We start from the raw sequence: 115,343 nt of genomic DNA on the forward strand, positions 1-115,343 counted from the left end.
TGAATGAGATGGAAGGAGAAAGAATGGGCACGATAGCAGTAATATTCGAATATCACTACACTAGTGTCCTGAAAGATCTTGCAGATATTCAGCATGATTTCCGAGAACAGATAACTGCAGTTATGTGCACAGACATAGGTGAGAAGTACTGCCAGGAAATTATAGTGGTAAATGAATGTTAAACACATCCGCGACCTCACAGAAAAAATAAAAAGACTCAAAGGTGTAGAGCACGTCAAACTCACCAGCACAGTCAGTAAGGCAAACCCTCAATAAAAGCAGAACATAGGTCTGGGTGCATATAAACTATATTTTTCTTCCTTTCTTTTTTGGTGTAATATTTTTTTTATTTTTTTGTTCGAATTTGTTTGATCAAAAAAATTAGTTAATCATTTTGTACATTATTCTTTGATTCAAATCATCACATACTCTCTTTGTTCTGTTCCTGGTGAAATGAATATTAATTTATTCAATTTAATAATTAATTATTAATTATTACGATTTCCTTGACTTTAGCTTTAAAATAATAACATAAAATATATATGTAGTATTACTATAAGGGTTCTTGATTATCTTAAAAACATAAAAGGAGGTGAAAAAGTATGAGAAGACAAGTGACAAAACATATGATTCTACTAACAACATGCCTTGTTTTCGCATTAGTGCTATCAGGAACGGTAGCAGCAGAAGATTCACAGGGAGGTGGGCTGGACGATAGTACAACTCTTCAAAGTACTTCTGAACAATCAAATAACAACAATTCAGGTTCTTGTGAGGTTGATCCCCGGATTTATGGTGTGATTAAGGAAAATACCACACTGGCTAATGGGGCTACCATAACCATCAAGAACCCAACCACCAACGCAATAATTGCCTCTGGAACCACCAATTCCACAGGTGAATATGATATCAGTTTCATATCCAACCTCACAGAGTTCAAGGTGGAAATCGCCTACTTAACGTATAAGAATTTCACAACCACAGTGACACCAACTGGACTGCCAATACCAACTGCAAATTTGAACCATACCTTCATGCCATCCCAAATGCTAAAAACAGCTAAAATGGTTGTTGTTATTGGGGGTTATGGATTTAGTCCTCTGCAAAAAATATTGGATGCGTATAAAGAACTAAATCTGGAAGGATATTACTTTGATCTGAAAGTTTTTTATCAAGCAGATTTAGCATTTGATCCAGCTGCAAGGGAAAGATTTGCCAATGAACTAAAAACAGCCAATATATTCTTTATGACTTCCGGATTTTCTTCAACCCAACCACAATCATTTACAGAAATTACACAATTAATAGATAGTTCTCTACCCAACGATGCTACAATAGTTCAGACTGGCGCCTACTATCTTGGTTCAAGGAATAAAACAACCTATTCCTATGGATTTGGAGGTAGTTACAGTAAAACAACCATTAAAAAAGTCTTTTTGCATATTCTAAAACTCGGTGGAACAATAAGCAATTCAACAAACACCACATTTACTCCTGAAGCGGGTGAAGACCTAATGTACCATCCAGATGCCAGTACGACATTCAAAAATCTCACTGAATATATGCAATGGTACACCGCAGCAGGCAAACTAAAACCAAATGGAATATGGATTGGATTTGCATTTGATTATGTAAACATTCTGACTGGGGATCTAAAAGTTATGGATGCTATTATCCGTGACTTAGAATCAAAAGGAATTAATGTAATTCCTTTAGGCCAATGCACACCATTAAGCCACACAGGACAAGAACAGTTTGACATATACCGTGATGCTTTCTACATGAATGGCACACCCCTAATAAGTGCTCTGATTGTTCAAAGCCATTCAAGTGGAATTCCCAGAAGCATTAACATGTACAAAGAGATGAACATTCCAATTATTGGAGCAATGATGATCGGTCAGACCACCCTCGCAGATTACCTTAAAAACAGTACAGGAATAACCGGCGGATATGAACTGAACTTATGGACTATCGGCCCAGAACTCGCTGGACGTGTGGGTAATGTACTGGTCGGTGGACTGGAAGTACTTGGAGTAGACGAGATGACCGGTATGGAGATAAAACTATTTACCCCCTATCAACCCGGTGTAACTCAACTGTGTAATATGGCGATTGCCTGGGGCAATCTGAAAAAAGAAGTTAATTCTTTGAAGAAACTGGCTTTGGTCTACATTGACAACACTCACGATGAAACAATGCCCGTGGCTGCCGGTTTGAATCTTCCAGAAAGTCTCAGTAACATAATAGCAGCTCTCACAGCCAGCGGATATAACTTGGGTTCCTACGGAAACATAAATGCTACTGAACTACTGGCTCTCATTAATGATCATGGACGAAACCCACTCAATTACACTCAGAACGACTTATTAAACCTGATTCAAAAAGGAGCAATAACCATTACTAAGGAAGAGTATCTACAATGGTATTCGCAACTTCCCAGCTCCCTAAGGACACAGGTTGAAGCTGTATGGGGTCCTGCTCCTGGAAACATGATGGTTTATCAGGATAAGATTGTCATTCCAGGTATGATTCTGGGCAATGTATTCCTTGGACCGCAACCAATCTGGAAGTGGAATGGAACAATATCCAGTCTTTATGACAGTGAAAACTTACCGCCAACTCATCAGTACATAGCATTCTACCTTTGGATGCAGAATAAGTTCCAGGCCGATGCATATGTACAGGTCGGTGACCATGGTACTCTTGAGCTTCTACCTGGACACAGTCTTGGGATGACAGCTGATGACTGGCCTAACACTCTCATCGGGTACATGCCACACATCTACATCCGAAACATGGCTGGAGAAGATGCAACAGCATCCAAAAGAAGAGCATACGCATTAATAATCACTCACCTAACGCCTGCTGTGGCAAACACACAGTTATACGGCAGCCTGGGAGAAATGCACGATCTTTTAACTTCATATCAGGATGCTTATGATCGCAATGACACTGATCGGATGGCCGCATTAAAACCTCAGATACTAAACAAAGTCAACAGTGAACCCGGATTAAGTGAAAGGCTGGGAATAACTTCAACCACCAGTTTTGGGCTGGTATTTAACAAGGTGCATGACTATCTCCACACTATAATGAGTGAGGTCACAACTTATGGTTTACACACCTTTGGTGAGTTACCTGACAATGAAACACTGGAGAAATTCATTGATGCTATAATTGCCTTTGATCCTGTAAACAGAACCAGTAGAAGGGATGAAATACATAACTTACTCGTACAAAGTGCTTCTAATGAAATGAATTCATTTTTAAGTGCTTTAAGTGGGGGGTACATTGTTCCTGGAACTGCTGGAGACCCAGTACGTTCATTGGATTCATTACCTGCAGGACGAAATAAGTACACTTTCGACCCTAGAAAGGTTCCAGATGCTGCAGCTATGACAATTGGGGGTAGCACCACTGAAACCATGCTTCAGCGTTACAAGGAAACACACGGTAATAACACCTACCCTGAAACAGTGGCTGTTCCCGTTAGTGGGGGAGAGGTAATGCTCACTTATGGTCAGAGCATAGCCAGTATATTCTATTTATTAGGTGTAAAACCAGTATACAGCAGCGGCATGGTTGTAGGTGTGGACGTAATCCCATTAAGTACTCTGGGAAGACCTAGAATAGACATATTAATCCAGGCTTCATCTAGTCTACGGGATGCATGTCCAGATGTCGTTCGTTTAATTGATGAGGCCTTAGAAAAAGTAGCACTTTTAAATGAATCTACAGAATTGAATTACGTCAGAAAACACTACCTAGAAGCAATGCCTGCACTGGAAGCAGAGCTCAAGGCAGATGGGAAAAGTGATGCCGATGCTAAGGTTATGGCTGAGAGATTAGCAAGAGCAAGGATATTTGGCCTGCCACCAGGTGCTGATCCACACGGGGTGGGAGTCGCAAGACTAATGAACTCCGATTCATGGACAGAAGAGGAATTAGCAGAAACATATCTGGAATATAACTCCTATGTCTATGGGAATAACTTGGATGGAATATCAGGCACCTATGGTCGAATTATCATGGAAAAACTGCTGAAAACTGTGGACACAACGATGGTTGTAAGTCCCAGTGGTATTTCAGGGCAACACGCTTACTTTGGTTCAGCAACCATAAGTAGTGTGGTAAAATACTTAACCAACAGGGATATAGACAGCTTTATAATCGTACCTCAAGGTTCCAAGGTTTTAACCTTAAAGGAATCTATGTATGACGACTTGACCTTAACTCTGTTCAACCCCTCTTGGAGAGATGCACTCTTAAGAGAAGGTCCTTCTGGCGGTGCAACTATTGCTCTTAGGATTAGGGGTCTTTTCCGTACAGATGCTCTGAAAGATATTGTTAGCACTGCATCCTGGCAGAGAATTGCTAATGACTACTTGTTTAACAGCAACATCTTCAGTCAGTTCAGCTCTGATCAGCAGAAAATGATTGCAAATGCAATTTACCAGGCTAATCAGCGTGGTATGATGCAACTTTCATCAAGTCAGGCTGATCAGTTGTCGCAGATGTTGGGTGTGCCTGTTAATGGTATGACTACCACTACCACATCTACATCTACATCTACTGGTGGGCAATCATCGTCTGCAAGTCCTGGTTCTGTTGGCCAATCTTCTGCTGGTGTGAGTTATCAGGCCAGTTCCGCTGGTGCGAGTTCTGAGGTCTCTGCTGATACATCTGAAGCTGGTGATCAATCTGGAGGTGAAACTGGGAAATCATATGAGGTTTCCAAAGCCACTCCTCAGGGAGCGGAGGATACTCCTTGGGGTATGTATGCCATTGTTGGAATCGTTTCTGTACTAGCTCTAGCTGGTGTTGGATTCTTCTTCAAGGGCAATAAGTTTGGTCAATAAAGAGTAAAATCTTTTTCCCCTTTCTTTTTTTGGGGTAATACTATTTTTTTTTGTTCATTTTTTGTTTGTGTTTGCTGATCAGAATAATAGCTAATCATTCGGTATATCATTATTTTGATTCATATCATCACATACGGGCTTTCTTCTGTTCCTGGTGAAATGAATTTAATTCATTCAATTTAATAGTTCATGTTTAAGTATTATGATTTCAATCATTTTGGGAAGTAAGTAATAACATAAAACTTATATGTAGTATTACTACAAAGTTCTGTTGAACATATTAATAAACAAAAAGGAGGTGAAAAAGATGAGAAAACAAGTGATTTTACTAGTGACATGCTTTGTTTTCACATTAGCATTATCTGGTGCAGTAGCAGCAGAAGATTCACAGGGAGGTGGGTTGAACGATAGTACAACTCTTCAAAGTGAACAATCGAATGGTAACAGTAACGGAAGTTCTGTTGGTGATGATCCCAGGATTTATGGTGTAATCATGAATGATACCACACCAGCAAGTGGGGCTAATATAACCATCAGAAATCCTACTACTGGAGATGTTGTTGCTTTTGGAACCACCAATTCCACTGGTGAGTATGATATCAGTTTCATATCTAATCTCACCGAGTTCAATGTGAAAATATCCTACTTAACCTATCTGTATACAACCACGGTAACACCTACCGGCACACCAGTACTCACTGCAAACCTCAACTATACTTTTGTACCATCCAAAATGCTTAAGGATGTGAAGATGGTTATTTTTGTTGCAGGCAGTAGGGTGGGAGTGGTTGATAGGGTGATGAATGATGTTTACTTAAGTAGTCTGCTCCCAGAAGGATATTATTTTGATTTGAAAATATTCTCTGAGGATACATTATCCACTGATGATACGGTATTACAGAGATTTGCAGAGGAATTAAAAACATCGAACATTTTACTACTGGTCAATATAGGTACCAATACCTTCACAGCCCATTTAGCACCCTATGCCCTTCAAATGCCCGCGGGTTCCAAAGTTTACCAGATAGGTGGATCTACCGGTGTTCTCCAGGGTGTAAATGTGACATCATTGTCATATTCATCCGCGATCAATGCTAATTTAAGTCCTGAAAACATCAAAAGATCTATGCTTGCAGTGTTAAAACAGTACAATGCCGTTAGCAGCACGATTAATACCACCATAATCACATTGCCCACAGAATTTGTATATCACCCTGATACGTCAGATATATTCACTACGAGGGAAGATTATGTCAATTGGTACATCTCCGCAGGAAAATACAAAGCAGATGGGCCATGGGTAGCACTGTTATTCCATACTTGGTATTATGGTGCCAATGATCTGGCAGCTTACAATGCTTTGATTTATGCACTGGAAGAAAGAGGATGCAATGTTATAGTGCCAATTTTTTCCAACTTCATAACCACAGCCAACACATTCTTTTTGGTAAATGGAACACCAGCTATTGATGTCCTCATTACTCATTTACACAGTGGTTTAAACGACAATGCCAGTATGGCAATGTTTGAAACACTAAATGTACCTGTTTTAAGTCCAGTGCATGTGTTCCTTCAAGATACTCTTGATGGGTATTTAGAATGTAGTAATGGGCTTACTGGTAACGAGTTAACAACCTGGATAATCACTCCAGAAATAGGTGGCCGTATTGAGCCAATATTAATTGGAGGATCAAAAAGCGTGGGAGTTGACCCGGTAACTGGTGCAGATATAAAAATGTTCTATCCATATCAACCGGGCATAGACCAGCTGGCTGACCGTGCCTATGCATGGGGAAGTTTAAAAAATAAATTGAACAGTGAGAAAAAACTAGCGCTGATCTACTTCGACAACACTCATGATGAAGGTATGCCTACGGGTGGCAGTCTGAATATTGAGGCCAGTTTAACTAATATAGTTAAGACCCTGGCATCAGAAGGATACAACCTGGGATCTCTTAATGTTAACAATTTAACTCCTGAAATCTTACTGGAACTTATCAAAGATCATGGCAGCAATCTCGTAAACTACACACAACAAGATCTGGCAGATCTTATCCAGAAAGGCGCACCAACCATGACTGTGGAAAGATACCTTCAGTTATATAATGCTTTACCCGCAAAACTACGTCAGGAAGTTGAGGCAGTTTGGGGTCCAGCACCTGGAACTTTGATGATCTACAATGGTCTGATAGTGTTCCCAGGTATCATGGTGGGCAACATCTTCATGGGCCCACAGCCAATATGGAAATGGAATGGAAGTTCATCCAGCCTGGACAATGACACTCTACCTCCAACTCACCAGTACATTGCCTTTTACCTGTGGCTGCAGGATGATTTTGATGCAGATGCAGTGGTTCACACGGGTGAACACGGTACATTAGAGTTACTCCCGGGACATACTAGTGGTATGACTGCTGATGACTGGTCAAATACTCTAATTGGAGAAATGCCAAATATCTACATTTACTCTGGTGCCAATGACAACGCTAAAAGACGTGCATATGCGGTGATTATCTCTCACTTAACTCCACCTGTTGTTGAATCAACATTGTATGGTAATCTTCTGGAGATGCATGACCTCATAAATTCATATATAGAAGCCTACGATACTAACGACACACAAAGAATGAGCCTTATAAAAACTCAGATCTTGACTAAAATCAACAACGAGAATGGATTAAGTGAAAGACTTGGCATAAATTCCACAACCAACTTTGGAATAGTTATTAACCGGCTGCATGACTATCTGCATGAACTACAAGCATTACTAACTCCATACGGTCTGCATACCTTTGGAGAACTACCCGACAATGAAACACTAGAAAAGTTCATCAGTGCCATCATAGCTTTCGATCCAACCAATAGGACTGGGCAACATGATTATATCCTCAATCTGTTGAATCAGAGTGTGATTAATGAGATGACTTCCTTACTGGATGCTTTAAATGGGGGTTATATCACGCCGGGTGTTGCTGGAGATCCAGTCCGTGATCTGACATCGTTACCCACCGGAAAAAATGCCTATTCATTCGATCCAAGAAAGGTACCTGATGCATCCGCCACTGCAATAGGTAATGCAGCTATAGAATCAGTGATACAGCAATATCTAGCAGATAACAATGGAAATTTCCCAGAAACTGTTGGAACATCCATACGTGGAGGGGAAGTAATAAGCACTAATGGTGAAAGCATTGCCACAATCTTTTATTTATTGGGTGTAAAACCCGTCTATCTTAGTGGGACTGTGGTGGGAACCGAAGTTATTCCATTGGAGAATTTAACCATAACCATTAATGGTGTAACTTTCCAGAGACCAAGAATTGATGTAATGGTCAGTGCTTCAGTGAGCTTCATAAACGTATGTCCTAATATAATAGAGCTGATTGACAACGCTATCAAGCAAGTAGCTCTGTTAAACGAGTCTACTGAAATGAATTACGTGCGAAAACATTATTTGGCAATGATGGATCAATTGGAAACAGAACTATTATCACAGGGAGTAAGTCAGGCTGAGGCAGAAACTCAGGCCGAACGTCTGGCCCGAGCGAGAATATTCGGTTTACCTCCTGGTGCTGATCCTCATGCAATGGGAACTGCCCGAATTTTACGTTCTTCTGACACGTGGACTGATGATGAACTAGCAGAAGCTTACCTGGAATATGAATCATATCTCTATGGTGTGGGATTAAGCGGTATTAATGGACGTTCAGTGATGGAAAAACTGCTCATGACTGTGCAGACCACAATGGTAATAAATCCTCGTGAGACCAACGCCGCAACTGGACCAACCTACCGTGGCATAACCATGATGGAATTCATGGTCAAACGCATAACCGGTAACACCATAACCAGTTACGTTGTTAACACTGCTAATGCCAGAATTGATGGGAATACAGTAACTGGTGTAAATGTGAAAACTTTGAATGAAGCCTTGTATGACAGCATTACCCTGACTCTGTTTAATCCAGTGTGGAGAGAGGGTATGTTGAAGGAAGGTTCTGCTGGTCAACGACGTATGGCTCTAACCATCCGTACCATGTACACCTTAAACCTCAACGGTGCCATTAATTCTGCTACTTGGCAACAGATAGCAGATATGTATTTGTTTGGTCAAAATGCGCTCACTGATCCTATGGCAAGGGCAATGATTGCAGATGTACTTTACCAGGTAAATAATCGTGGTATGACTCAGCTATCATCCAGTCAGGCTGATCAGTTATCGCAGATGTTAGGAGTGCCTGTCAAGGGGCAGACCACAACTACTCCAACCTCTACTACAAGTGGACAATCAACATCCAGTCCCGGTGTTGCTGGTATCTCATCGGCAGGTGTGACTTCTCAGTCCAGTTCTGCTGGTGTGAGTTCTGAGGTCTCTGCTGATACATCTGAAGCTGGTGATCAATCTGAAGGTGAAACTGGGAAAGCATATGAGGTTTCCAAAGCCACTCCTCAGGGAGCGGAGGATACTCCTTGGGTTATGTATGCCCTTGTAGGAATCGTTTCTGTACTAGCTCTAGCTGGTGTTGGATTCTTCTTCAAGGGCAATAAGTTTGGTTAATTAAGAGTAAAAAACAATTTCTCCCCCTTTCCTTTTTTGGGGTAATTACATATTTATTTTTTATTTTTTCACCAGATTCATTTTTCATGATTTGTTTATTGTAATAACTAATTGTTTCACTACATAATTTTTCATTGTTATATTTATTAAAAATAAATTTTTTTGAGTATATGCTCTTTTTTTTAAATCTAAAAGACTTCAGAGCCTTTTCTTTTAATATGTTGATATCGTTTGAGTAATAAAAAAAGCAGTTTTAATCAAATTTTGTATGATTATACGTGTTTTTATTACGATTACTTAAAGGGTTTGGCATTTAGTAATAACATAAATCTTATATATCGTATTACGGCAATATAAGGTCGTGATGAATATATATTCGATTGAATATGTGTTCAAAAGACAAAATCAAAAACGAAAAAGGAGGTGAAAAGATGAGAAAACAAGGAGTAATACTAGTAATAGCGACTTTGATGGCACTAATTCTTTGTGGAGCAGTTTCTGCTACGGATTCATCTACTAGTGGAGGTGAAGGTAATCTTTCTGATGTAAATACTTCTGAAGTTGTTGACCCCATTCTTTGGGTGAATGTAAGTTATGAGTATGCAGATGATAAGATTAACCCTGAAATTGAAGTAACAGATTCCAATAATGACAGTGTAGCTTTTGACAAGACAAAGTATTCCGATACGCTCTACAAGTTGAACTTCACTTATGAGGGTGTTGTTAATGGAACTCTTTTCAACGTGAAAATAAGCGCTCCAGGTTACATTAACCAGACTCAAAAAATGGCAGTTAATCAGGCAGGCACAGATCCAGAGTTCGTTGGAATTGCAACCTTCAACCTGCAAGCCACCGAGAACTACAAACTGGGTCGAGAAGTCACTGCGGCTGCAGACAAGTTACTAGACTTTGCAAGTGCAGATGACGTCCTATGCATAACCACTGCTGGTTTGGCTTACCGAAATGGCACCACCACTGAAGACTGTTTGGAAGGTGTTTTAAATGGTTCACACGGTGAGATTAGTTATGGTCAGGGCAACCTCTTGACATTCCAATCAATCCGAACCGATCCTGTTGATTTCTGTTTCATTGTAAGGAATGGAAGTGAGTTAACTGCAGCGTTCTTCAAAAACGGCACATTAACCCCAGCTTATCTGGGAACTTTCTCTGCCATTGACCAGACATTATGGGAAAATACATTAGTCCCAGTCTTAGGTGACAACGCCTTTGGTTACGTTAGTATTGCCAACGCATGGAAAAAAGGACTCTCTACTGATATACTGAGGCAGGCTGCCTACCACGGTCATGTCTGTTTAGGTACCATCGGTGGACAGGCCATGGTAAGTCTTCTTCTCAAATATTTCCCACCCGGAATATATGGGGATGATGGGGAATTAGAAGCAACCAGTTACAGGGCTATAGGTGTCCCCGGTAATTCAGATGATGATGCATTTGGCTATTCTCTGGATTTAACAACAGGAAAACGTTCATACGTTGGATACTTTACTGCTGAAGACAGTGTGGTCGGATTCATCCGATGGTGTGCATCGACCAATCTGGGAACCCTCATAATAATGAAATTCAATGAAGACACTGTTACTCAGTTGTTCAAACAAGAAACAGGTATAACTGCGTATTCTGGAATAGCTGCAGAGTTATTGTTTAATTCATGGTTAATAGACAAATTAGAAAACGACCCAGACTCCCTGGCGGAGATAATATTAGTTTTCGAAAATATAACCCCTGCAATTCACAACAACCTGACTGGAGGGGTGGACTCTAAGAATGTGGTCACAGATGCCCTTGGATTAGACATGGACTACATACTGGGTCTGGGCCTAACTAACGTCGCAGAACAAAGAGTTGCCACCAACTACACCACTGGAAACTTAACTCAGGAGCAGATCAAACAGATCGGAATAGACGCTGCTAATATGGCAATTGCACTATTTGCCGCAGATGGGATCACTTTAGAGATAGATAATTCTAAACTCACTGTCTTCACTTCTGCCGGTTACGTTCGTGTCAATGGACAGGTGGTGGACATGACCATGGATGGTCTTTACCAGATCCTTGGATCCCGCCTCAGCCGAGCAACCCTACTTCCAGTACACACCGCTAGATACAATCAGTTGTACTTCCAGTTCAGTTTCGAAAATGCCAACAGAACTGTGACCACTAAAACCATTTACTACGATCCAGAATCAGGAAATCTCACTGCGAAAAACGAATCAGCATGCAACATAGAACAGGTAATCCTCTACGATCCACCCTACGATGCATTAATGGCCTGGTTATGGCACAACCATGTCTGTGGTGGTAGCGCTCCAGGATACTATATCACCAACTACATCTACGACAACTTCCCTATTGGAGAAAACGAAAGCTACTCTTATATAGGCACTTCTATCAGCTGTAGAGATGATATATATTCTTACCTCTTAGGAATTTCTCCAGGAGAAGGATCATACCTAAGTCAGAGAATGACCACTGATTCAAATGGTAAAACTATTGGAATTCTCTCAATCTATGACAGCGAAACCGACACAACCCGAATAATCGTTTTAGAATACAACGGTCCAATATTCAAAGAGGGTTCCAACATCTATGAAGAATGGATACGGATTTACAAAGGAGATTATTCGTCACCAAACTTGCTTTCTGGGCCATCGGTGGTAATAACGAAAGACACATACACAAATGGTCGCGGAGCCTGGAATAACCTGGGTTCTGGGGGTGATGGTGATGTTATAGGTGCTGCTATGTCCTTAGCTAACCTTAGCAGGGCGGATGTTATCCGTATGCGTGGTGGTTCACAGACTGGTGGATCAACTTCGGGAACTGGATTAATCAGTTCATCCAATGGAAGTGGAACTGGTTTAAGTGGATTATCTAACGGGTCTAATGCTTCCGGCGTTAATGTCAGTGCAGCCACTGTAACTAACTCAACCACTAGTTCTGTTGGAACTCAACCTGGTGAAGCAAAAGCCTACGAAGTTACTCAAGCCAGTGCAGAAGGTTCAGAAGGAACTCCATGGGGGCTTTATGCCATTGTTGGAGTGATAGCTGTTCTAGTGTTAGGTGGAGTTGGATTTTTCTTCAAAGGCAATCTGTTTGGTAGATAAAAAACCTTTTCCCATTTTTTTCTTTTTTTTACAATTAATGAATTAATTCCCAAAGAAATAAGAAAAAATAATAATTATTTAGAAAATAAATATTTCTCCTGATGGTGATTTAACTATTTTTAAGGATTTTTAGGACTATACTAAAATTAAAAGATATTAAGGCAGTTTTTTATTGATTAGTTCATTTAACTCACATAATAACTAATTTCATTCACTAGTATGTGGTGAATAAGTGGGTAGTTAGGGTTATTGTCAGGTTCATCTGGGGAGCTGGTTTATTTCTGAGAAAAACTTCCAAGGTAAATCTAATTCCCATTCTTTTTTATTTTTTTTATCTACTTTTCGTTAATTTATTTAATACTAATTATACTTGCTTTAAATTGATTAACAAACCATTTTTGCCCATAACACCCCTTAGGGGAAGAACTAAGGAATTTAAATATCTCCATGGAAACATTTATATACAATAAATAAGTTAGGTATACCTAACAAAGTTAGGTTATCCTAAAAAATTAGGGGTTACCTTTGTAATTTTCAAACCATTAGGAGAGTAACATAAAATGATTAAATCGTTAAATAATCTTAAACAAGGCGAGACTGGGGTAATAACAGCCTTTAAAGGTAAAGGTAAAATTAGAAAACATTTAATGGAAATGGGTCTTGTTAGAGGGTCTGATATTAAAGTGGAAAGAGTAGCACCCCTGGGAGATCCAATTGAAGTTAAAATCAAAGGGTATTCTCTTTCACTGAGAAAAGAAGATGCAAAACAAATCGAGATTGAGATACCATGATGAGCTTAGCAATGGCCGGAGAAAACGAAAATCTGAAAATCGTCCAGGTATGGCACGGGGGTAAATTCAAAAAGAAACTCTCGGAGATGGGGTTATACAAGGATTCTCAGATCAAGGTCATAAAAAATGATATTCCCGGACCATTAATTGTGGATGTCAAAGGTTCACGACTCATCATTGGACGAGGACAGGCACAGAAGATTATGGTCGAAGGTAGTTAATGAATTGTCAAGGTTTTTAAAATGGATAAAATAAGAATTGCCCTGGCAGGGAACCCCAATGTTGGAAAAAGTACTCTTTTCAACCGTTGGACTGGCATGAGGCAACATGTTGGCAACTGGCCGGGTAAAACTGTTGAAAAAAAGGAAGGAACATTCCAGTACAACCATCAGGAAATAGAAGTGGTTGATCTTCCCGGAAACTACAGTCTGACTGCCTACTCTGCTGAGGAAGTGGTTTCCAGGGATTACATTGTGGATGAAAAGCCAGATGTTATTGTTAATGTTATTGATGCGGCCAATATAGAAAGAAATCTTTATTTAACTGTTCAAATGATGGAATTAGGGGCGAATCTGGTTCTGGCACTTAACATGAATAAATTTGCCCGGGAAAAAGGACTGAAAATTAATAAAAAACAGCTTTCAGAACTTTTAGGAGTACCAGTAATTGAAATTGAAGCAGTTGATGACACTGGAAGTGATGAGCTACTGGAAAACATAGCGAAGGTTTCCAAATCACCCAACATTGTTCTGGACCGCTTGGAGTATGGTAATGAAGTATCTGAACATATCCAGCAAATTGAAGAAATCATTAACCAGGACATCTCAGGAGACCGGGATATACCCATGTTTGATGCACCTACTAGCTGGATTGCCCTTAAATTGCTGGAAGATGATCCAGAAATCATAAAAAAAATTGAAGAATCAGGGAAAGGACAGAGAGTACTGGGGAATGTTAAAAAGATCCAGAAACATTTCAACGATGTTTTTGGTGATGATGCCGATGCTGCTATAACTGATGCCAGATACGGTTTCATAGCAGGACTGGTCTCAGAATCAGTTAAAAAACCTAAAATTGATAAAATCACCAGATCTGATTTAATAGACCGGATTGTGACCCACAAATATCTGGGAATACCCATATTCCTCCTTATAATGTGGCTCACATTCCAGATAACATTCACCCTTGGTGACCCATTGGGGGGTTACATTGAACAGGGATTTGCATGGCTGGGGGAAACAATAGCCGCCAGCATGGGTGAAGGGTTCTTGACCTCCTTCATTGTAGATGGAATAATTGGTGGTGTGGGCGGGGTGCTGGTATTCGTACCCATAATCTTCATACTATTCCTGGTACTCAGTGTTTTAGAAGACAGTGGATACCTGGCCAGAGCAGCATTTGTAATGGACCGGTTCATGCACAAACTGGTGGGTTTACACGGAAAATCATTCATACCCATGATACTCGGTTTTGGATGTGCCGTGCCTGGAATAATGGCCACCAGAACACTTGAAAATGAGAGGGATAGATTCCTAACCATGTTAATAGTTCCTTTCATGTCCTGCAGTGCAAGACTGCCTGTTTATGCTCTTTTAGCAGCAGCATTCTTCTCAGCATACCAGGGATGGGTCATATTCTCACTTTACATCGTGGGAATAGTGGTGGCAATCATAATGGCCGCAATATTCAAGAAAACCATATTTAAGGGAATGTCAGCGCCCTTTGTCATGGAACTCCCTCCCTACCGAATACCAACTGCTAAAGGTGCCATCATCCACATGTGGGAAAGAGGAGTACTCTTCCTGAAAAAGGCAGGTACCCTAATTTTAGCATTATCTGTGGTGATTTGGGCCCTTAGTAGCCTACCAGTGGGAGTGGAGTACGCATCTCAGGAAAGTATCACCGGACAGATAGGAACCACATTAGCTCCGGTATTTGCACCCCTTGGGTTTGGCCAGTGGCAGGCCACTGTAGCCATAATATACGGATTCCTGGCCAAGGAGGTGGTGGTAAGTACATTTGGTATCCTCTACGGTGTGGGAGATGAAGGATCTGGTGGAACTACAACTGAAGAATCAGTAAATCCAGAATTTACTGGTGAACCCGCTTCATCTGAACAGGCATCTGCTGAAGCTTCTGCTGGATCTGCATCCGGTGAAGAAAAAGCTGCTGAAGAAGAAAAAGCGCCTGAAGAAGACCCTGGCTTTATCTCAGCAATACAGGAATTGTTTACACCACTATCTGCGTATGCCTACATGGTATTCATCCTGTTGTACATACCATGTCTGGCTACACTGGCCACCATAAGAAGGGAAACCAATTCCTGGAAATGGCCTGCATTTGCAGCAGGATACACCTTTGTGGTGGCATATGTAGTTTCACTGGTTGTGTATCAGGGAGGATTACTCCTGGGATTCTAAAGATACGGTGAATAAGAATCATGAATAAATAGTAAGGAGGTGATTTAATGAGTTGTAGATGTGGAATTCGTGGTAAGAGTTGTAAAGAAGATAAGAATATCGAATCTTCCAACGAAGATTCAAATCGGGAAAAAGACAAATAAACCCCTTTTCCCATTTAAAGTTCAGTTAATTATCAATTAGGGGCGTCTATAATAGTCTATAATAACATCATCCTCCTCGCATGTAAAAAACCTCTTAGTTGCCCCTATTGTTTACCTTTTTTTAATTCAAGCTAATTTCTTTTTATAAATTTTAACTAAATTTTCAAATCCCTCCTAAAAAATTGGAGATTCTATTAACTATTAGGAGATTATATAATGAAATGTAAAATTTGTGGTTATGTCTTTGATGAAAATAAAAAAACAATCACATGCCAGGGATGCCCCACCCATAATTGTAAGATGGTGAGATGTCCTAACTGTGGATTTGAACACTTACCCAAGAGAAAAACTGAGTCAAAATTATTTAAACTTTTTAAAATGGTTTTTAGTCTGGGGAAAAATTAATATTAATGTTTATTGAGCTTATCTTCACTTGTATTCATTTGTTCAACTACCAGTTTACCAAATAAATAAGGTAATGGGATATAATGGGTCTAACATAAATTAGGTATAATCCAATTGATGAGTACATACCCCCGCAGCTTTCTTTAACCGGTGAATTCATGAGCTTCATTGTCAGTTTCCTGCAATTTTTTTATCAGATACTCCTTGAAAATTCATTTTTTATTTTGTTAGGTTTCTTGCTGGCGGGGTTCATTCACATCCTTTTTCCCTCCCATTTACTGGAACGGCTTGTTGGAACTTCAACTGTGGGTGGAATATTGAAGGGGATACTCATTGGTTTACCTCTCCCTATATGTGCCTGTGGTATTGTACCGGCAGCCATAGCCTTAAAAGATAAGGGAATCCGGGATTCAGTTGCAGCATCATTTTTGGTTTCAACATCCGGGTTCAGTGTAAGTTCCATTGTACCCTCCTATTCCTTTTTGGGCCTACCTTTAACACTCATGCGACCCATGGTAGCCGCAATTTCAGGTGTAACTGCAGGGGTTCTGGTACACTTATTTGGAGGTGATGATCAAACGAATCAAACAAATAATGTGGTTCAAACAGATCTTAATCCTCAAACAGATTCTAGTGGCTTTAACAATTCTAATAATTCACATTGCCCCATTGCCAGTCTGGATGGTGGGTACTGTGGTGGTTGTAACCAGGAGCTTCTTGATTTTGAGGGCACGGTTGCAGATAATCCTACTGGTTTGAAAAAAGAACCTTCCGAGTCCATTGATCGTACAGATGAAATATATGATAAACTTAAAGAAGCTCTTAGATATTCTTTTAAAGACACATTCCCTGAAATTTCAACCTCACTTTTAATCGGACTTCTTTTAGCTGCGTTGATGGGCGCTTTGATGAATATGGGGATGCCCTGGGACTTTTTAAGGACCTTCGCATCCGATCCAGTTTTATCTCTCTTTATATTGTTGCTAGTGGCAATCCCCATTTACGTCTGCCCAACAGCTTCCATTCCCCTTGCACTGGCATTTGTTTTTATGGGATTCACACCCGGAAGCATACTGGTCTTTATCTATGTTGGTCCTGCCACTAACATGGCTGCAATGTCAATGATACTAAGTAAATTCAAAAAAAGATTCTTCACCATCTACTTGTCATCCATTGTGGTGGTGTCTCTTATTGTGGGTTACATAATCAATTTATTCAGTAATTTTTTCCTGCAGGCAATTACCAGCACTGATCTGAACCTGTACACGGGATTCATTCCATTTTCAGCCAAATTTTTATCTGCAGCTCTACTGGTAGTACTGATGGTTTATGGGATTTATCGGACCAAAGTTTCCAAGAGAATCAGTGTAAAAAAGCAAGAAACCCAGTTGATAAAAAAATGAGGGATTAGTTAGGGATAGGCTTTTTGTTAGGGAATAGACTTTTTGTTATTTAATTAATTATTTTTTCTAAAATTATAAAAAAGAATCCCTCTGTTTTTTTGTATTATAAAATTAGATTCAAGGGACCTATCTGGTTTTAGGTCCCTCAATTTTTGGCACCTTTAGGAAAACTAAGGAGGTTTACTGGACCCTATTGGTGTCATTTTTGTAGGTGTATGGATTGTCAACCATTACCTTGGACCTCCTATTATATAAACTTTACTTGATCTTTTTTCAATTATTATGGAAAAATATATATTAAAGAATACTTTATTAATTTTCAAGCATTATTGAATTTATCAATTTTGCTTATAAAAAACAAAAAGGAGGTGAAATATTGAGAAAACAAACAATTTTACTAGTAACGACAATTGTTTTCGCATTGCTTTTGTGTGGAGCGGTATCAGCAGAAGATTCACAGGGAGGTGAAATTACAGTTCAAAATACAGGTTCTGGTAATAATTCCAGTGACTTACCAAACATTGCCATTGTAAGCAGTTACCCCAATAATGTGATTACAGTAAACAACGTATCCACAGATCCAGAGATTTCTAGCAAAGTTAACGTAACAGCCTACTCTGGCCGTACAGTTGATAATTTGACATCTAACAGTTATAACTTGAGTAATTATAATGTAATTGTTTTAGAAAATCTCATAGCATCAGTTATGGATGCTATAACGCCCACAGTTCTGGAAGCCAGAAGTAAAGGGGCTTATGTCATTGCAATTGGAGACTCAACAATGGCCTACAACCTACACAACGTGAACCTTCAAGACACCCAGTATTCAGACCTATCTAAATATTTCCAGTATCCATCAGCAACAAACTTCAAACAGATGCTCCTGTTTTTGGGAGTTAAATTCTGCAACGTTACAGCAACAGTACAAGCCCCAGTAACCAGGCCCGTGGAAGGAATATACCATCCAGACGCACCGGAAATTTACAGTAATCTAACGGATTATCTTGCGTGGTATACTTCAACTTCAACAGGTCACTACACTTACAATTCTTCCAATCCAACTGTGGGAATTATAACATCCAAATACACTGACATGGACCGGGATTCTCCATTAATAAATGCACTGGTGCGATCATTTGAATCAAACAACGTGAATGTCATTGTGGGAACCTATGTATCTGCCAATCGAAATTCCATCAACTACTTTATAAAAGACGGAGTCTCCTTTGTCGATGCCCTGATTGTAATATCCATGGGAGCAACCTTGAACTCTCAAAATCAATCTCTGGGTATAGAGGACCTGAAGAAACTCAATGTAACGGTGATTAATGGGATCAGATTGTTCAATTCCAATGTTTCAGCATGGGAAGAAAGTTCCATTGGAGTTCCTACATCAGAACTTTACCAGATAGCCTATGCAGAATCAGATGGTATTATCGAACCCATTGTTATCAGTGCCAAGGAAACAAACCCTGAAACAGGTAAACAATACAACCAACCCATAGATTATCAGATAGCATGGTTAACTCAGCGAACCATTTCCTGGATGCAACTACGTCGTACAGATAACTGGCAGAAGAAAATTGTTATCACCTACTACAGTGAAGGAGGAGGAAAGGCCAATGTCGGTGCAGATATCGATTACTACCTGGACACACCAGCCAGTCTGGCCAAACTCCTGGTAGCACTCAAGGAAAGAGGGTACAATGTTGGAGATAGTCCATTACCCACTGCCACTGAACTTGCAACATTAATGGCACAGGTAGGTAGTAACGTTGGAACCTGGGCTCCCGGTGAACTAGAAAAAAGGGTGCAAAACGGTAGTGTGATACTCATACCAGGAAGTCTCTACATGCAATGGTTCAGTGAACTTTCTGCAGATAAACAGGCGGAAATGATAGAACAATGGGGACTGGCACCAGGTAAAATAATGGTTTATGAGAATGCAACTGGAAAGTACATTGTCATCCCTAAAATTCAGTACGGTAACATTATACTGGTACCTGAACCGGTCTGGGGATGGTTGCAGGATAACTCTACCTTGTACAACACTGGAACTCTGCCACCAACCCATGACTGCCTTGCATTTTACTTCTGGATGAACAAAGTCTACCATGCAGATGCCATATTCTCCATTTTCAGTATAGTAGAACTGATGCCTGGTAAACAGGTTGGACTATCTGCACATGATTGGGGAGCAATCCTCTTACAGGACATGCCCATAATCCACGTATTACCAATGGATGCTGAAGGGATCTTTGACAGACGACGGGCCAACATGCTCATTGTTGACTTCATGACCCCCATACTCATTCCATCGGGATTATACGGAGATTTAGCAGATTTAGACCAGGACATAAATCTTTACAACTCAGTAGATGAAACCCTGAAAAGAGGATATAAAGAGGACATTATCAACAAAACCAAAAGTTTAGGCATAGATCAGGCTTTAGGTGTAAATCTTGATAATGTATCCAGTGACACTTCTCTGTTTGAAGCATTTTTAGGGTCACTGAAAACCTATCTACAGGACTTGAAAACTACCTACATGCCCTATGGTTCTCACATACTCGGTGAAACACCAAACGGTACCGATCCTTTAAATGGAACGGCTCTGGTGGCCATGGTGGAGGCAATGTTGGGAGATGAGTATAAAGATGAAGTTGCAGCGGTAAATCCAGCAGAAGGTCTTACAACCGCATTGCTCAGCGAAGTTTTAATTAACAATCTGACTCCAGAAGCTGCACAGAATAAGGTTCTGGGAACAGTATTGGATGAGGTTACCAAATATCTGAACTTAGCCTTAAATTATGCCAGTAGGATAGCAGACTGTAACTATGAAATAACCAGAATCCTGGATGCACTGGAAGGTAAATACATTCTACCTGGTAAAAATGGTGATCCTGTACGAAACCCAGATGCTTTACCAACTGGAAGAAATCTCTATACCTTTGATTCACGTATCGTGCCAACTGAAAATGCCTGGGATGCAGGTATTGAACTGGCCAATCAACTGGTAAATGAGCAACTCCAGAAGACTGGAAGTTACCCTCAGAAGGTGGCATTTGTACTCTGGTCTGTGGAAACATCCCGACATCAGGGTATAATGGAATCTGAAATATTCTACCTATTAGGAGTAAAACTGGTAAGGGATTCAAAAGGTCGTGTGAAGGATGTTGAACTCATTGACTCTACAACACTGGGACGGCCCAGAATCGATGTGGTAATTACAATATCTGGACTGTATCGTGACATGTATTCCGACCTCGTAAAATTACTGGATAAAGCAGTACGATTAGCTGCACAGGCAAATGATACAACAACTTATTCCAACTACGTTAAAGAACACTCCGAAGCAATCTACCAGTCACTTCTCAGTGAAGGTTACAGTGAAGCTGAAGCTCGAAGTCTTTCCATGTCTCGAGTATTTTCTGAACCATCTGGTGCTTACACCCCGGGAATTCAGGAGGTGATACCGGCCAGTGAAACCTGGAACAGTACCGATGAAGTGGCAGACTTCTACTTAGATCGTATGAGCTATGTATATGGAAACGATGGATGGGGTCAAAAGTCAAGCAGTTTATTCCAGAAAGTCCTTAACGGCGTGGAAATATGCCAGTTCAGCAGATCTTCCAATGTTTACGGTGTACTGGATCATCCTATGGTTGCAGCCTACCTGGGCGGATTGGGGATGGCAATTGCCAGAGTTTCCGGGAAATATCCTGAGTTGTACATAAACAACTTAAGAGAATCCGGAGATTACAAAATCGAAACATTAAGCCAGTTCTTCAACCGTGACCTTCTAACCAGATACCTGAATCCTACTTGGATCAGTGGTATGCAGGGACACGGGCAGGATGGAACACGCTACATGGATACCTTCATTGAAGACTTATGGATGTGGCAGGTAACAACACCCGGTCTCGTGACTGAAGATACATGGAACATGGTTTACGAGACCTATATCCTGGATAAGAACAATCTCGGTTTAAAAGAGTACTTCAATACCAACAATCCTTACGCCAAACAATCCATGCTGGCAAGGATGGTGGAAACAATAAGAAAAGGCTACTGGAATCCATCAGCAGAAGTCAAAACTGCTCTCATCAATGAATTCATTCAGAGTGTGAATACATATGGTGTAACTTGCTGCCACCACACCTGTGGAAATCTGGTGTTAAACCAGATGATGGTTACTGGCTCATCCCTGAGCATGGAACAGCTTCAACAGTATGCTGCAGCTTTTGCAAGTACCACTGGTCAGAGTTTGAATCTGGGAACACCGGGATCCACACCACAATCAGCCAGTGCACAGTCAACCAGTGGGGCATCCTCTTCAGTTGGTGATTCATCTGGCAGTGAAGCTGCTACTAAGAGTGGGTCACAGAGTTCATCCACATCCCAATCAGCATCGGAAACTGCCGGCACTGATGGTACTTCCAAGTCCTATGAAGTATCAGAGAATAGTTCTGCCTCACCTCAATCCAGCATGCCAATAGTTGCAATTGTGGGCGTTTTAATATTGGTAGGTCTGGTAGGATTTGGTTACTTCAGGGGAACGATATTTAAAAAATAAAAGATTTTTACCCCTTTTTCTTCTTTTTTTTGGGTGTAAATTAACATGATTTCGGAACATGATTTGGGTGTAAGAATAATTATTACTAATTAAACCATGGCAAGTATTACAATAACTTCAAAAACCATACTGAAAGTATTAAATTAATTTAAAGTATTACGATACAACTTGATTTGACCTGTAAAGTAATAATACTTAATAGATCGAAAATATTATAAGTAATTTAATTAAATTCTTAGTATGGTTAAGATGACGGAGCGGTGATTAAAATGATGGAATTACTATGGAAACTGGGGATACTCTCGGTAGTAATGGTTTTCGGAATAAAAATTGGTCTGGCCATGGGATTTGCCGGTCTTTCCAGGAAGGTAACAGCGGCTATAATCTTGGGCTACGGAGGCGGTATACTCTTACTCACTTTTATTGCTGGCGGTTTCATTGAACAGATACAGGGATTTGTTTATGCCTACAGTTCTGTTCTGGGTATTGCAATGGCTGCAGTCATCCTTTATGCGGGTTTCCACACACTCAAGGAATGGAAAATACACAATAAAGACAGTGTTACCGCAACCTGCATGGCCATGATTGCTCCCTGCCCATGTTGTTTTGGAGCAGCGGTGGCAGCAATAATCATTGCCGCACCTATGATTGGTGCTTCTGCATTTGCTGTGGGGGAATACGCTGCACTGTTTTTAATGATAACCATGGCTGTATGTTACCTTGTTTCAGGGTTAATAGGGCGCAAATTAAACAAACCTTACCCTGTTTTACTGGGTAATTTCATGTTGTTTGCTGGGTTTTACTTTTTAACTTCTGCCATAGTCATTCCCAATATCAGCACAGTTTTAAGTCAACAGATGAGTCCTGTAGATATTCCTGATATCTGGACCTTTGTTTATGCATTGATAACAATTGTTGTACTCACTGTGGCTGGTTATTATATAGCCCGCAATCGTAGTCCTTTTCTAGATAAAGCTTCAGAAACCAATCAAAAATAGTAAAAATAGCAACTAAAACGCAAAAACCAATAAAATTAATCAAAATACCAATCAAAACGCAAAAACCAATTAAAACTAATCAAAATAGCAATGGATAATTAAATATTAGGTGATTTATATGGTAGCGATTCCAGGCAGTGAAATGTTAAGTTCAATTTTGCATGTCATATCCCAGAGCCTTCTCATACCGGTTATTGTCGGGCTTTTGGCTTTCATGCTTTATGCCATAATAAGCTTCGGAGGTCTTATATCTGAGTATACTGGTAGAATAAGAGTTAGTACGGAGGAAATAGAGAAAATTATAAGTGATTTTGCCAATACAGGTACATCTGAAGGAATTAAGGAAGTAATGGATAAAAGTGATATTCCTGCCGGTTACAAGAATATCATCATCAAAATTGCATCTCACCCTGAACTGGGCAGTAAATCCAGGGAAGCCCTGGCCCGAAAACTCATTGAAAAAGAAGAGGCCATGGCAGCCAAGAGTCTGGAGAAAACAGATATTGTAACCCGTTTAGGACCTACACTGGGTTTGATGGGAACACTGATCCCCATGGGTCCTGGTCTGGCAGCACTGGGTTCAGGAGATATTAACACTCTGGCCAATGCAATTATCATAGCATTTGACACTACGGTTGTTGGATTAGCAGCAGGAGCTATAGCTTACGTCATATCCAAGGTCAGAAGAAGATGGTACGAAGAATACCTGTCTAATCTGGATGCTCTGTGTGAAGCTGCACTTGAGGTGATGGATCATGGTAAGGCGCAAACGCCGTATGCTGGATGATAATCAGGGAGAAGACCCATCAGCAGGATCCGCAAACCTTGTGGATGCCATGCTGGTACTGGCAGTTGGATTTTTGATATTTCTGGTAATGTCCTGGAACATGCAAAACGTGGTTTTTGCCAACATGACCCAGGAAGAACGTCAAGAGACCATGGAGGCCATGAAGCAGGTGGCTGAAATTAATCAGGGTAGTGAACTCAATGACACACCCCAATCAGAGTCAGGTTCAGGACAGGGATATGCTAAAAAGGGAACTGTTTATCAGGATCCCACTACTGGAAAGTTGATTATGGTGGAGGGTTGACTTATCTGGCGGTATTTGCACCGCCAAATAGGACTTTCCACCTTTAGTTTTTTCATTTCATTTTATTCTACCTAGTCATCAAAACTATTTATCTTAGGTAACATCAATAAGATTACATCAGATCTTAATTATTTCATATTGGGTATATTTACTGGTTTAGAATGTGCGAGTGGTAACTTGGAGTCATGCTTTGCACATACAAAATTATAAAAATATAAAAATAATTAATAGCCTTAATTTGTGGGTGATTAATTGATAATACCAGTTTTGGATATAAAAGAAGGAACGGCTGTTTCGGGAAAATCTGGAAACAGAAAGTCATATAAACCGCTTCAAACAGTTTTCTATCCTTCTTCCGATCCTCTGGAAATTGCCCGTGCTCTTTTTGATGCAGGGGCAAAGCAATTGTACATTGCTGATCTGGATGCCATTGAGGGAAGGAATTCTAATCGGGATCTGGTAGGGGAGATCAACCAGATTATCCCTGTGATGCTGGATTGCGGTGCCAGTGATCTGGATTCAGTAAGAGAAGCCCTTCAAGTTGCAGATATGGTGATAGTGGCCACAGAGACTCTGAAAAAACTGGAGGATCTTCATGAAATATTTTGCAGGGTTAACAGGAAACAGATCGTTGTAAGCATTGATATCATCCAGAATAAAGTCCTAAGCAAACATATGGTGCTTGATTTCAATATATTACGGGAAAATTTAGAAAAATTACAACCATCCCAGATAATTCTTCTGGATATCTCCAGGGTAGGAACTGAAAGAGGGATTAACTGGAAGTTAATGGATGAGTTTGCAGGACTTGAAAGTTCGATTATTTTAGGAGGGGGCATTACTGTGGAAGATATCTCCCAGCTGGATAAAAGAGGTGTGGATAAAGTTTTAGTAGGTACTACACTCCACCAGGGTCAAATGAAACTTTTTTAAGGTGTATAATTCATCAGATACTCATTTTATGAATTTACTTTTATTGAATAATCCCATTTACAATTATCCATATCAATTTTTTTTAATAAATCACCAATCAAATCCTTAAGCTTATTAATTCATCTGTCCAAGATATTTTTATGGCTAAATTTTTGATTATCGGTCCTGTAACCCGTGACACTATTTTAAAAAGTGGTTCAAAATGTAAAGGTATTGGGGGGCCAGTTTATTATCAGGCCGGAGTTTTATCAGCCCTTAAATCGGATGTCACCGCCCTGGTGACTGTGGGAAAGGATGATACTAGTCTGCTCGATAATTTTCCTCAGGATATAAAGCTAAAACCTGTATGGGGTAACAAAACCACGCAATTTGAGAATTTTTATCCTGATGAGAATCCTAATCACCGGTTGCAGAGAGCCTGCATACCTTCTAATCCCATTGAAATCTCTCACCTGTCTCCCATTGATTGGGATACATTTGATGCGGTACTGGTTTCACCCCTTTCACCACACGACGTACCTTTTGAAACCCTTAAATACATCTTTGAGCAGGAAATACCAGTATATTTGGGAGTTCAGGGGTATCTACGTCATTTAAAAGGTCAAAAAGTAGTTTTAAAGCCACTGAAACATTATAAAAAGTTTTTAACATGTGCGGATTTCTTGTTCCTGGATGAGGTTGAAGCAGGGGTGATAATTGATGATTCATCCCTTTCTTTGCATGAAATTTCCAGGAATCTTTCTCTTATTGGTCCCGGGGAAGTGATTATCACCAGAGGAGATAGAGGATCTATTGTTTATTCCAGGCACCATGATGTTACCCATCAGATCCCTGCCTTTCCCTCAAAGGAAAGGGTGGATCCAACTGGCCTAGGTGATAGTTACCTGGCGGCCTATGCATTCAGAAGGCAGGAGGTATCGGATCCCCATGAGTGTGGAATTTTTGCTTCACTGGTATCCTCACTAAAATTAGAAAATAAAGGAGCATTTCAGGGTAATAGAAAATTAATCGAGGATAAACGTTCTGAGTTCATATCATTAATTCAATAATAAATGGATTAATTAAACCAGAAAATGAATAATTAAACAGAAAACTTCAATAGTTAAAATATTTAAAGAAAAAATAGAATTTGAAAATGAAATTAAATGGGCACATGAATCTATTTAAACGTTCATGTACCTAAAATCACTGGCAATATCAAAAAGGGCAGTAGACCCGCTGCAAAGAAGAGTACAACTCCTGCAATGGCATAATTCCTTTTTCCATCCATGATTCCACTGCAAAGCAGTATCACACCTATAAATGCCAGTATAGGTGGGATTATGTGAGAGTAAAGTAGTGATCCAAATATAACTGTATCTGCCATATCTATCAAATCTCCATCTGGATTCTTAAATAAATTTAATTTAAATTTTCATATCTATAAATTTTTTATCTTTCTTATTCTATTAACCTTTAATGAAGTTCTTCATTGGTTTTAGAATTAATGGGGATAACCCCTAAATTAATTTATATAATAAATTCTTTCAGGGCCAATGCTGTATAAACCATCACTGTAAGGGTAAAATGTGTTCAAAATGGTGTTTATATTGTAATAAACCTGAAATGCGCTCTTCTTTTTAGCAGCATATGTGTTGACATTTACATCAGTGTAATTGTTGGTCAGGGCAGTGGTAGCTGCTCTGGTAGCATGATAATAGTAAATAGGAAACTGCCTGTATTTCAGGTTGGGATATTTCTCTTTCATCTTGGCCATTCCCTGCTGACAGGCCAGATGATCCCCATTTCCATCTCCAGTTGTGGTGTAGAAGACAGTGTAACCTTCCTTAAGATACAGATTTTCCATGGTAGTAAATACAATCTCTGAGTTCAAGGCACCATCATCAAAGCTCTGTATATTGTAATGAGTACCAAAAATAGCCATAACCCGTTTAAATGAATCTTCCCGGATTAATTTCTTCCGATAGTCTGCAGTGGAATTTGAAGGAATTTCTATGTTGTAATAATTCTTTACCGTGAGTAACTGGGATGTTACAGCATCACCCGATGTCATAAGCTCAAAGTGAACTGTAGAACCGTTTTCCATGATTCTTTGAATTGTCCCACCAACACCAATGGTCTCATCATCTGGATGAGGTATTATAAACGCCACTTTATCTGGTGAAGTATTGGTAGTTATGTTTCCGGTTGCAGGTGATTCACTGGTATTATTATTAGAATTATTACCCGAAGACGAATTCTGATTGTCTACGGAAAATATGGGAAATAATGCGATAAATAAAATCAATGGTATTGCCAGGAGTAAAATGATGAATGTTTTTTTCATTTTCATAACCCTTAAATCTATTTCTATCCAAATCTATAATCTATCTAGAGCTAATTAAATATAAATAGGTTATTATATACATTTTATCAAATTTATATTGTTCTGATATTCATGCTTACCTTTATACGAGATATTATTTCCTGAAAATAAAAAAAAAGGAAAAATAGTTTTTTCAAGATATTAAGTTGGCTCTTAATTGAGTGGATCCACAGAGCTTAACTGACAGTGAGTATACCTTTCAGCAGCGGTAAATCCTTCAGGCCAACAAGTACCCAGGACCAGTTCTTTAATTCCAGCCGGGAATGTGATTACATTGGTGGTGTAATCGTATCTTATATCATTATTGGAAACTACTTTGTAAGTGTATTTTTTCTGGGTCAGATAGTCATTAATAATGACAGTATCTCCGATTTGAAGTTTATCTATATTGTCAAATGGGGCGGAATACCGAGTATGGTGTCCTAGTAATCCCATAGATCCTTTTTCACCAGGGTAAAAGCTTTTTGGTAAAGTACTGTCTGGTGAAGAATAATGATAAACAGCTCCCATTGCGTTTAAAGTATCGGAGCGTATATTCCAGGTCACTCCCAGTCTGGGTATGGATACCGTTCCAAAGGTAGGCATATCAGCCAGTTTAGTGGAGTTGATCTTCAAACTATTTTTAACAGCATCAAAAGCAGCACTATTTTCTGATCCTTTAAGTCCTTTCAGTAGGGATTCTACTTTAAATCCTTCCTGAGGATAACTATATATGACACTGTAAAGTGCTCCGTTGGCATTTACCCATAGCTCTCTTTGATCTATAGTGGAACCATTTTTCTGGATCTGGTAGGTGTTATCGTAACCCACCTTCCCGTTCACATCAATTTTCTTGCTGGATGTAAGTTTGAGGTTACTCTCTGATTCTTTAATAACTTCTGGAACAAAATCCTGCGTGGTATTGTATCCTGAGGGCATTACTTGGCGGTTGACAGTAACATTCATACCAGTTTCAGGGTCTTTAAATGCAACTACTTGAGACCCTTGCCCTGAAACCTGCTGCCAACTAGCAGGATAATCAAAAGAAATTTCACCATTCTGATAATGTTTAGTTTCGATGTTGGCACTGCCAAATGGCACGGTAATGATGAGTGCAACTATAGCCAGAATAGCAATCCCTATAATAATGTACTTCTTCAAATGAAATTCTCCCCTAAAATTTTTCTTAAAATCCTAAACTTTCTTAAAATCACATACTTTCTAAAAAATTCATGTTAATATAATTGAAATTATCCGGTAAAGAAATATGTCCGGTAAATGGAAATTTCTTTAATAATACTCCCATTCTATAAATGTTTATTTTGTGTAGGTACTCCACGTTTAAATAAGTTGTGGTTACTAATCATCACCAGTTTAACAGTGTCCTTCTCAATTCTTTCTCTGACTCTGCTATTAAATCAATACTTTCGACTTTGATGTCTTTACCGTGCAAATAATTTGCTAATTCCACCGGACTGGTGCTTTCATCCACATCGGTGATTATTGAGTTATTTTCATAGCATATGAGACTGGCACCGTAGTGAGATAATTCCTGGTAAGTTCTTTCCAGATCATCGGTCTTCAATCTGAATGAACGAGTTTTATGGGAAATCTGAGCTATATCAATGTTCATCCGCTGCAGCACCACCAGAACATGCTTATCCAGAGCTGCTTCCAGGACTTCGGTATCTATGATGTCTTTGCCCATGTTAATGCGCACTGATTGACAGATCTGGGCAACATCACGAGCATGGGCGAAGCTGGGTTGCAGGCCTTCCCCCCCTTCTTTTTTGGACTGGTAAACCTTCATGAATCGGGCCAGGACTTCCGGCTGGAAACCCTCATTGAGATCCTCCAGGTTCCTGCGGAAAACTTCAGTAACCTCTTCAATTTCCGGATTTTGAAGGAAAATATGCAGAGGAGCACGGCGAAGGTGTGCTTCATCCATGATGCTTATGTCCAGGTTAGTGGAAAATGCGGGAATGAAGTGGGTGTGCAGGATAACTGGAATACCACGCACGTAAACCACATCCTTCTTGTTTTCCATGGGCACAATCAGCCGGTTGAGGATGAGTTCATGGTCATCACGCTGTCTTCCCAGATCATCAATTAACAGGATACCTCCATTGGCTTTAATCAGTGGAGAGGTTTCATAAACACCCTTGTTAGGATCATAATTGGTTTCCAGCTTGTTTAAATTAAGTTCAGCACCTGTTAGAACAAATGGGGCGTAAATCTTAACCCAGCGGGGATCATTGGGTTGTTCTTCACACATCTTATGAAAATCAGGATCGTAAAGTTGTATAATTTTCCCACCAAACTCTATGTACTTGGGAATCACCAGTGGTGGTAAAAGGTCAGGCATGGTGCTGATAATAAAGGTTTTACCAGTTCCAGGGGGGCCGTAGACGAAAATTCCCTTACCAATTATACATGATTCAATAAGGGCTTCTTTAGCATAATCCACCCCCACCACTTGGTGGAAAGTTTCCTGCACTACTTCTGGAGGGATTTCAAGGGGATAACGGTGGTGTATCTGGATCTTCATGATCTGAAAGTACTCTTCGTAGGGGACCGGGGCAATACCAATATAGGGATTTTCTTCGGCAATTCCCCGAACTTTTTCACGTCCTTTCTTGGTTATGGTGTATTCAACACTGGAAAAGAGGAACCCTCCACTTACAGGGGCGCAAAAACCACTTTTTTCCATCTTACTTAAACTTTCCTCCAGGATGTCCCAGTGAATACCCGTTAATTCATTGATGGTACTGGTTTTCACGGTACCGTAACTACTGATGATTTTAAGTATTAATCCCTTGACGAAACTGTCTGAAAGCTGCAGATCATCCAAGTTTTTGGGTTGTTTCAGGGCTTTGAAAATTTTTTGCATCTTTTCATCGTGATAGTAATTCATTGTAAACCACCGAAAACTTTTATTCGGGTTTTTTATATTATTATTATATATCCAGTTTTTTGGATTATTATTAGTCATATTTATTTATTTTTTCAGGTCTATCATTAGTATAATAAATTAATCCCACTCTAACTATAATTCCCACTCTAGAGTATAGTTTTCACATGGTTAATGTCTGAAACCACGTTAACCTTTAAACCTTCTGTTTTAATAAGTTCTTTCTCAGCTTCAGTTAGTTGGGAATTGACCAGTATTGCAGACATACCTGCTTTGGTTGCTCCCAATATATCTTCACTGAACTTATTTCCCACCATAACTGATTCTTCCGCCTGGCATCCCATACGTTCCAGGGCAAGTTGGAATATTTTACGGTCTGGTTTTTCAGATCCGGCTTCCTGGGATGTTACCACATCCTCGAAGAAATGATATAAACCCAGTCGGATGAGTTTTTCCCACTGTTTAATGGTTAAACCATTGGAGATAACTCCCATCTGATAATTACTTTTCTTTAGATATATGAGAGTGGACATGGTGTCTGGGAAAAGTCTTAAAAGAGCAAATTTAACGTTATGATAAGTTATCATACCCAGAGCAATGAGAAGTGGTTTTTCCTCCCCCATAACTCTTTTGGTTAAAATATTGAAGTGTTTATCGTAGTTGGATCCCTTCTCTTTGATGATCTCCCTTAAAAGAAGGTAGGCCTCCTGTTGTGATAGGGGTAAACCCGCATCTATCATAGCTTGCAAGGCAGCCTTACGGGCCAATTTAGCAAAACCAGACGTATCATATAGTGTATCATCTATATCAAAAAAAACAGCCTTGATCATTTACCCACCCTACCTTTTCTTATTTTTATATTCTTATTTTAAAATTCAATTAATTTATTTTAAATTTAATTAATTCATGATAGTCTATGACGACATATAATAATGATCCATGATCTTATAGATGCCCGTTTAAAAAATAATAAATTTTCAATTAAAAAAATGCATCTAAACTACTCTGTTTTTCCTGGTGAACAATCTCATCCTGGGAATAACCCAATGAATCAATTATCCTGGAAACTGCCGGCAGGACCTGATTGTCAATGTAATAGTTGGGATCGTAGTTGGCCACATCAGCATCTTCAAGGGGTTCTGCTCGTTGGCTTATGGGACCCCTTCCTTTAATCACTATGTATCTTATTATGGAGCCACGTCCCACTTTCCGCCCTCTTGCAATGGCCTTTTTAGCAGCGAGAACGTGCGGTGCTCTTTGCTGATATTTATCAGGATTTTTGGTAAGCTGAGTGTGGATCACCAGATCTTTAAGAGGAGTTTCACCCTTTTTAATCTGGTCAATTACTTCTTTAATAATTTTAGCAGCTTTATCAGGAGATCCATCCCTTAAAATAGCCATCATTACTTTTTCCTGGGTTTTTTTAGCAACTGGAGCCCAATCTCTCCGAACTAACTCCAAACCCTTAACCACAATTTTATCATCCTGTATAAGGGCATACCTTTTTTTGGTGACAAAGAAACCCCTTTCATAGAATCCTTCAAATTCAAGTTCCATTCCCTGGGGTAATTCCTGGTTAACCGAAACCAAGAACTTGTCCACACTTTCTTTAATCGATTTGTCCAATGTTAACACCCATTATTAGAATTCAAGTTCCTTACTGATTGTTATAGTGTAAATATTATAATGATTGAGTGTTATAATGGCAGTTCAGAGATATTTGAGAGGGTAATTAAAAAAAAGGTATTAAAATAGGATTAAACCTATTCTTCCATGAGGATTCCGTTGATAATACCATCTTGACCAGGTCGGGAGGTCACTTTAACCTTACCTGCACTGGTTTCAACAACAGCACCCTTGGTGATGATATTTCTCCTTACGAAGTGAGTGTTAGCATGGTTTTCCACCACACTGGTGATCTCGGCTAACTGCACCTTCTTGGTTTTAGGATCAACCACGTTGATTTTCTCCGCATTGGTGAGACGTATCTTCTCGTTACCACCTTTGGTTCTTATGGTTTTGATCTTCCTGTCTCCAATTTTGGTTTCTGCAGGTTCCCTACCGAATTCCATTTTTCTTTTGTTACGATTAGTCTTAGCCCGCGCACCAGTAGCTTTTCTCACGGATGTTCCTTGCCAAATTGCCATTTAAATTCACCTCTATTAGCTTAATTTCTATTTATTTTACAAATAAGTTACGGAAATATCATATTCAAATATATTCCTATTGGAGTGTAAAAAAGTCTTCACTAAATCTTCATCTCCAGATATATGATTTTACTAAAGTATGATATATTAACCTTTCCCTTATATTACTTCCAGGATTTTCTACTGTTAACAATTTATCCCATTAACTACGATATTAAAAATTCATTAAAAAATAATTTCACTAACCACTAATCAATTTAAAGAATTATTGGATGGAATAATATAATTAGTGTGGAATCTATAAAAATATTATTTAATCTTATATAGTTTCAAACTATTTAAGTTCAAGGTTTATTCAAAGATTAGGATTATTTGGAGATTTTAAGACCTATTTGAAGGATAATCCGTGAATGCGAATAATTGAAGTGGATGTTTAATTTTTTGTGGGGATACCATGGAAAGTGTATTGGAATTAAGAAAATTCGTGGCTCCAGAATTTATCTTTGGTTCAGGGGCACGATTACTGGTAGGGAGATATGCTAAAAATTTTGGGGCCCGAAAAGTGTTAATTGTCACAGACCCTGATATCAGAGGTTCAGGACTGGTTAACCCTGTTTTTGATGCTTTAAAAGATGAAAAAATTGATTATGAGATATATTCAGATATTAAATCAAACCCCACTGCACTTCAGGTTATGGAAGGAGCCAAAGTTTACTTAAATGAAAATTGCAACTTCATTGTGGCAGTGGGTGGCGGGAGTGCCATGGACTGTGCCAAGGCCATAGGGATTGTCAGCTCCAACAAAAAAGAGGTAAATGAATTTGAAGGTGTGGACAAAGTTCAAATCCCATCTCCACCCCTTATATGCATCCCCACAACTGCAGGAAGTGCAGCAGATGTCTCCCAATTTGCAATTATAACTGATTCCCGAAGAAAATTAAAAATGGCCATAGTTAGTAAAACTGTGGTACCGGATGTGGCCCTGATTGATCCGGAAACAACACTTACCATGGACCGATCTTTAACAATCAACACCGGTTTTGATGTTTTAAGCCATGCAGTAGAGGCATTTGTATCCAATGCCAGTTCCCCTATCACTGATCTGCATGCACTGGAAGCCATCAAGCTGGTCGCATCTAACCTTATTCCAGTCAGCAATGATCTGGGTAATATTGATCTGAGGGCTAAAATGATGTTGAGCTCTTTAAATGCAGGATTAGCATTTTCCAATGCAAGCCTTGGATTGGTGCATGCAATGGCACATAGTCTGGGTGGTTTCCTGGATCTGCCCCATGGAGAATGCAATGCACTACTTCTGGATCATGTGGTGGGATTTAACTTTGATGAAGAGAGCAGAAAATACAAGGAAATTGCCAGAGCTTTGGGCCTGGAAATTGATGGAATGAATGATGAAGAAATTAAAATAACTCTAATAAATGGAATAAGGGATTTGAAAGCTGAAGCTGATGTAAATTACTCCCTTAAGGATGTTGGAGTCACTGCCAGTGATATTCCTGAACTTGCGGGTAAAGCCATGAATGACGCCTGCATCATAACCAATCCCCGGAGACCAACCCAGAAGGATGTAGAGGAGATATTTAAAAATGCGCTCTGATCTAGAGGATAATTGGGATTCCATTCGTGAGAAAATAATAGGATTAGGCGAACAATCCATAAGAAAAAGTTACTATCCAGAACTGCAGCAGAGACTCTCTGAACTGGAAAGATTCAGGGCACTGTTGGATGAAACCAATGAAGCAATTTTTCTTTCAGAAGTTCCATCTGGCCATTTTGCAGATGTGAATAATTCCGCCTGCCAACAGCTGGGATATCATGCTGGAAAAATGCTGGAAATGAAAGTGGAGGATATAATTGCTCCCGATAAACTGGATGAAATGAGAACAATTATTTTCAGTTTATTTGATGGGAAACACCTCCAAAACCGCAAAACCATTGAAACAGTCTTACAACGTAGTGACAACTCCCAGATCAATGTGGAAATGAGCATAAGTCTGGTAAAGTTCGGTGATATATTCTACACAGTAATGGTGGCCAGGGACATTACCGAGCGAAAAGAGTTTGAAAATGCTCTCAAATCTTCACTTAAAGAAAAAGAAGTCCTAATAAGGGAAATCCATCACAGAGTTAAAAATAACATGCAGATTATTTCCAGTTTACTCAACCTCCAGAAACAGTACGTTAACGATGAAGAGGCTGTTAACGTTCTTAAAGAAAGCCAGAACAGGGTTAAATCCATGGCAATGATCCATGAAAAACTCTATAAATCACGCAATTTCTCGGAAATTAACTTCGCAGACTACATCCGGAGTCTGGTTTCTGATCTATTCTATTCCTATGGTGTGGATTCAAACCGGGTTAAAACCATCATTGTGCTGGAAGAAGTGATGATGGGGCTGGAAACAGCCATTCCCTGTGGTCTTATCGTAAGTGAACTGGTAACTAACACCCTGAAATATGCGTTTCCCCCTCAGGAGAAGGGTGAGTTCAGAATTGAACTCCATTCATATAAGGATGGTCTTTACGACCTGATCATCAGTGATAATGGTGTGGGGATACCGGAAAACATAGACTTTGACGAGACTGACACACTGGGATTACAACTGGTAAACAGCCTGGTGAATCAACTGGAAGGTACCGTTGAATTAACCAGACATAATGGGACTGAGTTCAAGATCAAGTTTAAAGAGCTGGAGTATAAAGAACGGATGTAAAAGCAGTGAATTAAATATACCCTTCTGAAATCCTTTTATAATCAATTAATCTTTTTAAATCAATCTAATCCTTTGGGGCATGTTAATCCTCTTTTTTTCATTAGTCCCTTATTATTAATCTAAAATATCCCAATCATTGGTTTCTATTTTTAAATCCTTAAGCTGATCTTCAACAGATTCTTCAGCGCTGTAGGGCAATATATGTCCAGTTAAATATGGCTTTGTCCGGTTTAAAGACTTTAAGTTTTTCTGGGAAACTTCCTGCCAAGTTTTTAGCCAACCTTCTTTTGGTTTTTTAATGGGATAACTCCCTTCAATTCCCAAATGCTCCATCCACAGGGAATTTCGTAGTTTCCCAATATATTTACTTGAATCTTTATCCAATCCAGGTAGGATGACGTTCATTTCCATATTTCTATGGAATTCTGTGTCAAAAAATCCTTCAAGTTCATTCACATAGGTGAGGGATGAACCATCCAGGTTGGCGGTGCCCACAGTGGCCCATAAATCATCCACAACACCCACCTTGGCGTGTACATAAACGGGTTGTATTTGGAACCTTTGTTTTTCCCATCCTGTAGACCATAAAGTAAAAAAACCTATCTGAGGATTTTCCAAAATATCTTCATATGTTTTTATTCCCATTTTTTCAATGCACTGGTTCTGCCATTTTTTGTATCTGGGGTTATCCGGATTTTCATTCATCACCACTATAACCTGCAGATCATCATCAGAATCCATCACATTTTTCAAAGCTTTAGCAATGGTTTTATTGGTGAAAAACTGGTTTTCAAGATATATAAAATCCTTAGCATTGGCCAGGGCCTTCCGATAACCTTCAAATATTCCTAGTTCCCCTTTTTTAGTGAATGTTTCTGGAGTTACTGATCTTGCCATTTGAACCGGTGTCTTCCTCGAACCGGGACTCGCAGGATGGGGATCTATTATTCCCTCTCCCTGATACTCTTCCATGGAAATGTAATTCCACATCTGGGTGAAGAATTCTTCCACATGGTAAACTGCTCCTCCCTTCAATTTAACAGAAACATCATGAACCGGTCTCACACCAGGAGGATGGCGTCGGGGGTCGTTTATTATATGCTGTGATGAGTCCCAGTAATCCTTATTAAATGGAGATCCAATAACATAGGCTTCTTTTCCATCGGCAATCAGGGTTTTGGCATGCATCACATGGAGGCCATGTGATTTGAACTGGCGGATTTCAACAGAACTATCTTTGAAAAACTCTTCCATCTCTTTGTAGCTATCCGGCACTGCCAGATTTTCATTTAAGATTATTTTTACCTTGACTCCCCTTGAACTGGCATTTAGAATGATGCGGGTTAAAATATCCATGGGACGAAGGTTACCATTAGTTTCATGGGTAAAGGTGGCTGTGAAATCTGACTCAAATTCAAACTGAGTAATGTAAACATATGAATTTGCATTGTTAATAGACTGGACCACACTTTCAAGCTCTGTCTGATTATCAACCAGGACTTCTACCTCATTATCCTCTGTAAATCTTGACTTCTGGGAATTTCCAAGGGTAACGTACCATCCCCCTGCCCAATTTCTGGGAATGATTATGTCTTCAATACTCTTCATGGTTTCGGATACAGCGATATATTTGACTGTTCTGGAAAGTTCAGACACTCCCAAGACATCTTTAATAACCACTTGGATAGTGGGTTTATCATCTAAAATATTCTGATAACTGCTGGGAGGGTACAAAACCTCATAAAAACCATCTGCATCGGTTTTAGACTCATTTAACACATGATAATTTTTAATTGCAACTGGAGAAATTTTATCTAGCATTTCCAGAGCACGACTATCTTTTAAGGAGGACTCGATCTTCCCAGCACCTTCCACTGAAACCACCAAACCCCCCAGAGGATCACCTTTCTCATCTAAAACCTTTCCCCTAACTCCTCTGTTGGGGCCTTTAACCTCCATAACTCCCAGATCTATTGTTTGGCTTTTTAAATCCACGGTTAAAATAGTTTCATACAGCTTTTCACCTTTAAATCCAACTTCCAACTTTATTTTAGTGGATTTCTCCGGATTTTTGCCGTATTCTGATAATTCCAGTGATGAAACATGGAAGTTACCCTCAGAACTGGTCATGGTTTCTGCAATCTCCTGATTCATCACAAGAGGACTGGAATCAATCCTCTGTATAACCAGGTTATGATGTGCCAGTGGTTTCCCATCAACCCCTACTAAACGCCCTTTAAACAGGTTACCTTCCATTTAGACCACTTTCATAGTTCAGATTATCTTTAAAAGCCAAAATTGTTCTTATTTTCCCCGATTTTATTTCGTTTACCTGTTTCTAGTAATTTAACAAGAACGTAACTTAAATTTAAATTCTAAACTAAAGTATACTTTATTTATGCAGTCAGTATCCTTTTCATGCAGTTTTATGAAAACTAAGTAAACTGCTTTTTATTATTATGTTTATCCAGGTTATTAAATGATTAATATACTTAAACTCTTAATATCCTCCTATTTTAGTCTTTTTTCCATTTTCAGCCTATTAGGGGATTCTATTCAAAATTTTAGATATAAGGAATATTTAAATAGACTAACATCCCAACTAATCATCAAGAATTAACTCAAATTCTATTCTCATTAAAATGATGAAATGGTGTAAAATTCAAAAAAGGGCTTTAAAATATTAAATATTTAGTTCAAACCAAGTAAACTGGTGAATCAATGAAAATCGGAATGTCACATGGGGCTGGCGGAGAGATAATGCAGGGTCTCATCTCAGATATAATACTGGGTAATATAAAAAACAAAACAGTTAATGGTGGGGTGGGACTGGCAGAACTGGATGATGGAGCCACCATCCCCCTGGGTGAAAATGAAATCGTAATCAGCACAGACAGCCATACCATTGACCCATTATTCTTCCCAGGAGGAGATATTGGTAGAATCTCAATGGCAGGCACTGTCAATGATGTATCGGTAATGGGTGCCCGTCCCCTGGCCATAGCCAATGCCATGGTAATCAGCGAAGGATTTAACGTGGATGAACTGGAACGTATAATTAAATCTATGGACGAGGTATGCCAGGAAACAGGTGTGGCCATTGTAACTGGGGATACCAAGGTAATGGAGAATGATAAATTAGATAAGATGATTATCTGCACCACAGGGATTGGTATTGCCCCTAAAGGTGCTATCACCCCGGATTCAGGACTCGAAGTGGGAGATAAAATCATCCTCACCGGAAGCGTGGGAGACCATGGAATATCATTAATGAGTTACCGTGAAGGTTTTGGCTTTGAAACAGACTTAAAATCCGATGTGGCTCCAGTGTGGGGTATGGTAGAGGCAGCACTAGCCATTGGTGGAGTGCATGCCATGAAAGACCCAACCCGTGGTGGAATAGCCAACGCCCTCAATGAACTGGCCTCAAAGTCAGGTGTGGGAATGTTCCTGGATGATGAGAAGATACCAGTTAAAAGGGAAGTTCACGCTGCATCAGAGATGCTGGGAATAGATCCTTACGAAGTGGCCAATGAAGGAAAGGTCATCATGGGAGTGGCCCCTGAAAAGGCTGATGAAATTTTGGAAGCCATTCGCAAAACCAAGTATGGTGGGGAGGCCCAGATAATTGGTGAGGTAACCACTGATAAACACGTGATCCTGGAAACAGAACTGGGTGGTAAGAGAATACTGGAGGCACCCATAGCAGATCCAGTTCCCAGGGTATGTTAACAATTATAAACTAAAAATGAGTGTTTTTAGCAGAACAATGTCAAAATTTATGAAGAACACAACAGGTGATTATGATGCAGGAATTTTGGGGTAGAAGACTGGCTGCTTTAATAATTGATGCAATTTTCATCACTCTACTTATGTGGGTCTTAACTGCCATAATTTACCCAGTACTAGCATGGACTAATCTATATTCAGTTTTGAACTACTGGCTTGTATTGTTGGGTGTGCTGATAATTTTATACTTTACCTTAATGGAAGGAAAATGGTTCACCACACTGGGCAAAGGCTTAATGAAGCTTAAAGTGCAGGCTGCTGATGGAGATATGAACTATAAAATGGCATTCCTACGAAACATCTCTAAATTCCTCTGGATCCCACTGGTGCTTGACATAATAATAGGGTTTGCCAGAAGTAAAGAAGGAACACGGCAAAGATATCTGGACCAAGTTGCCAGGACCACTGTAATTAAAGTGGAATAATTAAAAAGGACTATACTTATTTAAATTCTATTTTTTTTGGAAATTCGTCGAATCTAGAAAATAAAAAGAAAAAAATTTGGAAAAGAGGATCTAATGGTAGGTTCTCCAGTTTTCCATTGTTTTTTATCTGGAGTTTTATATTGTTTTTAATGTTATTCATCCACGATCTTAACCAGTTGAACCTCTTCTGGTTGAGATATGGCCCTGGCGATTAGTATGGTCGCCACCACAGCTATAATGGTGATGACCACTGCATATATTAATAAACCCCATAAATCACTTCCTTTTGGAAGAAACTGCAATATAATTGCTTTTATTGCTTCATTCCATGCTAGTGCTGCGATTAATCCAAATGCGGTGGTGATTAATGTTGCAATGGTTTGAAGTACCTGTCCTTTAACTTCGTTGGCCTTTTTTTTCATATGTTCCCCTCCTTACAAGAAATACTTACATATTATTTTTGTATGAGAATTTATATAAATTTTAAATCTGGAGGACGATTTAGGGATATTATATGGGGAATTTTCTCTAGAAAAGGTTTTATACAAATCGATGGCTTAAATTTACTGTAAATAACAATAATTCAAGCCAAAATCTATTATTTTCAATAAATATTATTAAAAGTTGAAATAGATTATAACACATTAATGGTAGTAAAGATAGTCTAAAGAAGCGAAAATTCACTTAGTATGCTGGAAATAACACACAGAATAAAAATAATTGGATTTGAAAAGTGAAGGAGAATCTATCAATCGCCAAACGTAGATATATTAAAATAATAGAATCAAAAACATATGTTAAGGATTAATAGGATCTTTTCGGTTTACCCTTTTGTATCAATTAAACTGGAAAAAATAAGGAATAAGAAGTACGGAAAGATAATATGAAACCAATGTTCATGGGTGCATCTACAAAACAGGGCTATGAAATTGCTGCTAAAAGTAGAGAGATTGTAAGGTCCCTCATTGATGAAAAAACCCGGGATCTGACACCGGAGGAGAGATCCATAGTGGAACGGATAGTGCACTCCACTGCGGATCCCGAGTATGCGGATATAACTCGGATGAGTAGAAATTTTGTTGAAAAAGGTCTTGAGGCAATTTCTGAGGAAAAGGACATCCTGACTGACATCAGCATGGTAAAGGCAGGTATAAATAAGTATTCTGGGAGCGTTAAATGTTTTATCAATGATGAAAGGGCTATCAAACTTGCAAAGCAACAGGAGATCACCCGTGCAGCCGCCGCCATGGAAGTGGCGGCTAGTGATGATTTTGACGGGGTGGTGGTAATTGGAAACGCCCCCACTGCACTGTGGAAAGTAATAGAACTGGTGGAAGCTGGATCAATGGATGTCAAAGCAGTAGTTGGTGTACCGGTTGGATTTGTGGGCGCAGCAGAGTCTAAAAAAGCACTTCAGGAAACTTCAATTCCTAATCTGGTTACAGAAGGTCCTAAAGGTGGGACTCCAGTTGCTGTGGCTGCGGTGAATTCCTTAATCAATATTACGAGATAATCTGTGGTAAACAAACATTTAGAACATTTAGGAGAAGATGACATGAAATCTGAAGACCTATTCAAAGATGCTAAAAACTATCTTCCAGGAGGAGTTGACTCCCCAGTAAGGGCCATTAAACCATACCCCTTCTTTGCTCTTAAAGGAGAAGGATCTAACCTGTTCGATGTGGATGGAAACAGCTACCTGGATTATTGCCTAGCCTACGGGCCACTGGTTCTGGGTCATGCCTACCCTCCAGTGATGGAAGCAGTTTCAAAGCAACTATTAAAGGGCTCGGCCTATGGTGTTCCCATTGAGAAAGAGATTAAACTGGCCAAGGAAGTTGTAAAAAGGGTGCCCTGTGCAGAGATGGTTCGTTTTGTTAACTCAGGTACCGAAGCCACTATGAGTGCCATCCGCCTGGCCAGGGCAGTCACCGGTAAAAATAAGATAGTGAAATTTGAAGGAGCATACCACGGTGCCCATGACTACGTCCTGGTAAAATCAGGATCCGGTGCCGTAGGATTACCAGATTCCCCAGGAGTCCCAGAAGAGACAACCAAAAACACCTTACTGGTCCCCTTTAATGATGCAGGAGCTATCAGCCATCTGGTGAAGAAGGAGAAGGATGATCTGGCTGCCATTATTTTGGAACCAGTTATGGGTAACGTGGGTTGTATACCTCCTAAAAGAGAGTTCCTAGAATTTTTACGGGAAATAACTACTGAAAATGGCATAATACTCATATTTGACGAAGTAATCACCGGTTTTAGGATAGCTGCTGGTGGCGCCCAAGAATATTTCGGTGTAACACCGGACCTGGTGACCATGGGAAAAATATTAGGGGGAGGATTCCCCATGGGTGCATTTGCAGGTAAAAGGGAATTCATGGAACGCATAGCTCCTCAGGGGGATGTTTACCAGGCAGGAACCTTTAATGGAAACCCCATATCAATCACTGCCGGCCTTGAAACCATGAAACATCTGGATGAAAAATTTTATAAGGAATCAGAAGTTAAGGGACTGAAGATGCGCCGAGGACTGGAAAACATCCTGGAAGATGCATCCTTAGATTATCAGGTGGCAGGTATCTCATCAATGTTCCAGATATACTTCACCCCTAGTGAGGTATGGGACTATACCCAGGCTAAAACTGCTGACACCGAGAAATTCAACACCTACTTCCAAACTCTGCTAACCAACGGAGTTTTCATTCCCCCATCCCAGTTTGAGTGCTGTTTCATATCCCAGGCCCATTCATCCGAGGACATCCAGATAACCCTGGAAGGAATGGAAAAAGGAATTAAAGCTGCTGAAAAAAAGTGAAAAAATGGAAAAACCAGGGGGAAACTTTAATGATTCAATGCCAATGAAATCTATTTTGGTTTTGTATTCATATCATCATCATAATACCGAAAAAATAGCGAATGTCTTCGTTAAAGTTCTTGATGCTGAAATAAAAACACCACAACAGATTAAACCCGAAAAACTTCAAGAATATGATTTGGTAGGTTTTGGTTCCGGGATTTATAGTGCAAAACACCATGAATCTCTACTTGAACTTGCTGATAAGTTACCTCAAGTGAACAATAAGAAAGCATTCCTTTTCTCAACCAGTGGCATAACTGGAAAATCCAAATCAGCCAAAGATCATTCAATGCTTAGGGAAAAACTGCTTTCTAAAGGTTACACGATTGTTGATGAATTTCAATGTAAAGGATTTAACACCAATAGTTTTCTTAAACTATTTGGAGGGATGAATAAGGGCAGACCTAATGTAAAAGACCTTAAAAATGCGGAAGAGTTTGTTAATAAGCTGAAAAGAACAAAGGTATATTAAAAGAACACTAAAATTGGAATTTAATCATTTGTATAAATCATTTTGTAAAATTACAATCTAATATGGGGGATAAGATTAATATTTTAAAATTTATGAGATAACCTCATTTTCAATAAAACAAAAATAACTCTTTAAACTATTTCTTTTTTAATCTGAATTTTAAATATTTCCTGTTTAATCAAAACATTTAGTTAAACTATTTCACCGGCCAGTGTTAAGACCAGAACTGTTATCAATAACACTATGGCTGCACCTAAAAAGCCAATGGGACCCATTCTCCTGGAAGCTGATTTTAATTTTGATGGGCCGTTATTTTCTTCAAGGGCTCTTTTCTCATCAACCAGCATCATTAAACGATTCACCTCAATAACATCATCCGTGGCAATTTTCTGATGATCATGGCCTTTTTTAGAACTAAGTTCATCTAAATTATCCCATAAATCCCCTTTATCCTGTCTGAGGGTGGTTAAAACTTCATCAGAGACTGGGTCATGTTTTTCAAAACGATTCATTATGAATTCGCTTCCTGATTCCTTAGAATTGTTAGGGGTGGTGGAATGGATAGTTACTGGTTTTTTAAGATGATCCAAATCTTTAACTTCTTCAGGTTTAATTAAATCAGAACCGGGATGGGTGGAACTGAATTTTAAAGTGCCTTCTGAGAGTGCCATTGATTCATAATAGGTAAGGGAACTTCCACATTCACACTTTTCAAAGTCATCTGGAGATTCGTTTCCCTGTAACTTGTAATAACCATTACATTCAGAGCAAACTAGATATCCTGTTGAATTATCCGAAAATTTTCGGGAATTATGGGGGGTTTTTCCTTCAAAAACCATTAAAACACCTTCATTTTTTTTTGCCGGGTTAAATACATTGTAACTCTCATTGAAAATATATTTAACTTATTTATCATTGAGTTTTTGATCCAATTGAAACTCCTAAACGTTCAATTTTAGTATGATAAAATCAGTTCTAACTTTTTATGGTGGTCAGTTATGATTTACGAACAATTTTTACCAGTTATAGCTATATTCTTATCATTTATATTATTTTGGTAAAATATTTGCATAACACAATTAACTGAAATCAAATTATGAAAATGAATCTAGTTATCAGTATTTACATTATAAATAGGTTTAAAGGAAAGAATATTAACTAATGAAAATCGCAGCAGGTGTGGGTGAGAATCAGGCCATAGTTCAGGCGGCTCGTAGGGTTGATTTTAAGGTTGTTTTGACGAAGTCAGAAAATGAACTATTAGACCTTTTATTAACCGGGAAGGTCAATGCTGCAGTGAGAGGATCACTCAGTGCCTCCCATCTAATGGCAAGTCTTCGGGGGAAGTATCCTGAAGTTTACCGAGCATCACTCCTGGAGTTTAAAGGACACCAGTTTCTCCTAGCTCCAGTAGGGATTGATGAAGGAGATAACCTGGAACAAAAAAAGAAAATCATTGATTACGGGGCCAAATTCCTGGAAAAGATGGGCTTAAATCCTAAAATAGCAATTCTCTCTGGGGGAAGGCCACAGGATGTGGGAAGGAGCCCTAAAATTGATGATTCCATCCGGGAAGCTGAAGAGTTAACCCGGATCACAAGGGATAAATATACGGTTAAACATTACTTTATATTAATAGAAGATGCCGTTGCTGATGGAGCTAATCTAATACTGGCACCAGACGGTATCAGCGGAAACCTGATTTTCCGCAGTCTTGTTTTCCTGGGTTCGCTTAAAAGCCATGGGGCAGTGACCCTGGGTATTAAAGAAATATTCATTGACACTTCCCGATCCCAGAGTGAAGATGGCTACTTGCGAGCTCTTAAACTGGCAGAAAAACTGGCCAGAACCAAATAATACATAAAATCTATAATTCTAAATCACAATATAAAATTACTAATTAAGTTTAAAAAATCCACTTATTAATATAATAAAGAATTCCTAATAACTAATAAAGAACTCCTAATAACTAATAAAGAAGTCCTAATAACTAATAAAGAAGTCCTAATAGGAATAAAGAACTCCTAATAGGAATAAAGAACTCCTAATAGGAATAAAGAACTCCTAATAGTGATTCTATTTGAATCAAAATATACTATTTGATAGATTATAACAAAATCCAAATTAATCAAAATAATCAAAGGAATATAAAATGTCAGCATTAACACCACTTTACAGGCTGTATGAATGGTATATCTCCAGGAACCTCCGACCGGAGCTCATGCCCAAACACGTGGCTATTATTATGGATGGAAACCGTCGTTTTTCCAAGATCCAAGGAAATCTTGATGCTATTGAAGGCCACAAGAAAGGACTTAGCACTTTAGAACGAGTTCTGGACTGGTGTGTTGATCTTGGTATTGAAATCGTTACTGCCTATGCATTCTCCACTGAAAACTTCAAAAGACCACCCAACGAAGTTGAGGGTTTGATGCAACTTTTCAAGGAAAACTTTGAGGGAATAGCCAGTAACAAAAAGATACACAACAACCAGGTCAGGGTAAAGGCAGTAGGTAAATTAGAACTCCTGCCTGAGGATGTCAGGGAAGCCATCCACATAGCCGAGGAATCAACTGCTAAATATAACCAAAGATTGGTAAACATTGCCATTGGATATGATGGGCGTATGGAGATCATTGATGCTATAAAAAAGATAGCTAACGAAGTTCAAGAAGGAAAAATAACTCCGGATGATATTAACGAGGAACTGGTAAATGAAAACCTTTACACTGCCGGTCTGGAGGATCCTAACCTGATTATCAGAACCAGCGGTGAAGAAAGACTCAGCGGATTCCTATTATGGCAATCATCCTACTCTGAACTCTACTTCTGCGATAGTTTATGGCCACAACTCAGGAAAGTCGACTTTTTAAGAGCATTACGTTCTTATCAGCAGAGAGAAAGGCGATACGGAGTTTAAGTGGAGAGCCCCTAGGATCAATATCCCATAATCGATATATTCTGAAATAGGGATGGACATCTACATTTTAAAGTATAGGTGGTTAAATGATCGACAGCCACTGTCATGTTGATTTTAAAGTCTACAATAAAAACCGACAGGAAGTTATCAGCCATGCACAGGAGAAACTCACAGCCATTGTGAATTCTGGAGCCACACTGGGAGGCAACAGACGCACCCTGAAACTGGCAGAGGAATATGAAAATTTTGTATACCCTACCCTGGGATTCCATCCTTCAAACGCATCTAAGTCTGATGCTAATATTATAAAACAGGCTTTAGCAGAAATTGATGCTAATATTGATAATGCAGTTGCTCTTGGTGAGACTGGCCTTGATTTTAATGGTTTAGACAGTGAAGAGGATAAAAACAAACAGATAAAACTCTTTGAAACATTCCTTGAAATGGCAGCAGAGTACCAGATGCCACTGGTGATACATGCCCGAGATGCCGAGGAAAAAGCCCTGGAAATGGTTAAAAAACACCATTCTATTCCCCAAGTAATATTTCACTGTTATGGTGGAGATCTCCAAACTGCCTGGAAGATAATTGGGGAGGGATACTTCATCTCCCTTTCCACTATTGTCTGTTTTTCAGAGCATCATCAACAACTGGCTGCTGAACTACCCCTATCCCAGCTCCTCACAGAAACTGACAGCCCCTATCTTTCACCATTTAAAGGACAGAGAAATGAACCGGCTTTTGTTGAGGAAACTGTTAAAACCATTGCAAAAGTCAAATCAATCTCAGCAGAAGAAGTAGCTAATGTAACTGATACCAGTGCCCGGGAAATATTCGGGTTTTAATGGTAGAAACGATTTTGAGTTAGAACGATTTTGATAGTAGAATAATTGATTAAATAGCAGATGCACATTCAAAAAAGTAAAATATGAATGGGGTTAATGGAAATTATTTAGTTATTTTTCAAAATCTTCATTCCTTTCCTGGAAAACTTCTTTAGCTGATATTAAGCCATTAATTGCGGCTGGAAAACCAGCATAAACAGCCATCTGGATTATGACTTCGATTATCTCACGGGGAGTGCAGCCTACGTTTAAAGCACCGTGGACGTGACTTTTAAGCTCTGTCTGAGCGCTTCCCAGGGTGGTGATGGAGGCAATGGTAACCAGTTCCCGGGTTTTAAGATCCAGACCTGGCCTGGAATAGATATCCCCATAGGGGAATTCAGCAATGTAACGAGCCATATCAGGGGCTACATCATCTAAGAGTTTTTCCAGGTTTCTGTAAGAATCAGGATTCATTTTTTTCAAATTTTCCATGCCTTTCTGGTATCTATCTTCACTCATGATCACACTTACCTAATATTAGTTTTTCTGTGGTTTTGGGTCTATTTGTATTTTAAAGTATAAATTTGAGATAACTTCTTTACAAGTATACATCGGGGTATACATTTAATATCTACGCTTCCCTAATAATTTAGTTATAGTGTACTCATTTAGTTATAATGTACCTAAAAAAGGACATTATAGACAAACATTAAATTAAGAGGGTGATTAATGTGAAGAAGTTACTCACGAGTTTTTTAGTATTATTGGCAGTGTTTTTATTGTTCCAACCCGTTATAGCTGCAGAAGAATCCAGTTTGAGTGATGTAAAAAACAATGCAGATCAGGCACTCCAGAATGCAAGTAAGGCAACCAATGACACAGCACAGGAAGTTCAAAAAACCCTGGATCCAATTCAGGACATTCTCAACACAATCAGCTCAATTATACAGCAAATACAGCAGATTTTCCAGGACATATCCTACATAATAGGCGGAGGCAACCAGTAAGGTCTCCCTCTTAAATATTTTTATATTTTTTCATGAATTGATCATGGAAATTATTTTAAAGAATAAACCGGGAAGTGCTTATCATAAAACCTAAAGTTATACTCAATGCAGCCATGACCCTCGATGGAAAGATCGCCACCAGAACTGGTAGTTCTGAAATTTCTGGCCAGGACGATTTTTTAAGGGTGCACAGGCTCCGGAGGGAGATGGATGCTATAATGGTGGGGATAAACACGGTCCTGGCGGATGACCCTCGCCTCACAGTCCACAAAATCTCTGCAAACCCCAAAGACAACCCGGTGAGGGTGGTGGTGGATAGTAAAGCCCGCACACCCTCGGAGTATAGGATTCTCAGCCCGGAAGCCCCCACTATCATCGCAGTTTCCAATCAAGCCCCTCTGGAAAAAATAAAGACTCTTGAAGAGGATGGTAAAGCTGAAGTGATTATCTGCGGGGATGAACATGTTGATTTAAACTGTTTGATGGACCAACTGGGAAATAAAGGGATTAAAACCTTAATGCTTGAAGGAGGGTCCACTTTGAATTATTCCATGCTCGAAGCAGGACTGGTAAGTGAAGTAAGGGTGTGCATAGCCCCTATGATAGCCGGGGGAACCAGGGCTAAGACTCTGGTAGATGGAGATGGAGCAGATTATATGAAAGATGCCTTTCGTTTAAAGTTTAAAAAGAGTTATAATCTGGGAGAAGACCTCATTGTTGAGTATGCTGTTTTATAAAACCAATTTTAGGGGTTATATAAATTTATGGGAGATTATGTTAGGGATGTTCTGAGTTTTAAATTTCTGAGTTTTAAAAAATATTTTACTAAGAAACAGTAAATTCGATAAAAAAGAAGTTAATTTGGGAATAATTAACCGGCTGATTATAATTAGCGTTCCTCATTTTATTTTGATTATAATTAGCATTCCTCCTTTATAGTATACCCTTTTTTTGGAGTATGTTCAGAGGGTTATCCCTTAAAACTTTTTTAATTTCTTTTTCAGGTAGACCTGCCCCTAATGCTATTTTCTCAGCCATTTCATAGTTTACCAAGTCTCCTGGTGCATGGGTGTCAGTGTCCACCACCAGATTGGCCCCCACTTCCAAGGCCACCTGAACCACATGTCCATTACCCAGACTGTGACCTCTCCGGGCACTTATCTCCAAAGCTATATCATTTTCTTTAGCAATTCGTGCTTCTTCATGGGTTATAAGGCCGGGGTGTGCTAACACATCAACATCGGTACAGTTAACCGCACTCCAGTTGGTCCCTTCAATCACTGGTTCCACCAGTGTCTCACCGTGCACTACAATGACTTCTGCCCCTAATTCCTTGGCCTTTTTTGCCAGTTTGGGGATTATTTCAGAGGGTGCATGGGTTATTTCCGCTCCAGGAACAATTTCAATGTCCCAGTTATCTCTGATGTCTAAAACTGCGTTAATAACTCGTCCAACACAGTCCAGATTGGAGGCATCCACATGGTCGGTGATTGCCACTGCCTGATGGCCTAAAACGCAGGCTCGACGTGCTATTTCAGATGGTAGGAGTTCACCATCACTGAATATGCTATGGGTGTGTAAGTCTATTCGTTTTCCCATACCGGGTTCTCCTTGTATTTTACTACATTATCTAATTATTATAACAATTTTATCCTATTTTTATCCTTTATTTCTAAGTTCATTAGATAAATCCATTTATATTAGTTAAATCTTTTATCTTAACAATCCCTTTCCTAAACATCTCTATTTTTAATAAACTTAACTGGGATTTACTTTATAATGAATTAATATACCTTTATATTTATTTATCAGAGGATATAATAAATGTGGTGATAAATTGCAATCATTAGTCTTCGCCCCCTCTCACATAACCGGTTTTTTCGAGATCATTGACCACTCTAACCCTCTAATCAGGGGATCCCGTGGAGCAGGAGTGGTCCTGGACCAGGGAGTCCTGACCACGGTGGATGCATGTGAAGGAAATGGTGAGATCATTATTAAAACCAATGGGAAAACCAATGACCTGAACTTTCCACTGGAAGGTTCAATAACCTATAAAACCTTGGATTTACTCAAAAAACATTTTTCTGAAGAAATAGGATGGGATCAGTTAAAAATAATCGTCAATCATCGGATTAATGTACCTATAGAATCAGGATTCGGTGCATCCGCTGGATTTGCTCTGGGTACATCCATAGGGCTCTCAAAACTCCTTAAACTACCTTTAACATTTAACCAGGCTGCTGCAGTTGCCCATAATGCTGAAGTAGATTTGAAAACAGGTATGGGGGATGTTATGGGGTCAGTGATTGGAGGGTTCCCTGTGCGGATAGAACCCGGTGCCCCGGGATACGGAAAGGCAGATAAACTTCTTGATGGCAGGGAACGTGGCAGTAAGGATGATGGGGAAGGACTCTTTGTAATATCAAAAAGTTTAGGAACCATTGAAACAGCATCGGTACTGAATGATCCGGATATGACGCATAAAGTTAACAGTGTAGCCCGGGACATGCTTCAAAAATTATTACTTAACCCTCAGGTTACAAATTTCATGGATTTATCCCTTGAATTTGCCCAAAAAACTGGACTAATTGACCCTGAAGTGATGGAGATTGTGAATGTCCTTAAGGACGAGACCTTGGGTGCGTCCATGGCCATGCTGGGAAAAACAGCATTTGCCATCTCTGATACACCGGATAATAGTGTGGAGGGATCAATAGTTGCCCGGGTTGACCACTGTGGTTGTAGAATTGTTTAAAAAGAAGATTAAGGTGGATTATAAAAACAGTACATGTTTGGTTTTTAGCTATTAATCTGGGTTGATTCATCCTTTTTTCAGGTCAGAACATCTTCAATAACGTAGTTGATCCCTTCCTCATCCATTCTATTGGTTAAAGTTCGGGTCATCTTACCCACTGCAAATATCAGCACGTTTAAACCCCGGTTAGCAGCGGCAACAGCTGCCTGGGGTGTGGCAAATTCAAAATCTGGTTTGATATTCAGTTTATCCACCATGGATCTGGAGACAGTTCCCATGATACCCACCCGCTGGATGCGATTATCATATTTCTTTAGAAGTTCCTGAACATGGTCAAGGTCACAGGCATGGGTACCGCCCTGATTAATGGTGGGGAGTTTGATAATAACTACAAATCCAGGTTCAAGTTCGATTGTCCCACCTAAACTCACCAGTGCCACATCTTCACCCTTTTTCACATCATGGAGAACTTCAGCATGGGCTGGAGTCTTTTCCTTACCTACATATAAGGTTCCTTCTTCCATTTTAAGCCATACTGCTTCTCCTTCCTTTAGGTCTTCACCAGCAATGGCTGGCCAAACAGATTTATATGTATTCATGGTGTCAATGACCTGATCCGCATATTTGCGGAGATCATTAGCACCAGTTTTCACTTTTTCAATCCCACGCTTGGTGATCTTGTAACGTGCCTGGCCACTGCCAGTTTCAACCCATCCTTCATCCACCAAAGTCTTCAAATTCTCTGAAACTGCCTGGACTGTGATACCCAACTCATCAGCAATGTCCTTTTGACGTAGATGGGGTTGACCTTTGGCAATCTCCGCTAAGATCTGGAACTTGGTGAGTTCCCCTTTTTTCTTAAAAACTTTCATATATGCACCCTTTTAGGATTTTAAAAATCTATTAACATCTAAGAGTTTTTTTAATATAATTAATAACTTTGACATGTAAATTTCTTTTTTTTTCAATGGATTGTATTTTCAATGGATTGTACAATAATTTAATATTATACATGAAGTTTTTTTTAAGAATTATAATTACAGGACACCATTCAGGGATTCGTCGAAGAGTTTCAGGAATTGCTCCTGTTTTTCACTGGGGATGTAAGCACCGCAGGCCACAGAGTGACCACCACCACTGCCCCCTACCTTGGCTGCTACCTTACTTATGATATGGCCGAAATGAATCCCATCAAAGGCTAAAAGTCTGGAACAACGCAGAGAAATCTTCAAACCATCATTTTCATCATTTATCCGAGTGAAACCAATCATTGGTTTTCTCCAGTCACCATAACTGAGAATCATGCCGGCTATGGTCCCGATAACCTCACTTTTAATTTCATTACCCTGGAAGTACTGCAGGTTCTTCATGCTTTTAATCCGGTCCTCTTCCTGAACCCAGTTCATCTTCTGGGCCAGATACTGGCGGTGTTCCTTACTTAACATTTCCATATCATCCAGAGCCATACCTCTATCCCCTTTAAGAACCTTTAAAGCTATTTCTGGATTTTTATGCCGGCTGCAGGCGTTGATGGCTGTTGAAAATTCACTGGCATCACGGAGGGGCGAGTACTCTTCCTCTTCCATGAATTCATAGGCATCCCCTGCCACCAGACGGGGAATGTACTTAACATAACGGGGTGGTACTTCCCGGCTCATCATTCTCACCAGTTCAGTGAAGATCCTGCCCTTCTCTTCCCTGCTTAAATCGTAAAGTGTGCGCTGTTTTCTACCATTTTTAAGTGGTATGTTCAGATTTTTCAAAAACTGCATGGCTTCATTACGATTGTTGGTGATGGGAAGTTTCACATCACCAAAGTAGGATAAAGCCACAAATAATGGTCTGGTTTGCCTTCCATAGATGGACAGGTCATTGACTGATCCCACCAATCCCTTATTAATCCCATCGTTTAATATACCTTCATTTATACCCACTAACTTCCCGGATAAACTGTTTTGCATATCTCCAACAGCACTTAAAACACCAATCCAGCTTAAATCATAAAAATCAAAAGTTTTAGCCAGAAGGTAACACATACCTCCCCCTGAAACCTGATATGAACCATCGATGCCGTAGTAGTTGGGGTTTATCTCCAGAAAACCATTTTCTCCTGAGGATATTTTCCTTACCGGGGGGTGATGGTCCAGGATGAGAATTTTGGATCCAGAAGTGTTGAAATTATCTAAATTTTGTCCTGAACCCAGATCTGAGAATATGGTGAGGTCATGATCTTTTTCCAGTTCTGGAATCCGGTCAAGGGTTATAAAATCTATTTCATGGTCTATTCCCAGACGATCCAGTGTTGAGGATAGTATTGCTCCGGCGGATATTCCATCACAGTCTATGTGGCTGTATATTTTAACATCCTCTGCATTTCTAATCATTTCATTAGCTTTAGCCAGGGATTTATTCATATCTTGTATAGCAGCCATTTATCATTCCTTTCCTCATTAAAAATATTTTTATTTGTCTTTTCGGGAACCATTGATGAGGTTGCTTAGTTTAATGAGAACTTCTTTTTTACTCATTTTCCGATCAATTATTATCCTTCCTGATCCTTCCCACCAGGAAGAAGGGTAAGATTTATACTTCTCTACAGAAGGGTTCAATCTCAGTTTTTTAGCGGCCTGGGTAATTTCACGTAATTTTGGTGAGCTTACAGCCTGTTTTTTTGGAATTTTCCTTCCCGCAGATTTGCTCTTTCCCGAATCCAGATAAACAGGCCAGATGATTGTTCTAGTTTCATCTTTCATAATCAACAGCTCCTAAAAGTTGCTCATTTAAGTTAATTTCTATAATAACATGTAATGCATCATTTATTTAGTGATTTTTTTTATTTAATGAATCGTTTTTTATTTTATAATTTTTAATGGTTATTTGCTCATGTTAAAGTTAATGACTCATCTCTTCCTTTAGTTGCATTAACATGGCCTTTACAGTGTACTTGGAGGGGATGGCTGATTTTATTCCCATTTCTTCCAGAGGTTTCTGGGTAATGGGGCCAATGGCTGCTGCTAAAACTTTTCCCTCTTTAAAAGAATTTATTAACTGTTCTTTCTTATCTCCAGCCATTTCAAAGAGATTGGTGACAGTTAGAGGGCTGGTAAAGGTCACTGCATCAACTTTCCCCTGGATTATTTCATCCACCAGCAACTGAACCCTGCTGGTATCATGAGGTTTGGTGGATTTGTAGGCCTCTGCCAGATAAACAGTGGCCCCCATTTTCCTCAAACCCTCAGGGAGTACGTCTCTTGCTTTGAATGTACGGGGAACCCCTATCTTCTTTTTATCAAGATCTATTCCCTGGAATTCCTTCAGAAGGCCCTCAGCAGTATAATCCTCGGGCACTATATCTGCCTGGATGCCGTAATCATTTAAAACTCGTTCTGTGCGAGGTCCAATAACCGCCACCTGGCAATGGGTGTTTAGTTTTTCCTTAAAATCTGGACAGTATTTAAACAGTGATTCCAGTGATGCGGGGGAAGTGAATATTATCCAGTCCTGTTCACCAGCCCGCTGGCAGAGATCCATTAGAGAGTCACTGGCAAAAGCCTCCAGTTCAAGGGTGGGAACCACTAAAGGAATTCCCCCATGGTCCTGAACTATCTCTACTGCAGCCTGGGAACGTTCCAGGGGCCGGGTTATTCCAATTACTTTACCTTCCAATCCATTCATATTGGATCCTCTTTACCTTCCAATCCATTCATACTGAATCCTCTGGTCTATTATTCCGTATATCCTCAAAAACATCAACCACTGGTCCGATTATCACCAGGGCCGGGGGATTGATATGTTTTTTGGTAATGTTGTCCAGAGTACCGATTACAATTCGCTCATCAGGGGTAGTGCCCTTTTCAATGACACACACTGGAGTCTGGGGATCCTTGTACTTCATGATTTCATTAATATTTTCCTCCAGATGGCCCACACCCATGAGAATAACAATGGTATCTGCATTGTAGTTCCACTGAACCTGCCTCTCTTTTTTAGTGGGATCTTCATGGCCAGTTACCACAGTGAATGAAGTGGCCACCCCTCGGTGGGTTACAGGCAGCCCTACTGTGGTAGGGACACCAATAGCGGAGGTTACACCCGGCACCACTTCCACAGCTATTCCCTCATCCTGCAGGGCTAGTATTTCCTCGCCACCCCTACCAAAGACAAAGGGGTCACCTCCCTTGAGGCGGACCACTATATCATGTTTTTTTCCCTGTTCTATGAGTATCTGGTTTATTTCTTCCTGTTTTTTGGAGTGGGCTCCTGCCCTTTTACCCACGTAGATCATGCCTGCGCCACTGGCGTACTTGAGTATTTCCTCATTGGCCAGACGATCATAAACCACTACATCTGCTTTTTGCAGGGTTTTAATGGCTTTAAGGGTCACTAGATCTGGATCCCCGGGTCCTGCACCTACTAAATAAACTACCATGAATTCACCGTGTGAAATTTTTTTATAAAAATCTGTTTGGTACCAAAATATTCAATCCATTGGATTCAAAAATTCTTATTTAGAATCGACAATTCCCTTAAAAAACTTTAAACCATCATCTGATCCTAAAATAGATTCTGAAGCTCTTTCAGGGTGGGGCATAACTGCACACACCAGTCCTTCCAGGTCACATACTCCAGTAATCGCATCCATGGAACCATTGGGGTTCTCCCCTTCAAATCCCAGTACAATTTGGTCCTGATCACGAAGCTCATCAATGTATTCTGTGTAATAACGACCTTCAGCATGTGCGATGGGTATCTTGATGACTTCATTCTTCTGGTAAAGATGAGTAAAAGGTGTTCTATTGGTTTTAACCTCTAATTCAACCCATTCGCAGATGAACTGTGCTTTTTGGTTGAGGGTGAACACTCCGGGCACCAGGCCTACTTCTGCCAGGATCTGGGCACCGTTACATATTCCTAAAACTGGTTTTTCATCCTTGACAATCTCTTTGATTCCTTCAATCACGGGGGTGATGGCTGCAATAGCTCCTGCACGAAGATAATCCCCATAAGAGAACCCTCCGGGGATAACAATTGCTTCAAATTGTGATAGGTCCCTCTGGTTCCACCAGACATAATCAGGTTCAGCTCCAGCAAGTTCCAGGGCGCAGAACACGTCCCGGTCGCAGTTGGAGCCGGGGAAGCGTATGATCCCCACTTTCATTTTAGTCACCTGCAGCTTCAATCTGGATTTGGTAGTCGTGGATCACCGGGTTGCAGAGCAATCGCTCGCACATCTGGACCACTTCCTCACGGGCCACATCAGGGGTTTCTGCTTCCAGTGTGAATTTTACTATTTCAATGGTAGCAGTATCCTCCACCTGATAGTCTAAAAGGGCCAGTGCCCTCTGGATGGTGGAAGCTTCTGGATTGAGCATTCCTTTTTTGAGACTTATTTCAACTTGTGCATGGTATTTCATTGGCATCACCCGAGATTAATTCCATAATAAATTATATTTATAAATCAGTTAATTCTTTTTAAATCTATTAATTTTATAAATTTATTAAATAATTGAATTTCTGTTTCAATCGAATTTCTGTCTTTCATAATTTAAAAATCTAAATTCCATCTTTTCTTATCTTCATCATCTAATATTATGTTGGCTACCTTCTGGTAGGCTTCAATAACTCCAGATTCACCCTTTCTGAAAAGATCCTTATCCAGAATATCACAGGTTTCACTATCCCAGAACCGGCAGGTGTCTGGGCTGATTTCATCCCCCAGGACAATGTTTCCATCTGCATCACGACCAAATTCTATTTTAAAGTCTGGAAAGATGAGTCCCCTGCTTTCCAGGTAGCTTTTCAGAACCTCATTGATCTTCAGGGTGATTTTTCGGATGGCTTCCAGATCTTCGCTACTAGCCAGATCCAGGGCCAGGATGATGTCATCGTTAAGCATGGGATCATGGTATTCATCATTCTTATAATCCATCTGAATAATGGGAGGATGGAATGTCTGCCCTTCTTGGAATGGGAACCTTCTAAGAAGGCTTCCTGCAGCTATATTTCTAGTGATCACTTCCAGGGGTATCATATCCAGTTTATGGGATAGCATGTATCCCGGTTCGGGTAAATCGATGTACTGGGTTTTTATACCCGCATCTTCCAGCAGTTCGAAAAGTTTAGCTGAGATTAGGGAGTTGTAATAGCCCTTCAAGCTCATAACTTCCTTCTTTTCCCCATCCCCTGCGGTTATGTCATCTCTGAATTTTACTAAAACCTGCTGTGGCTGGCTGGTCTGGTACACATCCTTGGCTTTACCCCGGTATAGGAGATTTCCCTTATCAAGATTCATGTTAAACTCCATTTCATTATTTATTGTCAAATGTTTATATAGATATTAAACTACATTAAGATAAAACTACATTAGAAATTATTATAGCTTAGGATTATAATAGATTAGCATTATTTACCATTTACTTAACTATTTAAAAAACACTTACTTGGGTGAAATTAAAATGTGCGGAATTGTGGGATGTATACTTAAAACTGATAAAGCAGCACCTGTGCTCTTGGATTGTGTGCAGCGCCTGGAATACCGGGGTTATGACTCGGTGGGCATTGCTACTTACTCATCATCAGGGATTTGGATCAGGAAAGACAAGGGAAAAATTGATGAAGTTTCAGAGGAACTCCACTTAGAAGAACTTCCTGGAGAAATGGGGATAGGTCATGTTCGCTGGGCCACCCATGGTCTTCCAACCCGGGTAAATGCTCATCCTCACACAGATTGTGAGGGAAAAATAGCAGTGGTTCATAACGGTATCATAGAAAACTACAAGGAACTTAAGGATGAGCTGGTAGGTGAAGGACACCATTTCGTGTCCCAAACTGATACAGAGGTTATTGCCCATCTCATTGAAAAATATCATAAAGATGGACTAGATCTGGAGGCGGCCATGAATCAGGCCATCAACAAGCTTCATGGGTCCTATGCCTTTGCAGTTATCAGTGTTGATGAACCCAATAAAATCATGGGGGTCCGAAAGGAAAGCCCACTTATACTGGGACTGGGAAACGGCGAATATTTCCTGGCTTCTGATGCTCCAGCCATACTACAGCACACCAGACGGATTATTTACCTGGCAGACCATGAAACATTCATCATGGATGCAGAGGGCATCACTGTAAAGGACCGCGAGGGTAAGGTAATGGATAAAAAGATAGAAACCATTAAATGGACTCCTGAAATGGCCCAAAAAGGTGGTTATCCTCATTTCATGCTTAAAGAGATTCATGAACAGCCCGAAGCAGTTAAAAACACCCTCTTCGAGGTTTCAGATATTGAGAAGATCGTCAGTAAATTTCCACAGTTCAAACGAATCACCTTTGTGGCCTGTGGAACATCCTATCATGCTTCCCTGGTTGGGAAATATCTTTTTGAAGGCCTTTTAGGATTACCCACAGATGTGATCCTTGCTTCTGAGTTTGAATTCTCAGAAAAGGCCATTGATCCAGATTCCCTGGTGATATTCATCAGCCAGTCCGGAGAAACTGCCGACACATTGAAAGCCCTTAAAATAGCCAATAAAAAGGCTAAAACCATGGCAATTGTCAACGTACTTGGTAGTACGGCTACAAGAGAGGCGGATTATGTTATATTCACCAGGGCCGGCCCTGAAATTGGTGTAGCTGCAACCAAAACATATATCAGTCAATTAACCTGCATATACCTCCTGGCAGCATGTATGGGTAAAAACAAGGAGCTTTTAGAGGAACTTCAACTGATTCCAGGTTACATGGAGACGGTGCTCTCTTATGAGGATGAAATCAAAGAAATGGCAACTAAATACAAAGATGCTCAGGATTTCTTCTTTATTGGTAGAGGATTTTCTTATCCCACAGCAATGGAGGGAGCATTGAAACTTAAGGAAATAACCTACATTCATGGTGAGGGATACGCTGCCGGGGAACTTAAACACGGGCCATTAGCACTTATCGATGATGGTGTGCCGGTGGTAGCAGTGGTACCTCCAGGTAAAAGCCACGACCGAACCCTCAGTAACGTGGAAGAAGTCAAAGCCAGGGGAGCACGGGTTATAGGTCTTGGCTCAGGTGATGATCAGGTTTTAAGTTTCGAAGCCAGTGACATGATAAAATTCCCCGCCCAGATCAACGAGTTACTATCACCCCTGATCTATGTTGTGCCTTTACAGTTACTATCATACCATATAAGCGTGCAGAGGGGTATTGACCCTGATAAACCTAAAAACCTGGCAAAATGTGTAACTGTGGAATAAATATCCTATTTTTATTCCTTTTCATTAGTTAAGATACTTTTTATAGATTTTCACCCCATTATTACTGAAACACATTTAACATTAATGGGGTGGATTATTATATGGTCTCATGAGGGACCATTTATTTAAAGGTGTTTTAAGATATCTAACTAGTAGAAATATCATTTTAATTTAGACAGGTAATTAAATGACTCCTAAAAAATCAGGAACTCTGTTCATTGTTTTAATGATTGCATTGGTTGCCTATGGGGCTGCTTCAGGTGCCAATGCATTGAACATAGGTACAGATATTGGTGTAGGATTGATTCCATCCAATTTCAATTTAAACGGTGATCAGAAGATCAGTGAGATCGGTGATTCCAACTTCACCCCGGTTCATATTGTAAAACACATTCAGGTTAACACTACCAATACCACCAACACCACCAACAATACCACAGTCAACACCACTCCCACCAATGGAACCACAACCCCCTGATTGTGTTCTATTGAGGGGTGTTAGTAGTTCCGGATTGTGATTTCTTGTGGGTAATAAACCCTGATATGCGTTTAATCAGTGTAGATGTTTAATCCTTAAAAATAATAAGTAAATCAAATAATCAACCTTTTTTTTATTATGTTGAGATATGGGATAATTAGTTGTAGATATGGGATAAACATTTAATCACCATCTCTAAAAACATCTTTTAAGGGTTCTTATGAGGATAGGTAGTATACTAATTAAAAAAATGTTTAAGTAACCTGAGTATAATTTTTTGGTATACTGGAATTATTTAGTTACATATAGGTAAGTTATTTAGTACATATAGGTAAGTTAGCGTTTATGAAGTTGAAGAATATAATATTTATAAAATTAAGGTGATTTACATGTCTGAGGAGAACAAAGTTGGAGCGAAAATCCGTCAGTTAAGAGAAGATCGTCAAATGTCAGTAGAAGAACTGGCAGATGCCAGTTATAGTAGTGTTGAACTCATAGAAGACCTGGAAAGCGGAGCACTGGTACCATCACTAACTCCTCTTTTAAAAATTGCACGAGCGCTGGGCGTACGCCTGGGCACCTTCCTGGATGATGCTCCCCACAGCGGTCCGTTCATGGTTAAATCCGGAAAATCAGATAATATAATTAGGTTTTCTGGTCAGGGTCTTGGTGAACACAGCAACAAGAGTGCATTGGAATTCTACTCACTTGCCTATGGGAAGGGAGACCGACACATGGAACCGTTCCTCATCGATATCCACCCCACCGAAAACCAGGATTACCAGCTGGCATCCCACGAAGGTGAAGAATTCCTATATGTTATCCAGGGAAAAATAGAAGTGCTTTACGGGCAGGAAAGCTACCTACTGGAAGCAGAAGATAGTATTTACTACGATTCAGTGGTCCCCCACCACGTTCATGCCAAAGAAAAGGATTCAAAAATGCTGGCAGTGGTTTACACTCCCTTTTAAATAAGGAGACCCTTTTATAAAATCTGGAGATATTTATATATGTACACTATTACAGTAACACCCCGATTTGGAGACTCAGACGGTTTAAGACACATAAACAACATAGTACTTGCTGAATGGTTTGAACTGGCAAGAAACAAGATTTACAGATTATTCACCCCGGACCTCGACCTAAGCTACGAGAAATGGAAATTGATAATGGTTAAAACCGATTTTGAATTCCTGGGACAGATGTACTACAACGATGATGTGGACATAAAAACCAGCATCATCAGAATTGGTAACAGTTCCTACACCACCTACCACGAAGCATGGCAATCAGGACACCTCAAAGCAAAAGGAACAGCGGTCCTGGTGAACTACGACTTCATACAGCAGAAATCAAGACCAATACCAGATGATGTAAGGGAAAAACTTGAAGAACATCTGGATGACTATTCAGGGAAATAAAATCCAACAATCATACTCAATCCAAGGGAAATTTAAATGATCCCTCGGGAATTGGGAAGATACACTGGAATTTGAAATAAATAGAACTATAAATAGGATTAAATAAACATCCCCTACTTAAAATTAGAACATAACCACATTGGAGTTTTTAAAATGGTTTTTAGTGAGCTTACTATTGGTGACTTCCTGGAAGAAATGGTAAAAAAGGATCCCAACCAGGAATTCATGGTCTACCCCGACAGAAATCTTCGTTTCACCTACAAGGAATTTGACGAAAGGGTCAACCTCCTGGCCAAAGGTCTTCTGGAAATTGGAATAAAAAAAGGAGACCACTTAGGTATCTGGGCCAAAAACGTGCCAGACTGGCTTACCATAATGTTCGCCACCTCCAAGATCGGAGTGGTTCTGGTTACAGTTAACACCGCTTACAAAAGCCATGAACTGGCATATGTACTTGAACAGTCCGATATGAAGGCCCTTGCAATTATTGACGGGTATCAGGATGTTGATTACATTCAAACAGTCTATGAACTACTCCCTGAGTTGAAAACCCAGGAAAGGGGTAAACTCAACAGTGAAAAATTCCCATTCTTAGACAGTGTAATCTATGTTGGTCAGGAAAAGCACCGGGGAATGTACAACACCAATGAAATCCTTCTACTTGGAAGACATGGAGATGAAGAAGAATTCCAGAGGATAAAATCATCAGTTACCAATGATGAGGTGGTTAACATGCAGTACACCTCCGGAACCACAGGATTCCCCAAGGGAGTGATGTTAACCCACCGTAACATCCTCAACAACGGATACTACATTGGTGAAAGACAGAAATTCACAGAAAAAGACAGATTATGCTTAACTGTACCACTTTTCCACTGTTTTGGTATTGTACTGGGAGTTATGGCCATCTTCACCCACGGAGCCACCTTTGTGGTGGTGGAACTATTTGATCCCCTGATGGTACTGGCAGCTGTTCAAAAAGAACGATGCACAGCTCTCTACGGAGTGCCAACCATGTTCATTGCCGAGTACAGTCACCCCATGTTTGAAATGTTCGATCTTTCCAGTCTGCGTACTGGTATCATGGCAGGCTCCACCCCACCCATTGAAGCCATGAAAAAGGTGGTCAATGACATGAACATGACCGAGATCACCAGTGTCTACGGCCTGACCGAAGGCTCCCCCGGATTCACCCAGACCAGTGTGGACGACCCCCTGGAGAAGAGAGTGGAAACAGTGGGTAAGCCATTACCAGATTGTGAGGTTAAAATCGTGGACCCTGAAACCGGCAAAACCCTGAAACCCCACCAGACCGGTGAAATATGCTGTAGAGGGTACAATGTGATGAAAGGCTACTATAAAATGCCAGAAAAAACCAGGGAAGTCATAGATGAAGATGGATGGCTCCACAGTGGGGACCTGGCAACTGTGGATGAAGAAGGATACTACTCCATAGTGGGCCGTATCAAGGACATGATCATCCGTGGAGGGGAAAACATCTACCCCCGTGAAATAGAGGAATTCCTCTACACCATGCCTGGAGTACTTGACGTCCAGGTGGTGGGAATCGCAGATGAGAAGTACGGGGAAATTGTAGGAGCCTGCATTATCCTGGAAGAAAATGCTGAACTTACCGAGGAAGATGTCCGGGACTACGCTGTAACCAAGATCGCCCGTTTCAAGGTGCCAAAACATGTTTTCTTTGTGGATGAATTCCCACTAACTGCCAGTGGAAAAATACAGAAATTCATTCTAAAGGAACAGGCAGAAAAACTTTTAAAGGAGAAACTGATAAAAGAAGAGGATTCCATTTAGGGAAAACCCTCTTTATGGAATTTCCTTCATGAGGGGAGATAGAATTGTTATTTTCAAGTTTCTGAATTCATTGTTAACCCCCTAAATTTCATCATAAATTAAAGAAATATCTCAAAAGATAATGCACTTGTTATAAGATCATTTTAGATTGTGGAGACCAGATAAATGTCATTATTAGCCATAGCTTATCCTAAAATTAGTGATGAGGATTATCAGTGGATTCAGGAATTCAGGGAAGAAAATGACGAGCTTTACCATGGTGTAGTGGAGCCCCATTTCACCCTGGTATTCCCTGTATTCAACCAGAGACCGGAAACATTCATTGAGGAAATTAAAAGAAGAGCAGCAGATCATAGTAGAATAGAATTTGCTTTAAGATGTGCAGTTATGGAAAAGGATGCATTCACTCCATACTGGCATGTGTTCCTGGTGCCAGATGAGGGTTACAGCCAGATAATCAAACTCCACGATAACTTTTACTCAGGGAAACTGGCTGATGAACTCCGCATGGACCTCCCATTCATCCCCCATATTGGTATTGGCAACTCCATAGAACAATGGACCTGCAAAGAACTGGTTGATCAGATCAACTATTCCAATATGGAAATAAAGGGCACCATAGATGAGATCAACGTGGTGGAATACCATGAAGAACGGGTAGAAACCATGGAAAAGATAAAACTATCACCTTAATCAAGTAAACATTACCTTAATAAAGTAAATATCATCTTAATCAAGTAAAACTATCATCTTAATTCAAATTATCTCCAAATCATTTAATAGCACATTTTTTCCAATTTAATTACCCAATAATCCCCAGATTCACGTTTATCCAATATGTAGATATCGTTTAAATCAATTTGCCATCGAAAAAATATAAATTAGTTTTATAAAGTTTCAGTAAGCATGTTTTTAATTTTAATGAAATATATAAAAATAGATAGATGGTACTAGATATAAATCTAGAATAATGCCGTTTAAATTGAATAAAGCAATTATTGATGAAATATATTGGCTTGTATTCTAAAAAATACAACTAAAATGATAAACGGATTTTTAATACAAGTAATGGTAAAATGATAATCTTAAGACGTAAAAAGAAGATTGTGGAACTTTTTCCCATTGGAAGTTCTAAGGGGGCTTTGAATGACCGGAGAAAACCCTTATTTCATGGTTATATCAAGTTTCGCAGGGTGGATGATCAGCTAAAGATCCACAAGTTCATAGTCAAGAAGGATAAGGAGGTCATTCTACCTCCCAGCGAAGCAGTTAAGGTCCTGCGAAAACAAAACGTGTTCCTGGTAGGTGCCGACCCCGACACGGAAGAATTCCTCCAGTCATTAAATATAACATACAATCACACACTTATATGCAGGCACTGCACATTTGAAGGTTTTATAACCCTGATCAGAAGAGAAAAATCTTACTTTTATCATGGAGACAATCTCTGCAGACTATGCGCAGAAAATGAGATAAAACGAGAGTTGAAATCTCGTTCATATGATATGAGCACATTTCCCCGGTTCAGAAAGATGCTGGATGAGACCGGTGACCTTTCAAAAGTACTGAGTGTCTTCGATCCACGATTCGACCCCCTTAAAAATCAAGAACTCACATTATACGATAAGGTAACCACCAAAAAAGATGATAATCTCTCTAAAGTCAGAATTGACACCTTGAAAATCCCGGAAGCATTCAAACAATCCTTAAAAAGCCAGGGAACTCATCTCTTACCTGTTCAGGTGCTGGCACTTCAGGCAGGACTCCTGGAAGAGGAGAACCTACTGGTGGTATCAGCCACTGCCAGTGGAAAAACACTGATTGGAGAGTTGGCAGGCATACCCCACGCCCTTGAAGGTGGGAAATTCCTTTTTCTAACTCCTCTGGTGGCATTAGCCAATCAGAAGTACAGGGATTTCAAGAAAAGATACCAGAAACTGGGGTTAAATGTTTCCATAAGGGTGGGGATGAGCCGGATAAAAGCCAAGGAAGAACTGACTCTCCCTGATGAAAAGATAGATGCTTCAGATATTGTGGTGGGAACATATGAAGGTCTGGATTTCCTTCTTCGTGCTGGAAGATCATCCCAGCTGGGTGATCTTAAAACAGTGGTGGTGGATGAGATCCACATGCTGGGAGATGATGAAAGAGGACCCCGACTCCGGGGACTCATACACCGCCTGAGGGTCCTATTCCCTAATTTACAAGTAATCGGACTTTCAGCCACTGTCAAAAACCCCAAGGAAATTGCAGCTGAATTTGGCATGAAACTGGTTGAGTATCCCCTGCGTCCGGTTCCCCTGGAGCGACACCTGATATTCACCAGAACTGAGGAGGAAAAAAACCATCTCCTGACTCAACTCGCCCGCAATGAATACCAGAACCGATCTCGAAAGGGGTACCATGGACAGAGTATCATTTTCACCAATTCACGCCGGAAGACCCATACTGTATCCGATTATCTGACCAGGAGGGGTGTTAAGGCAGCAGCATACCATGCTGGGTTATCCTACTCTAAAAAGAATCGGATCGAAAAAGAATTCGGGGAGCAGAAACTGGGAGCAGTGGTCACCACAGCAGCGCTAGCAGCAGGAGTGGATTTCCCAGCTTCCCAAGTACTTTTTGAAAGTTTGACCATGGGAAATAAAAGACTCAATCCCAATGAGTTTTCCCAGATGCTGGGCCGGGCAGGAAGGCCCACATATCATGATCAGGGAAAGGTGTACCTTTTACCGGAGATTGGTCGGAGTTATGGGGATGAAACTGAGGAAATGCAGGCCATGGAACTCTTATCCAGTGATGTGGAACCAGTTAATGTAACTTATTCAGAGGACAGTCAGGTTGAACAGTTCCTGGCTGATATCTGTGCAGGAAGGGTGGATAAATTTTCCCAGATAAGTCAGGAATACCAAAATGATGAGTTACCCCTGGAATTTGAAGAAGCTTTCAATATAATGGTGGATTATGGTCTGGTAAGGGAAAAGGATGGTAAAGTATCACCCACATCTTATGGGCGGGCAGTTTCCATGTCCTTTTTGGATTATCCCTGTGCCGATTATATCCGGAAGAGCCTGGACCGGATACATCCCATGGATATAGCCCTTAAACTGGAACCCTTTGAAAGCGCATATCTCTCCAACAGGATAACCACCCAGGTAGGTCGCATTCTCAAAATAAACATGTCCACCCGATTATTTGCAGACAGCACTCTGGATATCTTGAGTTCTGGATCTGCCATTAATAAACTGGAACCCAGCCTCAGGGAACGGTTGACAAGACTTCAAATGGATTTTTACACCTGCCGGTGTAAGGAAAGACCCTTCTGTGGCTGTTTCCAGAGGGAATTATCCAGGAAAATGATTAAGCAGCGCCTTGCAAAACGGGACCCGGTTGATATAAGCCGGAAGTTAATGCGTGATTATGAAATCCACGCCTATGCGGGGGATATATTCAGCTGGCTGGACTCACTTATCCGGATGCTGGAGGCGGTGCGCAGGATAAGTCAGGCTTTTGGTAAGAAAAAGGTGGTCACAGAGTGCAACCGTCTGATAAGACAGGTTGAAAATTAATCACATATTTTTTTATTTTTATTTTTTTAGTTTAATTTTAGTTTTTTAGTTCTTTTCACTTCTTTCAGTTATTTTTAGTCCTTTTATAGGTCTTATTTTTAATTTGTACGGGGACTGGTTCAACTTAAATAATACCTAAAAAATTATGGGTAAAAATACAAGATGAATACATAAGAGATAAATAAAAATAATAAAACATATCCTCTAGGATACATGTCCTCAGGAATTGATCCATATATTGAACTGATTTATGGATTCTGGGGACTTGTCTAATTTGGTTTACATGGCATGTTATTCGTGTGGAGGTTATTACCAGCTTAAGTCTGGTTAATCATCCCAGCAATATAATCACTGCTGCTGAGGTGATAAACTAAATACTATCCCAATATATTACCCAGTTAGATTGTATAGATGAAATCGGATTGAATAAGATGAATTTATTGGAGTATTGTTAATTTCTTAAAAAGGTAATTCCTTAAAAAAAGTAATTATAAAAATTTTTAATTACTAAAAATCAACCTGAGGCACTTCTTCTGCATCTTTACCATGTTCAAAGTATTCTGCTTCGGGAAAGTTGAAGAAATTAGCCAGCATATTGTTGGGGAAGACTTCACGTTTGTTGTTGTAGGTCAGTACAATTTCATTATAAAATTCACGGTACTGGGCGATTTTATCCTCTGTTTCAGATAGCTGATCCTGCAGTTCCAGGAAATTTTCATCTGCCTTTAGCTCAGGATAATTCTCTGCTACTGCAAACAAGCTTTTTAAAGTACCGGTTAGCATATTATCTGCCTTTTCATTCTCTTTAACAGTCTGTGCATCGTTCAAGTTTGAACGTGCCCGAGCAACCTCCTGGAAGGTGGTTTTTTCATGTGCAGCGTAACCTTTCACAGTTTCCACTAGATTATCAATCAAGTCAGATCTTCGCTCTAGTTGCACATTTATCTGTGACCAGGCACCTTCAACCCCGTTTTGAAGTTTAATTAAACTGTTGTAGATTGCAATGATTATTACAAAGAATATTACAATTATTAGGACTACCAGTCCAAAACCAATTAAGTTCCACATTAAAACACCTTTATACTGATTATTACCTATTAATCCAGTTATGTTATGGTTTATTTAAATGTTTTTAAATCCACAGGCAATAGTTTTAAAATTCCATTCAGTGCTCTTAACCTGCTATCTTCAGTGGCTAGTTACGGTGGTTAAATAACAGTTAGATAGATTAAATGGACTAAAATTGAGGAAAACCTTTTAAAATACTGTATAAATTAAAATAAAAGGAAGAAAATGGTAAAAAGGGTAAAAAAAATGAGGTAATTAATTACCAAATTTACCATTGCTCCAGCTATATAGTATCCTAAACTCAGCATATAAATTTTTTGAAAAGCATTTTAGTATTACATTTCGATATAATATGATATCAAAAATCAAAGGGCAAAAACAATAAAATAAGTGTTTGTTTTTAATTAAAATATCTAAAAATCTAATATAAATCAAATAAAACATTGAAAATGAGTAATAATGGGCCCGCTGGGATTCGAACCCAGGACCTCACGGTTATCAGCCGTGCGCTCTACCGCCTGAGCCACGGGCCCCTTAAATATTAGTAACAGCTTTTATAACCTAAATTTCATGAACAAATTCAAAAACTGCAGGGGTAGATTCATGATTTAGAATTCATCCTATATATACCTTTGTGGCTGCAGTTTTCTGGATTAGTATTACAATAGTTCTTTTAATATAGTTCATCAAAGTTTTAAGATATTCCTCAAGTCTTCATAGGGTGATTTATTGATTCAACACAAATTGCAGCATCTTTACTAGGACAGTAACTATATTTTCAGTTTCCGATCAGGTAAATAAAAGATCAGGTAAATAAAAATTTACAGGGGTGGCGGGTTATGGTGAGAAGTACATTCTGGAACTCGACTACACATCCGCTCCCTGGATTTTAACACTCCATCTGGAGTGTAAAATTTGAAAACTTATAAAATTATTTGTTGACCATTTCACTGATGGCATCAGCCATCATATGACCTTCAACCTGGATTTCTGCCTTTTCAATGCCTTCCACTTTCTCAGCAGCCACACGAGCCTGCATAGCCATGTTGGCAGCACTCATACAACCAGGGTTGGTGGGTTTTATAACAATCTTGGCAGTTTTATCATTTTCATTAACCTGTATATCGGCCACAAGGCCCATTTCCACAATGCTGATTCCCATGTGGGGATCAGCCACCTGGGCCAGAGCTTCTCTAACCTTTCCAACTAATTCTTCACTCATAATCATACCTCAAAATTGATTTTTTTGTATTTCACACTTTTTAGTGTGGTTATAATGTATAATTACTTGAAAAAACCTTCATATACATTAAATAATGGTATTCTTTTATTTCCATATTTGTGCTATTTATAGTTATTTATAATCATAAAAATTTAGGGGAAGCTAACCCAGCCGATGTCTCACTCGAACAGCAACACCTTTTTCTCCCTTTTTCATCTCTTTACCATTCATGATGGCTTTTCCCACGCCTACAACTTCTCCTTTTCGAATGATAACTACCTCATCCTTGGGAATTATCTCTGGATGGGCATCCACCACTCCTGGGGCAAACAGGGTATTGGTCTTAAGATCAAAATCGATTTCCACCCAGTTAACACCAATATCATTCAGGATGGCTCCGCCCTTAATGTTCAGACTGTAAAGTCCGTTATTGTGGTGCAAGACTGCGATTTGTTCCTCACCCTGCATTAACCTCCGGTCAAATCTTCCCCGTAGTCTGTAATCATCGGGCACCAGATGGTCAGCATCCGGGGTGTTGAACTGGTAACGGGCTATGGAACGTAGCATGTGGAGTTGCCGGGCATGACTTTTGAGTTTTCTGTATTGTTTAACCTCGTTTTTGAGGTTGGCCATTGACTCAGGTGATGTGGCCCTACCATCCTGGCAGGTAAAAGTGGCTTCTGGCAAATATTCCTGGCAAACTGTGAGGTAACCATGAGCTACATGGGCTATGACCTCATGGTCTCCAACATATTCCTTAAGGCATTCTCCAGTGACTTTTATTTCTTCCCGGGACCAGTCTCCCACTGTGGAAACGTCATAGGACTGTATGGGGTAGGTTTGTTCCATCTCTCTGGGACAAACACCAAAAGGGGATGTTAAAATCGCTTCCTGTAATCCCTTGGTGGCCTGGGTGAATATATGGTGAGATTTACTTGCAGAATATGGTTTGCGCATACTGCAGGGTAAGACTACCACTACTTCCCCCAATGGTTCTAAAAGTTTCATTCTCTCCCTCCAGCGGCGTGCTTCGGGACGGTTAAGTGAAGTTTCAGTGGTACAGAGTACTTTAATCATTATTTTACTCCCTAAATCTTTATAATCCTTGAATATTAGTTAATTATTTTTCCAATATTTCAGTTATTTTCCAATATTTTAGTAATTCATTAGTTAAACTTAATTGTCTCCTTAAATTGATTTATTTGTCCTCTTCAATGTATTCCCGCAATCAATTATTCTGTAGGAACCATTCTGTAGGAACCATTCAGTAGGAACCATCCAACCATTCCACGCCGGTGATCATGGCCAGGTCCCTGGTTAAACTCACCAGGTCGTTCTTATCCATGAGTTTAACATTGTCTTTACCCACCATCCGGGTTAAGTTTTTTATTTCTTCTGTAGAAATTTTAAGGAAATTGGATAGTTTCTCCACACCCTCGTTAACATTTAATTGTTGCATTAGCTGTGGATTCTGGGTGGTCACACCGGTGGGGCATAGTCCACTGTAGCAGACACGATATTGCTGGCAGTTCATTGCTATGAGGGCGGCGGTGCCAATGTAAACTGCATCTGCACCTAGAGCAAGGCATTTAGCAAAGTCTGCAGATGTCCTCAGACCGCCTCCGCCAATAAGACTGATCCGGTCACGAAGTCCAATTTTTACCAGTTTCTTATGGGCACGGGGAAGGGCAGCCACAATGGGAATTCCAGTATTGTCCCTAGCATATTCGGCAGTGGCTCCAGTTCCCCCACCAAATCCATCCAGGGCAATAAAATCAACTCCGGCATTAGCCAGGATTTCAATGTCATCTTCCACATGACCACACCCAATTTTAGCTCCTATGGGAGCTCCACTAGTGAGTTCTCGTAAATATGATATTTTTTCTTCCAATTCCCGGACACTGGTAATGTCAGGGTGATGTGCAGGAGAATAAGCGGCCTGGCCCTTTTCAATACCCCTCACCTCTGCTACTTCCGGGGTTATCTTTTCACCCGGAAGATAACTGCCTTTACCCGGGTAAGCTCCCTGCCCGAACCGTATCTCCACAGCAGCAGCTGATCGAAGTAGTTCTTCATTTAAACCAAAGCGCCCGGTGGAGTACTGTACTATCATCATTTCCAGGCCTGTTTCTTTTTCCTCGTTCAGAACTCCTCCTTCTCCGGTGTTAAACCCAATACTCAATTGGGCTGCGGTTTGGGAGACAACCATGCGCACATTACGTGACACAGCTCCAAAACTCATTCCCGAAATTAGAATAGGGGATGAAACAATCAGGGGTCTTCGGGATGCAGGGCCGATGGTCACGTATGTGTTCACCGGATCCTCCTGATTAAGGGGAATTTGCTTAACTTGAGCAGGTAAGAAGTGAAGATCATCAAGGGTGAAGGGTATTTTCTTGGTTGAACCCATGGAGGCCAAAGTACTTATATTCCGGGTTTTGTCTTTTATTTCAACCATTTTCTGGTAAAAATAAGGATCTTCATCCGTATTCTGCTTCCGCAGGAATGTTTTGCTCTCCCCTACCTCTTCTCTGCCGCAGTAATAAATGTCCTGGAGATGGTACTCGTAGTAGATGGGGCAGGTGTTACAGATACAACCGTTCACTGGGATTTTACACTCACTGGAACCTGTAGCACAGTAAAGCGTTCTATTTTCACAGTTTTTGGGGTAACTAGGACAGTAGTGGCAGTGACATTTTTCCCTGTTTTCAGGGGTGTCTTCTATTCCCTTTTTTTCACCGGGTGAATCTGGAACCATGGCTCATTACCTCTTTTTTATTTAATCATCATATTATTATATCCCGATGAGTTCAATATACTTTTATATATTTGATGATAATTTTATGAGGTTAACCATGAATGGATACAAGGTAAAGGATCAGGAGGAAAACCAGACTTTTGTAGTCACCAGATCCTATCAGAACCTTCTTTTAACCTTCCAGAAACTTCCAGATCACGGGGGGCGTATTGTGCACGTGGTGGGCGCCCCGGGAACTGGTAAATCCACCAACATATACTCTGCAGTGAAGGAGTTGGGCTTAAATTTTTATGAGGCCAAACTACCGCTTCCTTCTTTGGATTTGAATTCTCAGGATGTATTTAATTGGATGATAGAATCCATGAAAAAAGATCTGGGAGTCAAATCACATGAGAGTCTATTTGATGGTTTAAAAAAATTTGATGCAGTTTTATTCGCTGACCAGTTTCATGATTATCATTTTATCAATGAAGAATGTGCTGGATTCAGTCAGTGGACAGATTATAATGGTTTTAAATCATTTAATTTTTATTTAATGTGTATCTATGGGTATTTGAAACACCGGAATGAATTTAAGGATGTGAATATGGTATTGCAGACTGCCTGGAGAATTAACATGGGGGGTAAGAAGAAGGATTTATTCACTGACATGGGATGCCTCTCCAGATTGGCGGTGGCACTACTGGAAATTCCATTTGAAGTGGTGGAGATATCTTACTCAGAAGAGGAAACCATAAATATAGTAAAAAGCCATTTAAGTGATACTAATAGTGATGAAGTGAAATGTTACATTAAAAAATATGGTAATAAGCCCCGTTTTATATGTCAGGCCATAAAAACAGGTTTATGAGTGGTTAAGTTTGATTATTCCCCAGATATGATTATCATATAATAGTAAGTGGAGTTTTAAATGATAAAAACCCTGATAAAGTCCACCCGTATGACATGGGCATCTAAAAATGCCAACATGTTTTTACTGGCACTTACCTATGCCTATTTTTCCAATATTCCAATTAACAATCCTCTGGAGATTTTAGGTGGTTTGGTAATGGTTTCGGTCCTTTGGGGTGCTCTTTACACCCTTAATGACCTGACAGATTTGGATATGGATCGGAGGGATCGTCAAAAACAGAATCGTGCATTTATCCAGAACAGGGTGGATAAAGAGTTCATACTCCTTTTTGTGGGGATTTTAACCTCCGCAGTATTCATAATATCATTTCTAGCTTTTCCACCTGCTTTCACATTTATAATGTCATTGATGTTGATTAATCAGTTAATATATACTGTTCCACCCGTCCGCCTCAAGGAAACAAGTTTGGCTCCTTTTTTCAGCACAGCCACCAATTCAGTGCTGCGCCTGGCATCATGTGCGGTGCTATTGGGAGACGTGTTCATGGTTCCACTCTCGGTTTATCTGTTTATGTACTTGGCAGGTATGGGCACCTATCTCATGTACAAATCACAGTCCAAGGATGCCAGTCTGGTGGGGATTATGGGGGGTGGAGTACTCCTTTACATGCTTTACTCTGGGGACATGAATCTAATACAATTTGCGGTGGCTATTTTACCATCTTTCCTTGCGGCTGTGCCACTTTATCTATCATTATTTACAAATAAGGAGTCCATGTTCCATCTGGCAGATATATTGTACCACCAGGTGGCTATGGTATTTTTCATCATCTGTATATTGGTAATTGTTTTTTAGTAAATTGAAATATCCGTAATGTAAATAATACTCACCTAAGTAATTGATTTTCAAGCTGGGTGTTATTTTTAAGCTAAGTAATTGATTTTCATATCTAGAAAATCATATTAATCAAAGAAAGAATTTTTCAAAACAATAAAATATGCCTGGAAATTTAGAAGAAAATGTAAAGATGATAATTATAAAAAAAGTAGGAAAAAGTTTAAAGGTTAAAAAGAACCTTTAAATCTCTTAAAACAGGGCAGAACCTTTTTAAATAAACTCAGAATAATTTACCTAACTTTAAAAGAGCTTTTGGTGAGATTTTAACCAGTTTTCTAACCATTTCTTTGGTGTTAATGGTTTCAAAGTCACTGTCCTTGAAAGCTTCGGCAATGGTGTCTAATTCTGTATCAGAAAGGCTTAGGAGGTATTCTTTGGCTTTCAAGTATTTTTGGAATGATTCTCCCAGTTCTTCTTCGCAGAGTTTTTCGTATATTTTAAGGTTTTCATGGGAGTAATCTCCATCAGCCACAGCCTGGGCAGCGACCTGGCCTGCTATACGGCCTCCCAGCATACCACTAATTATACCCCCACCAGTGAGTGGGTTTACCATACTGGCAGCGTCTCCAGTGACCAGAACATTATCTGCAACCATTTTTTTGAGTAATCCACCCACCGGATCTCCTCCTATGTTGAGTTCCACTGGCTGAGCATTTTGAGTGGCAGGGTTGCTTTCCACAAACTCTAAAAGGTGTTGGTATGCGCTTTTATCGGTTATGGTGGTTAGAACTCCAAGACCCACGTTAGCTATGTCATCTCCCTTGGGGAATATCCATGCATAACCTCCTGGGGCTACACTGCCGAAGTGGAATTCTATGCAGTCTGGTTCTGCCATATCGACTCCCGCCATCTCAAATTGTGCACAAGATTCCATATTTTTAGGTTTAAGGGCAGTTTTAAGTCCAGCCCATCTACCCACACGTGATTCAGGACCGTCGGCAGCTATTACAATTTTTGCTTTGATCTCCAATTCCCGGTCCATATGCGCCGTGTTAACCACTACTTGGTCTTCTTCCCTTCGCATGCCAGTGGCCAGGGTTTTAACCATGATTTTAGCACCTGCACGACCGGCTTCCATGGCCATGTGCTTGTCGAAGATCTTACGCTCCAGGATGTAACCTGCTTCAGGGAGGTTTACTTTTTCCTCGGTCAGATTCACGGCAGTGCCGTTGGGTGAGACCATTCTCACTCCAGTGGCTTCTTTAGTCACCCATCGTGGGGATGGTTCTATTCCCAGTTTTTCAAGACCTTTCTTGGAGACACCCTCTGCACATCTTTTGGGAGATCCTATCTCTGATTTTTTATCGATTACAATTACCCGGGCACCATTAATGGCAGCGTGTTTGGCTGCTGTTGAACCGGCAGGACCGGCACCTATAACCAAAATATCAGTTTCCATCATCTAATCATCTCGTTTTTCCAGGGCCTGCACTGGACACACCTGGACACATATATTGCAGTCTTTACAGTCTTTTTCGTTGAAATTTAAGCTGATTTCCCGTACTTCAATGAGGTTACGGGGGCATACACCAGCACATTCCCCACAGTACATGCACCATTCCTTAACTATCATATTATCAGTCCTTTATCATTATTCTTCAAAATTAAGTGATTGAATCATATTCAAACTTAACTCAAACCTAACTATTATCAAACCTTTTTCTTTCTTATATATTAGTTTTACTTTTTTAAACCATTTAGCATGATGTTTTAATGGATTGTTTAAATCCCACTAAAAATCAAGTTGGATATTCTCATCCCAAATAGTTTGGATAAAATAGAATATCATAATTCATAGGAATTAATCTCATAATTCATAGAATAATTTTAGGGTAATAAACATTAATACCCTAATTTTGATGTAAATTATTATGTAATTAACTGATCTTGAATTTTAGAAAGGTTAATTTTTTCAGTATGAAATGACTAAAATCTAAAAGAATAAGTTAACAGTCTAAAAGAATAAGTTAAACAATTATTACCTAGACGGTCACATTACCATTACTTGTTCCATCTGAAGGATTATTATCGGCTTGTTCTTGCGTTTGAGTATTAGTTTGTTGGTTATTGGAAGTACTGCTTGTTGTTCTGCGAGTACTGGTTGTAGTTGTGGCTTTCTGCGTTGTTGATGCTTGTTGGGTGCTATTGTTGGCAACTGTGGCTGGTGTGGATGTATTTGTGGATATATTACTATTTGTAATCTGGTTGTCATCCGGTAACTCAGCAGGACTGTAACCCATTCCCATTACTGATCCCGCTATTACTCCAACCAGGAGTATGGGTATGATTATCAAATCTTTCCGCATCATCAAATCCACTCTTTTGATTATCTGATTATCATTATATTTATATTTTTGCAGAGTTTCAGGGACTTAGGCCCACAATATCTGGTTACATTAACAGAATCTCCAATTAAATCATGATTTTATCCTTTTAATGACTAATGTGACCTTTAAAAATTTCACAAAATAATAGGATATGCGAGGATAATCTCAACAATTGAACTAAACCCGTAATTCATTAATAAATAGTTTCCTAAATAAATTAGTTTCAGTAAATAACCTGCAATCAATAAAAATCCTGCAGTCCATAAATAATCCTGCAGTTACTCTTTATCTAGCCCTTTCCTTCCCTGCAGAAGTAGCCTGGTGGTTCACCACTAAATAGGTTGTTCTCTTTCCACACCAGACATTTATCGCACTGGCATTCCTGGTTAGTTTCCAAACCCTTTAAAACTTCTTTTTCTTTGGCACAGTACAGTGCAGGGATTCTTTCCTCTTCAATCATCATTCTGGAGTCCAGATCTTCCTGTGCAATTTCCTGCATTATTTTCATTTTATCCAGAGCACATCTTGATCTATTTTGAACGGGACAACAGTCACAAAGACATTCATTAAGGTTTTCCAAATTGAATTCAACTTCCATTCAAATATCCCCCTATCCATTCCTTCTATTAGTTAATTATAAGAAGTTCTTAGAAATACAATTTATGTGACCCACCCTCATAGGAGTTTTTATCATCATGTGCTGGCTCGAAGTTAACCATCATTGAACTTCATAAATTCACTCATTTAATGGTAAACGCTTAGTTGAATTCAGAATGAAAATTAGAATTTAAAAACAGTTTAAAAATAAAACAATTTAATAAAAAAATTCAACAGGGGTTTTAATTTAAAAATGAGTTTTTGAGAGTAATAAATTGGGATATTTAAAGTATTTAAAAAAGGGGTTCAAATAAGCAGGATGCATTCCTACTTATTTGTCCTATTCCTTTTCATCTTCACGGGATTTAAACACATAACCACAGTCACTGCATGCAAGGGTCTGGGTTGTGCCAAAGGCACGATGTTGAGAATCTAAACGTCGGTTAAGGGTTTTATCTTTTGAACCACATTCAGGGCATTTTTCATTTAATTTACCTAAATTCATATGATTGCCTCCAAGTAAGGGTGATTAATTTTCATGTCTTATAGGTTGATATGACCATGTTTCTAGTGAGATGGCATGTTTTTCATGATTAACGATTCAAACTGGAGATGTTTGAGTAACAGTTGTTGTTTGGTTCTCAGTGCTGTTTTGCACAGTGTCATTGGTGGTAGTTACATCTGTACTTGAGGATTGGCTTTCAACTGTCGGGCTGGTCTGTGTCTGATCAGTTAAATTAGGTTTCTTCAGAAGGTTGAATTGATTGGAACTGCTATTGTTGGTTGTATTGTTACTTCCAGAGTTGGATTCAGCGAAGTAACCCAAGGCAACCACTCCTAAGATAAGTAGAACGCCTATAATTACTGGTGTACTTCTTTTCATATCAGGTCATCTCGTTATATTTTTTTATCTCTTTTTTTTAGGTTATTCATTCTTAAATTGTATTTAATAAAATGAAACATTTGGGATGAAAACATTATGGGTTTAAGTATTGAATAATTTTTTATTAAATCTTTTGTTGATCATAAATTTGTTTTGAATCGTTAAATCATAAAATCCGGGAATAACTAGGAGGGTTTAAGCATTATGGACATTATTCCCTTCTTTGATTTTTGGTCCATACCGGATCCATCGGGAATCATTCCCATACTGGATCCCAGCATTTCCTTGGTGGCTCGCATGGTTATTTCCTTGAATATCATCTTATAAGCTGTGCAGTGGGGGTCTACTCCACTAATCTCAGTTTTACCAGTCTCTTCATTGATGGAAAGAGCATTGTAGGGACATCCTCCCCGACAGAATTTAATGTAGGAACATCTTTTGCATTCTGAATCCACATAATCCTTAAAATCATGGAGAAGCTTCCAGGCATCAGATTGGGCAAGATCCTCCATACTGGGATGATCCTTCACGTTACCCATCACGTATTCTGGCATTCCCACGAAACGGTAACAGGGGTAAATGCTCCCATCAGGACCCACTGCAAAGGTGTCACCCATACAGTCTACAAAGGTACAGACCACTCCTCTGCGGATAAAAACACATTTACATAGGTGGTCAATGTTCTTAAGCTCAATTTGGTCCATATGCTCCAGATACTGATCCAGGAGATATATCAAAAGCTCCCCATACTCTTCAGGAGACAAAGCCCATTTTTCAGGGTTATCATCCCTCAATGATGGGAGTGCGGGGTGTAACTTAAGGTTCAAACCATTTTCCAGGAAGAAGTTAAAAATATCCTCTTTATAGTGGATGGAATATGATGTGAAGGTGGAGATGAAGTTAACCTGCAAGTCACGCTCTTTAGCAATTTTGTATCCCTTCATGGTCCTTTGGTAGTAACCTTTTCCCCTCTGCAGGTCGTTAAGTTCCTCTGGACCGTCTAGACTGGAACCAAGGGGTATGTTGTAATCTTTAAATAGCTGGGCCATTTCTGGGGTGAGGGTCCACAGGTTAGTCTGCAGGGCGAAGGCGGGTTTAAGATGGGCTAACTCATGCGCCAGGAGGGGCAGTGCTTCCGCGAAAAAATCATATCCTGCCAGGAGTGGTTCTCCACCATGGAATGTGAAGGTCACTGGTTCTTTTCGGAAATTTTTAAGCCATTTTACAGTCTCTTTGATAATATTAATATTCATTATTGGAGAACCTTCCTCAGAACTCCAGCAATACTCGCAGTCTGAAGGGCAGCCTAGGGTAGGGACCAGCATAACATGAAAAGCCATAAAAATTCACCACTCACTTGGTATTATAAAATTATTAGAGTTCCTGTGAAAATATCTTATTATTTTCATCGGTAATTAACTAAAATTCTTTCATCTGTAGTTAACTAAATTCTCATCTGTAAATTCATTAAAATTTTAATTCCACAATTAATATTGAACAATAATATAAGATGGGTTATGTTTGTTATATCTTACTCTGCCTTAAATATGGTTTTAGAATTTAAGCAAGAGGTTTAGAAAATTATTATGGAGTTATCTACCAGAGCCCGGGCAAAAGCCGGTATTTCACCTGTTGAGAATAGGGGTAATATCCTTCTAGTTCCTCCTTGAGGAGGCAATCTTCAAGATATGTGCGAATTAACAGGAGAATTATCACACTCAAAGAGAATAAGAGAGCTAAAGAGGATCCTATTATCAGAGGTACTGCAACATGCCATAAAATTCCTGAAAGATAACCTGGATGTCTAATAAAATTATAAGGGCCTGTTTTCACAACTTCTTGTCCCCGATCCGCCTGTATATGTGCCGAAGCCTCAAAGAAGGGATTTTTAACCATAGCCCACATAATTAGGATAACTGAGATTAGATATAGAACAAGCCCTGCAATCAGACTTTCCATACCCAGGGGCCACCAGTGCAGTTGACCTACATCCCATCCAGCAATGAAGATCTGTACGTAAAGTCCCAGTACAGTGTAGGTTAAAAGAATAATTTTATCCCATGTGGGGGTGTTGTCTTCGAATGCAGGTCCTCCTCGCTGATTAACCAGGGTGGGGGTTATCTTGAAGAGGATTATGGTAGAAATAAGATAATAAAAGAAGGTCATGATAAAAAAAATCCATGCACGGGGTATTTCAAGGGTCCCTGCAGCTGAGAAGAATATTATTCCTTGGGCAAGCAGGCTGAGAAACATTCTTGCCATGTAACGTGCTGCGTTTTTCTTCTTCAGACTTGAATGATTTTTCATGGGGTTAAATCATAATTGGGGAGTATCTTCAAAGAGCTCATGTTCTTGAAAAGTTCATTTATATATAATTCTCAGATTCCTAATATAATTCTCAGATTCCTAATAAATAACTATATTAAATGTTTAATTATAAAGTTCTGATTAGTAAGCTGATTAATTCTGTTTTCTCTTAAATTTCGTTTTATCTTGTTTTGTTTCCTGGGAACATACTGGATTAAATAAATTTTACATGATTAATAATCTGGGAAATGTTTTTATAGGATGAAAATGGACATTATATCTTCATTATCTGTGATTAATTTTATCTATTCCTTATCAATTTATTAGGATTGATTTTAATGATTAAAGGCGCAAGAGAAATCTTTAAAAATGATATTAAAGCTATTAAAAATAACCCAGTGGTTTTATTTGTTCTGATGGTGATTATCCTCATTCCCTCCCTTTATGCATTGATGAACATCCAGGCAACTTGGGATCCCTATGCATTGACTTCCAATATTAAAGTGGCCGTGGCCAATGAGGATTCAGGTTACAATTTGAATGGAACCCAGTACAATATTGGAAACATGCTGGTTGAGGAACTTAAAAGTAATGAAAAGTTCAGCTGGCAATTCGTTGATGAGGAAACAGCACGTGATGGTGTTAAAAATGGGGATTACTATGCTGCTCTTATAATACCTGACAATTTCAGCCAGACCATACTATCAATTGACACATCCAACCCCCAGCAGGCCAGCATAGAGTACCTGGTCAATGATAAACTCAATGCCATTGCTCCCAAGATGACCAATTCTGGTGCGGATACCATCCAGACCAAAATCAATGATGAAGTGGTCCAGACCATTGATGGTATCATATTCGGAAAACTCAGTGATGTGGGGGAGTTGGCCAAGGAGAACAAGGCACAGTTCCTTAAAACCAGATCAATGGTAAATGAATTGAATGGAAAGTTGGGAGATATTGATGCCACTCTGGTCCAGGCTAATTCAGTTATGGGCACTGTAAATGGAATCTGGCCACAATTCAGTGGGGAGTTACCCCAGATACAGAGTGAATCCAATTATGTTAAAGCAAAATATGATACATTATACAATTACATCCAGACTGACCCCTCAAAAGCTCTTGTAACAGTTCATGATATGGAATTAGTGGTTAATAATGTGATAACTGGCTTAAAGTATCTTGATGCTATTTTAACCACACTTTACGATGCAACCGGGGATGAACAGTTAAAACCAATCATTGCCCAGGTTGAAGATGATATTTCCAAGGCAGGCACAGTGCTCACCCTCCTGGAAGAGGTAGAATCAGACATCAAAAACGGTAACGATCCTTCAGGCAAGTTAAATCAACTTAAAAGTTCCATTGACCAGATGGACAATGCCATTAACCTACTGGCAAATAATCGGGATAACATAAGTCAAACCATCAGTGAAGCATCTTCAAAACTGGGATTAGCTAATTCTAAGTGGCCGGAGTTTAAAGGTTCCATTCAAACGGCTGCTGCCAAGCTTAACTCAGTGGATGAAGCGGATCTGGATCGGTTAATTGCCTTTTCAGATGTGGATCAGGATGGTGTGAAAAGTTACTTTGAAAGTCCGGTGGAACTGGATAAAAAACATGTTTATCCGGTAGATAATTATGGTTCTGCCCTTTCTCCCTTCTACATTGCCATATCTCTGTGGATTGGTTGTATTATAGCGGTGGCTATGATTACCATGCGTGTTAAATCCCGTGTTAAATCTGTGAAACAATACAGTGCTGAAACTGTATATCTGGGTAGAATGGGATTATTTTTAATAATCAGTATATTACAGTCGGCAGTGGTTGCAGTAGGGGCATTGCTCATGAAAATACAGGTTTCATCCCCAGTGTTGTTTGCTCTGACCACATTGTATATTGGTTTGTGTGCTATGATTGTGGTTTACTCCCTGACATCTGCTTTCGGGAATGCGGGCAAAGCAATGGCCATCATAATACTGGTTTTTCAGATAACTGCAACAGGAGGAACTTTCCCGGTGGAAATTCTACCACCATTTTTCCAGGCCATAAACCCCTACCTGCCCCTGACCTATGCCATTGGGGCAATGCGCGAAGTGATTGCTGGAGTTTTATGGAGTAATTTCTGGTACTGCATAGGAATGCTGGCAATATTCCCTGCAGTAAGTTTTGCTTTAACCTTACTCATCAAAGAAAAGGTAGATAAACGGGCTCAATGGACAGAGGATAAGTTGAAGGAGAGTGGCTTGTTTTAAGGTGACTTCTCTTATTTTTTTAAGCAATTCCTCTTCTATTATTAACTCATCTTCTTATTAAAAAGGTAAAATCTGTTATTTGTAAGGGACAAATCCCATTAAAATATTAAGTGAAGTGGTCCGGTTTATTACCTGTACTTCTCATACACACTCTCTACCCCAATAACCATGACTTATGGGGGGGTTATAGTACTTCACCACCACAGTAAGGGAGGTGATAATTTTGAGGGTAAGTCAGGGAGTGCTTTGCGGACGGAGAGTGCAGATTTATCATCCGGAATTATTCAATGAACATGAAGAAGTTATTATTTTAACCAGAGAAGAGTTCAGAAGAATGTACCAGTCCATGGCTATGCAGATAGACCACATCACCCGATTGAATATGAGTCTGGATCGGAGTGAGGAATGGGGTGTTATTGGGCTTTGGCCTAAAATTATGGAACGCATCCGCATTATGGATTTGAATTTAGAGAATATTTTCAGTAAAAAACCATTACAAACCTATCTGGATACCTACATCTATGATGATGCTGATCTACCCGAAATGGTCGCTGAATCTTCAAGTGAAGTGGTCACCGCGGAATCCTTATGTTTTAGCTGGTCAAAATAGCTTTCTGGCTTGTATTAAATATCTTTGCAGGTTTTAAACAGCTTTAGGTATTGATCCATTGACAATCAAGATTACCTGGTTTGTAATGTAATAACGATGGTTTAGATGAAATACAGTTACGGTATTGTGGACCGGAGGGATATACTGACCTATCAGCCCCACTTATTCCAGAAAAAGGAAGACCTGCTGGTTTTTTCCGGGAATGATTTTCGGAAATGGCACAGTAACCTTACAGAATACCTGGACGGAATCTACCAGATCAATGCCCATAAATGTGAAAAAGGAAGATCAATAAGTGTCAATGATTTAAACCTGGCCCAGGGAATACTGGATGAGATCACTTGTGAAATGGAAAACTTATTCAACACAGAAAAAGACATGGAACTGTCATATTATTACATTTCAACCATGGATGAGAAGTACAAAACGATTAAAACTAATTTTTATGGAAGATACAAGCATAAAATCGATAGAAAAGTAGTTCACATCACACCGGAGTTAAAATACAGGCACATGATGGAAATCGTTGATTACGCTCATAAATTAGGGGGCCAGAACAAAGACCGGAACCGTAAACTGAAATAAAAAAGGAGACTAAACTTAGAACAATCATAAGATTAAAAAAATATCCTAACTTAAAGACGTATTAAACCATTCTGATACTATCATGCCCAGTATTGAAATTACTTTTACAGAAAACCCTATATTCTTTTCTCCTTACTCCTTTTATTAGCTTAAAATTTCTTTTTACAAGAGAACTATTTCTTTTACAATAGAATCTATTACTTCTTTTTATAATAAATTTATTACTAATTTACATAACAAACTATTACTTCTTTTTATAACATATACAACACCAGGAGATGTATTTTATGAGATCTATCTGGTCAGGCTCTTTAAAATTCGGAACTATTTTTATACCCATCAGACTGTACGCTGCAAGTGAAAATCTCCACATAGGGTTTCACCTAGTTCATAAAACAGACTGTGGCAGGGTTCATTATAAAAAGGTTTGTGAAAAGGATGGTAAAGAACTTAAACCCCATGAAATTGTTAAAGCAATAGATATTGCCGGGGAATGCATCCAGTTCACCGATGAGGAGATAAAAAATCTCCACCCATTCTCCACCAGGACCATGGAAATAACGGGATTCTGCAAGTACAGTGAAATACCTGGAATTTCCCTTTCCAAACCATACTACCTTGGAACTGAAAATCCCAAAAAAGGTGGTACTGGAAAGAGTTTCCACCTGCTCAGGAAAGTCCTGGAAAAGAAAGAAAAAGTGGCAGTGGTAAAATGGGTTCAACGCAACAACGAATATATAGGTATGTTACAATCCCATGAAAACGGGTTTCTCTTAACGCAGTTACTCTATTTTGAACAGGTAAGATCACAGGAGGAAGTGGAGATCATCCAGTCCGAAGTTGATGAAGACCTCCTTGAAAAAGCAGTTAAAGTGGCAGATAGTATGACCTTTGATTTTGACTGGACCAGTTATTCTGAAACATATAATCAGCAGTTAATGGAGCTTATTGAGAAAAAAGCTGCTGGTGAGGAGATAATACCTGAGATAAAACCTCCAGAAACCAGATCCCTGGAAAAAGAACTGGAAAAAATGTTGGCAATGATGGAAGAATAGAATGGGTGCGTTTGTATGGAAATGTGGGAGCCCATGCTCAGCAAATTAATGGAGGGGGATTTGAATTTATCCGGTGTCTGGATCAGCGAGCCTAAACTCGATGGTGAGAGGATCATAGCAATGCGTGAAGGGGATAATATTACTCTATGGACCCGTAGACACATTGAAAGCTCATATAAATTCCCTGAAATCATCATGGATCTTGAAAAAAATGTGAAAGGAAACAACTGGATTTTAGACGGGGAGCTCACGGTTCCGGGGGGATTCCGGAAGCTTTTAAGACGTAACACTGAAGATAAACTGAAAATTTCTCTTTTATCAAGGAAAATACCGGCAACTCTTAACCTGTTTGACATTCTCCGCTTTCAAGGTGAAGATCTTACTGGTAAACCACTGGTCCAGCGTAAAAAAGTGTTGTTAGATGCTGCAAATCAGGGGGAACATATTCGGATAATTCCTTTTAAAATAGTAACCACGGAATCAGTAAAAGAAGATTTTGAGAAAGCACTTAAAGAGGGTTATGAAGGGTTAATCCTCAAAGATGCCAGTTCCAAATATGAAGCGGGTAAGCGATCAGGGAACTGGTTGAAACTCAAAAGATCGGAAACCGTCGATGTTAATGTAATTGGGGCAACCAAAAGTACCGGAAGCATAGCATTCGGAGCACTGATTTTGGAGAAAGATGGCCAGTACTTTGGTAAAGTGGGCACAGGTTTCAGTGACTACCGTCGAGGGGAAATATTGAACTTATTAGAAAAAAATAAGGCAGCAATCGATGTTGATTTACCCGATGATGTTGATGTGCTTTTAACCACCCGCCCCTTACCTGCAGAGATCAAAGCCAATGAAATTGTAAAGGGTAAACCCCGGGCCCCTGTATGGGTGCGCTTCAGATGGGCTTAAAAACTAAAATTAATAAATCCCTTCATAAAATAGGGGAAAATTTTTTTTAGATTTTTTTTAGATAATCATTGGTTTATGATTGTTCTCCACCAGAAGTGGTGGTGAGTTTGACGTGTTCCACACCTTTAAGTCTCATGATTTGCTCAGTTAGGTTTCGGATTTGTTGGGCGTCTCCTTTAACTACTATAACTTCCAGACAGTTCTTCTCAGTCATGTGGATGTGCATGGTGGCGTTTATGTAGTCCCGGAACTGGTGCTGGATGTCGGTGAGGTCTTCCATCACTCCGGTGTAGTGGTGGTCGTAGATAACAGCTACTATTCCCACCCGGTCCCCCTCCACCTCTTTCATCCATTGATAACGCACAATATAATCTTTCAAGGCATCTCTAATACCTTTAGACCTTGAATTATATCCTCTATCCTTTAAAACCTCATCAAAATCGTTTAAAAGTTTTTTCGGTAATGACATGCTTATTCTCATCATATATCCCACCCTGTTAATATGCTTGTTATAACTATTATTAATTTATTAAGTAATAAATATTTCCCCTCATGGGCAAAAATTATTATTAACACATTATTGTTAACTGAGATTATTCCTCAGAGCACACAATTATAATAGAATAATCTTATTTTTAAAAATTAAAGCTTAATTAATGGTATTGTGGTATTTACAGGACTTATAGTGGCATTGTGTAGATTTCTCCAATATTTAATAGGTAATACATGATTCATAATTTAAAAAAAAGAATGATCATATTTAAAATCATATTATTCCTAATCTCAAGATCAAATTTCACGCATCTCGAGATAAATAGCAGATCCCCTAATTTTTCCCACAAACTAATCAGAAATACTCATCAATCCATTTTAGCTAAAAACAGACCTTATTAGAAAAACAATCAATCTTTTGTGAAGACTGTCACATTAGCTAGTTCCTGTATTTATCATGGTGTGAAATTATATCTTAATAAAATAAAGGGTTTCTAAAGGGGGAGTTACATGGGCAATATGTTTAAAATAGTGCTATTCGCAGGTTTTTTCTTCTTAATAATATCACCGGTAACTGCTTGGGAATGGACAGCCCATAAAAAAATAGTAGATGAAGTTTATACTAACCTTCCTTCTGATGTACAGAATAATCTTAAACCTTACATTGCAGTAATGAAAGAAGGATCCACCTATCCTGACACTATCTCTGGAGATAAAGTTAACCATGGCTACCCTGGTAGCTACCCCCGGACCAATGAATGGTTGGATAAGGGGAAAGTAGCCTATGAAAAGGGAAATTATAAAGAAGCAGCCTGGTGTTTTGGTGTTGCATCTCATTACATTTCAGACACCTTCTCGGCCCCACACTGCGGATGGATCAATGATAAAGATAAGTACTGGCAAATAGGGAACGAACTAACCCCTAAAAAACATGATTTCCAGTATTCCAATCTCAATAACATGCTCAAGTATGGAAATGAAAGGGGAAAGGAAAGTCTGACCATCTGGAACAAAAATGAGGACCGTGGGATTGTTCAGCAAGACCTGAACCGGGGCGTTTCAGCCACCTACGTGGCCATACTTTACCATGCGCATCCTTCCATGCTTCAAAGCCCCGAATATTCTCAAGACTCCTAATGAGTCCTATCTTTTTTTTTAATTAATTTTATTCAATCTTAATTCTTTAAACCATTGAATAAAAGTTGTTTAATTTTAAGATAAAAAATTTTACTAATTTTTTTAACTATTTCATTTTTTTTTAGATTGCTATTACTGTACCTTGAATTTCTGATATTACTGGTTGATTGTGGGATAGGTATTTTTGCATTGCTTCTACTGCGTTCACGTCTAAATGCTTCTTTTTTTTACCATAATTGGGAGGAACACCCTGGCTGGTAACGTAGGCTGCCAAATATGTTTCATTCATTTTCAGTTTTTTCCCTTTCACAAATAGTTCCTGGATACGTTGTCCTGGGGGATTTTCCACTTTAAAATATAAATTAATGCCCATGCATCTTTTTAGATACCCTCCCATTTGATTATAAGGATCTCTAGAAAATAAATGCTCCAAGTTCTCTTCCATCATCATCCAAATTTCTTTACCAGTCAACTCCACAGTGGAAACAGGAGGATTTGTGGGAATTATATTGTAAAGATCGTTTAGAGTAACTTTTCCCGGTGGAATTGGTGCACCATATCTCCAACCATTAGAAAATGCTATTTGGGCACCAGTTTCCTTTAAAAGACTTTGCAAAAGAAAATTATCCATGGTAGACTCCAACACGGTGTTACGATTAAGGCCTGTATCAGTATACCCAACTACCTGATTTAATTTATCATTATAAGGATTTAAAACGTGTTTTACAAGATCATCTGCCTCATGATCCGGCTGAATATTCTCGGATACAGTTATTAGTTTGTGTTGGAATTTAACCACTCTTCCGTGGGATATGGATAGATCTAATCGTCCAATAAAAGAACCATGACAACCTGATTGAATGAGGATGGTATTATCCACAAGAACGGGTTTATAAAGTCGATTATGGGTATGTGAACTTAATAACACATCTATACCATCTATTTCCCTGGCTAACTTCATTTCCTGTGGGAAACCTAAATGGGAGATGACGATAATTAGATCTACTTTCTCCTGGTTTCGCAATTTTTCAATGTAATAATGTAATTCCTGGTTACCAAGGGTGAAGTATATTCCTTTACTGAATGACGCGGGCATGACTTTATCAACTATGGTTGCAGCAATGCCTATAATACCTATCCGTGTTTTACCAACCTCTTTAATAATCCATGGCTCGAAAAAAAGCTCATTATCGGACTCATGGTAGCAGTTAATAGCTATCATGGGGTAATTCAATTTTTTTGTTAGTTTTTTGAAATGTTCCGGTCCATATGCAAATTCCCAATGTGCAGTCATGGCATCGAAGTCCAAATAGTTTAAGATGGGTATCAAAGCTTCTCCTTTGGTTTTCACCGCTGGATAAGTCCCGTGAATGGTATCTCCACAATCAAAAACCAAAGTTTTATTGGGATTCTCCTCTCTAACTTTATTGAATATAGTTGCAATTCTGGCGAAACCTCCGGCTAACTTATATTTTGCATGATCACCGTCCCAGAACAATTCTTGATGTATATCCAGATAAGCATGGCTATCATTCAATTGTAAAATAGTTAAATTTTCACCCATCATTTAACCCCCATTATCTTTTATTTATCATACTAAATCTTAATGAATTTTTTCCTACAAACTAAATCAGAATAACATAAAGTTGTAATATAATGTAAATTTTAACTGTTTTTTTTTAAATTATGTGATTTCCGGGCTTTAAATTCAATTAATAAATATTTTGCTGTGACAAGTAATTAATAGATTGAAAAATATAATATATTACAATCAGAAGTAGGAGGGATTTAATTGGGGAAAATAGAATTTACTGCGGAAAACGTGATGAAATGTCTTTGTAGCACATGTCCAGTGCAAGCTACCAGTGACTGTGTTAAAGGAAAAATGAAAAAGATTCAAGAGATGATGGCTGAAGATGTGGACATAGCGACCATGATTGAGCCCACAGATGTTCCAGGTGTCTATTGTGCCAGTGGAAAAGCAACATGCAGCGATCTCTATTTCCATGAAGAATGTAAATGCGTAGAATGTCCAGTATTTAAGGAAAATGAATTAATGAAGGGCGAACCCATGGGATACTTCTGCAGAGACGGAGCAGCAAAGTAAAATCATCATATTCCTTATTTTTTTTTAATAGTATATTGAAACTCATTATATTCGTATTGAAACTCATTATATTCGTATTGAAACTCATTATATTCGTATTGAAACTCATTATATTCGTATTTATTAAAATTCAATATTCATATCGAAGGTTAATCTTACACTTGAATAATTTGTTAAAGATCGAGTGTATGGTTTTTTTGCACACGGTTTGGTTTAGATTTATTCGGGAATGATTAAGATTTTTAACTCTGAATAATGTATTGCTTAATATCATACGGTTCTAATCTGAAGGAATGTGTCATGAAAATCAAAGAAAAACACAAACTCCAAAAAGTTGAAACGGAGTTTGGTAGGAAACTTTACTCAGTTAAGGAGTCTTACTGGATTTTTTATAATGGAATACGAACCATAAAATACATGTTTAGGGCTAAAAGGAACAGAGAACTAAGTTCAAAATTTATTGAAAGGATCATGCTTGCGGTAACTGAAGTAAATGGCTGTGCAATATGTTCTTACGCCCACTCCAAAAGGGCTCTTGAAAGTGGGATGAGCAATGAAGAAATTCAGAAGATGCTCAGGGGAATCGTAGATGATGTTCCTGGTGATGAAATGGCAGGGATCATGTTTGCCCAGCATTATGCAGATACTCGGGGAAACCCTTCCAAGGAATCATGGCAGCGTATTGTAGAAATTTATGGAATATCTAAGGCAACGGGTATCCTTGGTTCTATTCGCACTATCATGATTGGAAATACCTATGGAATTCCCTGGAGTTCTTTTTTCAACCGACTGAGGGGCAGAGCAGATCCAAGGAGCAGTTTGTTGTATGAGCTAAGTATGATGTTAGGAACTATTTTAGTGCCCATCTCTAGTATCCATGCTTTAATCTCTGATTTGTTTAGAAGGCCTATTATTAGTTTTTAATCCTATAGTGATAGTTACTATCTATTATTGTGTGTAGGCTTGATTATTCAGGAATTATTGCCATTGCATCAATTTCAACCAACCAATCTGGATTTCCAAGTCCCGCTACAAATAAAACAGTTATGGCTGGATAATTTGGATTATTTCCCCATTTTTCCTGGAAAACTTGAAATCCATCCTGTGGGTTCTGTCCCGGAACCAGGTAGATGTTGAACTTAACCACATTCTCAAGTTTAGCATCTGATTCTTCTAAGATCTTCTCAATATTGGTCAAAACCTGTTCTGTTTGTTTTTTAAGACTATCCTTACCTACGAGGGCTCTGTTTTCATCAACTGCATTCTGACCCCCGATATAAATGGTCTGGTGATTTCCAGTAACCGATATAGCATGTGAATATCCTCTAGGTTTTGCCATATTCTCGGGATTGATGTAATCTATTTTTTTCATAGTGAACTCTCCTAATTTTATGCACCCTAATACGCCGGGCAAGTTCTCTTGAAAAGAAATGCCATGGCACCATCAAATTCCACTAATCCATGCCAGCCAGTAGCAGGAACGCAAAAAGTATCATATAACCGTCCTTGAGGTTCAACCTTATTTTCCCTGGTTTTCAACGTCCGTTTCTTGGTACTGGGCCAGTAATTTTTCCTCTTCCTCTTTTTTCGGAAACTTGAAGAATACTATGGCCGCCCCGATTAGGATGGCAACCATCCCTGCAAAGTAAGTCCAATGATCGCCTGCTAAAAATGAATATTTTGCAGCATTTATGATCTGTGTTGAATATTCTGGATTCTGTTGTGCAAGGGCAGCAGCACTGGAGAATGATTTTTGAAGTGTCACTTCTATGCTGCTGGTAATTTGCTGTTGGGCAGAAGCGGGTAAATTGTTAATTTGTGAGGCAATTGACCTGGCATAACCGGCTGTAAGCAGCGCTCCAAATATGGAAGTCATTATTGCGCCGCCGAAATCACGTTGCAAGTCTGCGGTTCCTGAAGCCATACCTACCCGTTTAACCGGAACTGAACCTGTAAGAGAATGGGAAGCCGGAGTTCCAGCTAATCCAACCCCAATTCCTACAAAGGCGTAAGCCAACCCAACCTTCCAATAGGGTATGTGATCCTGCCATAAGAATAACATCGCCAGGAAACCTAACAAACAGAATACGTAACCCGCAAGCAGAGTGAATCTGGAGCCATGGGACTCAACGAGCTTGGCGGATTGTGGTGCTACTAAAATCATGAGTAATGCTGCTGGTAAAATTGCAAGTCCGGAATCTAGTGTTGAGTAGCTGAGAACGTTTTGTAAAAACTGCTGACCGATATACATGGCACCCATTAAAGCCCCGAAAACTATTATCCCAGCACACGCCGCTACCCAGAAGATGCTACGACTAGCGACTTTAAGATCATAAAGGGGGTTTTCCACACTGCGTTGGCGCCTTATAAATAAGATTCCTGAAGCAGCGGCAATGATTAATAAACTAATTATCAGGGTTCCGGAGTTAGGCACTGGGGCGAAGTTAATGGCCAGAATCAATGTTCCCAGAAGCAGAAGAGACAGTAACCCTCCCATGTTATCAACTGGAGCTTTTTCCTCGTTAACATGATCTGGAATGAATTTAATTGCCATGACTAGAGCTACCACGGCAAGGGGTAATGTAATCAAAAATACAGAACCCCAATTAGTAAATGTTAGCAAGTATCCTGAGATTAAAGGTCCAAGAGCGGCAATGGCAGCCCCTATGGCAGACCATAATGCGATAGATTTTGTTCGTTTTGGGCCTGACCACAAAGCAGCTATAAGTGCTAAAGTGGTTGGAAAAGCCATTCCTGCAGCTAAACCACCTATGATACGGGCACCAATCAGGATCTCAACAGAGGGGGCAAAACCCGCAATGATAGATGCGGGTATAGCCAGCAGAGTCCCAATGATTAGCATCATCTTTCGACCGTGATGGTCACCCAAAGCACCAAACCATAGAACTGATGCGGCCAGACCCAGGGAGTAGCTCACGGCCACAAGATTAATCTGAACCTGTGAAGCATTAAAAGCAAAACCTATGGAAGGGAGAGCCACATTAGCAACTGATAAATTCAGATTTGCAACCGCAGCAACCAGAATTAGGGTGGCTAGAGCTATCATTCCGGGTTCAGATTTTTTATTGGTTGTTGGTGTTGTATCCATTTTTATGCACCGTATTATCTATTTCATTAGATATTATGTTGTAAGACGATGTATATATTCTAGGCACTAGTAGTATCTTCTAGTCACTAGTAGTATCAAATCACTAGTAGTATCAATCACCAGTAGTGTCAAATTATTAGATTTTTTTTATAATATTCAATGATTTCTCACTTTCAATGATTTCTACTAATATGAAGAGTCTGCGAAAAATCAGGAAAAAATTAAGGATATTAAGGAATATTGGGGAAATAAAATGGCAGAAAATAAATAGCAAACTCCACCAGTGACCCCCACACTCTGGCTGGTGTTTCCATAATAATTCACCTTACTTACGCTAGAAAATGATAATTAAATCATATATGGTAAATAGGGGGATGGATGGATTCTATTTTAATCACTCCCGCTATTAGGGTACTTACCCCCATAATACTGGGCTTTAATGGATTTTTATCCAAATATTAAGTTATACTCTGTTTCACTGATAACTCCCTTGTCTTTTAAGAGTTTAGCTAATTTTTCTAATTTATCCGAGTTATCTGGTTGAGCAACGGTTTCAGGTTGTCCCTGTTCACCCTGTTGTTCATTGCTCCTCTCATTAACAGCCGTCATTCTTCTTTTAGTTCTCCTTCTAGCCCCACCACGTCCTAATGGTCCAAGATCTGGCATACTATAACCTCCTCCTATTAATTATAAACTTCATATTACCTAAATTTTGCCATAATAAAGTGGTTGTTAAATGGTAAAATTTACTCGAAAAATCGCAAATTCCGTTAGAAAACACTGATTTTTAAAAATAAACTTTAAACTCTTTCTTTGTATTTTAATTCTTTGAAGATGATTTTAAATTCTGTACCCTGGCTCTGGTCAAGGTTTATTTCACCATCTAACTGTTCAACTAAATTATTCACCAGTTGAAGGCCCAATGTTTCAGTGTTCTTAAAGTCAAGTTCTTCTGGGAACCCAATACCCTCATCACAAATTATCAACTCAAAATTGTCATGGTCTTTTTTAAGAGAAATTTCAAGTTTACCTTCTCTTCCTCCCGGATATGCGTGTTTGAAGATGTTAGATACAAGTTCGTTTATTATAAGCCCACAGGGGACTGCTGTTTCAATATTTAATTTAACATCTTCGACTTTTATCACAATTTTTATCTGGTCTTGGGGAATGTTGTAGGAGTATAGTAAATCGGAAACTAGTCTGGGGATGTATTCACTGAATTTAAGGTCTGTTAAATTACCGGATTGATAGAGTTTTTCATGGATCATGGCCATGGATTTAACCCGGTTCCTACTCTCCATGAGCACATTTATGGATTCTTCTTCGTTAACATGTCGTTTTTGAAGGTTCAGAAGGCTGGAAATAATCTGCATATTGTTTTTAACTCGATGATGAATCTCCTGAAGTAAAACTTCTTTTTCATTCAGGGATGATCTGATTTCATCTTCCGCCTTTTTACGCTGGGTTATATCGCTACATATCAACAAAATATATTCAATTTTATCATCCAGTTTGATGAAGGTTTGTTTAACCTCAATTAACCTAATTTCACCATTAGCATCATAAATTCTGGATTCAAAAGGAGCTAAATTTTCGCCTTTTGATAAACTCATAAACCGTTTTAAGTGTAACCTGAGTTCTTCTTCAGGGAAAATCTTCAAATCCATAAAATGTTTTCCAACCAACTCATCTTTGGTAAAACCAGTGATATTAATTGCAGCTTGATTTACATCTATTAAATGACCCTCTAAACTTAAAAGGATGGTATAATCTGGATCAGATTCAAAAAGAGCCCTGTACTTTTTCTCGCTGGCAGTTAAAGATTTTTCAATTTCCTTACGCTCACTTATATCTCTTATGATGGATGTGAAGTAGACTTCTTCATCAATTTCCCACATAGTAAGGGACATTTCAAATGGGAACTCAGTACCATCTTTTTTAAGACCGACTGTTTCTATAGTTCGCCCTGCTAAGTGGTGTTCACCAGTTGTCCGGAATTTTTTAAGACTCGTTATAAATTTTTCCTGATACCTTTTAGGCATTAGTTTGGGGAGTTGGGAACTTTCCAGTTCATCCTGGTTGTAACCAAACATTTCCATTAAACTGTTGTTGAAGTACAGTATATTTCCATGGGCATCGGTGGTTATAATACCATCAATAGCATTTTCAGCTAAAGCACGGAAACGTAAAACATTTCTTTCCAATGATTTTTCAGTTTTTTTAAGATCTGTGATGTCTAAAGCAGATGCTAACCAGCTATCAGTCCCTGGAAGTTCAACTACCATAACATACATAACTAGTTTGGCTCCATTTTTGCTGGTGAAAGCTGTTTCATATTTGTTTGGCACGGAATCCGGTTCTGTTAAACGCTGGTGATGATATTTAATCATCATTTCTCGGTAATCCGGATGGACTAAATCCATCCATTTCATTTTACCCTCCACTTCTTCACGGGAATAACCACTGATTCTTTCCCATTCAGAGTTAACCATGAGAATGGTGCCCTCATTGTTGAAGGTTAAAATTGGAGATCCACTATTTTCAAATACTGCCCTGTATCTCTTTTCAGAAACTGCCAAATCTTCCTCCGCTAGTTTAAACTCAGTAATGTCCTCTGATATCTTCAGTAGATATTGTGGATTACCCTCCTTGTCAAGTATGGGAATTTTCTTGGTGTGTAAAAGTCTTTGACTTCCATCCCTGGTTTCAATAGTCTCTTCAGGGATATCCAATAGTTCCCTGCTTTGGAGAACTTTCCTATCTTCTCGGGTGTAAGAGTCGGCTACATTTTTTGGGAATAAATCATAATCACTTTTATCAATTAGTTCATCAGTTTTATGCCCAAAATAGGATTCTCCTGCCTTATTAACACGTTTGAAACTAAGGTCATCTGCATTTTTTACAAAAATCATGTTTGGAATATTTTCCACTATGTTATTCAGAAATTCCTCACTTTCTCTAAGTTCATTTTGAGCCCTTTTATAATCAGAAAGGGTTTTTGCCAGTTTAATGTTACCGAAACTCAGTTTGGAAATCATCTGCGCAAATTTAGAATAAAATTTCATTACAGCATTAACTTGTTTTCTATTCCATCTAGGGACCTGATCCAGGGCTTTCAAATATTTTTCTTTGTCAAAGCCAAATTTTTCAGCCTGTGCTTCAAATAGGGAATAATCAGTTTTTTCATCATCAAAAAAGAATTGTCCTAGAAATAAGTTTCCCATATGCTTTTCGCCCACAATTATGGGTGTTACCATGTCCCACATGTTATTTTTGCACTTGTAAATCCTGTACTCACCTGGTTTCAAATCTTCTGTCAGGTAAATGTCACTTTCCAGACAGTTTTTACAGCTTGCTTCACTGACTCTGTGGAAATGGGTGCATATATCTTGCCAACCAGTGGCAACCAGAATATTTCCGTCTAAATCCAAGATGGCAACACCCATGCTGGTTAAGTCATAAAAATAGTCCATTAAGGTTTGTAATTCTTGGGTGTTGATTATATTTTTGAATTCTTCCTTCTCAACCTTGTAATCTGGAGAAAGAATTTTATCGAGTTTTAATCTTAACTTCTCCTCACTCTCTTGAAGGGCTTTTTCTGCCTTTTTTTGTGGGGTGATGTCTCTGCCAACTCCAACTATTGCAATGACATTTTTATCTTCGTCCAGAACTGCCTTGTCAGACCAGGCCAGCCAGCGCCATCCATCCTTAGTCATGGCGCGTTGCTCATGGTAACAAGTATAAGGATGTTTCCAAACGCATGCCAGTGATTCTTCAGTTGTTTTATGATCATCTTCGTGAACTAGGGGCATGAATTTCTTACCCAATAATTCTTCTTCCTTTTTCCCGAATATTTCACAGTAACTGGGGCTTACAAAAAGCAATCGACCTTCGGTATCTACTTTAACCACCAGATCTGTTTGACCTTCTACAAGGAGCCGATATTTGGCTTCACTTTCTTTTAATTCTTTTTCCATCCGATTTTTGTAAATGGCGAGTTCTATGGCATATTTAAGTTCAATTTGATCGTAAGGTTTTATAATATATCCATAGGGTCCTGTAAGTTTGGCTCGTTCAATTGTAGAATCTTCAGAATGGGCAGTTAAGTAAATAACAGGGATATTTAAATTTTTAATCTCAGAAACCGCATCAATACCATCAACTTTTCCCTTCAAAACTATGTCCATTAAAATAAGGTCTGGTTTGAGTTCTAATGCTTTATCTATAGCTTCCTGACCACTAGAAGCAACATAAGGAACTTGGTAACCAAAGGATTCTAAAGTTCTTTTTATATCCATGGCTTCTATGCTCTCATCTTCTACTAAGAGTATTGTAATATCAGCCATAATTTTCCCCAAATTACTATGTACTTATGATCTATTTGTTTTTAGTGATAGAAAATTTGTATTCATGTGAAAATTTTTCTCATAATATCCTTCTTTTCTTGCCCAAAATAGGGTTATTTTTTTGCTTGTGGTTACGAAACCCAGATATTAGTGCGTTATGGTTAATTAAAACAATATAAAATAACTCCAATCATAAATATAACGAGAATAATGAATATTTTTTTAAAATACCAAAATATTAATGATTTATATTTTCAGGATGGTTTTTTTATAGATAAAAACGGCTGTTACATTCATTAAAATTCCCCAATACTTTGAAAATTTTATTTGAGAACTGTTAATCCAATAAAAAACATTATTTATTTATTATTTTTCGAATTTGAATTAATTTTGTGATCTAATTTGTATCGTAAGCAAAGTATTATATAAGAGTTATGAATATATATTCATAACATGCCTGGGTCAAAGCGATGTAGGAAGGATATTCTAACGAACCAGAAATAAAATGTTTCAAACCCGATTTTGAGGATTATAATCACGAATCTGGATTTATAGGCCTCACTATGGGCGAAGTTAGGTTATAAGGCTAAAAGATCACCAAAAAATCAATCAGGAAACAGCAGCAGAAATCATTGGAATATCACAGCCTACTCTACACAGAATTTTAAATTCTGCTAGAGGGAAGACAGCTAAAGCAGGGATAAGCAGTAAAAATCTTAAGTATCAAAGGAGGGGATTACATGACAGCTAAAATGAGATATAAATGTGAAAAATGCGGATTTGAATGGCATAGCCCTGGGAAAGAATATGAAAAATGTCCAGATTGTAAATCTGAGGACATATGCACTATCAATACAGAGCAAGAAGTCCAAATACCTGTGGGACAGCAGGGGATTGGAAGAAGAGGTCGTGGTAGAGGTGGTGGGGCAGGCCCTCCCAGGGTGTGTAAATGTCAGCAGTGTGGATACGAAGCTCCCAAAATTCCGGGAGTGCCATGCAGAAACGATAAATGTCCTGAATGCGGCGCTCTACTTTGTGGAGCTGATTAAAAACATTTTCATAATGGAGGAAACAACAATGGTATTAATATGCGTTCCCAGTCTCGATAAAAACGGTTTAAAGGGAGAAATATCCCAGCACTTTGGAAAGACCCCCTACTTCGTTTTAATCAACTGGGAAAATGACAAAATTGAAACTTTTCAGATTCTGGAGAGTAATGGAAAACACATGGGTGGACAAATGACTCCTGGAGAGTTTATTACTGGTTCAGGCGCTAACACACTTTTATGTGGTAATTTAGGTCCTAAAGCTGTTCAAATGCTACAAAACGCGGGAATTGAAGTTTATGTTGGGGCATCAGGAACAGTAATAGGAGCAGTTCAAGATTGGGCTGAAGGAAAACTGAAACAAGCCAGCATGGACTCAGCCTGCTCAGATGGCCATAGTTAATCCGATTTATCTCGAATTTTGTGGGATGATTCTTTGAAATCAAGTACTAAAAAAGAAATTTCAGAAGAAGAACAAAAAAAACTCTTAATACAACAGGAAATTACCATAGTAAAGCGGATGGGCAATATAGATCATAAAATTGCTGTAATGAGTGGTAAAGGAGGGGTGGGAAAGTCAACCGTTGCTGTTAACCTGGCAGTAGCCTTTGCTTTAAAGGATTATAAAACCGGTTTAATGGATGTTGATCTCCACGGCCCGGATATTCCCCATATGTTAGGAGTGGAAAACTTGAGTTTAGATCAATCACCCGAGGGCATATTACCGCTTGAAGTGAGGGAGAATTTGGAAGTTTTATCAATAGAATTTATGTTACCTTCCAAAGGATCTCCCATCATCTGGAGGGGGCCTCAAAAGACTGGTGCCATAAGGCAGTTTTTATCGGATGTTATATGGGGAAAACTAGATGTTCTGGTGATAGACAATCCACCGGGAACAGGAGATGAGCCATTAACAGTCTTACAATCTGTTAGTCAACTGGATGGCGTGATCATGGTTACCACCCCACAAGCAGTGGCTGGAGAAGATGTTAGGAAATGCGTCAACATGGTTAAAAAGTTAAACATTCCAATAATCGGGATCATTGAGAACATGTCTGGTTTCACCTGCCCTCATTGTAAACAGGAAATTGATATTTTTGGAAAAGGAAAAGGAAAAGAACTGGCCGAAGAATTGGAGGTACCATATCTAGGAAGCCTCCCTCTGGAAACCGATGTTAGGGAAAATTCTGATCAGGGAAAACCATTCATCCTCCAGGATTCTGAAATGTCAAAAAAATTCTTAGACATATTCTCTAAAATTGAAAATAAGATTCAAAAATAAAATTAAAATCAAAATAACTAAAAATTATCTAAAAATGAGGTGGATTAAATGAAAATAGCAATAGCAGCCAGTGGAGAAACACTTGATTCACAGGCCAGCCAAGTGTTTGGAAGATCATCCCACCTGATAGTGGTAGATCTGGTAGATGGAGATTTAAAAGATTTTAAGTCCATACCAAACCCCTCCATTACTGAAGGAGGTGCGGGAATAAAATCCGCTAGATTTGTGGGAGATGAAAAAGCAGAGGCCCTCATATCTGGATCAGTGGGTCCTAATGCCTTTGAAGTTCTTAAACAACTAGAAATAAAGACTTACCAAATGGTTCCAGGAACTGTTGAACAAAATCTGACTCTCCTGTCCCAGGGCAAACTGGAGGAACTTACACCATCTGCTCCCCAAGGACGTGGCATGGGAATGGGGGGAAGAGGAAGAAGATAATAAAATTGTATGCATTATCTTTAACCTAGGAAGCATCTTATGAAAATTGCAATAACTGGTGGAAAAGGTGGAACAGGAAAATCAACCATATCCACCGCCCTGGCTATGGAATTATCTCATGAACATAAGGTACTATTAATAGATGCAGATGTTGAATGTCCTGATGATCATATAATTCTCCCAACAACACGTGAAAAGGTAAAAAATGTCCATGCAATGCTTCCAAGTTTTAACCCTGAAAATTGTTCAAAATGTGGAAGCTGCTCGGAAGTCTGCAGGGAAAATGCAGTTGTATTTATAAAAGACAAATATCCCTTCATTATTTCCAGACAGTGCAATGGTTGTGGGGCTTGCCTCCTAGCCTGTCCTTCCAGCGCCCTGAAAGAGGGCCAGCAAGTAATTGGGACCATATACCAAGGTCAACACCAACAACCTCCTGGAAGAAACTCAAATAATCTCCTCCTAGTCTGGGGTGAGATGGATGTTGGTTGTGAATCTACCTCATTAGTAGTCAATGCTACCAGAGAATACGCTGCCAGCATGGTTTCTGAATATGACCATGTCTTAATAGACACTGCCGCAGGAACACATTGTAATGTTATTTCAGCAATGATGGGTGTGGATTTAGCCCTGGCAGTGACAGAACCAACTCCATTGGGAAAACATGACCTGAAACTAATCCTTCAACTATTAAAAATCATGAAGATACCTACCCAAATAATCGTTAACAAGTCCACTATAGGGGATTCTAACCTTATTGAAGAAGTTTCCAGGGATAACAGTGTTCCTTTAATTCAAGAAATCCCCTATGAAAGAGAAATATTAAAAAAACACTCCCGAGGTCAGCTGCTGATTCATAAAACCATTGAAGAACTTGCAAATACCATAACAGTAAAATTTTTAGGTGGAACGCACAAATGAAAACAATTACCATACTATCTGGAAAAGGAGGTGCTGGGAAAAGCACTTTAACCGCTTCCTTATCTGTAACGCTTGCAAATAAAAATAAAGTTGTGGCAATTGACTGTGATGCTGATGCACCTAATTTAGCTCTTGTTCTAGGTCTTGATGAAGAAAATTTTGACAGTTGGGAACCATTAACAACCGGTGCCAAAATTCAATTTTCCAAAGATAAATGCAAGTCACTAAAATTCTGCCCCAATTGTCCGGGTCTTCAAAAATGTATGAATGCTTGCAATTTCTCAGCAATCACCTGGAACACGGAGGAAGACCTGCCTGAGATAAACGAACTTTTATGTGTGGGTTGTGGTGCCTGCCAATTAGCCTGTCCAACAGGCGCTCTTACTCTTAAAAAGGTTGAAAATGCCAGGATAGGTGTGGGGAAAACTCAATATGGGTTCCCAATAATTTCTGGACAGCTTAAAATAGGAGAATCTGGTTCTGGTAATGTGGTAAACGCACTGAGAATGAAAGCTTCTGAAATTGCTGAAGATATCCAGGCGGATTACATGATTTTAGATGCGGCTGCAGGTGTGGGATGTCCAGTCATCGCTTCTTTAAGGGGAATTGATTATGTTATATTGATAACTGAACCCACTTCAGCGGCATTTTGGGACCTTAAACGAGCCATAGAACTGGTTGATCATTTCAACATTCCCTGTGGTGCGGTTATCAATAGGTGGGGAATCAACAAAGACTTCACCTATCAATTACAGGACTACTTCCAAACTAATAATATACCCCTATTAGGGATGATACCCTATGATACTCGATTCATCGAGGCATTGGTTAATCTAAAACCCGCAGTTGTGTATGAACCCAATTTTAAGACAATTTTTGAGGACATAATGAACAATTGTCTTTTGAACCTACAAGAAATTTCCAATGCAATTTCATAGTGATGGGAGGTAAGGGTAGTAATGGAGAAAAAAACTTCAAATCGGTTAAAAAAAGGAGAAACAGCAGCTAAATATTCCACCCTGGTTAATTTATTTCTTGCCATTATCAAAGGAGTGGTGGGAGTTTTATCAGGTAGCATAGCTTTGATCGCTGATTCGGTTCATTCTTTTTCGGATATTTTTGCTTCATTGGCAGTATACATTGGATTGAGGTTTTCCCGAAGAAAACCAGATGAGAAGTTCCCTTACGGTTATTACAAGTTTGAAACCCTAGCATCATTAGTAATATCTGTTATAATTATTATAACTGGTTTTGATATTATAGTCGAGTCCTTGAACGGAATTTCAACCCCAAAAACTATTGAAATACCTTTAATTGCCCTTTCAGTCGCTGTCCTTTCAGTCGCTGTTTCCCTCCTTTTGGCCAGATATAAAGAGAGAGTGGGAAATGAAATAGGGTCACCTGCACTTATAAGTGATGGTAAACACAGTTTAGTGGATGTTTTTTCATCAATCATAGTATTTGTAGGTATCCTTTCTGCATACATAGGATACCCTGTTCTTCAGAGCGTTGCCAGTTTTGCAGTGGCATTACTCATCATGTACATTGGATTAAAATTTGGGAAAGAGGCTATACTTGTTTTATTAGACGCTTGTATTGATCCAGGGATAGTGGAAAATATCAAGTCTATTGCAACCAATTTTGAGGGTGTTGAAGGAGTGCATGATATTAAGGTGAGAAGATCCGGCCCTTTTGTATTTGCAGAACTTCACCTTGGGACAAAAAAGAGATTACCCATACAAAAGGCCGATGAAATTTCTAGAAGTGTCGAAAAATTAATAAAAAAAGAAATAAACGATTTAGATACAATAACAATCAAAATTGAAGGAGAAAAAAAATTAATACTTAGAATTGCTGCTCCACTAGTGGATAATAAAGGTTTGATGTCCAATATTTCAAAACATTTTGCAAAATCTCCCTATTTTTTAATTGCAGATATAACTAATGGTAAAATAAAAAAATTTCAAATAAAGAAAAATCCATCCCTGATTTATGAACGAAAAAGAGGGCTTAAAACTGTTGAATTTTTGAAAAATGAAGATGTGGACATTGTTCTGTTTGAGGGAGAAGTGAAGGAAGGACCTACATATGCCTTATCTGATGAATTAATTAAAGTTTTAAGTCCGGACGGTATAACCTTGGAAGAGATTTTACTAAATGCCGCCATAAAAGAGCAGCAATAATAGAGAATTAAATTCGCACATCTAATTGTCAGCAATGTTATGATAGATACTCTATTAAATAAATTATGGTTTTTGGGAAAATTATAATGATAACATAAGTACAATAATAATATGGTGATTTTATGCAAAAAGAGATATTAGCCGCTATTATGGCTTCTACTTCCGATGTTGATATGATGACCAATGACCGGATAGAAGCTTTGACCAAAGGACATGGAATGCTTAATATTGCTGCAATTTGTGCAGCGAACTCAATTGCTGAAGATGTTTTGAGGGGGACAGAAATAAGACTTACTGACCATAACGTTCAACAATTACCAATAGATGATGTTTTAAGAAAGTCTATAAAATCCGCCGAACTTGCAGGAGCTGATCCGGCAAACGCAGCTCTTATTAGCGCTACATTATGTTACTTCGCCGGTACAAACGCCCAGGCAGGAGTGCCTGCAGGTAACAGGAAATTAGGTGCTATGGCCCGGATAATTGCTGGAGTAGACCGTTGTGGGGTTATAGCCATACCCACAGCCAAAGTAAACAACAGAATATCTGGTTATGCTGCAGTTAGAGCAGTTTATGATGATGTTTTTGACAATAAAATCACTAAAATAGATGGAAGTATTGTGCCCATGGGTGTTGGTGGAGGGCCATTGTATGGTCACGGTGCACTGGGAGAAGACATTGCCTTCCCTGAAATTGCGAAAAATGGCGCTGCCGCAGGTACTCGGGGTATGTTAAAAGCTTATGCCAATGTTGGAATGCCTCCTAGCCCCATAACAGCTGCCATATTTGGTGCTGCTGCCATACTGGAGATTGTGCATCCTGATTCAGAGATTGGAGAAAAGTATGGTGAATTTTTCAAAGATAACAGTGCTTATGTAGCAGGGTTGGGTGCTGTTGAAGCCGCAGGATTACCTGAAAAACTTCATATTAGAGGAACAGGAGAAGAATATGACACTGCACACTTGGTAGGGGATTTAGGTGTTATATTGAAAGATATTGGTGGACCATCCGTTATAGGGATGATGGCATTTGAAGAGATGCTATCAGCATTTGAAGAGTCACTTGCAATTGGTGCAGGTTTCTCTGGAGGTCCCCTTCAACCACCACTGGGGCACATGACAGCAGATGCTGTGCTGGCCATGAAAGTTCTTATAAGTAGTGGTGGGGATCTTGAAAAAGCCGCAGATAAAATAACTGATATTAAAGAAAAGTTCTGGATTGAACCGGAACTGGCCAAAGTGGCCACTAACACCATATCTCGCAAATCAGAGCAGGTTAAAAGAGGGCCAGTAACCAAAGCAATGATACTGGCTACTGACGGAGGGCTAGCACGGGCTGTCTCGGATAGGGCTAAATTTACCTATGATAAACTAAAAGAAGGCAAAGAACTAGATGAAATTGTGCGTATGCTGGATGATGAAAAATTAAGCAACGTAGAAGCTGCGTGTAGTGCTCTCTTCAGTGGGATGATGGGTAAAGACATACAGATTAAGATCGTAAGCTATCAGGGTTGTGGTCGGAGAAGTCCAAATGATTTTCTGAAAAAATATTGTGGTTTTGACACCGACGCAACAGTGGAGGTCACTGTTGATGGAGAAAAAATTGTCTTCGATGGATTATCACAAAATGTGGTACCTGACGCGGTTGTTAACAAAAAAATGGACATTCTGGAAGCAATTCCATTAGCAGCAGTGCCTGTTGTAGAATTACAACTATGCGGCCATACCGTGATAAACATCATCGTTCCTGCAGCTGTGGCTGCTGTAATGGACAGTGAATCAACACCACGTGAAATAGCTAAAAAAGCAGTTAATGGTGCTTATATATCATCAGCAATACCAGGGGGAATACCAAGGGCTGAAGAAGTAGCTAAACGTGCTATTAAGATAATGTCAGAACTCTGATTTGCCTGGTGTTTTAAATGCTGTTAATGATTACAGTTGACGATCTACCAGCTGAAGGCTTACCCCATGTCATTGAACGAACTCTTGAAAGGGGAGCTAAGAATATATACGTTCTTAATGGTATCACCAAAAAAGGGCGTTTTGGATATATTTTCTTTGTGGAAGTTGATAAAAAACACTTGGAAGATGTATCCGCTTTACTTGCTTTAAATTTGGGTACATTGGGAATAAAAACTATTGAAACCAACCATATACAGCTACCATTTGAGATACATTCCCGCACTGTGACTTTTGAAACAGTAAATGAAGCGTTCGAATCGGAAATACGTATAAAATACATAAAAAACAATGATGATCAGATTATATCATTAAAAGCAGAATACGAAGACATTAAACGAATGACAATGCTTCTTGAATCGAAAGGGATTAAGATTGCACTGGCGAAATTAAAAACCATAGTAGAAGCTGAAGCTTACCAAAAAATTCTCCAAGAAAAAGATATTGTGATAAAGGTTAACTAAATCAATTAGATTTGTTACAGATCCTTTTGACGGCAAGTGGGTTCTCTTTTAAAACTGCAGCCGTTTTATACTCTTGATTGTAGAATATAAAAATGTTACAGTTCCTTTCTCTTTTTCAGTATCCCTAATCAGTTTTATTAAAGTATTTTTCTTCTGAAGTTGGTCATGGTATTTCGTTTCGAATTCATTAAAGTGTGCACGGTCATCTTCAGGCCATTTGCCTAGATTTTTAGTTGGTGCTATTTCTCTAAGCCATAAATCCACTTTAGCTTCTTCTTTTGATAAGCCTTTAGGCCAAGATTCATCTATTAAGATTCTGAATCCATCTTCTTCTTTCGGGAGTTCATATATTCTTTTTATTCGTAACATACACAACCACTTTATGAAACTTTTAATTAATTTATCATGATAAAACATGACAATCAATTTAACATTATTAATCATGATATATAAAATTAACTATTACTTACATGAATGGACTGGAACTCACATTAAACTAATTTAGATTGTTAAATATTTAAAGATGAAAAATCATAATTAAACCAGAAAAAACTACGATCTAATCCCATTAATAAAAAAAATGTGGAATATGCCTTTAAATTGGTTCAATAGAATTAATGGATAATAAAAGGTGATTTTAATGGAAAAGGTATGTAAAGTTTCGGATGTATTCGAGAATACTATGAAAGGGTTTTTTGTTAAAAACAGATATGTACTTATTGCCAATGTCAATGGGAATTTTCATGCAGTTGATGCTGTCTGTCCACATATGGGTGGTTTCCTGCCCATTGGTAAACTTGAAAATAGTATTATAACTTGCCCAGTACATGGCTCACAGTACGATGTTAAAACTGGAAAACTGGTTAAAAATGTTCCCAGTCTCCTAAGGATTGTGACTGGTGGTGGCTCACATGATTTGAATAGTTACGAGGTTGAAATAAAAGATGAATCAATCTTTATTAAACTTTAAATGATTAAATCAGAAATTAATATTCCATTATTGTGGGCATAGATTTTTTATACCTCAAGAATGATTCCCGAAAACGTCCAGCATTCCATGTTGGAGTTTTTCTAGTGTATTTAGCGATATTCCTCATATTCTTAAATAATTGAGTAGATGAAAGCAACTCCTTTTTTACACTACCTAAATTCACCTTTTGACCTTAATTCCAATTAATCCGCCTATGGCTCCTAGAATTATGCTGATAATTAGGGACAACTGAAAAATGAGATATGCTGCTACTACTGTATTTGCACCGGGTATTATGCCAATTTTTAGAGATATTAAATTTATCAGGGTGTTTATTGCTTCAAAGCCCATTATCAATATTAAAGTGATTATTAAACCACCGATTATTCCCGAAAATATTCCCACAACTGCTCCATCTTTTAAATCCATTTTATCATAATCTTCGTATCTTCGGCTAAAGTAGGAGGCTAAAAATCCTCCTGTTAACGGACCTAAAAAGAAGAGAGGGAAGAAGATTATAATTAGGATAATAGTTAGCGCTGCGTTAAAAAGTCCGCTTAGTCCGATAATTTTCCAATCAGCCATTTTTTAAGCTCCAGAATTAAAGAAAAGATAATATTAATAAATCAGGTATATTTTGTTTATATTGCATGAAAAGTGCTGATTACAATTTCAAGGTCTGTTTCGATGTTGGTAAGATTTTTACCTGCACTGGGAACAGCATAAATTGTGTGAATAGTTCCATTTTTCATAAACCATGTTTTTATTAGGGGCTTATTTTCTTGGTTAAGTGCTGAAATTTGATATGCTGGAAGACCATCTACAGTAAGTTCTTTTTCGGATGTTATAGTCCAATTCCTAAGTGGAATTTCCTTCTTCTCAGAACTAACGTATTCAGATAAAGTACCATTATAGTTACCTGCGTAGAAATGAATAAGGTCCATATTTTCATCGGTTCCTTTACTTATGGAAAACAAATAATCATCTGCTGTTTCATTTTCCATTTTATAAAAAGACCAATTAATCGAAGCATTAAAAGATATGCCTTCACTCTCAAAGTGTTTAATACCAGTAGATTCAGTTTTATATACATTATCCAGGGGATCATTTGAGGTGCATCCTGAAACAACCACAACACTAAAAATAAGGATTACTAATCCCATGGAACTAATTATTCTTGGCAACATATATTCTATGATAGGATAATCTGTCTAAAATATCTTTTCTTGCCCCAATTAAATTATCCCTTCAAGGTTATTTTAATCAAACTGTTTATGGATCTACAAGCAACTTTAGTGATAATACTGGCACATATAAGGTAAGGGTGGTAAAAATCTTTATCCATGCGGTTCTTGTCCTGTAAATCTTTTTCTAGTTCTTGGCAACGATCATACCTGTTAAAAACTTTTAAAAACTAAATTTAGACTTTTTAGAAATATTCGGAAGAAATATAACTAACTTGAAAAATATTAGTAATGTGAGTAGGGGGGATTGTTCATGAGTGCAGATGATAAGAAACATTACGTAACTTCAGTATACACCGGCCGTTACAAATCTAAAGGTCGAATAAAGAATACCAAAAGGTGTATTAACCGTAAAATCTCAAAAAAAACATGATATAATAGTAACCACAATCTTAAATCGTTTAATTAGAAAACCCAAAAAATTATATTTTGCAGTGTATTAAAATATTTGACTAGCCGCTAACCAAAGACTTAGATCAAATCAAACCTAAGAGTGCGGATCAATCGTCTTATTAACTGATACATTGTTATTAAAAATAAATTTTTCAAATCTGTAGGGGGAATGAAGTTACCCCCATTTTTTTCATTTAAAAACCCAATTGTATAATTCTATTTTATGAAACATATCTCCTGAGATTTAGGTTATAGATTAGTCCTTAAATCCTTTTTTTGTAATTTAATTCTTTAAATATAATTTTAAATCGAGTTCCGTTGATTCGGTTGAGGGTGATTTTCCCGTCTAATTGCTTTACAAGGATATTCACCAGTTGTAAGCCTAAGGTTTTAGAGTTTTCAATGTCAAATTCTTCTGGGAATCCTACCCCATCATCACTGATTACCAGTTCATTCCATTCATCACTGGTTTTTAGTGAAACACTTAGTGTACCCGTTTTTCCTTTTGGAAAAGCATGTTTTAAGCTGTTAGATATTAATTCATTTATTATGAGCCCACAGGGCACGGCTGTTTCGATGTTGAATCTTACATTTTCGACATTAATAAATGGTGTAACTTGTCGGGTGGAAGTTGCATAAGAACTATAAAGATCACTTACCAGTGTTTCGATATATTCTGCAAAGTTGATTCTTGTTAAATCACCAGAATGATAGAGTTTTTCATGTATCATGGCCATGGATTTTATCCGGTTCTGACTTTCTGAAAGAATATTGACAAATTCATCACTGTCTACATGTTGTTTCTGGAGGTTAAGAAGGCTGGAAATTATTTGTATGTTATTTTTAACCCTGTGGTGGATTTCTTTCAGTAAAACATCCTTTTCGTTAACAGATTTTATTAACTGATCTGTAGCTGTTTTCCTGTGGGTGATATCTTCAGCAATAACCATAATTGAATAAACATTACCCTCTTTCATTATGGGAACCAATTGTGTTTCAACCCAGCTGATATTGGCTTCTTTACTCAATAATCTGTTTTGGAATGGTCCAATTATTTCTCCTTTTAAAACATTAGCAAAACTTTCGATTAGTAAATGGAGGTCCTTTTTTGGGAATAATCCTAATTCTGCATATGTTTTCCCGATAAGTTCTTCTTTAGATAGATTTGTAAAATTAGCAGCAGAAGAATTCACATCCAAAATCACACCATCTAAACCTATTAATATGGTGTAATCAGGATTTGATTCAAAAAGAGTCCTGTATTTTTCTTCATTATCCTGAAGTTCTTTTACTGCTTTCACACGTTCTGAAACATCTTCACTAAAAATTACAATTCCACCAATATCACCTGATGATAAATACCATGGACGCACTTCCCATCTAACATATTGAATACTTCCATCTGCACGAATAAATTCATCATCATCAGCACTAATAACAGAACCCGCAAGAGCACGCTGATGGACTTCTTTCAACTCGTCAGTAATCTCTGGAAAAATATCATAATGTGATGCACCGTGAATTTTTATCCCCTGAATATTATAATCTTTAATCCAACGTGAACTAGCGGCAATATACCTCATACGGGTATCAAACATTGCAATGGCAACAGGCGCACTTTCAATAAAATACCTAAATTCTTCGTCACGTTTCTTCAAAGCTTTATTAAGAGTTTTTAACTCTTTTTCAGCTTTCTTACATTCAGTGACATCGTTATATACAGCTATTATTTCTCCGGTAGGTAGTTTATATATCCAGATTTCCCTCCAGCTTCCAGGATCTTTTCCATCTTTATACATCTTTTCTGGAAAATATTCTGGTTTTCCTGTCTCCCAGACTCTTTTAAATGCATCGAAAACACCAAAATCTTTAACTCCAGGAAATGTTTCTGTCAAGCGTTTTCCTATAAAAACATCTTCTTTCTTAACATGCTCTAAGTTTTCCCCAGCCCGCTTGAAATTTTTGAAAATGAAGTCTTCTCCATTATCAACAGCTTCATAAACTGCCATACCACCATTCATATGGTTAAAAAAATTTCCGTATTTATTTTCACTTACTTTTAATTCTTTTTCAATCCTATTTTTGTTAACTGCGAGGTCTATGGCATATTTAAGTTCTGTGGGGGTATAAGGTTTAATTATGTATCCCGCAGGTTCTGTGAGTTTGGCTCTTTCAATTGTTGAGTCTTCAGAATGAGCAGTTAAATAAATAAAAGGTATATCGAGTTTTTTAATTTTAGAAATAGCCTCAATACCATCATTTTCTCCTTTCAGATTGATGTCTATTAAAATAAGATCTGGTTTGAGTTCAAATGCTTTATCTATCGCTTCTTGACCATTAGAAGCTACATATGGAACTTGGTAACCAAAGGATTCCAGGGTGCGTTTAATATCAATGGATTCTATGCTTTCATCTTCTACTAAAAGAATTGTAACATCGCCCATATTTTCCCCTGTATAATTAATGGTTGTTTAATATATTTGTTTTTTAGTCTAGGGAATGTTTTAAATGAGAATATTTATGGGTGAGATTAGGTTGTTTTTTGATTAATTTAATAAGTTTCACGCATTTAGAATTTATTGATCATTTGTATCCAATAAAGAACAGCCTTTCGAATGGAAACAGCACATGACCGTCTTTTTGCGCAGGGTATGCCTTTGTAATTTCTTTTAAAACATCCTTTTCAAACTCAATTTTTTCTTCTCTGGTATCCAGCCTGTCTAGGAACGTTCGCATCCCGGTGCTTTTAATCATTTCCACGATATTCTGGTGGGAAGGCATTATATGGAAGTAGGATGTTTTCCACATGGTTATGGATTTCAATTTACCTGACAGAATATCGTAGTAATAATCACTGGAGTGAAATGTAAAATCATCATTGGCCTGGCCTGTTTGTTCTCTCCATCTTTTATTCAATGAAACCCTTTCTATGGCCTGTTTTATGGGCATGGTGTGGTACTGTGGAACCTGTACTGCCAGGGCACCATTATCTTTCAGCATTTTAACCAAGTCATTTATTAATTTTTCCTGGTCTTGAATCCATTGTATGGTGGCGTTTGAAAATATAATATCATATTTTTCTTCAGTTTCCATTTTGGTGATATCTTCAACTTTCCATTCCATTTCAGGATAATTGATCTGCGCTGATTCTATCATGGAAGCTGAATTATCTATTCCTATTATTTCACTTTCTGGCCATCTACTGGAAAGGACATTTGTACTATTTCCAGGTCCGCAGCCTACATCCATTATTTTTTCAGGATTTTCAATATTGATTCGTCCGGCAAGATCTCGTGCTGGTTGGGTTCGTTCTTCTTTGAACTTTAAATAAAGTTCAGGGTTCCAATCTTTATTATCTGTCATAGATTTTCCACCATATAATGTTTATTAGTTTTATCAAACTAACTATTATATAAAAGTCATGGTCCATCTTCTCTAGGGGTGAATTACAGAAGTTTCTCTCATGGGGACTAAATATAGTTTAAAAAAAAGAAAGAATTATGTTTAAATCTATTCTGGTTTGGTTGGATACTTGAAACCTATTTTTTTGGAAGTCCAGAACCATAAAATGGCCATGAACACTAAACCGCAAGCCAGTCCTAACAAGCCGCTTTCGGGACTAAAGATGTTGGTCATTTTAATCCCTAAAATACCAATGGTACTACCGAAGCCAAAAAGACTGTAAACTATGGTATTCCAGAGGGCATGGGAGAATGACGATACAATTATAGAACCTGAAATGTACCGTAGTAGCCCGAAGATCAGCCCACCTATAATTCCTCCAGTAATGTATATGGGAAGCATACTCCAAGTGAAGGATGGATTAAGGAAGAAGAGGGGTAAATGCCAGGAGGAAAATGCCACCGCAGTGAGTAGGAGAATTAATTTGGGATCCATTTTATCCCGTTCCAGTATTCCATAAAGCCATCCTCTGAAGAAACCTTCTTCAGTAGCAAATGCCAGTATAAGTGTATAGAAAAAGAGATAAACAATTTTCCCGGTCATTTCGTTAGGGTATTTGATTTCGCCAATGTTCCCAGTTACTAGGGCAATAACAATAATAACCAGACAAATGCTCAGGGGATACAGAATAGCCCACACATAATCTCTTAAACTTCCAAACTCCAAACCCAACTCTTTACCATTCATTTTAGTCCAGTAGGCTAAAATTATAATTATGGGGAATATTACCAGTGCCTGGAGTTGTTCATTATTGAATATTACCGGGGCCAGTGTACTGCAGATCATAACCAGGAAATATCCAATTAAACCATATTTATAAGCTTTTTTCATGTTTCACGCTCCTAATTCAATTTAAGCAGGTGAAAAAGAAATTAATTCCCTAAATAACTTATTTTAACACCCTTTTTAACCCACTTAAGAGGAAATATCAATTTATTTTAAAAAATCACCTTCTCATAGTAACAATTGCTTCTAGTACTACGTTAGTGATGACTCTCTTTTAAATATTACTATTTAGTTTTCTACTTCCTTAACTGGGGCCCAAATGAAGGTGGTTTCAAGGTCCCAGTCACATGATGCGGAAGTTCACACAATACCCCGCCACTTATGCAGAATGAATTCAAAAGAAAATTGAAAAAGTGGGTTAAATGATTAGGAATATTTGAGAATACAAATCATAATCCTCTAAGCCAAATCGTTATATATCCAATTTTTGGTATGACCTGGGGGCCATTGTTAGTATTTACAACTTTGTAAATAATTTTATTGGTGTTACTAATTCAGGGTCCGGCTTAGGGTTATTATCTCCTTTAAGCTCATATAATTTATTTCCCTCAGAATCATTTTTAATAGAAATAACTCTGTGAATTACTGGTTGCGGAAACCAAGTTACGTTATAAATAATTATATCCCCAATCTGAATATCACTTGTATTTTTAGTAACAATGACTACGTCTCCTCTGTATATAGCAGGTTCCATGGTTCCTGAGACAACAACATTCATTTCTGTTTGATCATTAGCTGTAATTCCAGAATCAACGCATCCTGATATGCCAATAACCGATAAAATCATTATGACCAGAATATACTTCATTTCATAGATGTTATCACTTCCGTATCAACATATTATAACTAGGTTATTTTTAAATTAAGTTTTTATGTTACTTTCGCCCAACATGGCTATAATAATTGAAACTTTCGGTGTTTGATGTGGAAAATAATGATCTCTGTCAGATAGGGTTATTGGGAATTGTAATCTGTGTTGTTTTTCTATCTGGATGTATAACATCTCCAGATGTTAACCAAAATTCTCAAGATCTGGATCAAATATTTTCCCAGAACGGTTTAACCTTCAATTATCCTAACGGCTGGTTTAATGTCACTAATGATAGTGTTAAAGCTAATGGTTATTCACCTTATGTTATGGGAGTTTTTAACAGCCCTAACAATGTGAATTTACAAGTATCCCAACATAATCTATCTTCATCTGCCAATATCACTATTGAGGGCCTGAAAGATTCAACTCTGGAAGGCATTAAAAATAATACTAATAATTCTGCTAAATTAATAAGCGATTCTAAAACAACAATCAACGGGAATGTTATTTATGAAATTAATTATACTGAGAAAAATCTAGGGTTTTTTTTATTTATTATTCCCTTTGTTGACGAGTACAAGTCATTACTGGTTATAACTGGTAAAGATAGACAGGTCTATGTAATGCATTTCCATGCACAAACCAGCACATTTGATAAAAACAGAGAAATAATTGATAAAATTGTAGGTACCATAAAAATACAGTAATTTTATTTCTTCTTTTACCATTTAACAGTATAGATTTTTAAGGAAAAGCGAACTTATTGGGGTAAGGTATGCGAATACCTCCTTGATAAGTGGAAAAAGACTGGTTTTCCTATCTTTTTCCTTTTCTCTTTTGTTGTATCAGGGTTGGAACATACATCACTGCAAAACCTATGATTATGGACAATACTAGGTCCAAGTTGTTTAACATTCCAGATACTAAAAAGTTGTAGTAAATATACAATGAAACTGGAACATATATTGCACTGGCAGTCACCACCCCTGGAGAATATTCACCGGTACGTAGAGTGTAGTATGCATGGATTAAGAAGTTTGAAAATATCCATGCAGCAGCGGATAAACCGATAACCAGGGTTAATTCGCTGGGATAAAATATTGCCAGAGAAGTGGCTATGATAACGTAAGCCATGAAAATAACATTGCCCACAACGAACTGCCCAAATGTTTCAGGTGCACCAAGATATTTAATGGCCCACGGAACGAAACGTGGTGTCTCTTCTAAAATATGTATAAAATACGCTACAGGCACCAGCCATAAAATAGTTAAGTCCATAGTAATCTCCCCTATTATTCATTACGTTATTATTGCCTATTTAAATGTGAAAAGTTCCCCTGTAATTTTCCCCTTGATGAGATCAGGCGGATTAAAGACATCCGGTTGTGTGATATTGTCTTGGATATGGGGTTAAAAGAGTTGAAGGGTGAGCTTAGAGAGGTTATTTTTCTAATAGTTCCATATGTTTAAATTATTTAGATCTGGAGTGCTTCTGACTTTAATTTTTTGATATTACCACTTGGTGTGTATTGATAAAGATTTACATAAGTTAAGCTTAAGTCTTCGCTTTTTGGGGGTATAATGGCTACAAATGTCATGGTGCATTTATTATTATCTATCCATGTGCCAGAATTTACATAGACCTGTTTTTCTTGTTTTTCATTGAAAGACGTTATAACTCGTGCCTCATGAGAATGTCCAAATATAACAATTTTTTTATCTGAATCAGGATTGTTAAAAAATTGTACATGTGATTGATCATCCAGATGACTTGCAAATGCTCCTTTCAGGACTGCTTCGTTGGTAGGAATTTTAACAGGAACTAAATTTTTATTTTGCCTTTCATCCCAGGTTTCAACAATCCCGTTATACAGGTTAACATCAATGTAATCGTCTTCTGAGTTTTGATAGGGTAGAACATCATTTATGGCATAAACTTCAGTAAATCCATCTATACACGTGTTTATGACTTTTGCTTCCAATCCTTCGTTTACAGGGAAATCTGTGATAAGGCCTTTCCAAACATTCCAGTAAAGATAGTAAAGGAATTGAATCTCTCCCAGTTCATTTTTACAAACAGGAGGGAATGTAACATCTAGTTTAGGGCGACCTTGAATAACTGAACTGGTTGCCATTCTGGTAAAGAAATATCCCGGGGGTAGTATAGTATCGGTTTGGGTTAAAGACTGGTTGGAATAATCCGGGGCACAATAAAAATTGTATCTATGTCCGTGTTCAATGATTAGTTCCGGAAAATCAGACGGAATATATGCACCCAAACCTCTCACGTCACGAGCTTCAGATATTCCGGGCAGAATACTTTGAATATCATCTGAATTTATCAATAAATCATGATTTCCAGGTACATAAGTCACTTTTACTTTGCCATCTTCTATTATATTATTAAAAGCATCCATTACTGGTTTATTGTTAGATGCTACGGCTTTTGCAAATTCCAACTGTGTTTCTCCGTTGAATGTGTCTAAATGCATTGGGATGAACCATTCATCAATCAGATCACCTGCTATAACCAGTTCCTTTACATTTGGGGAATTTTTAACATGTTCCAGAAAATTAACCAATGCATCCCGGTTCTGGGTAAGTTCTGCATAGCTGTCGTTTGCACCTAAATGGAGGTCACTTATACAGATTATCAAGTTTCTTTCATTCTTTAATTCTGAAATACCCTCCAATTCCAGATTAAATGAATAATCAACAGCGAAAAAACTCGTAAATTCTTCTTTTAGGCATGTTCCATTTATGGATTTTACTTTGCGGGTTACAGAAAGTTTATACTCTTCACCTTCAGAAATTGCCTTAGATTTATTTATATAAAGAACAGATGGTGAACTATTATCAACATTTATTTTAACATCCACATCTTGCTCTTTTCCATCAGGTTTAATTTTGTAAAGTTTTATTCCCTCTGGAACAGTACTCATATCTAAATCTTCACTGAATAGTATATTTATGCGGCCTTCTGGGTCAATGACCGATGGATCTTCTTTTTTTTCAGAGAAAGAAATGTCTGTTTTCACATTTAATGTTTTCACAATTTTTTTAGAGTCCAAGGAAGAAACCTCCTTTATAAATATAGTTTATTTTAGTAGATTTTGATTACAGGATTTTCTTTTTTTAATTCATATAATAATGAATTATTTATATTAATGGATTTATTAACATGGCTAAAATGTATGATAAAATGCTTTTTTTGGTGATTTTTTTTTTAAATTATGAAATATCGTTGATATTACAATTAATTAAAGTTTAATTGATTCAAATTGTGTTTAAGGATTATTCATGTACTTAATGTTTGGATATAAAAATAGTAGGCTACTTAAGCTTCAATGGCTTTATAAATAGTGAAATTATGAAGCTTATTAAGAATATGATTGATATAAATTCAAATGCAGTTTTCATTGCATTCCTAACTGTTTTGTTAATAATTGTGTACAAATCAGTGTTTTCATTCCCTTTTAAGACGTCATACGTTGTATTGTTTTTCTCTTCATATACTGCCAATTTTTCATTGATCTGACCTTTAGTAAACTGGTTGGGATAAATCTGATCATATGCTGCATATAATCCGTTGATTGTTCCAAGTATGAGTATAATCCCTATAACTGCAGTTCCCATAGATGATCCCAGATTTGCACTTGTGGACATAATGCCTGTGGCATCAGATTGCTTATCTGAACTTGCATCTGATAATATTATGTTAGCGGTTAATGGAAGTGCTAAGCCCAATCCCATCCCCAGAAATAGGGTTCCCGGAATAATATCAAATACTTGGGTATTTAGGTCGAACTGGTAACTGAGATAGTAACTGGATAACAATGCTATTAAAAATC

General features: G+C 38.7%; 102 protein-coding genes, 1 tRNA gene and 1 pseudogene (2 of these 104 only partly in view). 55 read left to right on the plus strand and 49 right to left on the minus strand.

Annotation, left to right across the window (positions count from 1 at the left end; all coding sequences use genetic code 11):
* From HY987_RS02855 to HY987_RS02920, 14 genes and pseudogenes are all read left to right on the plus strand, one after another.
* Positions 1-276 (plus strand): annotated as a pseudogene (locus tag HY987_RS02855) (ribbon-helix-helix protein, CopG family); it begins 121 nt to the left of the window's first position.
* A gap of 326 nt (positions 277-602) precedes the next feature.
* Positions 603-4,862: a cobaltochelatase subunit CobN gene (locus tag HY987_RS02860; RefSeq protein ID WP_292755432.1), complete on the plus strand. Its 4,260-nt coding sequence runs from the start codon at positions 603-605 to the stop codon at positions 4,860-4,862.
* Between the two features lie 307 nt (positions 4,863-5,169).
* Positions 5,170-9,420 (plus strand): cobaltochelatase subunit CobN, encoded by a 4,251-nt coding sequence (locus tag HY987_RS02865; RefSeq protein WP_292755434.1) that lies wholly within the window; start codon positions 5,170-5,172, stop codon positions 9,418-9,420.
* A gap of 431 nt (positions 9,421-9,851) precedes the next feature.
* Positions 9,852-12,545, plus strand: coding sequence for an FmdE family protein (locus HY987_RS02870; protein ID WP_292755436.1), 2,694 nt, complete (start codon positions 9,852-9,854; stop codon positions 12,543-12,545).
* A gap of 560 nt (positions 12,546-13,105) precedes the next feature.
* Complete coding sequence (locus HY987_RS02875) at positions 13,106-13,336, plus strand: FeoA family protein (RefSeq protein ID WP_292755438.1); 231 nt, start codon at positions 13,106-13,108, stop codon at positions 13,334-13,336.
* Positions 13,333-13,557, plus strand: coding sequence for a FeoA family protein (locus HY987_RS02880; protein WP_292755440.1), 225 nt, complete (start codon positions 13,333-13,335; stop codon positions 13,555-13,557). Before HY987_RS02875 ends, HY987_RS02880 begins: the two co-directional genes overlap by 4 nt.
* 21 nt (positions 13,558-13,578) lie before the next feature.
* Positions 13,579-15,756, plus strand: coding sequence for a ferrous iron transport protein B (feoB, locus tag HY987_RS02885; RefSeq protein ID WP_292755443.1), 2,178 nt, complete (start codon positions 13,579-13,581; stop codon positions 15,754-15,756).
* 706 nt (positions 15,757-16,462) lie between these two features.
* On the plus strand, positions 16,463-17,707 hold the full coding sequence (locus HY987_RS02890) for a permease (RefSeq protein WP_292755445.1): 1,245 nt from the start codon (positions 16,463-16,465) through the stop codon (positions 17,705-17,707).
* A gap of 376 nt (positions 17,708-18,083) precedes the next feature.
* Positions 18,084-22,283, plus strand: a complete 4,200-nt coding sequence (locus HY987_RS02895) for a cobaltochelatase subunit CobN (protein ID WP_292755448.1) — start codon at positions 18,084-18,086, stop codon at positions 22,281-22,283.
* A gap of 269 nt (positions 22,284-22,552) precedes the next feature.
* Positions 22,553-23,281 (plus strand): DUF2162 domain-containing protein, encoded by a 729-nt coding sequence (locus HY987_RS02900; RefSeq protein WP_292755450.1) that lies wholly within the window; start codon positions 22,553-22,555, stop codon positions 23,279-23,281.
* Positions 23,282-23,399: 118 nt separating this feature from the next.
* Positions 23,400-24,068: a MotA/TolQ/ExbB proton channel family protein gene (locus HY987_RS02905; protein WP_292755452.1), complete on the plus strand. Its 669-nt coding sequence runs from the start codon at positions 23,400-23,402 to the stop codon at positions 24,066-24,068.
* A complete protein-coding gene (locus HY987_RS02910) occupies positions 24,037-24,372 on the plus strand; it encodes a DUF2149 domain-containing protein (protein WP_292755454.1) in 336 nt (111 codons plus the stop codon). Before HY987_RS02905 ends, HY987_RS02910 begins: the two co-directional genes overlap by 32 nt.
* Before the next feature lie 252 nt (positions 24,373-24,624).
* Positions 24,625-25,305: a HisA/HisF family protein gene (locus HY987_RS02915; protein WP_292755456.1), complete on the plus strand. Its 681-nt coding sequence runs from the start codon at positions 24,625-24,627 to the stop codon at positions 25,303-25,305.
* A gap of 140 nt (positions 25,306-25,445) precedes the next feature.
* The gene (locus HY987_RS02920) at positions 25,446-26,354 is read left to right on the plus strand and encodes a PfkB family carbohydrate kinase (protein WP_292755458.1); all 909 of its coding nucleotides are present in this window, start codon (positions 25,446-25,448) and stop codon (positions 26,352-26,354) included.
* Positions 26,355-26,476: 122 nt separating this feature from the next.
* On the opposite strand, the gene HY987_RS02925 is transcribed toward HY987_RS02920, so the two are convergent.
* The 7 genes from HY987_RS02925 to HY987_RS02955 form a co-directional block, all read right to left on the minus strand.
* Positions 26,477-26,671 carry a hypothetical protein gene (locus tag HY987_RS02925; RefSeq protein WP_292755460.1) on the minus strand — a complete coding sequence of 65 codons (195 nt, stop codon included), beginning with the start codon at positions 26,669-26,671 and terminating at the stop codon, positions 26,477-26,479.
* A 138-nt stretch (positions 26,672-26,809) separates the two neighbouring features.
* On the minus strand, positions 26,810-27,631 hold the full coding sequence (locus HY987_RS02930; protein WP_292755462.1) for a PIG-L family deacetylase: 822 nt from the start codon (positions 27,629-27,631) through the stop codon (positions 26,810-26,812).
* Between the two features lie 192 nt (positions 27,632-27,823).
* Entirely contained in the window at positions 27,824-28,810 is a 987-nt protein-coding gene (locus HY987_RS02935; RefSeq protein WP_292755464.1) for a sortase, read from the minus strand.
* Between the two features lie 205 nt (positions 28,811-29,015).
* Positions 29,016-30,563 carry an ATP-binding protein gene (locus tag HY987_RS02940; RefSeq protein WP_292755466.1) on the minus strand — a complete coding sequence of 516 codons (1,548 nt, stop codon included), beginning with the start codon at positions 30,561-30,563 and terminating at the stop codon, positions 29,016-29,018.
* A 146-nt stretch (positions 30,564-30,709) separates the two neighbouring features.
* Positions 30,710-31,390, minus strand: coding sequence for a TIGR02253 family HAD-type hydrolase (locus HY987_RS02945; protein WP_292755468.1), 681 nt, complete (start codon positions 31,388-31,390; stop codon positions 30,710-30,712).
* A 151-nt stretch (positions 31,391-31,541) separates the two neighbouring features.
* Complete coding sequence (locus HY987_RS02950) at positions 31,542-32,186, minus strand: DNA polymerase domain-containing protein (RefSeq protein ID WP_292755471.1); 645 nt, start codon at positions 32,184-32,186, stop codon at positions 31,542-31,544.
* Positions 32,187-32,323: 137 nt separating this feature from the next.
* Positions 32,324-32,707, minus strand: coding sequence for a 30S ribosomal protein S8e (locus tag HY987_RS02955; RefSeq protein ID WP_292755473.1), 384 nt, complete (start codon positions 32,705-32,707; stop codon positions 32,324-32,326).
* Between the two features lie 454 nt (positions 32,708-33,161).
* Between HY987_RS02955 and ercA the strand changes: the two genes are divergently transcribed.
* A complete protein-coding gene (ercA, locus tag HY987_RS02960) occupies positions 33,162-34,322 on the plus strand; it encodes an alcohol dehydrogenase-like regulatory protein ErcA (protein WP_292755475.1) in 1,161 nt (386 codons plus the stop codon).
* Complete coding sequence (locus tag HY987_RS02965) at positions 34,312-35,439, plus strand: histidine kinase dimerization/phosphoacceptor domain -containing protein (RefSeq protein ID WP_292755477.1); 1,128 nt, start codon at positions 34,312-34,314, stop codon at positions 35,437-35,439. Before ercA ends, HY987_RS02965 begins: the two co-directional genes overlap by 11 nt.
* Positions 35,440-35,553: 114 nt before the next feature.
* Here the strand turns inward: HY987_RS02965 and HY987_RS02970 are convergent, their stop codons facing one another.
* The gene (locus HY987_RS02970; protein WP_292755478.1) at positions 35,554-37,695 is read right to left on the minus strand and encodes a phosphatidylserine/phosphatidylglycerophosphate/cardiolipin synthase family protein; all 2,142 of its coding nucleotides are present in this window, start codon (positions 37,693-37,695) and stop codon (positions 35,554-35,556) included.
* Positions 37,696-38,160: 465 nt separating this feature from the next.
* Between HY987_RS02970 and hypE the strand changes: the two genes are divergently transcribed.
* Together hypE and HY987_RS02980 are read left to right on the plus strand one after the other, a co-directional pair.
* Positions 38,161-39,171, plus strand: coding sequence for a hydrogenase expression/formation protein HypE (hypE, locus tag HY987_RS02975; protein ID WP_292755480.1), 1,011 nt, complete (start codon positions 38,161-38,163; stop codon positions 39,169-39,171).
* A 74-nt stretch (positions 39,172-39,245) separates the two neighbouring features.
* On the plus strand, positions 39,246-39,653 hold the full coding sequence (locus tag HY987_RS02980; protein ID WP_292755482.1) for an RDD family protein: 408 nt from the start codon (positions 39,246-39,248) through the stop codon (positions 39,651-39,653).
* Positions 39,654-39,805: 152 nt separating this feature from the next.
* Here HY987_RS02980 and HY987_RS02985 read toward each other — a convergent pair whose 3' ends face one another.
* Positions 39,806-40,075, minus strand: a complete 270-nt coding sequence (locus HY987_RS02985; RefSeq protein WP_292755484.1) for a DUF5654 family protein — start codon at positions 40,073-40,075, stop codon at positions 39,806-39,808.
* Between the two features lie 461 nt (positions 40,076-40,536).
* On the opposite strand from HY987_RS02985, the gene HY987_RS02990 reads away from it, so the two are divergent.
* The 3 genes from HY987_RS02990 to HY987_RS03000 are packed head-to-tail and all read left to right on the plus strand — an operon-like array spanning position 40,537 to position 42,988.
* Complete coding sequence (locus HY987_RS02990; RefSeq protein ID WP_292755486.1) at positions 40,537-41,166, plus strand: cobalt-precorrin-8 methylmutase; 630 nt, start codon at positions 40,537-40,539, stop codon at positions 41,164-41,166.
* Between the two features lie 42 nt (positions 41,167-41,208).
* A complete protein-coding gene (gene hemL / locus HY987_RS02995; RefSeq protein ID WP_292755488.1) occupies positions 41,209-42,474 on the plus strand; it encodes a glutamate-1-semialdehyde 2,1-aminomutase in 1,266 nt (421 codons plus the stop codon).
* Positions 42,475-42,478: 4 nt separating this feature from the next.
* Positions 42,479-42,988: a flavodoxin family protein gene (locus tag HY987_RS03000; RefSeq protein ID WP_292755490.1), complete on the plus strand. Its 510-nt coding sequence runs from the start codon at positions 42,479-42,481 to the stop codon at positions 42,986-42,988.
* Between the two features lie 191 nt (positions 42,989-43,179).
* Here the strand turns inward: HY987_RS03000 and HY987_RS03005 are convergent, their stop codons facing one another.
* Positions 43,180-43,827, minus strand: coding sequence for a hypothetical protein (locus tag HY987_RS03005; RefSeq protein WP_292755492.1), 648 nt, complete (start codon positions 43,825-43,827; stop codon positions 43,180-43,182).
* Between the two features lie 322 nt (positions 43,828-44,149).
* Between HY987_RS03005 and mtxX the strand changes: the two genes are divergently transcribed.
* The 3 genes from mtxX (at position 44,150) to HY987_RS03020 (ending at position 46,753) form a co-directional block, all read left to right on the plus strand.
* Positions 44,150-44,845, plus strand: coding sequence for a methanogenesis marker protein Mmp4/MtxX (mtxX, locus tag HY987_RS03010; RefSeq protein WP_292755494.1), 696 nt, complete (start codon positions 44,150-44,152; stop codon positions 44,843-44,845).
* Between the two features lie 295 nt (positions 44,846-45,140).
* Entirely contained in the window at positions 45,141-45,908 is a 768-nt protein-coding gene (gene uppS / locus HY987_RS03015; protein WP_292755497.1) for a polyprenyl diphosphate synthase, read from the plus strand.
* A gap of 86 nt (positions 45,909-45,994) precedes the next feature.
* A complete protein-coding gene (locus HY987_RS03020) occupies positions 45,995-46,753 on the plus strand; it encodes a TatD family hydrolase (RefSeq protein ID WP_292755499.1) in 759 nt (252 codons plus the stop codon).
* Between the two features lie 111 nt (positions 46,754-46,864).
* Here the strand turns inward: HY987_RS03020 and HY987_RS03025 are convergent, their stop codons facing one another.
* Positions 46,865-47,254, minus strand: a complete 390-nt coding sequence (locus HY987_RS03025) for a carboxymuconolactone decarboxylase family protein (protein ID WP_292755501.1) — start codon at positions 47,252-47,254, stop codon at positions 46,865-46,867.
* Between the two features lie 212 nt (positions 47,255-47,466).
* Between HY987_RS03025 and HY987_RS03030 the strand changes: the two genes are divergently transcribed.
* Both HY987_RS03030 and HY987_RS03035 read left to right on the plus strand, forming a co-directional pair.
* Complete coding sequence (locus tag HY987_RS03030) at positions 47,467-47,742, plus strand: hypothetical protein (protein ID WP_292755503.1); 276 nt, start codon at positions 47,467-47,469, stop codon at positions 47,740-47,742.
* A gap of 83 nt (positions 47,743-47,825) precedes the next feature.
* Positions 47,826-48,479 carry a 2,5-diamino-6-(ribosylamino)-4(3H)-pyrimidinone 5'-phosphate reductase gene (locus HY987_RS03035; protein ID WP_292755775.1) on the plus strand — a complete coding sequence of 218 codons (654 nt, stop codon included), beginning with the start codon at positions 47,826-47,828 and terminating at the stop codon, positions 48,477-48,479.
* 196 nt (positions 48,480-48,675) lie between these two features.
* Here HY987_RS03035 and HY987_RS03040 read toward each other — a convergent pair whose 3' ends face one another.
* Positions 48,676-49,341, minus strand: coding sequence for a histidinol phosphate phosphatase domain-containing protein (locus HY987_RS03040; protein ID WP_292755505.1), 666 nt, complete (start codon positions 49,339-49,341; stop codon positions 48,676-48,678).
* A 238-nt stretch (positions 49,342-49,579) separates the two neighbouring features.
* Here HY987_RS03040 and HY987_RS03045 point away from each other — a divergent pair, with 238 nt between their 5' ends.
* A complete protein-coding gene (locus HY987_RS03045) occupies positions 49,580-50,500 on the plus strand; it encodes a pantoate kinase (RefSeq protein ID WP_292755507.1) in 921 nt (306 codons plus the stop codon).
* A 77-nt stretch (positions 50,501-50,577) separates the two neighbouring features.
* On the opposite strand, the gene HY987_RS03050 is transcribed toward HY987_RS03045, so the two are convergent.
* The 8 genes from HY987_RS03050 to purC all read right to left on the minus strand — a co-directional run bounded on the left by HY987_RS03050 (position 50,578) and on the right by purC (position 56,792).
* On the minus strand, positions 50,578-51,372 hold the full coding sequence (locus HY987_RS03050; protein ID WP_292755509.1) for a MarR family transcriptional regulator: 795 nt from the start codon (positions 51,370-51,372) through the stop codon (positions 50,578-50,580).
* 165 nt (positions 51,373-51,537) lie between these two features.
* On the minus strand, positions 51,538-52,932 hold the full coding sequence (recJ, locus tag HY987_RS03055; RefSeq protein ID WP_292755511.1) for a single-stranded-DNA-specific exonuclease RecJ: 1,395 nt from the start codon (positions 52,930-52,932) through the stop codon (positions 51,538-51,540).
* A 30-nt stretch (positions 52,933-52,962) separates the two neighbouring features.
* Positions 52,963-53,253: a signal recognition particle protein Srp19 gene (locus tag HY987_RS03060; protein WP_292755513.1), complete on the minus strand. Its 291-nt coding sequence runs from the start codon at positions 53,251-53,253 to the stop codon at positions 52,963-52,965.
* A 139-nt stretch (positions 53,254-53,392) separates the two neighbouring features.
* Positions 53,393-54,175, minus strand: coding sequence for a uroporphyrinogen-III synthase (locus tag HY987_RS03065; RefSeq protein WP_292755515.1), 783 nt, complete (start codon positions 54,173-54,175; stop codon positions 53,393-53,395).
* A gap of 28 nt (positions 54,176-54,203) precedes the next feature.
* On the minus strand, positions 54,204-54,929 hold the full coding sequence (gene cobA, locus HY987_RS03070) for a uroporphyrinogen-III C-methyltransferase (RefSeq protein ID WP_292755517.1): 726 nt from the start codon (positions 54,927-54,929) through the stop codon (positions 54,204-54,206).
* A gap of 75 nt (positions 54,930-55,004) precedes the next feature.
* The gene (purQ, locus tag HY987_RS03075; protein ID WP_292755518.1) at positions 55,005-55,658 is read right to left on the minus strand and encodes a phosphoribosylformylglycinamidine synthase subunit PurQ; all 654 of its coding nucleotides are present in this window, start codon (positions 55,656-55,658) and stop codon (positions 55,005-55,007) included.
* Position 55,659: 1 nt separating this feature from the next.
* A complete protein-coding gene (gene purS / locus HY987_RS03080; RefSeq protein WP_292755520.1) occupies positions 55,660-55,914 on the minus strand; it encodes a phosphoribosylformylglycinamidine synthase subunit PurS in 255 nt (84 codons plus the stop codon).
* Between the two features lie 131 nt (positions 55,915-56,045).
* The gene (purC, locus tag HY987_RS03085; protein WP_292755522.1) at positions 56,046-56,792 is read right to left on the minus strand and encodes a phosphoribosylaminoimidazolesuccinocarboxamide synthase; all 747 of its coding nucleotides are present in this window, start codon (positions 56,790-56,792) and stop codon (positions 56,046-56,048) included.
* A 163-nt stretch (positions 56,793-56,955) separates the two neighbouring features.
* Here purC and glmS point away from each other — a divergent pair, with 163 nt between their 5' ends.
* The 7 genes from glmS to HY987_RS03120 all read left to right on the plus strand — a co-directional run bounded on the left by glmS (position 56,956) and on the right by HY987_RS03120 (position 66,020).
* A complete protein-coding gene (glmS, locus tag HY987_RS03090; protein WP_292755525.1) occupies positions 56,956-58,737 on the plus strand; it encodes a glutamine--fructose-6-phosphate transaminase (isomerizing) in 1,782 nt (593 codons plus the stop codon).
* A 187-nt stretch (positions 58,738-58,924) separates the two neighbouring features.
* On the plus strand, positions 58,925-59,215 hold the full coding sequence (locus tag HY987_RS03095) for a hypothetical protein (RefSeq protein ID WP_292755527.1): 291 nt from the start codon (positions 58,925-58,927) through the stop codon (positions 59,213-59,215).
* A 389-nt stretch (positions 59,216-59,604) separates the two neighbouring features.
* Complete coding sequence (locus HY987_RS03100) at positions 59,605-60,186, plus strand: XRE family transcriptional regulator (protein WP_292755529.1); 582 nt, start codon at positions 59,605-59,607, stop codon at positions 60,184-60,186.
* Between the two features lie 39 nt (positions 60,187-60,225).
* On the plus strand, positions 60,226-60,636 hold the full coding sequence (locus HY987_RS03105) for a thioesterase family protein (RefSeq protein ID WP_292755531.1): 411 nt from the start codon (positions 60,226-60,228) through the stop codon (positions 60,634-60,636).
* Between the two features lie 153 nt (positions 60,637-60,789).
* Complete coding sequence (locus tag HY987_RS03110; protein WP_292755532.1) at positions 60,790-62,451, plus strand: AMP-binding protein; 1,662 nt, start codon at positions 60,790-60,792, stop codon at positions 62,449-62,451.
* Positions 62,452-62,616: 165 nt separating this feature from the next.
* Entirely contained in the window at positions 62,617-63,144 is a 528-nt protein-coding gene (locus HY987_RS03115) for a 2'-5' RNA ligase family protein (RefSeq protein ID WP_292755534.1), read from the plus strand.
* Between the two features lie 383 nt (positions 63,145-63,527).
* Positions 63,528-66,020 carry a DEAD/DEAH box helicase gene (locus tag HY987_RS03120; protein ID WP_292755536.1) on the plus strand — a complete coding sequence of 831 codons (2,493 nt, stop codon included), beginning with the start codon at positions 63,528-63,530 and terminating at the stop codon, positions 66,018-66,020.
* A gap of 507 nt (positions 66,021-66,527) precedes the next feature.
* Here the strand turns inward: HY987_RS03120 and HY987_RS03125 are convergent.
* From HY987_RS03125 to HY987_RS03145, 5 genes are all read right to left on the minus strand, one after another.
* Entirely contained in the window at positions 66,528-67,088 is a 561-nt protein-coding gene (locus HY987_RS03125; RefSeq protein ID WP_292755538.1) for a LemA family protein, read from the minus strand.
* Positions 67,089-67,548: 460 nt separating this feature from the next.
* Positions 67,549-67,621 (minus strand) — tRNA-Ile (locus HY987_RS03130).
* 398 nt (positions 67,622-68,019) lie between these two features.
* Positions 68,020-68,310, minus strand: coding sequence for a metal-sulfur cluster assembly factor (locus HY987_RS03135; protein WP_292755540.1), 291 nt, complete (start codon positions 68,308-68,310; stop codon positions 68,020-68,022).
* A 162-nt stretch (positions 68,311-68,472) separates the two neighbouring features.
* A complete protein-coding gene (locus HY987_RS03140; RefSeq protein ID WP_292755777.1) occupies positions 68,473-69,384 on the minus strand; it encodes a DUF5591 domain-containing protein in 912 nt (303 codons plus the stop codon).
* Between the two features lie 190 nt (positions 69,385-69,574).
* The gene (locus HY987_RS03145; protein ID WP_292755542.1) at positions 69,575-71,068 is read right to left on the minus strand and encodes a glutamate synthase-related protein; all 1,494 of its coding nucleotides are present in this window, start codon (positions 71,066-71,068) and stop codon (positions 69,575-69,577) included.
* A 97-nt stretch (positions 71,069-71,165) separates the two neighbouring features.
* Here HY987_RS03145 and HY987_RS03150 point away from each other — a divergent pair, with 97 nt between their 5' ends.
* Positions 71,166-71,918 carry a hypothetical protein gene (locus HY987_RS03150; RefSeq protein ID WP_292755544.1) on the plus strand — a complete coding sequence of 251 codons (753 nt, stop codon included), beginning with the start codon at positions 71,166-71,168 and terminating at the stop codon, positions 71,916-71,918.
* 60 nt (positions 71,919-71,978) lie between these two features.
* Positions 71,979-72,776: a UbiA family prenyltransferase gene (locus HY987_RS03155; protein WP_292755546.1), complete on the plus strand. Its 798-nt coding sequence runs from the start codon at positions 71,979-71,981 to the stop codon at positions 72,774-72,776.
* A 262-nt stretch (positions 72,777-73,038) separates the two neighbouring features.
* Here the strand turns inward: HY987_RS03155 and HY987_RS03160 are convergent, their stop codons facing one another.
* The 8 genes from HY987_RS03160 to HY987_RS03195 form a co-directional block, all read right to left on the minus strand.
* Complete coding sequence (locus HY987_RS03160; RefSeq protein ID WP_292755547.1) at positions 73,039-74,220, minus strand: NAD(P)/FAD-dependent oxidoreductase; 1,182 nt, start codon at positions 74,218-74,220, stop codon at positions 73,039-73,041.
* A complete protein-coding gene (locus HY987_RS03165; protein WP_292755549.1) occupies positions 74,221-74,391 on the minus strand; it encodes a 4Fe-4S binding protein in 171 nt (56 codons plus the stop codon).
* 409 nt (positions 74,392-74,800) lie between these two features.
* Positions 74,801-75,127 (minus strand): hypothetical protein, encoded by a 327-nt coding sequence (locus HY987_RS03170; protein WP_292755551.1) that lies wholly within the window; start codon positions 75,125-75,127, stop codon positions 74,801-74,803.
* 307 nt (positions 75,128-75,434) lie between these two features.
* Positions 75,435-75,743: a DUF2769 domain-containing protein gene (locus HY987_RS03175; RefSeq protein ID WP_292755553.1), complete on the minus strand. Its 309-nt coding sequence runs from the start codon at positions 75,741-75,743 to the stop codon at positions 75,435-75,437.
* Positions 75,744-76,082: 339 nt separating this feature from the next.
* Entirely contained in the window at positions 76,083-76,247 is a 165-nt protein-coding gene (locus HY987_RS03180; RefSeq protein ID WP_292755555.1) for a TIGR04165 family Cys-rich peptide, read from the minus strand.
* A gap of 96 nt (positions 76,248-76,343) precedes the next feature.
* Positions 76,344-76,625 (minus strand): hypothetical protein, encoded by a 282-nt coding sequence (locus HY987_RS03185; protein ID WP_292755557.1) that lies wholly within the window; start codon positions 76,623-76,625, stop codon positions 76,344-76,346.
* Positions 76,626-76,810: 185 nt separating this feature from the next.
* Positions 76,811-77,965 (minus strand): TIGR04083 family peptide-modifying radical SAM enzyme, encoded by a 1,155-nt coding sequence (locus HY987_RS03190; RefSeq protein WP_292755559.1) that lies wholly within the window; start codon positions 77,963-77,965, stop codon positions 76,811-76,813.
* A gap of 256 nt (positions 77,966-78,221) precedes the next feature.
* The gene (locus HY987_RS03195) at positions 78,222-78,932 is read right to left on the minus strand and encodes an isoprenylcysteine carboxylmethyltransferase family protein (RefSeq protein WP_292755561.1); all 711 of its coding nucleotides are present in this window, start codon (positions 78,930-78,932) and stop codon (positions 78,222-78,224) included.
* 338 nt (positions 78,933-79,270) lie between these two features.
* On the opposite strand from HY987_RS03195, the gene HY987_RS03200 reads away from it, so the two are divergent.
* From HY987_RS03200 to HY987_RS03220, 5 genes are all read left to right on the plus strand, one after another.
* A complete protein-coding gene (locus tag HY987_RS03200; RefSeq protein WP_292755563.1) occupies positions 79,271-81,187 on the plus strand; it encodes a YhgE/Pip domain-containing protein in 1,917 nt (638 codons plus the stop codon).
* A gap of 214 nt (positions 81,188-81,401) precedes the next feature.
* Positions 81,402-81,797 (plus strand): hypothetical protein, encoded by a 396-nt coding sequence (locus HY987_RS03205; protein ID WP_292755565.1) that lies wholly within the window; start codon positions 81,402-81,404, stop codon positions 81,795-81,797.
* A 105-nt stretch (positions 81,798-81,902) separates the two neighbouring features.
* A complete protein-coding gene (locus HY987_RS03210) occupies positions 81,903-82,382 on the plus strand; it encodes a hypothetical protein (protein WP_292755567.1) in 480 nt (159 codons plus the stop codon).
* 287 nt (positions 82,383-82,669) lie between these two features.
* Complete coding sequence (locus HY987_RS03215) at positions 82,670-83,437, plus strand: Ku protein (protein ID WP_292755569.1); 768 nt, start codon at positions 82,670-82,672, stop codon at positions 83,435-83,437.
* Positions 83,438-83,452: 15 nt separating this feature from the next.
* Positions 83,453-84,340, plus strand: a complete 888-nt coding sequence (locus HY987_RS03220) for an ATP-dependent DNA ligase (RefSeq protein WP_292755571.1) — start codon at positions 83,453-83,455, stop codon at positions 84,338-84,340.
* Positions 84,341-84,413: 73 nt separating this feature from the next.
* On the opposite strand, the gene nikR is transcribed toward HY987_RS03220, so the two are convergent.
* Positions 84,414-84,824 (minus strand): nickel-responsive transcriptional regulator NikR, encoded by a 411-nt coding sequence (nikR, locus tag HY987_RS03225; RefSeq protein ID WP_292755573.1) that lies wholly within the window; start codon positions 84,822-84,824, stop codon positions 84,414-84,416.
* Positions 84,825-85,342: 518 nt separating this feature from the next.
* On the opposite strand from nikR, the gene HY987_RS03230 reads away from it, so the two are divergent.
* Positions 85,343-85,969: a zinc dependent phospholipase C family protein gene (locus tag HY987_RS03230; protein WP_292755576.1), complete on the plus strand. Its 627-nt coding sequence runs from the start codon at positions 85,343-85,345 to the stop codon at positions 85,967-85,969.
* 121 nt (positions 85,970-86,090) lie between these two features.
* Here HY987_RS03230 and HY987_RS03235 read toward each other — a convergent pair whose 3' ends face one another.
* Positions 86,091-87,536, minus strand: a complete 1,446-nt coding sequence (locus tag HY987_RS03235) for a bifunctional metallophosphatase/5'-nucleotidase (RefSeq protein WP_292755578.1) — start codon at positions 87,534-87,536, stop codon at positions 86,091-86,093.
* Between the two features lie 225 nt (positions 87,537-87,761).
* Between HY987_RS03235 and HY987_RS03240 the strand changes: the two genes are divergently transcribed.
* Both HY987_RS03240 and HY987_RS03245 read left to right on the plus strand, forming a co-directional pair.
* Positions 87,762-88,076, plus strand: a complete 315-nt coding sequence (locus HY987_RS03240) for a DUF2769 domain-containing protein (protein WP_292755580.1) — start codon at positions 87,762-87,764, stop codon at positions 88,074-88,076.
* Positions 88,077-88,376: 300 nt separating this feature from the next.
* Positions 88,377-89,000 carry a carboxymuconolactone decarboxylase family protein gene (locus tag HY987_RS03245; protein WP_292755582.1) on the plus strand — a complete coding sequence of 208 codons (624 nt, stop codon included), beginning with the start codon at positions 88,377-88,379 and terminating at the stop codon, positions 88,998-89,000.
* Between the two features lie 43 nt (positions 89,001-89,043).
* Here the strand turns inward: HY987_RS03245 and HY987_RS03250 are convergent, their stop codons facing one another.
* The 4 genes from HY987_RS03250 to HY987_RS03265 all read right to left on the minus strand — a co-directional run bounded on the left by HY987_RS03250 (position 89,044) and on the right by HY987_RS03265 (position 95,531).
* Positions 89,044-89,448, minus strand: coding sequence for a RidA family protein (locus tag HY987_RS03250; protein WP_292755584.1), 405 nt, complete (start codon positions 89,446-89,448; stop codon positions 89,044-89,046).
* Between the two features lie 147 nt (positions 89,449-89,595).
* Positions 89,596-91,185 carry an MFS transporter gene (locus HY987_RS03255; RefSeq protein WP_292755586.1) on the minus strand — a complete coding sequence of 530 codons (1,590 nt, stop codon included), beginning with the start codon at positions 91,183-91,185 and terminating at the stop codon, positions 89,596-89,598.
* Between the two features lie 447 nt (positions 91,186-91,632).
* Complete coding sequence (locus tag HY987_RS03260) at positions 91,633-91,851, minus strand: hypothetical protein (RefSeq protein ID WP_292755588.1); 219 nt, start codon at positions 91,849-91,851, stop codon at positions 91,633-91,635.
* A 134-nt stretch (positions 91,852-91,985) separates the two neighbouring features.
* Positions 91,986-95,531 carry a PAS domain S-box protein gene (locus HY987_RS03265; RefSeq protein WP_292755590.1) on the minus strand — a complete coding sequence of 1,182 codons (3,546 nt, stop codon included), beginning with the start codon at positions 95,529-95,531 and terminating at the stop codon, positions 91,986-91,988.
* A 637-nt stretch (positions 95,532-96,168) separates the two neighbouring features.
* Between HY987_RS03265 and HY987_RS03270 the strand changes: the two genes are divergently transcribed.
* The 9 genes from HY987_RS03270 (at position 96,169) to larC (ending at position 103,826) form a co-directional block, all read left to right on the plus strand.
* Entirely contained in the window at positions 96,169-96,282 is a 114-nt protein-coding gene (locus HY987_RS03270; protein ID WP_292755779.1) for a hypothetical protein, read from the plus strand.
* Between the two features lie 14 nt (positions 96,283-96,296).
* On the plus strand, positions 96,297-96,980 hold the full coding sequence (locus HY987_RS03275; protein WP_292755592.1) for a NifB/NifX family molybdenum-iron cluster-binding protein: 684 nt from the start codon (positions 96,297-96,299) through the stop codon (positions 96,978-96,980).
* A gap of 33 nt (positions 96,981-97,013) precedes the next feature.
* A complete protein-coding gene (locus tag HY987_RS03280; protein ID WP_292755594.1) occupies positions 97,014-97,859 on the plus strand; it encodes an Mrp/NBP35 family ATP-binding protein in 846 nt (281 codons plus the stop codon).
* Positions 97,860-97,907: 48 nt separating this feature from the next.
* Positions 97,908-98,297, plus strand: a complete 390-nt coding sequence (locus HY987_RS03285; protein WP_292755596.1) for a NifB/NifX family molybdenum-iron cluster-binding protein — start codon at positions 97,908-97,910, stop codon at positions 98,295-98,297.
* Positions 98,298-98,336: 39 nt separating this feature from the next.
* Positions 98,337-99,218 (plus strand): ATP-binding protein, encoded by an 882-nt coding sequence (locus HY987_RS03290; RefSeq protein WP_292755598.1) that lies wholly within the window; start codon positions 98,337-98,339, stop codon positions 99,216-99,218.
* On the plus strand, positions 99,215-100,156 hold the full coding sequence (locus tag HY987_RS03295) for an ATP-binding protein (RefSeq protein ID WP_292755600.1): 942 nt from the start codon (positions 99,215-99,217) through the stop codon (positions 100,154-100,156). Before HY987_RS03290 ends, HY987_RS03295 begins: the two co-directional genes overlap by 4 nt.
* Positions 100,157-100,177: 21 nt before the next feature.
* Positions 100,178-101,401 carry a cation diffusion facilitator family transporter gene (locus HY987_RS03300; RefSeq protein WP_292755602.1) on the plus strand — a complete coding sequence of 408 codons (1,224 nt, stop codon included), beginning with the start codon at positions 100,178-100,180 and terminating at the stop codon, positions 101,399-101,401.
* Between the two features lie 122 nt (positions 101,402-101,523).
* Entirely contained in the window at positions 101,524-103,305 is a 1,782-nt protein-coding gene (locus HY987_RS03305) for a hypothetical protein (RefSeq protein ID WP_292755604.1), read from the plus strand.
* Between the two features lie 26 nt (positions 103,306-103,331).
* Positions 103,332-103,826 carry a nickel insertion protein gene (larC, locus tag HY987_RS03310; RefSeq protein WP_292755606.1) on the plus strand — a complete coding sequence of 165 codons (495 nt, stop codon included), beginning with the start codon at positions 103,332-103,334 and terminating at the stop codon, positions 103,824-103,826.
* A gap of 48 nt (positions 103,827-103,874) precedes the next feature.
* On the opposite strand, the gene HY987_RS03315 is transcribed toward larC, so the two are convergent.
* Positions 103,875-104,195, minus strand: coding sequence for a DUF488 domain-containing protein (locus HY987_RS03315; protein WP_292755609.1), 321 nt, complete (start codon positions 104,193-104,195; stop codon positions 103,875-103,877).
* 271 nt (positions 104,196-104,466) lie between these two features.
* On the opposite strand from HY987_RS03315, the gene HY987_RS03320 reads away from it, so the two are divergent.
* Complete coding sequence (locus tag HY987_RS03320; protein ID WP_292755610.1) at positions 104,467-104,796, plus strand: Rieske 2Fe-2S domain-containing protein; 330 nt, start codon at positions 104,467-104,469, stop codon at positions 104,794-104,796.
* Between the two features lie 180 nt (positions 104,797-104,976).
* On the opposite strand, the gene HY987_RS03325 is transcribed toward HY987_RS03320, so the two are convergent.
* The 6 genes from HY987_RS03325 to HY987_RS03350 form a co-directional block, all read right to left on the minus strand.
* Positions 104,977-105,381, minus strand: coding sequence for a DUF5518 domain-containing protein (locus HY987_RS03325; protein ID WP_292755612.1), 405 nt, complete (start codon positions 105,379-105,381; stop codon positions 104,977-104,979).
* Between the two features lie 56 nt (positions 105,382-105,437).
* On the minus strand, positions 105,438-105,983 hold the full coding sequence (locus HY987_RS03330) for a PsbP-related protein (protein ID WP_292755614.1): 546 nt from the start codon (positions 105,981-105,983) through the stop codon (positions 105,438-105,440).
* 713 nt (positions 105,984-106,696) lie between these two features.
* Positions 106,697-108,877: a PAS domain S-box protein gene (locus tag HY987_RS03335; protein ID WP_292755616.1), complete on the minus strand. Its 2,181-nt coding sequence runs from the start codon at positions 108,875-108,877 to the stop codon at positions 106,697-106,699.
* 139 nt (positions 108,878-109,016) lie between these two features.
* Positions 109,017-109,796 carry a methyltransferase domain-containing protein gene (locus HY987_RS03340; protein WP_292755618.1) on the minus strand — a complete coding sequence of 260 codons (780 nt, stop codon included), beginning with the start codon at positions 109,794-109,796 and terminating at the stop codon, positions 109,017-109,019.
* Positions 109,797-109,943: 147 nt separating this feature from the next.
* Positions 109,944-110,726 (minus strand): CPBP family intramembrane glutamic endopeptidase, encoded by a 783-nt coding sequence (locus tag HY987_RS03345; RefSeq protein ID WP_292755620.1) that lies wholly within the window; start codon positions 110,724-110,726, stop codon positions 109,944-109,946.
* A gap of 412 nt (positions 110,727-111,138) precedes the next feature.
* Positions 111,139-111,489: a signal peptidase I gene (locus HY987_RS03350; protein ID WP_292755622.1), complete on the minus strand. Its 351-nt coding sequence runs from the start codon at positions 111,487-111,489 to the stop codon at positions 111,139-111,141.
* Between the two features lie 116 nt (positions 111,490-111,605).
* Between HY987_RS03350 and HY987_RS03355 the strand changes: the two genes are divergently transcribed.
* Positions 111,606-112,199, plus strand: a complete 594-nt coding sequence (locus HY987_RS03355; protein WP_292755624.1) for a PsbP-related protein — start codon at positions 111,606-111,608, stop codon at positions 112,197-112,199.
* Between the two features lie 109 nt (positions 112,200-112,308).
* Here the strand turns inward: HY987_RS03355 and HY987_RS03360 are convergent, their stop codons facing one another.
* From HY987_RS03360 to HY987_RS03370, 3 genes are all read right to left on the minus strand, one after another.
* Positions 112,309-112,770: an HXXEE domain-containing protein gene (locus HY987_RS03360; protein ID WP_292755626.1), complete on the minus strand. Its 462-nt coding sequence runs from the start codon at positions 112,768-112,770 to the stop codon at positions 112,309-112,311.
* Between the two features lie 197 nt (positions 112,771-112,967).
* Positions 112,968-114,563, minus strand: a complete 1,596-nt coding sequence (locus tag HY987_RS03365) for a metallophosphoesterase (protein ID WP_292755628.1) — start codon at positions 114,561-114,563, stop codon at positions 112,968-112,970.
* A gap of 262 nt (positions 114,564-114,825) precedes the next feature.
* On the minus strand, positions 114,826-115,343 hold the 3' portion of the coding sequence (locus HY987_RS03370) for an MFS transporter (RefSeq protein WP_367146873.1). It continues 148 nt past the right edge of the window; the window shows 518 of its 666 coding nt (coding positions 149-666); its start codon lies beyond the right edge, outside the window — the gene reads right to left on this strand; it ends in the stop codon at positions 114,826-114,828.

The sequence above is a fragment of the Methanobacterium sp. genome, assembly GCF_016217785.1.
Taxonomy (GTDB): Archaea; Methanobacteriota; Methanobacteria; order Methanobacteriales; family Methanobacteriaceae; genus Methanobacterium.

Coding starts and splice junctions, on each gene's coding strand:
- HY987_RS02860 (WP_292755432.1), top strand. CDS start 603: ATGAGAAGACAAGTGACAAAACATATGATTCTACTAACAACATGCCTT.
- HY987_RS02865 (WP_292755434.1), top strand. CDS start 5,170: ATGAGAAAACAAGTGATTTTACTAGTGACATGCTTTGTTTTCACATTA.
- HY987_RS02870 (WP_292755436.1), top strand. CDS start 9,852: ATGAGAAAACAAGGAGTAATACTAGTAATAGCGACTTTGATGGCACTA.
- HY987_RS02875 (WP_292755438.1), top strand. CDS start 13,106: ATGATTAAATCGTTAAATAATCTTAAACAAGGCGAGACTGGGGTAATA.
- HY987_RS02880 (WP_292755440.1), top strand. CDS start 13,333: ATGATGAGCTTAGCAATGGCCGGAGAAAACGAAAATCTGAAAATCGTC.
- feoB (WP_292755443.1), top strand. CDS start 13,579: ATGGATAAAATAAGAATTGCCCTGGCAGGGAACCCCAATGTTGGAAAA.
- HY987_RS02890 (WP_292755445.1), top strand. CDS start 16,463: ATGAGCTTCATTGTCAGTTTCCTGCAATTTTTTTATCAGATACTCCTT.
- HY987_RS02900 (WP_292755450.1), top strand. CDS start 22,553: ATGATGGAATTACTATGGAAACTGGGGATACTCTCGGTAGTAATGGTT.
- HY987_RS02905 (WP_292755452.1), top strand. CDS start 23,400: ATGGTAGCGATTCCAGGCAGTGAAATGTTAAGTTCAATTTTGCATGTC.
- HY987_RS02910 (WP_292755454.1), top strand. CDS start 24,037: ATGGTAAGGCGCAAACGCCGTATGCTGGATGATAATCAGGGAGAAGAC.
- HY987_RS02920 (WP_292755458.1), top strand. CDS start 25,446: ATGGCTAAATTTTTGATTATCGGTCCTGTAACCCGTGACACTATTTTA.
- HY987_RS02925 (WP_292755460.1), bottom strand. CDS start 26,671: ATGGCAGATACAGTTATATTTGGATCACTACTTTACTCTCACATAATC.
- HY987_RS02930 (WP_292755462.1), bottom strand. CDS start 27,631: ATGAAAAAAACATTCATCATTTTACTCCTGGCAATACCATTGATTTTA.
- HY987_RS02940 (WP_292755466.1), bottom strand. CDS start 30,563: ATGAATTACTATCACGATGAAAAGATGCAAAAAATTTTCAAAGCCCTG.
- HY987_RS02945 (WP_292755468.1), bottom strand. CDS start 31,390: ATGATCAAGGCTGTTTTTTTTGATATAGATGATACACTATATGATACG.
- HY987_RS02955 (WP_292755473.1), bottom strand. CDS start 32,707: ATGGCAATTTGGCAAGGAACATCCGTGAGAAAAGCTACTGGTGCGCGG.
- ercA (WP_292755475.1), top strand. CDS start 33,162: ATGGAAAGTGTATTGGAATTAAGAAAATTCGTGGCTCCAGAATTTATC.
- HY987_RS02965 (WP_292755477.1), top strand. CDS start 34,312: ATGCGCTCTGATCTAGAGGATAATTGGGATTCCATTCGTGAGAAAATA.
- HY987_RS02970 (WP_292755478.1), bottom strand. CDS start 37,695: ATGGAAGGTAACCTGTTTAAAGGGCGTTTAGTAGGGGTTGATGGGAAA.
- hypE (WP_292755480.1), top strand. CDS start 38,161: ATGAAAATCGGAATGTCACATGGGGCTGGCGGAGAGATAATGCAGGGT.
- HY987_RS02980 (WP_292755482.1), top strand. CDS start 39,246: ATGCAGGAATTTTGGGGTAGAAGACTGGCTGCTTTAATAATTGATGCA.
- HY987_RS02985 (WP_292755484.1), bottom strand. CDS start 40,075: ATGAAAAAAAAGGCCAACGAAGTTAAAGGACAGGTACTTCAAACCATT.
- HY987_RS02990 (WP_292755486.1), top strand. CDS start 40,537: ATGAAACCAATGTTCATGGGTGCATCTACAAAACAGGGCTATGAAATT.
- hemL (WP_292755488.1), top strand. CDS start 41,209: ATGAAATCTGAAGACCTATTCAAAGATGCTAAAAACTATCTTCCAGGA.
- HY987_RS03000 (WP_292755490.1), top strand. CDS start 42,479: ATGGAAAAACCAGGGGGAAACTTTAATGATTCAATGCCAATGAAATCT.
- HY987_RS03005 (WP_292755492.1), bottom strand. CDS start 43,827: ATGGTTTTTGAAGGAAAAACCCCCCATAATTCCCGAAAATTTTCGGAT.
- mtxX (WP_292755494.1), top strand. CDS start 44,150: ATGAAAATCGCAGCAGGTGTGGGTGAGAATCAGGCCATAGTTCAGGCG.
- uppS (WP_292755497.1), top strand. CDS start 45,141: ATGTCAGCATTAACACCACTTTACAGGCTGTATGAATGGTATATCTCC.
- HY987_RS03020 (WP_292755499.1), top strand. CDS start 45,995: ATGATCGACAGCCACTGTCATGTTGATTTTAAAGTCTACAATAAAAAC.
- HY987_RS03025 (WP_292755501.1), bottom strand. CDS start 47,254: ATGAGTGAAGATAGATACCAGAAAGGCATGGAAAATTTGAAAAAAATG.
- HY987_RS03040 (WP_292755505.1), bottom strand. CDS start 49,341: ATGGGAAAACGAATAGACTTACACACCCATAGCATATTCAGTGATGGT.
- HY987_RS03050 (WP_292755509.1), bottom strand. CDS start 51,372: ATGAAAGTTTTTAAGAAAAAAGGGGAACTCACCAAGTTCCAGATCTTA.
- recJ (WP_292755511.1), bottom strand. CDS start 52,932: ATGGCTGCTATACAAGATATGAATAAATCCCTGGCTAAAGCTAATGAA.
- HY987_RS03060 (WP_292755513.1), bottom strand. CDS start 53,253: ATGAAAGATGAAACTAGAACAATCATCTGGCCTGTTTATCTGGATTCG.
- HY987_RS03065 (WP_292755515.1), bottom strand. CDS start 54,175: ATGAATGGATTGGAAGGTAAAGTAATTGGAATAACCCGGCCCCTGGAA.
- cobA (WP_292755517.1), bottom strand. CDS start 54,929: ATGGTAGTTTATTTAGTAGGTGCAGGACCCGGGGATCCAGATCTAGTG.
- purQ (WP_292755518.1), bottom strand. CDS start 55,658: ATGAAAGTGGGGATCATACGCTTCCCCGGCTCCAACTGCGACCGGGAC.
- purS (WP_292755520.1), bottom strand. CDS start 55,914: ATGAAATACCATGCACAAGTTGAAATAAGTCTCAAAAAAGGAATGCTC.
- purC (WP_292755522.1), bottom strand. CDS start 56,792: ATGAATCTTGATAAGGGAAATCTCCTATACCGGGGTAAAGCCAAGGAT.
- glmS (WP_292755525.1), top strand. CDS start 56,956: ATGTGCGGAATTGTGGGATGTATACTTAAAACTGATAAAGCAGCACCT.
- HY987_RS03095 (WP_292755527.1), top strand. CDS start 58,925: ATGACTCCTAAAAAATCAGGAACTCTGTTCATTGTTTTAATGATTGCA.
- HY987_RS03100 (WP_292755529.1), top strand. CDS start 59,605: ATGTCTGAGGAGAACAAAGTTGGAGCGAAAATCCGTCAGTTAAGAGAA.
- HY987_RS03105 (WP_292755531.1), top strand. CDS start 60,226: ATGTACACTATTACAGTAACACCCCGATTTGGAGACTCAGACGGTTTA.
- HY987_RS03110 (WP_292755532.1), top strand. CDS start 60,790: ATGGTTTTTAGTGAGCTTACTATTGGTGACTTCCTGGAAGAAATGGTA.
- HY987_RS03115 (WP_292755534.1), top strand. CDS start 62,617: ATGTCATTATTAGCCATAGCTTATCCTAAAATTAGTGATGAGGATTAT.
- HY987_RS03120 (WP_292755536.1), top strand. CDS start 63,528: ATGATAATCTTAAGACGTAAAAAGAAGATTGTGGAACTTTTTCCCATT.
- HY987_RS03125 (WP_292755538.1), bottom strand. CDS start 67,088: ATGTGGAACTTAATTGGTTTTGGACTGGTAGTCCTAATAATTGTAATA.
- HY987_RS03135 (WP_292755540.1), bottom strand. CDS start 68,310: ATGAGTGAAGAATTAGTTGGAAAGGTTAGAGAAGCTCTGGCCCAGGTG.
- HY987_RS03145 (WP_292755542.1), bottom strand. CDS start 71,068: ATGGTTCCAGATTCACCCGGTGAAAAAAAGGGAATAGAAGACACCCCT.
- HY987_RS03150 (WP_292755544.1), top strand. CDS start 71,166: ATGAATGGATACAAGGTAAAGGATCAGGAGGAAAACCAGACTTTTGTA.
- HY987_RS03155 (WP_292755546.1), top strand. CDS start 71,979: ATGATAAAAACCCTGATAAAGTCCACCCGTATGACATGGGCATCTAAA.
- HY987_RS03160 (WP_292755547.1), bottom strand. CDS start 74,220: ATGATGGAAACTGATATTTTGGTTATAGGTGCCGGTCCTGCCGGTTCA.
- HY987_RS03165 (WP_292755549.1), bottom strand. CDS start 74,391: ATGATAGTTAAGGAATGGTGCATGTACTGTGGGGAATGTGCTGGTGTA.
- HY987_RS03170 (WP_292755551.1), bottom strand. CDS start 75,127: ATGATGCGGAAAGATTTGATAATCATACCCATACTCCTGGTTGGAGTA.
- HY987_RS03175 (WP_292755553.1), bottom strand. CDS start 75,743: ATGGAAGTTGAATTCAATTTGGAAAACCTTAATGAATGTCTTTGTGAC.
- HY987_RS03180 (WP_292755555.1), bottom strand. CDS start 76,247: ATGAATTTAGGTAAATTAAATGAAAAATGCCCTGAATGTGGTTCAAAA.
- HY987_RS03185 (WP_292755557.1), bottom strand. CDS start 76,625: ATGAAAAGAAGTACACCAGTAATTATAGGCGTTCTACTTATCTTAGGA.
- HY987_RS03190 (WP_292755559.1), bottom strand. CDS start 77,965: ATGGCTTTTCATGTTATGCTGGTCCCTACCCTAGGCTGCCCTTCAGAC.
- HY987_RS03195 (WP_292755561.1), bottom strand. CDS start 78,932: ATGAAAAATCATTCAAGTCTGAAGAAGAAAAACGCAGCACGTTACATG.
- HY987_RS03200 (WP_292755563.1), top strand. CDS start 79,271: ATGATTAAAGGCGCAAGAGAAATCTTTAAAAATGATATTAAAGCTATT.
- HY987_RS03210 (WP_292755567.1), top strand. CDS start 81,903: ATGAAATACAGTTACGGTATTGTGGACCGGAGGGATATACTGACCTAT.
- HY987_RS03215 (WP_292755569.1), top strand. CDS start 82,670: ATGAGATCTATCTGGTCAGGCTCTTTAAAATTCGGAACTATTTTTATA.
- HY987_RS03220 (WP_292755571.1), top strand. CDS start 83,453: ATGGAAATGTGGGAGCCCATGCTCAGCAAATTAATGGAGGGGGATTTG.
- nikR (WP_292755573.1), bottom strand. CDS start 84,824: ATGATGAGAATAAGCATGTCATTACCGAAAAAACTTTTAAACGATTTT.
- HY987_RS03230 (WP_292755576.1), top strand. CDS start 85,343: ATGGGCAATATGTTTAAAATAGTGCTATTCGCAGGTTTTTTCTTCTTA.
- HY987_RS03235 (WP_292755578.1), bottom strand. CDS start 87,536: ATGATGGGTGAAAATTTAACTATTTTACAATTGAATGATAGCCATGCT.
- HY987_RS03245 (WP_292755582.1), top strand. CDS start 88,377: ATGAAAATCAAAGAAAAACACAAACTCCAAAAAGTTGAAACGGAGTTT.
- HY987_RS03250 (WP_292755584.1), bottom strand. CDS start 89,448: ATGAAAAAAATAGATTACATCAATCCCGAGAATATGGCAAAACCTAGA.
- HY987_RS03255 (WP_292755586.1), bottom strand. CDS start 91,185: ATGGATACAACACCAACAACCAATAAAAAATCTGAACCCGGAATGATA.
- HY987_RS03260 (WP_292755588.1), bottom strand. CDS start 91,851: ATGCCAGATCTTGGACCATTAGGACGTGGTGGGGCTAGAAGGAGAACT.
- HY987_RS03265 (WP_292755590.1), bottom strand. CDS start 95,531: ATGGCTGATATTACAATACTCTTAGTAGAAGATGAGAGCATAGAAGCC.
- HY987_RS03285 (WP_292755596.1), top strand. CDS start 97,908: ATGAAAATAGCAATAGCAGCCAGTGGAGAAACACTTGATTCACAGGCC.
- HY987_RS03290 (WP_292755598.1), top strand. CDS start 98,337: ATGAAAATTGCAATAACTGGTGGAAAAGGTGGAACAGGAAAATCAACC.
- HY987_RS03295 (WP_292755600.1), top strand. CDS start 99,215: ATGAAAACAATTACCATACTATCTGGAAAAGGAGGTGCTGGGAAAAGC.
- HY987_RS03300 (WP_292755602.1), top strand. CDS start 100,178: ATGGAGAAAAAAACTTCAAATCGGTTAAAAAAAGGAGAAACAGCAGCT.
- HY987_RS03305 (WP_292755604.1), top strand. CDS start 101,524: ATGCAAAAAGAGATATTAGCCGCTATTATGGCTTCTACTTCCGATGTT.
- larC (WP_292755606.1), top strand. CDS start 103,332: ATGATTACAGTTGACGATCTACCAGCTGAAGGCTTACCCCATGTCATT.
- HY987_RS03315 (WP_292755609.1), bottom strand. CDS start 104,195: ATGTTACGAATAAAAAGAATATATGAACTCCCGAAAGAAGAAGATGGA.
- HY987_RS03320 (WP_292755610.1), top strand. CDS start 104,467: ATGGAAAAGGTATGTAAAGTTTCGGATGTATTCGAGAATACTATGAAA.
- HY987_RS03325 (WP_292755612.1), bottom strand. CDS start 105,381: ATGGCTGATTGGAAAATTATCGGACTAAGCGGACTTTTTAACGCAGCG.
- HY987_RS03330 (WP_292755614.1), bottom strand. CDS start 105,983: ATGTTGCCAAGAATAATTAGTTCCATGGGATTAGTAATCCTTATTTTT.
- HY987_RS03335 (WP_292755616.1), bottom strand. CDS start 108,877: ATGGGCGATGTTACAATTCTTTTAGTAGAAGATGAAAGCATAGAATCC.
- HY987_RS03340 (WP_292755618.1), bottom strand. CDS start 109,796: ATGACAGATAATAAAGATTGGAACCCTGAACTTTATTTAAAGTTCAAA.
- HY987_RS03345 (WP_292755620.1), bottom strand. CDS start 110,726: ATGAAAAAAGCTTATAAATATGGTTTAATTGGATATTTCCTGGTTATG.
- HY987_RS03350 (WP_292755622.1), bottom strand. CDS start 111,489: ATGAAGTATATTCTGGTCATAATGATTTTATCGGTTATTGGCATATCA.
- HY987_RS03360 (WP_292755626.1), bottom strand. CDS start 112,770: ATGGACTTAACTATTTTATGGCTGGTGCCTGTAGCGTATTTTATACAT.